The sequence below is a fragment of the Flavobacterium beibuense F44-8 genome (assembly GCF_000769915.1).
GTDB lineage: Bacteria > Bacteroidota > Bacteroidia > Flavobacteriales > Flavobacteriaceae > Flavobacterium > Flavobacterium beibuense.
Genome location: NZ_JRLV01000005.1, coordinates 1 through 115343, shown reverse-complemented (window position 1 = coordinate 115343; position 115343 = coordinate 1). Strand labels below are relative to the sequence as shown.

At 37.6% G+C, this 115343-nt stretch carries 113 protein-coding genes, 1 tRNA gene and 1 riboswitch (1 of these 115 running past the window's edge); of the genes, 64 read left to right on the top strand and 50 right to left on the bottom strand.

Features of this window, described 5'->3' with window-relative positions:
• On the top strand, positions 1-370 hold the end of the coding sequence (locus tag Q763_RS05525; RefSeq protein WP_052123231.1) for a DUF4249 domain-containing protein. The gene continues 422 nt to the left of window position 1, outside the view; only the last 370 of its 792 coding nucleotides appear in the window; its start codon lies beyond the left edge, outside the window; it ends in the stop codon at positions 368-370.
• A 31-nt stretch (positions 371-401) separates the two neighbouring features.
• Positions 402-1064, top strand: coding sequence for a thiamine diphosphokinase (locus Q763_RS05520; RefSeq protein ID WP_035131990.1), 663 nt, complete (start codon positions 402-404; stop codon positions 1062-1064).
• Here the strand turns inward: Q763_RS05520 and Q763_RS05515 are convergent.
• On the bottom strand, positions 1061-2578 hold the full coding sequence (locus tag Q763_RS05515; protein WP_035131989.1) for a hypothetical protein: 1518 nt from the start codon (positions 2576-2578) through the stop codon (positions 1061-1063). The genes Q763_RS05520 and Q763_RS05515 overlap by 4 nt on opposite strands.
• A 159-nt stretch (positions 2579-2737) precedes the next feature.
• Here Q763_RS05515 and uvrB point away from each other — a divergent pair, with 159 nt between their 5' ends.
• The 4 genes from uvrB to Q763_RS05495 all read left to right on the top strand — a co-directional run bounded on the left by uvrB (position 2738) and on the right by Q763_RS05495 (position 8085).
• Complete coding sequence (gene uvrB / locus Q763_RS05510; RefSeq protein WP_035131988.1) at positions 2738-4726, top strand: excinuclease ABC subunit UvrB; 1989 nt, start codon at positions 2738-2740, stop codon at positions 4724-4726.
• 10 nt (positions 4727-4736) lie between these two features.
• On the top strand, positions 4737-5285 hold the full coding sequence (locus Q763_RS05505) for a hypothetical protein (RefSeq protein ID WP_035131987.1): 549 nt from the start codon (positions 4737-4739) through the stop codon (positions 5283-5285).
• 85 nt (positions 5286-5370) lie between these two features.
• Entirely contained in the window at positions 5371-7257 is a 1887-nt protein-coding gene (locus tag Q763_RS05500) for a mechanosensitive ion channel family protein (RefSeq protein WP_035131986.1), read from the top strand.
• 3 nt (positions 7258-7260) lie between these two features.
• A complete protein-coding gene (locus Q763_RS05495) occupies positions 7261-8085 on the top strand; it encodes a mechanosensitive ion channel family protein (RefSeq protein WP_035131985.1) in 825 nt (274 codons plus the stop codon).
• Here the strand turns inward: Q763_RS05495 and Q763_RS05490 are convergent.
• Complete coding sequence (locus tag Q763_RS05490) at positions 8082-8483, bottom strand: excinuclease ABC subunit B (protein WP_035131984.1); 402 nt, start codon at positions 8481-8483, stop codon at positions 8082-8084. The genes Q763_RS05495 and Q763_RS05490 overlap by 4 nt on opposite strands.
• A 95-nt stretch (positions 8484-8578) precedes the next feature.
• Here Q763_RS05490 and Q763_RS05485 point away from each other — a divergent pair, with 95 nt between their 5' ends.
• The 6 genes from Q763_RS05485 to Q763_RS05460 all read left to right on the top strand — a co-directional run bounded on the left by Q763_RS05485 (position 8579) and on the right by Q763_RS05460 (position 14499).
• On the top strand, positions 8579-9334 hold the full coding sequence (locus Q763_RS05485; protein WP_232297502.1) for an alpha/beta hydrolase: 756 nt from the start codon (positions 8579-8581) through the stop codon (positions 9332-9334).
• Positions 9335-9366: 32 nt separating this feature from the next.
• Entirely contained in the window at positions 9367-9834 is a 468-nt protein-coding gene (locus Q763_RS05480; protein WP_035131980.1) for a DUF1456 family protein, read from the top strand.
• 2 nt (positions 9835-9836) lie between these two features.
• On the top strand, positions 9837-10361 hold the full coding sequence (locus Q763_RS05475) for a DUF4269 domain-containing protein (protein WP_035131978.1): 525 nt from the start codon (positions 9837-9839) through the stop codon (positions 10359-10361).
• 162 nt (positions 10362-10523) lie between these two features.
• The gene (locus Q763_RS05470) at positions 10524-12707 is read left to right on the top strand and encodes a bifunctional alpha,alpha-trehalose-phosphate synthase (UDP-forming)/trehalose-phosphatase (protein WP_035132237.1); all 2184 of its coding nucleotides are present in this window, start codon (positions 10524-10526) and stop codon (positions 12705-12707) included.
• A gap of 32 nt (positions 12708-12739) precedes the next feature.
• On the top strand, positions 12740-13579 hold the full coding sequence (locus tag Q763_RS05465) for a hypothetical protein (protein WP_035131976.1): 840 nt from the start codon (positions 12740-12742) through the stop codon (positions 13577-13579).
• A 92-nt stretch (positions 13580-13671) separates the two neighbouring features.
• Entirely contained in the window at positions 13672-14499 is an 828-nt protein-coding gene (locus tag Q763_RS05460; RefSeq protein ID WP_035131974.1) for an alpha/beta hydrolase, read from the top strand.
• A 69-nt stretch (positions 14500-14568) separates the two neighbouring features.
• Here Q763_RS05460 and sucC read toward each other — a convergent pair whose 3' ends face one another.
• Positions 14569-15762: an ADP-forming succinate--CoA ligase subunit beta gene (sucC, locus tag Q763_RS05455; RefSeq protein WP_035131973.1), complete on the bottom strand. Its 1194-nt coding sequence runs from the start codon at positions 15760-15762 to the stop codon at positions 14569-14571.
• 148 nt (positions 15763-15910) lie between these two features.
• On the opposite strand from sucC, the gene Q763_RS05450 reads away from it, so the two are divergent.
• The 6 genes from Q763_RS05450 (at position 15911) to Q763_RS05425 (ending at position 21018) form a co-directional block, all read left to right on the top strand.
• Positions 15911-16330: a hypothetical protein gene (locus Q763_RS05450; protein WP_035131971.1), complete on the top strand. Its 420-nt coding sequence runs from the start codon at positions 15911-15913 to the stop codon at positions 16328-16330.
• A 283-nt stretch (positions 16331-16613) separates the two neighbouring features.
• Entirely contained in the window at positions 16614-17840 is a 1227-nt protein-coding gene (gene lysA / locus Q763_RS05445; RefSeq protein ID WP_035131969.1) for a diaminopimelate decarboxylase, read from the top strand.
• A 95-nt stretch (positions 17841-17935) separates the two neighbouring features.
• Positions 17936-18214 (top strand): hypothetical protein, encoded by a 279-nt coding sequence (locus Q763_RS05440; protein ID WP_035131968.1) that lies wholly within the window; start codon positions 17936-17938, stop codon positions 18212-18214.
• Between the two features lie 183 nt (positions 18215-18397).
• Complete coding sequence (locus Q763_RS05435; protein ID WP_035131967.1) at positions 18398-19813, top strand: alkaline phosphatase; 1416 nt, start codon at positions 18398-18400, stop codon at positions 19811-19813.
• Between the two features lie 363 nt (positions 19814-20176).
• Complete coding sequence (locus tag Q763_RS05430) at positions 20177-20587, top strand: hypothetical protein (RefSeq protein ID WP_157499334.1); 411 nt, start codon at positions 20177-20179, stop codon at positions 20585-20587.
• Positions 20584-21018, top strand: coding sequence for a hypothetical protein (locus Q763_RS05425; RefSeq protein ID WP_035131964.1), 435 nt, complete (start codon positions 20584-20586; stop codon positions 21016-21018). Before Q763_RS05430 ends, Q763_RS05425 begins: the two co-directional genes overlap by 4 nt.
• 20 nt (positions 21019-21038) lie before the next feature.
• On the opposite strand, the gene Q763_RS05420 is transcribed toward Q763_RS05425, so the two are convergent.
• Genes Q763_RS05420 through Q763_RS05405 form a run of 4 tightly spaced genes read right to left on the bottom strand, consistent with a single transcriptional unit; the run spans position 21039 to position 25510 of the window.
• Positions 21039-21977 (bottom strand): NAD(P)H-dependent flavin oxidoreductase, encoded by a 939-nt coding sequence (locus Q763_RS05420; RefSeq protein WP_035131963.1) that lies wholly within the window; start codon positions 21975-21977, stop codon positions 21039-21041.
• A 30-nt stretch (positions 21978-22007) separates the two neighbouring features.
• Entirely contained in the window at positions 22008-22943 is a 936-nt protein-coding gene (locus Q763_RS05415) for a DUF6438 domain-containing protein (RefSeq protein WP_035131962.1), read from the bottom strand.
• 22 nt (positions 22944-22965) lie between these two features.
• Positions 22966-23892 carry a DUF6438 domain-containing protein gene (locus Q763_RS05410; protein ID WP_157499332.1) on the bottom strand — a complete coding sequence of 309 codons (927 nt, stop codon included), beginning with the start codon at positions 23890-23892 and terminating at the stop codon, positions 22966-22968.
• Positions 23893-23902: 10 nt separating this feature from the next.
• Entirely contained in the window at positions 23903-25510 is a 1608-nt protein-coding gene (locus Q763_RS05405) for a S8 family serine peptidase (RefSeq protein WP_035131959.1), read from the bottom strand.
• Between the two features lie 150 nt (positions 25511-25660).
• Between Q763_RS05405 and Q763_RS05400 the strand changes: the two genes are divergently transcribed.
• From Q763_RS05400 to Q763_RS05385, 4 genes are all read left to right on the top strand, one after another.
• Entirely contained in the window at positions 25661-26521 is an 861-nt protein-coding gene (locus Q763_RS05400; RefSeq protein ID WP_035131957.1) for an EamA family transporter, read from the top strand.
• 117 nt (positions 26522-26638) lie between these two features.
• Positions 26639-26748, top strand: a riboswitch (SAM riboswitch).
• Between the two features lie 150 nt (positions 26749-26898).
• Positions 26899-28077: a trans-sulfuration enzyme family protein gene (locus Q763_RS05395; protein WP_035131955.1), complete on the top strand. Its 1179-nt coding sequence runs from the start codon at positions 26899-26901 to the stop codon at positions 28075-28077.
• A gap of 30 nt (positions 28078-28107) precedes the next feature.
• Positions 28108-29346, top strand: a complete 1239-nt coding sequence (locus Q763_RS05390) for a homoserine dehydrogenase (protein ID WP_035131953.1) — start codon at positions 28108-28110, stop codon at positions 29344-29346.
• A 211-nt stretch (positions 29347-29557) separates the two neighbouring features.
• Positions 29558-30148, top strand: a complete 591-nt coding sequence (locus tag Q763_RS05385; RefSeq protein ID WP_035131951.1) for an LURP-one-related/scramblase family protein — start codon at positions 29558-29560, stop codon at positions 30146-30148.
• A 38-nt stretch (positions 30149-30186) separates the two neighbouring features.
• Here the strand turns inward: Q763_RS05385 and Q763_RS05380 are convergent, their stop codons facing one another.
• Positions 30187-30789 (bottom strand): DUF1684 domain-containing protein, encoded by a 603-nt coding sequence (locus Q763_RS05380; protein ID WP_084596013.1) that lies wholly within the window; start codon positions 30787-30789, stop codon positions 30187-30189.
• Between the two features lie 113 nt (positions 30790-30902).
• Here Q763_RS05380 and Q763_RS05375 point away from each other — a divergent pair, with 113 nt between their 5' ends.
• The 6 genes from Q763_RS05375 to Q763_RS05350 all read left to right on the top strand — a co-directional run bounded on the left by Q763_RS05375 (position 30903) and on the right by Q763_RS05350 (position 38365).
• On the top strand, positions 30903-32126 hold the full coding sequence (locus tag Q763_RS05375) for an MDR family MFS transporter (RefSeq protein WP_035131949.1): 1224 nt from the start codon (positions 30903-30905) through the stop codon (positions 32124-32126).
• A gap of 118 nt (positions 32127-32244) precedes the next feature.
• Positions 32245-32604 carry a BlaI/MecI/CopY family transcriptional regulator gene (locus tag Q763_RS05370; protein ID WP_035132235.1) on the top strand — a complete coding sequence of 120 codons (360 nt, stop codon included), beginning with the start codon at positions 32245-32247 and terminating at the stop codon, positions 32602-32604.
• Between the two features lies 1 nt (position 32605).
• Positions 32606-33880: a M56 family metallopeptidase gene (locus Q763_RS05365; protein ID WP_052123230.1), complete on the top strand. Its 1275-nt coding sequence runs from the start codon at positions 32606-32608 to the stop codon at positions 33878-33880.
• A gap of 35 nt (positions 33881-33915) precedes the next feature.
• On the top strand, positions 33916-36063 hold the full coding sequence (locus tag Q763_RS17370; RefSeq protein WP_084596012.1) for a M56 family metallopeptidase: 2148 nt from the start codon (positions 33916-33918) through the stop codon (positions 36061-36063).
• An 88-nt stretch (positions 36064-36151) separates the two neighbouring features.
• On the top strand, positions 36152-38128 hold the full coding sequence (locus Q763_RS17365; RefSeq protein WP_052123228.1) for a M56 family metallopeptidase: 1977 nt from the start codon (positions 36152-36154) through the stop codon (positions 38126-38128).
• A gap of 96 nt (positions 38129-38224) precedes the next feature.
• Positions 38225-38365, top strand: a complete 141-nt coding sequence (locus Q763_RS05350) for a hypothetical protein (protein ID WP_035131948.1) — start codon at positions 38225-38227, stop codon at positions 38363-38365.
• Here Q763_RS05350 and Q763_RS05345 read toward each other — a convergent pair.
• The gene (locus tag Q763_RS05345) at positions 38362-38874 is read right to left on the bottom strand and encodes an adenine phosphoribosyltransferase (protein ID WP_035131947.1); all 513 of its coding nucleotides are present in this window, start codon (positions 38872-38874) and stop codon (positions 38362-38364) included. The genes Q763_RS05350 and Q763_RS05345 overlap by 4 nt on opposite strands.
• 114 nt (positions 38875-38988) lie before the next feature.
• Here Q763_RS05345 and Q763_RS05340 point away from each other — a divergent pair.
• Positions 38989-39062, top strand: a tRNA-Arg gene (locus Q763_RS05340).
• Between the two features lie 496 nt (positions 39063-39558).
• Here the strand turns inward: Q763_RS05340 and Q763_RS05335 are convergent.
• Positions 39559-40437, bottom strand: a complete 879-nt coding sequence (locus Q763_RS05335) for an SDR family oxidoreductase (protein WP_035131946.1) — start codon at positions 40435-40437, stop codon at positions 39559-39561.
• Positions 40438-40545: 108 nt separating this feature from the next.
• Here Q763_RS05335 and Q763_RS05330 point away from each other — a divergent pair, with 108 nt between their 5' ends.
• Positions 40546-40998 carry a winged helix-turn-helix transcriptional regulator gene (locus Q763_RS05330; protein WP_052123227.1) on the top strand — a complete coding sequence of 151 codons (453 nt, stop codon included), beginning with the start codon at positions 40546-40548 and terminating at the stop codon, positions 40996-40998.
• A gap of 117 nt (positions 40999-41115) precedes the next feature.
• A complete protein-coding gene (locus tag Q763_RS05325) occupies positions 41116-41484 on the top strand; it encodes a nuclear transport factor 2 family protein (RefSeq protein WP_035131945.1) in 369 nt (122 codons plus the stop codon).
• A gap of 224 nt (positions 41485-41708) precedes the next feature.
• Here the strand turns inward: Q763_RS05325 and Q763_RS05320 are convergent, their stop codons facing one another.
• Positions 41709-42539 (bottom strand): alpha/beta fold hydrolase, encoded by an 831-nt coding sequence (locus Q763_RS05320; protein WP_232297501.1) that lies wholly within the window; start codon positions 42537-42539, stop codon positions 41709-41711.
• A 137-nt stretch (positions 42540-42676) separates the two neighbouring features.
• Here Q763_RS05320 and Q763_RS05315 point away from each other — a divergent pair, with 137 nt between their 5' ends.
• Positions 42677-43042: a MerR family transcriptional regulator gene (locus Q763_RS05315; protein ID WP_035131943.1), complete on the top strand. Its 366-nt coding sequence runs from the start codon at positions 42677-42679 to the stop codon at positions 43040-43042.
• A 51-nt stretch (positions 43043-43093) separates the two neighbouring features.
• Here Q763_RS05315 and Q763_RS05310 read toward each other — a convergent pair whose 3' ends face one another.
• The 5 genes from Q763_RS05310 to Q763_RS05290 form a co-directional block, all read right to left on the bottom strand.
• Positions 43094-44020: an SDR family oxidoreductase gene (locus Q763_RS05310; protein ID WP_035131942.1), complete on the bottom strand. Its 927-nt coding sequence runs from the start codon at positions 44018-44020 to the stop codon at positions 43094-43096.
• Between the two features lie 369 nt (positions 44021-44389).
• Positions 44390-45490, bottom strand: a complete 1101-nt coding sequence (locus tag Q763_RS05305; RefSeq protein ID WP_157499330.1) for a glycosyltransferase family 9 protein — start codon at positions 45488-45490, stop codon at positions 44390-44392.
• A gap of 124 nt (positions 45491-45614) precedes the next feature.
• Positions 45615-46451: a DUF4249 domain-containing protein gene (locus Q763_RS05300; protein ID WP_035131940.1), complete on the bottom strand. Its 837-nt coding sequence runs from the start codon at positions 46449-46451 to the stop codon at positions 45615-45617.
• Between the two features lie 4 nt (positions 46452-46455).
• Positions 46456-48864 (bottom strand): TonB-dependent receptor, encoded by a 2409-nt coding sequence (locus Q763_RS05295; protein WP_035131938.1) that lies wholly within the window; start codon positions 48862-48864, stop codon positions 46456-46458.
• A gap of 502 nt (positions 48865-49366) precedes the next feature.
• Positions 49367-50395, bottom strand: a complete 1029-nt coding sequence (locus tag Q763_RS05290) for a helix-turn-helix domain-containing protein (RefSeq protein WP_035131936.1) — start codon at positions 50393-50395, stop codon at positions 49367-49369.
• Positions 50396-51068: 673 nt separating this feature from the next.
• Here Q763_RS05290 and Q763_RS17360 point away from each other — a divergent pair.
• Positions 51069-52142 (top strand): HNH endonuclease, encoded by a 1074-nt coding sequence (locus Q763_RS17360; protein ID WP_052123225.1) that lies wholly within the window; start codon positions 51069-51071, stop codon positions 52140-52142.
• 105 nt (positions 52143-52247) lie between these two features.
• Here Q763_RS17360 and Q763_RS05280 read toward each other — a convergent pair whose 3' ends face one another.
• From Q763_RS05280 to Q763_RS05265, 3 genes are all read right to left on the bottom strand, one after another.
• Positions 52248-52535 (bottom strand): hypothetical protein, encoded by a 288-nt coding sequence (locus Q763_RS05280; RefSeq protein ID WP_157499328.1) that lies wholly within the window; start codon positions 52533-52535, stop codon positions 52248-52250.
• Between the two features lie 355 nt (positions 52536-52890).
• On the bottom strand, positions 52891-53907 hold the full coding sequence (locus tag Q763_RS05270) for an LLM class flavin-dependent oxidoreductase (RefSeq protein WP_035131931.1): 1017 nt from the start codon (positions 53905-53907) through the stop codon (positions 52891-52893).
• A gap of 69 nt (positions 53908-53976) precedes the next feature.
• On the bottom strand, positions 53977-54330 hold the full coding sequence (locus Q763_RS05265; RefSeq protein ID WP_035131929.1) for a winged helix-turn-helix transcriptional regulator: 354 nt from the start codon (positions 54328-54330) through the stop codon (positions 53977-53979).
• Between the two features lie 104 nt (positions 54331-54434).
• Between Q763_RS05265 and Q763_RS05260 the strand changes: the two genes are divergently transcribed.
• Positions 54435-55178: an SDR family oxidoreductase gene (locus Q763_RS05260; protein ID WP_035131927.1), complete on the top strand. Its 744-nt coding sequence runs from the start codon at positions 54435-54437 to the stop codon at positions 55176-55178.
• A 60-nt stretch (positions 55179-55238) separates the two neighbouring features.
• Here Q763_RS05260 and Q763_RS05255 read toward each other — a convergent pair whose 3' ends face one another.
• The 6 genes from Q763_RS05255 to Q763_RS05230 form a co-directional block, all read right to left on the bottom strand.
• Complete coding sequence (locus Q763_RS05255) at positions 55239-56753, bottom strand: carboxypeptidase-like regulatory domain-containing protein (RefSeq protein ID WP_035131926.1); 1515 nt, start codon at positions 56751-56753, stop codon at positions 55239-55241.
• Positions 56754-56883: 130 nt separating this feature from the next.
• On the bottom strand, positions 56884-58326 hold the full coding sequence (locus Q763_RS05250; protein ID WP_232297500.1) for a sodium:solute symporter family protein: 1443 nt from the start codon (positions 58324-58326) through the stop codon (positions 56884-56886).
• Positions 58327-58662: 336 nt separating this feature from the next.
• A complete protein-coding gene (locus Q763_RS05245) occupies positions 58663-59571 on the bottom strand; it encodes a DUF481 domain-containing protein (protein ID WP_035132224.1) in 909 nt (302 codons plus the stop codon).
• 343 nt (positions 59572-59914) lie between these two features.
• The gene (locus Q763_RS05240) at positions 59915-60391 is read right to left on the bottom strand and encodes a DoxX family protein (RefSeq protein ID WP_035131924.1); all 477 of its coding nucleotides are present in this window, start codon (positions 60389-60391) and stop codon (positions 59915-59917) included.
• A 65-nt stretch (positions 60392-60456) separates the two neighbouring features.
• Positions 60457-61038, bottom strand: coding sequence for a Crp/Fnr family transcriptional regulator (locus tag Q763_RS05235; protein WP_035131923.1), 582 nt, complete (start codon positions 61036-61038; stop codon positions 60457-60459).
• A 30-nt stretch (positions 61039-61068) separates the two neighbouring features.
• Positions 61069-61509: a hypothetical protein gene (locus tag Q763_RS05230; RefSeq protein WP_035131922.1), complete on the bottom strand. Its 441-nt coding sequence runs from the start codon at positions 61507-61509 to the stop codon at positions 61069-61071.
• 121 nt (positions 61510-61630) lie between these two features.
• Here Q763_RS05230 and Q763_RS05225 point away from each other — a divergent pair, with 121 nt between their 5' ends.
• Complete coding sequence (locus tag Q763_RS05225) at positions 61631-62203, top strand: pentapeptide repeat-containing protein (protein WP_035131921.1); 573 nt, start codon at positions 61631-61633, stop codon at positions 62201-62203.
• A gap of 117 nt (positions 62204-62320) precedes the next feature.
• Here Q763_RS05225 and Q763_RS05220 read toward each other — a convergent pair whose 3' ends face one another.
• Together Q763_RS05220 and glyA are read right to left on the bottom strand one after the other, a co-directional pair.
• A complete protein-coding gene (locus tag Q763_RS05220) occupies positions 62321-62755 on the bottom strand; it encodes a hypothetical protein (protein WP_035131920.1) in 435 nt (144 codons plus the stop codon).
• A gap of 196 nt (positions 62756-62951) precedes the next feature.
• The gene (glyA, locus tag Q763_RS05215; protein WP_035131919.1) at positions 62952-64226 is read right to left on the bottom strand and encodes a serine hydroxymethyltransferase; all 1275 of its coding nucleotides are present in this window, start codon (positions 64224-64226) and stop codon (positions 62952-62954) included.
• A 112-nt stretch (positions 64227-64338) separates the two neighbouring features.
• Between glyA and fahA the strand changes: the two genes are divergently transcribed.
• The 10 genes from fahA (at position 64339) to tnpA (ending at position 75109) form a co-directional block, all read left to right on the top strand.
• The gene (gene fahA / locus Q763_RS05210) at positions 64339-65625 is read left to right on the top strand and encodes a fumarylacetoacetase (RefSeq protein ID WP_035131918.1); all 1287 of its coding nucleotides are present in this window, start codon (positions 64339-64341) and stop codon (positions 65623-65625) included.
• A gap of 536 nt (positions 65626-66161) precedes the next feature.
• A complete protein-coding gene (locus tag Q763_RS05205) occupies positions 66162-66785 on the top strand; it encodes a GNAT family N-acetyltransferase (protein WP_035131916.1) in 624 nt (207 codons plus the stop codon).
• Positions 66785-67978 (top strand): argininosuccinate synthase, encoded by a 1194-nt coding sequence (locus Q763_RS05200; RefSeq protein WP_035131915.1) that lies wholly within the window; start codon positions 66785-66787, stop codon positions 67976-67978. The genes Q763_RS05205 and Q763_RS05200 overlap by 1 nt, the downstream gene beginning before the upstream one ends.
• The gene (argC, locus tag Q763_RS05195; RefSeq protein ID WP_035131914.1) at positions 67971-68948 is read left to right on the top strand and encodes an N-acetyl-gamma-glutamyl-phosphate reductase; all 978 of its coding nucleotides are present in this window, start codon (positions 67971-67973) and stop codon (positions 68946-68948) included. Before Q763_RS05200 ends, argC begins: the two co-directional genes overlap by 8 nt.
• 95 nt (positions 68949-69043) lie before the next feature.
• A complete protein-coding gene (locus Q763_RS05190) occupies positions 69044-70180 on the top strand; it encodes an aspartate aminotransferase family protein (protein ID WP_035131913.1) in 1137 nt (378 codons plus the stop codon).
• A gap of 23 nt (positions 70181-70203) precedes the next feature.
• Entirely contained in the window at positions 70204-71154 is a 951-nt protein-coding gene (locus tag Q763_RS05185) for an N-acetylornithine carbamoyltransferase (RefSeq protein WP_035131912.1), read from the top strand.
• Positions 71144-71929, top strand: coding sequence for an acetylglutamate kinase (gene argB / locus Q763_RS05180; protein ID WP_035131907.1), 786 nt, complete (start codon positions 71144-71146; stop codon positions 71927-71929). Before Q763_RS05185 ends, argB begins: the two co-directional genes overlap by 11 nt.
• A gap of 11 nt (positions 71930-71940) precedes the next feature.
• Positions 71941-73065, top strand: coding sequence for a M20 family metallo-hydrolase (locus Q763_RS05175; protein ID WP_035131906.1), 1125 nt, complete (start codon positions 71941-71943; stop codon positions 73063-73065).
• Positions 73065-74345: an argininosuccinate lyase gene (gene argH, locus Q763_RS05170; protein WP_035131905.1), complete on the top strand. Its 1281-nt coding sequence runs from the start codon at positions 73065-73067 to the stop codon at positions 74343-74345. The genes Q763_RS05175 and argH overlap by 1 nt, the downstream gene beginning before the upstream one ends.
• 302 nt (positions 74346-74647) lie before the next feature.
• On the top strand, positions 74648-75109 hold the full coding sequence (tnpA, locus tag Q763_RS05165; protein ID WP_035131903.1) for an IS200/IS605 family transposase: 462 nt from the start codon (positions 74648-74650) through the stop codon (positions 75107-75109).
• A gap of 27 nt (positions 75110-75136) precedes the next feature.
• On the opposite strand, the gene ytxJ is transcribed toward tnpA, so the two are convergent.
• Entirely contained in the window at positions 75137-75535 is a 399-nt protein-coding gene (ytxJ, locus tag Q763_RS05160; RefSeq protein ID WP_035131901.1) for a bacillithiol system redox-active protein YtxJ, read from the bottom strand.
• Between the two features lie 128 nt (positions 75536-75663).
• On the opposite strand from ytxJ, the gene clpB reads away from it, so the two are divergent.
• A complete protein-coding gene (clpB, locus tag Q763_RS05155) occupies positions 75664-78273 on the top strand; it encodes an ATP-dependent chaperone ClpB (RefSeq protein ID WP_035131900.1) in 2610 nt (869 codons plus the stop codon).
• 52 nt (positions 78274-78325) lie between these two features.
• Here clpB and can read toward each other — a convergent pair whose 3' ends face one another.
• From can to Q763_RS05135, 4 genes are all read right to left on the bottom strand, one after another.
• Entirely contained in the window at positions 78326-78961 is a 636-nt protein-coding gene (can, locus tag Q763_RS05150; RefSeq protein WP_035131899.1) for a carbonate dehydratase, read from the bottom strand.
• Between the two features lie 32 nt (positions 78962-78993).
• Entirely contained in the window at positions 78994-80601 is a 1608-nt protein-coding gene (locus Q763_RS05145) for a SulP family inorganic anion transporter (RefSeq protein ID WP_035131897.1), read from the bottom strand.
• A 100-nt stretch (positions 80602-80701) separates the two neighbouring features.
• Entirely contained in the window at positions 80702-80986 is a 285-nt protein-coding gene (locus Q763_RS05140; RefSeq protein WP_035131895.1) for a hypothetical protein, read from the bottom strand.
• Between the two features lie 58 nt (positions 80987-81044).
• Positions 81045-81548 carry a Dps family protein gene (locus Q763_RS05135; RefSeq protein ID WP_035131893.1) on the bottom strand — a complete coding sequence of 168 codons (504 nt, stop codon included), beginning with the start codon at positions 81546-81548 and terminating at the stop codon, positions 81045-81047.
• Between the two features lie 132 nt (positions 81549-81680).
• On the opposite strand from Q763_RS05135, the gene Q763_RS05130 reads away from it, so the two are divergent.
• Positions 81681-82625, top strand: coding sequence for a LysR substrate-binding domain-containing protein (locus Q763_RS05130; protein ID WP_035131891.1), 945 nt, complete (start codon positions 81681-81683; stop codon positions 82623-82625).
• Positions 82626-82677: 52 nt separating this feature from the next.
• On the opposite strand, the gene Q763_RS05125 is transcribed toward Q763_RS05130, so the two are convergent.
• From Q763_RS05125 to Q763_RS05110, 4 genes are all read right to left on the bottom strand, one after another.
• Positions 82678-82875 (bottom strand): hypothetical protein, encoded by a 198-nt coding sequence (locus Q763_RS05125; protein WP_035131889.1) that lies wholly within the window; start codon positions 82873-82875, stop codon positions 82678-82680.
• 142 nt (positions 82876-83017) lie between these two features.
• Entirely contained in the window at positions 83018-83680 is a 663-nt protein-coding gene (mnmD, locus tag Q763_RS05120; RefSeq protein ID WP_035131888.1) for a tRNA (5-methylaminomethyl-2-thiouridine)(34)-methyltransferase MnmD, read from the bottom strand.
• On the bottom strand, positions 83681-84142 hold the full coding sequence (locus Q763_RS05115; protein WP_035131887.1) for a hypothetical protein: 462 nt from the start codon (positions 84140-84142) through the stop codon (positions 83681-83683).
• Positions 84142-84723 carry a DUF4920 domain-containing protein gene (locus Q763_RS05110; protein WP_084596010.1) on the bottom strand — a complete coding sequence of 194 codons (582 nt, stop codon included), beginning with the start codon at positions 84721-84723 and terminating at the stop codon, positions 84142-84144. The genes Q763_RS05115 and Q763_RS05110 overlap by 1 nt, the downstream gene beginning before the upstream one ends.
• Before the next feature lie 196 nt (positions 84724-84919).
• On the opposite strand from Q763_RS05110, the gene Q763_RS05105 reads away from it, so the two are divergent.
• Entirely contained in the window at positions 84920-85978 is a 1059-nt protein-coding gene (locus Q763_RS05105) for a branched-chain amino acid aminotransferase (RefSeq protein WP_035131886.1), read from the top strand.
• A gap of 67 nt (positions 85979-86045) precedes the next feature.
• On the opposite strand, the gene Q763_RS05100 is transcribed toward Q763_RS05105, so the two are convergent.
• The gene (locus tag Q763_RS05100) at positions 86046-86429 is read right to left on the bottom strand and encodes a pyrophosphohydrolase domain-containing protein (protein WP_035131882.1); all 384 of its coding nucleotides are present in this window, start codon (positions 86427-86429) and stop codon (positions 86046-86048) included.
• Between the two features lie 75 nt (positions 86430-86504).
• Between Q763_RS05100 and Q763_RS05095 the strand changes: the two genes are divergently transcribed.
• The 9 genes from Q763_RS05095 to Q763_RS05055 all read left to right on the top strand — a co-directional run bounded on the left by Q763_RS05095 (position 86505) and on the right by Q763_RS05055 (position 95008).
• The gene (locus Q763_RS05095) at positions 86505-86693 is read left to right on the top strand and encodes a hypothetical protein (RefSeq protein WP_035131881.1); all 189 of its coding nucleotides are present in this window, start codon (positions 86505-86507) and stop codon (positions 86691-86693) included.
• Positions 86694-86800: 107 nt separating this feature from the next.
• Positions 86801-87376, top strand: coding sequence for a hypothetical protein (locus Q763_RS05090; protein ID WP_035131880.1), 576 nt, complete (start codon positions 86801-86803; stop codon positions 87374-87376).
• A gap of 44 nt (positions 87377-87420) precedes the next feature.
• Positions 87421-89172: a sensor histidine kinase gene (locus tag Q763_RS05085; protein ID WP_198133439.1), complete on the top strand. Its 1752-nt coding sequence runs from the start codon at positions 87421-87423 to the stop codon at positions 89170-89172.
• Positions 89169-89783: a response regulator gene (locus Q763_RS05080; protein ID WP_035131878.1), complete on the top strand. Its 615-nt coding sequence runs from the start codon at positions 89169-89171 to the stop codon at positions 89781-89783. Before Q763_RS05085 ends, Q763_RS05080 begins: the two co-directional genes overlap by 4 nt.
• Before the next feature lie 134 nt (positions 89784-89917).
• Complete coding sequence (locus tag Q763_RS05075; protein ID WP_157499324.1) at positions 89918-90241, top strand: hypothetical protein; 324 nt, start codon at positions 89918-89920, stop codon at positions 90239-90241.
• A gap of 174 nt (positions 90242-90415) precedes the next feature.
• Entirely contained in the window at positions 90416-91012 is a 597-nt protein-coding gene (locus tag Q763_RS05070) for a penicillin-binding protein activator LpoB (protein WP_035131875.1), read from the top strand.
• Between the two features lie 31 nt (positions 91013-91043).
• Positions 91044-93260 (top strand): COG3014 family protein, encoded by a 2217-nt coding sequence (locus Q763_RS17355; protein WP_052123224.1) that lies wholly within the window; start codon positions 91044-91046, stop codon positions 93258-93260.
• A 12-nt stretch (positions 93261-93272) separates the two neighbouring features.
• Positions 93273-93650, top strand: coding sequence for a hypothetical protein (locus tag Q763_RS05060; RefSeq protein ID WP_035131874.1), 378 nt, complete (start codon positions 93273-93275; stop codon positions 93648-93650).
• Between the two features lie 128 nt (positions 93651-93778).
• Positions 93779-95008: a GyrI-like domain-containing protein gene (locus Q763_RS05055; protein ID WP_035131873.1), complete on the top strand. Its 1230-nt coding sequence runs from the start codon at positions 93779-93781 to the stop codon at positions 95006-95008.
• A 75-nt stretch (positions 95009-95083) separates the two neighbouring features.
• Here the strand turns inward: Q763_RS05055 and Q763_RS05050 are convergent, their stop codons facing one another.
• The 12 genes from Q763_RS05050 to guaA all read right to left on the bottom strand — a co-directional run bounded on the left by Q763_RS05050 (position 95084) and on the right by guaA (position 108104).
• Entirely contained in the window at positions 95084-95800 is a 717-nt protein-coding gene (locus Q763_RS05050; protein WP_035131872.1) for a tRNA threonylcarbamoyladenosine dehydratase, read from the bottom strand.
• A complete protein-coding gene (locus Q763_RS05045; RefSeq protein ID WP_035131871.1) occupies positions 95793-96437 on the bottom strand; it encodes a TatD family hydrolase in 645 nt (214 codons plus the stop codon). Before Q763_RS05045 ends, Q763_RS05050 begins: the two co-directional genes overlap by 8 nt.
• A 68-nt stretch (positions 96438-96505) precedes the next feature.
• Positions 96506-97198: a hypothetical protein gene (locus Q763_RS05040; protein ID WP_035131870.1), complete on the bottom strand. Its 693-nt coding sequence runs from the start codon at positions 97196-97198 to the stop codon at positions 96506-96508.
• Between the two features lie 81 nt (positions 97199-97279).
• Positions 97280-98467 (bottom strand): tRNA 2-thiouridine(34) synthase MnmA, encoded by a 1188-nt coding sequence (gene mnmA / locus Q763_RS05035; RefSeq protein ID WP_035131869.1) that lies wholly within the window; start codon positions 98465-98467, stop codon positions 97280-97282.
• Positions 98468-98518: 51 nt separating this feature from the next.
• The gene (locus Q763_RS05030; RefSeq protein ID WP_035131866.1) at positions 98519-99217 is read right to left on the bottom strand and encodes a toxin-antitoxin system YwqK family antitoxin; all 699 of its coding nucleotides are present in this window, start codon (positions 99215-99217) and stop codon (positions 98519-98521) included.
• 104 nt (positions 99218-99321) lie between these two features.
• The gene (gene yidC / locus Q763_RS05025; RefSeq protein WP_035131864.1) at positions 99322-101226 is read right to left on the bottom strand and encodes a membrane protein insertase YidC; all 1905 of its coding nucleotides are present in this window, start codon (positions 101224-101226) and stop codon (positions 99322-99324) included.
• A 58-nt stretch (positions 101227-101284) separates the two neighbouring features.
• Positions 101285-102898 (bottom strand): CTP synthase, encoded by a 1614-nt coding sequence (locus Q763_RS05020; protein WP_035131863.1) that lies wholly within the window; start codon positions 102896-102898, stop codon positions 101285-101287.
• A 180-nt stretch (positions 102899-103078) separates the two neighbouring features.
• Entirely contained in the window at positions 103079-103309 is a 231-nt protein-coding gene (locus Q763_RS05015; RefSeq protein WP_035131862.1) for a DUF3820 family protein, read from the bottom strand.
• A gap of 215 nt (positions 103310-103524) precedes the next feature.
• Positions 103525-103923, bottom strand: a complete 399-nt coding sequence (locus Q763_RS05010) for an OsmC family protein (protein WP_035131861.1) — start codon at positions 103921-103923, stop codon at positions 103525-103527.
• A gap of 2 nt (positions 103924-103925) precedes the next feature.
• On the bottom strand, positions 103926-105857 hold the full coding sequence (locus Q763_RS05005) for a PBP1 and LysM peptidoglycan-binding domain-containing protein (RefSeq protein ID WP_035131860.1): 1932 nt from the start codon (positions 105855-105857) through the stop codon (positions 103926-103928).
• 120 nt (positions 105858-105977) lie between these two features.
• Positions 105978-106415 carry a hypothetical protein gene (locus Q763_RS05000; RefSeq protein WP_035131858.1) on the bottom strand — a complete coding sequence of 146 codons (438 nt, stop codon included), beginning with the start codon at positions 106413-106415 and terminating at the stop codon, positions 105978-105980.
• A 159-nt stretch (positions 106416-106574) separates the two neighbouring features.
• Entirely contained in the window at positions 106575-108104 is a 1530-nt protein-coding gene (guaA, locus tag Q763_RS04995; protein WP_035131857.1) for a glutamine-hydrolyzing GMP synthase, read from the bottom strand.
• Between the two features lie 296 nt (positions 108105-108400).
• Here guaA and Q763_RS17905 point away from each other — a divergent pair, with 296 nt between their 5' ends.
• The 6 genes from Q763_RS17905 (at position 108401) to Q763_RS04965 (ending at position 113231) form a co-directional block, all read left to right on the top strand.
• The gene (locus Q763_RS17905) at positions 108401-109165 is read left to right on the top strand and encodes a glycine-rich domain-containing protein (protein WP_035131855.1); all 765 of its coding nucleotides are present in this window, start codon (positions 108401-108403) and stop codon (positions 109163-109165) included.
• Positions 109166-109232: 67 nt separating this feature from the next.
• Positions 109233-109907, top strand: coding sequence for a DUF4919 domain-containing protein (locus Q763_RS04985; RefSeq protein ID WP_035131853.1), 675 nt, complete (start codon positions 109233-109235; stop codon positions 109905-109907).
• An 11-nt stretch (positions 109908-109918) separates the two neighbouring features.
• Positions 109919-110392, top strand: coding sequence for an SRPBCC family protein (locus Q763_RS04980; RefSeq protein WP_035131851.1), 474 nt, complete (start codon positions 109919-109921; stop codon positions 110390-110392).
• Between the two features lie 136 nt (positions 110393-110528).
• Positions 110529-111539, top strand: a complete 1011-nt coding sequence (locus Q763_RS04975) for a DHH family phosphoesterase (RefSeq protein ID WP_035131850.1) — start codon at positions 110529-110531, stop codon at positions 111537-111539.
• Between the two features lie 11 nt (positions 111540-111550).
• Positions 111551-112108: a gliding motility-associated peptidyl-prolyl isomerase GldI gene (gene gldI, locus Q763_RS04970; RefSeq protein ID WP_035131849.1), complete on the top strand. Its 558-nt coding sequence runs from the start codon at positions 111551-111553 to the stop codon at positions 112106-112108.
• A 13-nt stretch (positions 112109-112121) separates the two neighbouring features.
• Positions 112122-113231: a peptidylprolyl isomerase gene (locus tag Q763_RS04965; RefSeq protein ID WP_035131848.1), complete on the top strand. Its 1110-nt coding sequence runs from the start codon at positions 112122-112124 to the stop codon at positions 113229-113231.
• Positions 113232-113300: 69 nt separating this feature from the next.
• On the opposite strand, the gene Q763_RS04960 is transcribed toward Q763_RS04965, so the two are convergent.
• Entirely contained in the window at positions 113301-113732 is a 432-nt protein-coding gene (locus Q763_RS04960; RefSeq protein ID WP_035131847.1) for a hypothetical protein, read from the bottom strand.
• A gap of 182 nt (positions 113733-113914) precedes the next feature.
• Between Q763_RS04960 and Q763_RS04955 the strand changes: the two genes are divergently transcribed.
• Positions 113915-115343 (top strand): beta strand repeat-containing protein (locus Q763_RS04955; protein WP_394331008.1); only part of this gene is annotated, 1429 nt, incomplete at its 3' end.

The window sequence follows — 115343 nt, the reverse complement described above, 5'->3', positions numbered from 1 at the left end:
GGCTTACTTTCAGGATCCTCCTGATGAGGAAAATTACTATCTGCACAGTTTTATAAGGGCTAATAAAGGATCTAACGATGCTATTTTTGACGATGAATTCGTTAATGGGAATTATACTTACACAATTCGTTTGTATGATGATTTACAGCCAAATGAAGAAATGATAATTTACCTGTATGGCATTTCTCCGCGCTATTACAACTATATGAGTAAGTTACTGAGCCTAATTCCACCCGATACTCCAAACCCTTTTCAAACACCTCCTATTAGTGTGAGGGGCAATATTGTAAACCAAACCAACCCCGATAATTATCCTTTGGGTTATTTCAGGCTTAGTGAAGCTTCTTTTATTGAGTATACAGTACAATAAAGTTTGTATTTTTGCTCTCTAAATCAAAATTATGTCATCCCACCACATTGTTAGAGACGATCAGGAACCTGCATTAATTATTGCAAACGGCGCAGCATGCAGCAAAGAGCTTATGGGTCAGTTACTGGAATGGTCTCCGCTTGTAATAGTACTGGATAACGCAATAGAGCGTGTAATGGAACTGGGTATTAAAGTAGATGTTTTACTTGGGGATTTTGACAATGGTTTTGATGCCGAAAAATACAAGGAGTTACAATACCCCCTGGAAATAGTACATACCCCGAGTCAGGATAAAACCGACCTCGAAAAAGCACTGGACTACCTTATAGACAGAAAAATACCCGCTGCCAATGTAATTTGGGCTACAGGTAAACGTGCCGACCATACCATTACAAACATTACTAATATTGTACGCTACCGCAATCTTATCAAGGTGGTTATACTGGACGATCACTCTAAAGTATTCCTGCTGCCTAAAAAATTTGAAAAATGGTATCCCGAAAATACTCCGTTGTCACTAATCCCCATAGGAAAAGTATCGGGAATAAAAACACAAAACCTTAAATATGAACTCAATAATGAAGAGTTAACCCTGGGTTACCGTACCGGCAGCAGTAATGTAACCCTCAAGGATGGTATTGTACTTATAGAACACAAGGAAGGCGACCTCCTTATGATGGAGTGTTTTGATTAAGTATTAATCGTACCTGTTTCAATAGCCTTTTTCATATCTTCTTCAGTAGCTTGTTTTAATTCTAATGAGACCGAAGTTTCTTTAGTTATAGTTACATCCTTACTCGCAAATTTTAATGTCCCGTCTTCCTGGGCACTTACTCCAAGTATAGTTACTTTTATACCTAAAGGCATTTTGATATATGCATTACCAGCAGAACCAAACATAAAACTACCGTTTTCATCAGGAAAACCTGCTAAACAAACTTTATCTTCTTTAATTACCATATAAGCGTAAACATCATTTTTACCTGTATTATTAATAGTTGTCCTTACCAAAACATCTGTTAGATTACCCTTACGATAAAAATAATCACAGTTAATCCAACCTAAACGGGTCACTTCAAAAATATAATCATTAGCAAAATCCATTGCTTTTGATTCATCAGTCAAATTTCTTTCTATCCTTTTATTTATTTCCTCCTGCTCTTTTCTTTTCTCCTCCAGTAGCTTCATTTCCTTTTCATAAGCAGCAATTTTTTTATTATAGTCGGCCAAAGCTACTTCATACTCTTCGCCTTCAAGTACAGGATAAACTTCATATTCTTTTATATCATCCTTATTTTTTTCTGTTCCCTTAAAGGTCAATATATATATGTTATCTTTAGCAGACCGCTTTACTGATACATGTTTCCAGTCTTTTCCATTATCTTCTTTTGAGAAAGCCGACTCATCTACCAGTTTCCACGATACATTACTAAAAGGCATAAACTCCGGTAAAAGTTCAGGGTTATCTATATTTACTGCTATAACTATACCTCCGTCATTTTTATAAGGTTTTAAGGGCTTTGTATAAGGAGCCGGATATGTATCATCCTTATCCCCATCTCCAACATAATCCAATATAGCATCAAACATATTACCCTGAGTAGGTTTTGCTGCTTTAGTAGATTTTGCTGCTTTGTTTGGAGTTGGTTTTGCAACAGGCTTTTTAATAATATCTTTTGGTTCAACCCAGTTAATATTTCCGTCGGCATCTTCATTACCTGTAAAAATCTGCATTTCGGGAACAAAATTATCGGTAGGCACACTTACCCCTATTGATTTTGATTTACCTATAAAAACATCATTATCACCCTGTTTCGCATTAACATACAACATCCCGCCCGAACTCAATATTTCTCCGTTTGATGTCGTTGTAAGTCCTCCCGTCACTATATCAGAGATACTTAAAGCCTCTTTCAGCTGTACAGTAATATTTCCGGTCACTACATTACCCTGAGCATCAGTAAAAGTATTTTTAGGGATAGTAAGCTCGGTTCCCTTCTCTCCTTTAATAGTATTATCTTTCCCTGCATCCAGTGTAAAGGTCTGCATGTTTAGGTTATCGGTCGTAAAAGCTTTTCTGTTTCCCGAATCGGCTATTAAATCAGGTATCTCTGTGGTAACATCCTGTTGTACTTCCTGCTGTTTTTCATCTTTACAGGAAACTAAAAACAATAATAACAAAGCAAGGATTAAAGGTGTGTTTTTCATGGCTGACTGTGTTTGTATATTAAACAGAAAAAACTGTCATTTTAGTATCTCAAAAATAATGTTATACATTTAAAAATCAATATTTTTTACCGTTTTAAAATACACAAGGGCAAACAATCATTTCACTATCTTTGTAAAAAAGGAAGGAAAAACAGAAAAATGAAATTCAAAGTAGTATCTGATTATAAACCTATGGGCGACCAGCCCGCAGCCATAAAACAGCTTAGTGAAGGCATAAATTCAGGAGAACGTTTCCAGACACTTTTAGGAGTTACCGGTTCGGGTAAAACATTTACCGTGGCAAACGTGGTAGAAAATGTACAACGCCCTACACTGGTACTGGCACACAACAAAACACTGGCAGCACAGCTGTACACAGAGTTCAAACAGTTTTTCCCCGATAATGCCGTAGAGTACTTTGTTTCCTACTACGACTACTATCAGCCCGAAGCTTATATTCCCGTAACGGGAACCTATATAGAAAAAGACCTCTCGATTAACGAAGAGCTCGAAAAAATGCGTTTAAGTACCACCTCATCCCTACTTTCGGGCAGGCGTGATGTACTGGTGGTAGCCTCGGTTTCGTGCCTATACGGTATTGGTAACCCGGTGGAGTTCCAAAAAAACGTAATTTCCATAGAGCGTGATCAGGTTATATCGAGAACCAAATTATTACACAGGCTGGTACAGAGCCTTTACTCCCGTACCGAAGCCGAGTTCCTGCCGGGAACCTTCCGTATTAAGGGAGACACCGTAGAGATTTTCCCGAGTTATGCCGATGATCCTTTCAGGGTACACTTTTTTGGCGATGAGATTGAAGAAATTGAAGCCTTTGATGCCAAAACAGCCCTTGTGATTGAAAAGTATGACCGACTGAATATTTACCCTGCCAATATGTTTGTTACATCGCCCGATGTACTGCAGGGAGCTATATGGGAGATTCAGCAGGATCTTGTAAAACAGGTAGATTACTTTAAAGAGATAGGCAAACACCTGGAGGCAAAACGCCTGGAGGAACGTACTAACTTTGACCTGGAAATGATTCGTGAACTGGGATACTGTTCGGGTATTGAGAACTACTCTCGCTACCTGGATCGCAGACTGCCGGGCACAAGGCCTTTCTGCCTGTTGGATTACTTCCCTGATGATTTTTTAATGGTTATAGATGAGAGCCACGTAACCGTATCGCAGGTACATGCCATGTATGGCGGAGACCGCTCCCGTAAGGAAAACCTTGTGGAGTATGGCTTCAGGCTTCCGGCTGCGATGGATAACCGTCCGCTTAAATTTGAGGAGTTTGAGGCACTGCAAAATCAGGTGGTGTATGTAAGTGCTACCCCAGCCGACTACGAGCTTCAAAAAAGTGACGGTATTTATGTAGAGCAGGTTATACGCCCTACAGGATTGCTGGACCCGATTATTGAAGTACGCCCAAGCCTTAACCAGATAGATGACCTTATTGAGGAAATACAGCAACGCGTAGAGGCAGATGAACGTGTTTTGGTCACCACCCTAACCAAGCGTATGGCGGAAGAGTTGGCTAAATACCTTACTAAGGTAGCAATACGATGCCGTTATATCCACTCGGAAGTAGATACACTGGAGCGTGTGGAAATCATGCAGGACCTGCGTAAAGGTCTGTTTGACGTACTTATTGGGGTTAACCTTTTAAGGGAAGGGCTTGACTTACCCGAAGTATCGCTTGTTGCCATACTGGATGCCGATAAGGAAGGCTTTTTGAGAAGTACACGTTCGCTGGTGCAAACCGTGGGGCGTGCTGCCCGTAACGTAAACGGTAAGGCGATAATGTATGCCGATAAGATAACCGACAGTATGCAGCGTACTATTGACGAAACCAACTACCGCCGTGAAAAACAGATGAACTTTAATAAGGCAAACGGTATAGAACCTAAAGCCCTTAATAAGAAAATTGAGAACTCGCTGTCTAAGAGTCCGGTGTCGTCATACCATTATGATAATTCGCCTAAAATGGCTGCCGAACCCGATACCACTTATATGGCTAAGGGCGAAATTGAAAAGATTATACGCGAAAAACGTAAGGCTATGGAAAAAGCCGCTAAAGATCTTGACTTTATGCAGGCTGCCAAACTAAGAGACGAGATTAAAGTATTGCAGGATAAGATATAAAGATGTTTAAATGACATTAAACTCTATTAAATACATTGGTATCATAATCGCCTTACTTGCACTTTATATTATACTCCCTATTGGAGATTATCAATCAGGGATTGTACATGTATTATGTTTTTTTATATTAAGTGTACTATTTTTAATTCTTTCACTTATAGTTATAATTACCAAACTAGTTAAACGCAACAAGAATTTTGATTATACTATGACATTCGTAACAGCAGCTTTCCTGCTAATATGTTATTTTAATTTTAGTTCTGCTCACAATAAATTCTGGACAAAACCTATACTTAATACACAGACCGACAGTCTCTATAGTAGAGATATTTCTTTAACATTATACAAAAATAATAGTTTTGAAATATGCGAAAGGCATCTTGAATTTATCAAAGTATATCAGGGTGATTATACCATAAGTAACGATACTTTACAACTGCTAAGAGACGATTTGCCTAAACTCACAAATAATCTTATTACTAATGAGTACTTAGTAAAAGATACCATTCTCAAACCGTTAAATGCCAAATATCCTGATATCGCTATAACAAAAGAGTAAAACTTTAATTACAAAGACCGTATATTCCAAGTATTAAAATTCAAAAAATTCCCTATATTTATGTGTTGTAACACAGAATATGAGGATGAAGAAACTTTACCGTTTATTTATAACGATAATTGCTTTTACTATAACGCAATGTGCTTTTGCCCAAAAAGACAGTATTGCCCGGGTAAACGACTCGGTTAACGCTGCTAACCTTGAGGCTTTTAATACCAAAATTGCGCTTATTGAGCAACAACGGTTAAAAGACTCGGTTAAAAAAGCCGAACTGGAACAACAGATACAGTCGTTAAAAACTACCGATAACCTTAAAAAGGAAGAACTGCAAAAAGAGCTCGAAGAGCTTGAAAGTCGCGAAACCAAAAGGCTTGCCGCAAAAAAGGAACAGATAGACAAACTGCGCTCCACCATAAAAGGGAATCCGGTTACGGGTTTCTTTAACGATACTCTTTTCCACATTTACAGCAAACAGGGCAGTTTTTCGGCTTCCGAGCGTGCCCAGGCCGTAACCCGCCGCATTGAAGAACTGGGTGGCAGGATTCTTTTCCAGCCCGATTCACTACAGGTGGTTTCTGCCGAAGCGACTTCAGATGTAGTATACCACGACAGGATAATCATTAGCCTATCGGAGAACGATGCTATTTGGAATAACACCACAAAAGAGGAACTTGCCGATAGTTACAAAACTATAATTGCTGATGAGATAACCACCTACAAAAACGAAACCAGCTTTAAGACTCTGATAAAAGAAATAGCACTGGCACTATTGGTTATTGGGGTACTGGTACTGCTTATTTATCTTTCGGGAAAACTGTTTGGCTGGACTGCCGACAAGATTAAACAGCAAAAGGACAAAAGAATACACGGTATAAAAATCAAAACCTACGAACTGTTTGATGCCGACAGGCAGGTAAACCTGCTATTACTGGTTAACAGACTTATAAAGTGGTTGTTTATTTTCCTGCTTATCTATATAGCACTACCGGTACTGTTTGGTATTTTCCCGTGGACACAAAACTTTGCCGAAACGCTTTTCAGCTATATTCTTACTCCGGTTAAAAAAGTAACGTTTGGTGTTTGGGATTACATGCCAAACCTTATTACTATTATTGTACTGATTATTATCTTTAGGTACATACTGCGCTTTGCGCGTTTCCTTAAAAACGAAATTGCACGCGGTAACCTCCATATAGATGGCTTTTACCCCGACTGGGCCAACCCTACTTATCAAATTGTGCGCGTACTTATACTGGCTTTCCTTTTAATAGTGATATTCCCTTACCTGCCGGGTAGTGATTCAGAGGTATTCAAAGGAGTGTCGGTTTTCTTAGGTTTCCTGTTTACCTTTGGTTCTATGGGGTCGTTATCCAATATTATTGCGGGGATTGTACTTACCTATATGCGACTTTTTAAAATTAACGACCGCGTAAAAATTGGCGAAGTTGTGGGCGATGTGATTGAAAAGTCACTACTGGTAACCCGTATACGTACCATTAAAAACGAAATCATATCCATACCTAACTCCACCGTAATGAGTAGCCATACCATTAATTACAGTAGCGACACTATAAGCAAAGGGCTTATACTCCACACTACGGTAACTATTGGGTATGACGTTCCGTGGAAAGACATACAGCAGGCATTGCTTGATGCTGCCGACAGGACCGAACATTTACTAAAAGAGCCTGTACCGTTTGTACTGCAAACCAGCCTGGAGGATTTTTATGTAGCTTATCAAATTAATGCCTATACTAAAGAAGCTAACAAACAGGCTGCCATATACAGCGAACTGCATAAAAACATACAGGACTGCTGCAACGAAAAAGGTATTGAGATACTATCGCCACACTATAGGGCTGCACGCGACGGAAACATGACTACCATCCCGCAAAACTATCTTGACAAGGATTATGAAGCCCCGTCCTTTAATGTAAAAATGAACAAAGACAAACAGAATAAACCGGAATAAACCATGTGGGAACATATTAAAGAACTGCTAAATGAAACGCTGATTACCATAGGTAAAACGCAGCTTAAGGTAAGCTCCATTATTACACTTATTGTTTTTTGGGTATGTGTGGCTTTCGTAATGAAAATCATAAAAAAGAGCATTTACCGAATACATAGTTTTGATGAGGCTAAAAAGTATTCCATTTTTACCCTTATAAAGTATATACTACTTGTAGTTGTTTTAGTACTGTCGCTTGAGATAGTAGGTTTTAACCTTTCGGTACTGTTAGCCGGTTCTGCTGCCCTGTTGGTAGGTTTGGGACTTGGTATACAAAACCTTTTTAGCGATTACATTTCGGGGATTGTAATACTGGTAGACTCAACCGTAAAAATGGGCGATGTAATAGAGGTAAACAATATAGTGGGGACCGTTCAGGAAATACGCCTGCGCACCACTACCGTACTTACCCGCGATGATAAATATATTATTATCCCTAACTCTGACCTTACTAAAAACGAACTTATAAACTGGACGCACAACGACCTGGCTTCCCGTTTTGATGTTACTGTAGGGGTTGATTATTCGTCGGATGTTGATTTGGTTACCCGAATATTACATGATGCTGCTGCCGAAGAACAGGGCATACTTACAAAACCCGAGCCTTTTGTCCGCTTTAATAACTTTGGCGACTCATCACTTGACTTCTCCATTTACTTTTGGGTAGAAGATGTATTTAGGGCCGAGAATGTAAAAAGCCGTTTACGCTACAAAATACTGGATAAATTCAGGCAAAACGGAGTATCTATACCATTCCCGCAAAGGGTTATTCACAAAGCTGCCGATTAATTGTGCTGGGCGCGAAAAAGTGCCAGCATAATATCCGGATCAATAAGCCCGGTTGGCGATTTTTCCATTTCCTGCAGTACGCTTCTCATGGCAAACGGACTAAGCCCCATGTTGATGCCCATTTCGCGTATGGCAATCTGCTCGTTTTCATGCAGTACACCATCGGCATGCATTAAAAGTGCCAGCCTGTAAAACTGAAGTATTCGCTGGTGCTCTGATTTTATGGCTACCTTTTCGGCTTCATGCTCAAAAAGACTTTCAAAAACATCCTTATCAATACTGAGCTGCGAAGCAACTATAGCCAGAAACTGATACTCCCTTTCGTGTATCTCACCGTCAATTCTTGCAAAAGCAATCATTTCAGACAATAAGCTTAATTTTTCTTCGTAAGTGCTCATAGATTGTGGTATTTTTAGCTAATATATCGTTTTTACCGTAAAAGTTTTTAATTATGGTCCGCATTTTTTTCCTATTCACCTTATCTTTATGGTGTATGACTGCCAAACCTCAAACCCCGTCTTTATCACAAAATGTGTCGACTTTTTCCATCAATGCCCCGCAACTGGGTGGCGAGCGTAAAATATGGATATACCTACCTGATATATACGGGAATAGCGATAAAAAGTTTCCGGTACTGTACATGCATGACGGTCAGAATCTGTTTGACAGCTTTACCGCTTTTGCAGGAGAGTGGCGCATTGACGAAACACTGGACAGCCTTAAAGCCGAAACAATTGTTATAGGCATAGAAAACGGAGGCAACAACCGTATTGACGAACTCACTCCCTACCCTAATGAAAAGTATGGTGGAGGCAATGGAGACAAATACCTTGATTTTCTGGTTACTACACTTAAACCTTATATAGACGAACACTACCGCACCCTTAGCGATAAGGAAAACACCATGATAATGGGTAGCTCCCTTGGCGGACTTATATCATTTTATGCTGTGTTAAAGTACCCAAAAGTATTTGGTAAAGCAGCTGTTTTTTCCCCTTCATTTTGGTTTAACGATAAAATATATGATGATGTTCATGCCGTGGAAAACATTGATGCCAAACTGTACTTTATGGCAGGTGACCATGAAAGCAGCGAAATGATTACTGATTTGGAACGTATGGAAGAACTGATTCGTTTTAAGCTAACAGATAAGAAGCTGTATCATAAAAAGATAGTACACAACGGCAGGCATAACGAAAAGCTTTGGGCAGGTCAGTTTGAAGAAGCCTATTTATGGCTTATTAATTGAATATTTAAACTACCTTTGCAAAAAATAACGTAATGAATAATAACGATATATTTAAAAAGCTAAGGGTAGCACTTCAGCTTCGTGACGACCAGATTGTTGAGATTTTAGAACTGGTAGATTTCAGGATTTCAAAACCTGAGCTGGGAGCATTTTTCCGTAATGAGAACCACCCTAATTATATGGATTGTGGCGATCAGGTACTACGCAACTTTTTAAACGGACTTATTATTCACTTACGCGGTACTAAAGATGAGCCAAAAGACCCTAAAAAAGTATTGGCAGCCATAAAAGCCGAAGCAGGTAAAGATACTTCTGCTCCAAAAAAACCGGGTACTTATAAAGGCAAACCTAAGCCAAAACCTAAGCCAAAACCTAAAACACAGGGCGAAGCAACAGGTACTGCAAAAAAACCGATAAAAAAATTCAACAAGCCTAAAAAGAAAGAACCTATAATGGATAAAACCCGTTTTAAAAACGGTAAGAAACCAAATAAGGACTAACCTTGAATCAGTTTGACACCATAACCTACCTTAAAACAGGCAATGCCATACAACAGGAAGTTTATGCTGTACTAACAAAGGCCAAGGTTATGGAAAAGCTTTCGGGCTTTACTCCACTATTAACAGGCACCTACCCTATAGCCATTAATATAGAAAACAGCGATCTTGATATTATTTGTGAATATCAGGACAGGGAATCTTTTATATTAGCCTTAACCAATAATTTTCAGTCGGAAAAAGACTTTAGCATCAATAAAAAACTAATTAACGGGATACATAGTGTTATAGTCCGTTTTTGGATTGACGGGTTTGAAGTAGAGATTTTCGGGCAGGCCATACCTGTAAAACAGCAAAATGCCTATCTCCACATGATAAAGGAATTTGAAATCCTAGAGGCAAAAGGAGAATACTTCAAACAACAAATAATTGACCTTAAACGCAAGGGCATTAAAACCGAACCTGCCTTTGCTATGCTTTTAGACCTAAAAGGTGATCCTTATACCGCATTATTAAAATATTCTGTTTAATAGATTCGTAATTTTTTTCTTTCATTTTATCAATCCCACAAAAGTTTAATAAATATATGTTAACTAACATTCTATTAAACGTCCATACGCTATTCGTTTTGTAAATTTGAGTGAATCGCCTGTATGGCAGGCCTCTACTACCATCAGGCAAAAAGCCGAAAAATGAAAATTATTACCGTATCTTACAGATTACCTGTGTCTATTAAAAGACAAAAAGACAATGTAAAAATTACACAAAGTGCCGGAGGGCTCGCAACAGCAGTACTCTCCTACTCTGAAAAAAGCCAAAAGAACCTTACCTGGGTAGGTGTAGCCGATTTTGACCAACAGCTTTGGGAAGAAAACAAAAACAACTACGACAGCAATTTTGATATTGAGCCCGTTTATTTAGAGCGCAGGCTTAACCGTAATTTTTACAATGTTTTCAGTAATTCCGTTTTATGGTCACTGTTTCATTACTTCCCATCCTTTATAGAATATACCCACGACGGATTTGAAGCCTATAAAGCTGCTAACGAAATTGTAGCCGATAAGGTAAACAGTATTTACGAACCCGGTGACATTGTTTGGATACACGATTACCATTTTATGGGACTGGCAAAAATAATACGTGAAAAGCATCCACAGGCAAAAATTGGATTTTTCCTGCACATCCCTTTCCCAAACTTTGAAATATTCAGGGTACTGCCTAATAAAGTAAGGCGTTACCTTATGGAAGGTGTAATGGGCAGTAACCTTATTGGTTTCCATACCTGGGAAAATGCTATCCACTTTACCGAATGTATTGAGAAAATGCTGGGCTTCCCTCACAAAAACTTCCTATTTAGTCAGGATACCCATCGTACCAAGGTAGGCTCCTTCCCTATCAGTATCGATTTTGATAAGTTCCACAATGCGTATGATAATCCTAATGTGGTAAAACTACGCAACGAGATAAAAGACCTGTATAAGGATAAAAAGATAATCTTCTCGGTAGACAGGCTCGATTATACAAAGGGGATTACAAACAGGCTTAATGCCTATGAAACCTTCCTTAACACCTACCCTGAATGGAGAGAAAAGGTAGTATTCCTGCTTGTTATTGTACCATCGCGTGAGGAGATAACTAAATATGGTGAACGTAAAAAAATGATTGAACTTACCATTGCGCGTATAAACGGTAAACTGGGTAACTATAAATGGACACCTGTGGTGTACCAGTACCAGTCGGTCGACTTTGACAGGCTAATTGCCTTATACACCAGTGCCGATGCCGCACTTATATCACCTGTAAGAGACGGAATGAATCTTGTGGCAAAAGAGTATGTCGCTTCCCGCAAAGACCTTAGAGGAGCTCTTGTATTGAGTGTAATGGCAGGTGCAGCAAAAGAACTACAGGAATCGCTAACTATAAATCCACACGATTTTGAACAGATAGCCCTAAAGCTTAATTACGGACTTACCATGAGTGAGGAAGAACAGGCTCGTAGACTGGAACACATGCAGCGCTATTTAAAAAAGCATGATGTATTTAGATGGGCTTCCGACTTTTTAAATGAAACTGAAGAAATTCATAATAAAGATACCAAAGCAGTAGCCCTTGCAGGAGAAGAAAGAATTGAGCTTTATGAAAAGTATGAAGATGCAGAAAAAAGACTGTTACTACTTGATTTTGACGGTACACTAGTAAACCTTCAGCCTAAACCCGAAATGGCTGTTCCGGATGATAAACTCATAAAACTATTGAATACCCTTGCTGCCGACCCGAAAAACGATGTATGGATTATTAGCGGACGTAACAGGGAATTCCTTGAAAAATGGCTTGGCGAACTACCTATTGGCCTTGTTGCCGAACATGGCGGATATGTAAAAAGAGAGAAATGGGAGTCGGTTATAAATGGTACGCCCGAATGGAAAGGCCGCGTGATAGAAATAATGCAGGATTATGTAGACACTAATTCTGAAAGTTTTGTAGAGATAAAAGAATTTGGGGTGGCATGGCACTACAGAAATGTAGAGCAAAGGCAGGGCTTCCTGGCATCGCGTGAATTGCTTTCGCTATTAAAGAATCAATTGTACAACATGCCTACACAAATTATAGACGGCAATAAGGTAATTGAGGTTAAACACTTCCTTGCCCACAAGGGGACTACTTATAAAAACAGTATTTACAATGAAGATTACGACTTTATACTTGCCTTTGGCGATGATAAGACTGATGAAGATTTGTTTGAAAAACTTACCGGCAGCTACCAGCACTCGGTTAAAGTAGGCTCTGGCAATACATCTGCAAAATATAGGGTACAGTCGGTTAAAGAGGTGCTTGATTTCCTTAATGAGTTAACACAGTGTAATATTGTAAAATAATTTTATACATTTAGGGATAAAAAACCATACCTATGAAAAGTATCTTAAAATACCTATCCCTACCCTGTGTAGCATTAGCCCTTATTTCGTGTTCTGACGATGATTCCGGCAATAATCCGCAAGATGAAAACGCCCGCTTACTTAAATCGGTTATTTATCCGATAGTAAATAACCCCGGTGATGAATTAACCGTAGATTTAAGCGAACATTATTTCTATGATGCTGAGCATAATCTTGCCAAGGCAGATGGTGACACCAAATTTAACGGAGAATATTTTTATAGTAATAATAGATTATCAGAGAGAACAAAATACGGAACAGAATACATATATGAGTATGACGACCAAGGGAGAATAACTAAACTATGGTCTGAGACATTTGGAGATTACACAGAGCTGTTTTATGAAGAAGGCAAAGTAATAACACATATATACCATGTAATCAGTGATAAGCTTGAAAAAAGGGAACTTTTACTGGACCAACAGGGACGTATTATTAAAATGACCGATTTAGATCCTGCCACAAGTGTTTCTCATGTTGATATTGTAGATTATATATATGATACAAACGGAAACATTACAAGTATTATAAGAGTACTTGAAGGCAACAGCGAGCCCGAAACCATTAGTTATACTTATGGAGAAACAAAAAACCCATATTATTACTCCCTTAAAAAGCACTATGAAACCACCTATTATCTTGAAAACAGTAATGGTTTAAGTGTATACAATAATAAGCACGGTTTATGCCCTAATATGATTGTTTCAGAAAATGTATACTATACGATAAATGAAAATGGTTATCCTACGGCTGAGTACACAACCAGCCCTGAGGGTATCACTAATGAAATTTGCACCTACAATTACTTCTAAAAAAATATTAGTTTTACAAAATCCTGAGCATAGCTCGGGATTTTTTTATATTTGAGCTACCCATCTTTTAATAATATCTAAAATCATTTTCAATGAAAAAACAACTTTTACTATTCCTGTTTTTGCTTACTGCTACAGTGAGTAAAGCACAAACGGAGTACGTTACCAAAACCAACATTCAGTATTACGATCAGGCAACAAACAAGTCAGATTCCTATATCGCCGAACGTTGTGTATTGGACATATACTTACCTAAGGATACCAAAAACTTTGCTACAATAGTATGGTTTCACGGCGGAGGAATAACTCAGGGGAGTAAGGAAATACCCGAATATCTTAAAAACAAAGGGTATTGCATTGTAGGGGTTAACTATCGCTTAAGCCCTAATGTAAAAGCGCCTGCTTATATTGAAGACAGCGCTGCTGCCGTAGCATGGGTATACAATAATATTGAAAAATATGGCGGAGATCCATCACTTGTTTTCCTTTCAGGTCACTCTGCCGGAGGTTATTTGGTAAGTATGGTTGGACTGGATCAAAAATACCTTGCCAAATATGATATCGATTCTAACAGGATTGCCGGACTTATTCCGTTTAGCGGGCAGTGCATAACTCACTTTACCGTAAGAAAAGAAAGAGGCATCCCTGAAAAACAACCGTTTGTTGATGAGTATGCTCCGTTGTTCCATGTACGTGCCGATGCACCTCCGTTGCTTTTAATTACGGGCGACAGGGAAATGGAAATGCTGGGACGCTATGAGGAAAACGCTTATATGGCTCGAATGATGAAAATAGCAGGCCACAAAGATACCCGTCTTTATGAACTGGAAGGTTATGGGCATAATATGACAGAACCTGCTTTCCCCCTACTGGTTAAAGAAGTTAACCGAATTATAGAGCTCAAGAAGAAAAAGAAATAAAGGATACCAAATAAAAAATCCCTCGCATTGCGAGGGATTTTTTTATATAAAACCTGTTGGTTTATCTTATTAGCTTAAAGCATTTTTAACCTGATCTGCAGCTTCCTGGAATAGAGTAGCAGAAAGGATTGGCATACCTGAGTTATCGATAAGTTCTTTAGCGATATCTGCGTTAGTACCCTGTAAACGTACAATGATAGGCACGTTGATAGAGTCACCCATGTTTTTGTAAGCGTCAACAACACCCTGAGCAACACGGTCACAACGAACGATACCTCCAAAGATATTGATAAGGATAGCTTTTACGTTTGGATCACGAAGAATGATACGGAAAGCTGTCTCAACACGTTTAGCATCTGCAGTACCACCTACGTCAAGGAAGTTAGCCGGCTCAAAACCTGCATACTTAATAAGGTCCATAGTAGCCATTGCAAGACCTGCACCGTTTACCATACAACCTACAGTACCGTCAAGGTCAACATAGTTAAGTCCCACTTCTTTCGCTTCAACCTCAATTGGGTTTTCCTCACGAACGTCACGCATATCAGCATATTCTTTTTGTCTGTAAAGAGCGTTGTCATCAAGAACAACTTTAGCATCTACAGCAAGAATTTTATTGTCTGAAGTTTTAAGTACAGGGTTGATTTCAAAAAGAGATGAATCACTTTGTACATAAGCTGTATAAAGAGAGTCAACAAATTTTACCATTTCTTTGAACGCATTACCTGAAAGACCTAGGTTAAATGCAATTCTTCTTGCCTGGAATCCCTGTAGTCCTACTGCAGGATCAATTTCTTCAGTAAAGATAAGGTGAGGAGTTTTTTCTGCAACCTCTTCGATATCCATACCACCTTCAGTAGAATACATAATCATGTTACGTCCTTTACCTCTGTTTAGAAGTACAGACATATAGAACTCTGAAGTTTCACTTTCTCCGGGATAGTAAACATCTTCAGCGATAAGTACCTTATGAACTTTTTTACCTGTTGGAGGAGTTTGAGGTGTGATAAGGTCCATACCTATTATCTGTCCTGCAATCTCTTCTACCTGCTGAAGGTTTTTTGCAAGCTTAACACCACCACCTTTACCGCGGCCACCTGCGTGGATCTGTGCTTTTACCACATACCATTCTGTTCCGGTTTCGGCAGTTAATTCTTTAGCGGCAGCAACAGCCTCCACAGCATTGTTAGCTACAATACCGCGCTGTACACGTACGCCGTGGCTTGCCAGTATTTGTTTTCCCTGATATTCGTGTAAATTCATAATTAATGCATTTATCTTATTAAAAGTGGAACAAAAATAGAAAATTCAATCCAATGACCGAAAGTATTTTTAATTTTTTATCCAATCCTTAATACTGGGTCACGCAACCCTTTTTAGGTTTAATCATCTAATAGTAAAACCATTGCCTATGAAAACCATAAAATTACTACTATTACTAGCTATTACAAGCTTAACATTAAGCTGTAATAATGACGATGACAACAGTCCTGTTGACAACAGTTTTTACGACAGCTGGTCGCTTATAAAAGTAAATGGCGGGTTTGCCGGAACCAGCCAGGAATTTGACCCCGGAACCATTGTTTGGCAATTTAATGAAAACGGTACAGTTACCGTTACCAATAATAATACTGATGAAACAGCTAATGATTATTTTGAATCAGGTAATTACAGCTTTCAGTTTATGGTAACCGAATCAACTACATTTGGGTGTGAAACCTCTCTTATCGTTAATGATAATGATTTAGGGTGCTTCAAGATGGAAAACAATACCATTACACTTGATGAGACCTATATAGACGGTTATGTAATAACACTTTCAAGACAGTAAGCCCTCAGCTATTTAATCAGAATCATATTTATTTATATAGTTAACCACAACATCATTTTTTAATTGTTACCCAGTTCCGGGCAAATCCATAAGCTACTATACGTTACTGCCGCTTAAAGGATGAGCCCGGTATTTTTTTACCGTGATTTAAATCGTTATAGTAAATTACAAATGTTATATTTTTAACTTTTTGTTATATTTTGTTAGTATACTCTATTTAATTGACTGGAATTGAATTTGTAAATAATTTTGCTACCGAAACAAGTATATCTAAGAAAAAGAAATGGAAGCAAATAATTTATTACAGTTAGCCGAAGAGTTTGGAGGTCCTCTATATGTGTATGATGCGGCTAAAATCCAAACGCAGTATTATCGTTTAGAAAATGCGTTTTCAAAGGTAAAAAATTTAAGAATCAATTACGCCGTAAAAGCGTTATCAAACATATCTATATTAAAATTGCTTAAACAGATGGGTTCCGGCCTTGATACCGTTTCCATACAGGAAGTGCAACTCGGTATTATGGCCGGCTTTAAGCCCGAAAGCATTATTTACACCCCTAACGGTGTATCTATGGAAGAGATTGAAGAGGTAGCCGCCCTTGGCGTACAAATCAATATAGACAACCTGTCCATACTGGAACAGTTTGGCGCAAAACATCCTAATATACCGGTATGTATCCGTATCAACCCTCACGTAATGGCGGGTGGTAACAGCAACATATCTGTAGGACATATAGACAGTAAATTTGGTATTTCAATACACCAAATGCCTCACCTTTTAAGGATTGTGGAAAATACAGGTATGAACATTAACGGTATACACATGCATACCGGATCTGACATACTTGATATTGAAGTATTCCTTTATGCTGCAGAGATACTGTTTACAGCAGCACTTAACTTTAAAAACCTTGAGTTCCTTGATTTTGGAAGCGGTTTTAAAGTACCATATAAAAAAGATGATATTCAAACCAATGTAGAAGAACTGGGTAAAAAACTGAGCAAGCGTTTCAACGCATTTTGCCAGGAGTATGGTAAAGACCTTACCCTTGCTTTTGAACCGGGTAAATTCCTGGTAAGTGAAGCAGGTTACTTCCTTGCAAAAGTAAACGTGGTAAAACAAACCACCTCTACTGTATTTGCCGGGATTGATACAGGTTTTAACCACCTTATCCGCCCTATGTTCTATGGTTCACACCATCACATTGAAAATATAAGTAACCCTAAGGGAAAAGACCGTTTTTACTCGGTTGTAGGATATATATGTGAAACCGATACGTTTGCAAGCAACAGAAAGATTGCTGAAATAAAAGAGGGCGATGTGCTTTGTTTCAGGAATTCGGGGGCATACTGCTTCTCTATGGCTTCAAACTACAATTCAAGAGTTCGTCCGGCAGAGGTATTATGGTATGAAGGAAAAGGCCACCTTATTAGAAAAAGGGAAACCTTTGAAGATATAATCCGTAACCAGGTTGTTATGGATTTTAAAGATGAACCTATTACGGTTTAGTTAGGTTATATATACTTGTTATTGTTTCAGGGCCGGGGCTGTAAAGCTTCGGTCTTTTGTTTTTTTGATATATTTGAAATACAAACCTTAACCACATGAAACCTCATCTTAAAACAATAATAAAGGGCTTACTATTATCCATACTGGTATTCTTTTCGGTTTCGTTTATTATGATATTACCTCAGCTTAACCCTTTATCTGACACTTACGGTTTTAATATTAAAATAGGATTCCCCTTTGTATACTACTATCAGTTTTGGGCGGGGCATGATTTTCTAAACTGGGAATGGAAAATAATAAACCTTATACTGGATTGCCTAATTACATGGGTAGCCGTTACCGGAATTTATTATTTTATAGAAAAAAGCAATTAAGGCTAACTAGCCCAAAATGTTAAACCCCAAGCTGTTCATTAAAACTTGTGTAACTTTGCCGGGTTGCTACTTAAACTTTACTACAGTTTTCCTTAAAGTTTAAATAACATTGCTCTTTAACCCCTTGTTGGTATAGTTGTGTAAATTTGGCGGATTCCTATTTACGATTAACAAATTAAAAAAATGAACAGGAGAAAATTTTTCAGGAACGGTTCGCTTTTCACCATAGGCACCGCTGTCCTTAATCCTTTTGAAGGTACTGCACAGGTACTTGACATCAATAATTTAGATAAAAACAAAAAGGCTAAAAACATTATATTCATGGTTAGTGACGGTATGAGTACCGGTACGCTAAACATGGCCGATTTATACCTTAACCGTAAAAACGGTAAAGGGTCTAACTGGTTACAGCTTTATAAAGACCAGCGCATTAGCAGGGCACTTATGGATACGGCTTCGGCCAGTTCTATAGTGACCGATTCTGCTGCTGCAAGTTCATCATGGGGTGGCGGTGCAAGGGTAAACAACGGTTCCCTTAACGTAGGCCCTAACGGAGAAAGAAACATGCCTATATGGCAAAAATTCAAAAAAGCTGGTAAAATGGCTGGCTGTGTTACCACAGTGCCTATTACCCACGCCACACCGGCAGGTTTTTGTGTAAACAGCGACAGCCGTAATGCGCAGGCCGAAATTGCTGAAGAGTACCTAAAACTGGGCTTTGATGTAATGATGGGTGGTGGTAACAATTACTTTAGTGCCGATAAAAGAAAAGATAAGAAAGACGTTTATGCTGATTATAAAGCTAAGGGATGGCAGGTTGCCCGTACCCGTGGCGAAATGATGGCAGCAAGCAATGACAAACCAATATTAGGTGTTTTTGCGGATGACGGACTTCCATACACCATAGACCGCAGAAGCAGTAAAGAACTTACCGACAACACTCCTACCCTTGCTGAAATGGCTCAAAAGGCTATTGATCGCATGAAGGGACACAAAAACGGATTTGTACTTCAAATCGAGGCTGGTAAGGTAGACTGGGGTGCACACGCTAATGATATTGGTGCAGTTTTATATGACCAAACTGCTTTTGACGATGCTATTAAAGCTGTAATTGATTTTGCCGAAAAAGATGGTAACACCCTTGTTGTTATCACTACCGATCACGGTAATGCCAATCCTGGTATCATATATGGTAAGGAAGCAAACAGTAACTTTGACAGCATCCAAAACTATACTCAGACTAACGAATGGATACTTAACAGTATTCACAGTGACTCCAGTGTAGACCAGGTTAGGGAAATAATAAAACACGCCAACGGCAGGACTATCTCTCAGGAAGAAGCTAAAACCATATTAGGCTATTATACCGGGCTTGAAAAAGAAGACGGACTATACAACTACAAACACTTACCGTTTAAGGCTTTTGCAGAAATGCAAAAAGAACACAACTCGGTAGGATGGATTAGCATGAACCACTCTGCAGATTATGTAGAGCTGGCAATGTTTGGTCCGGGTAGCCAACTGCTTAAGCCGTTTGTTAAAAACATCGACCTGCATTACCTTATGCTTGAAGCTGCCGAAGTAGAAAACAAATTCTGAAATAACAAGTAGCTGTCTCAAAAGTTCCATTTCGAGCGAAACGCAGTGAAGTCGAGAAATCTCAATAAAAAGCCCTAGAGATTTCTCCACAAGGTTGAAGTGGAAAAGTGGAAAATAAGTTCTGGCAATGCACAAAACTATATAAAAAAAGAGGTTGTCTCAAATGTCATTTTGAGCAAAACGAAGTGGAGTATAAAAATCTTCTGAAAAACAGAGATTCTTCCTTCGTCAGAATGACACTAATCCTACAGGATTAATTTGAGACAACCTCTTTTTTTATATATTGCAGCAGCAAAAACAACCACACCAATGAATAGATATCTTAAGGAAATACTATGGTTAATTATTATATTATTGCCATGTGTGTTTCTCTACTCTTCTGAAGATTCAACAATAGATATAAATGTGGACGATACTTATTTTGTAATGGATCGTTTTTCACTAGTTTTCCTGCTTATTGCGATACCGGGATTTCTTATTTATGGAATAAGAACCTTAATCAATAAATTCAGGGACAAGTTTATAAATATTGTCTTTATATTATTTATTATACTAGTTGCCTTACTATGGATTGAAGCAATTATTATAAATGACAGAATTGGTTCTGACGGAAGTATGACTATTTATCCTCCACTTAGTGCTGAACCTCAAAAAACTAAAGAAGAATACTACCCCATAGCTAATCATACGATTATGATTACCATAGAAATAATACTAATTGCAATAGCATTATTTACAGCTTACAAAACAGGTAAAAACAAAAAAATATCATGAGAAAAATAGTTACAACCACATTAATTTTATTTCTGGTAGCATTTAGCCTGTTTTTTGCATGGGTGGCCATTACCCCTGCTGATTTTGCTATGAGTTTAATTCCGGGATGGAATACAACCATATTACCTCCTCATTTTTTCCTTTCGTTTTTCATAACACCCTGGTTACTATTCACAGCATTAATTTATCTGTGGGCTTTTATAAAAAAATGGCCGCTTAACAGGCTATTGGTCATAATCCATGTACTACTCAGCATTCCGCTAGTAATAGTATTTTTATATAAAACCGATGTAGACCTTAACTTTTCTGCTGAAAATACGGCTTTGATTTTTAAAGCTTTTTTCCTGGCTACAACTGCTTTTGTTATAGCACAGGTATTTTTTATGCTACAGCTTATTACAACCTATAAAAAATTAAAAGCCCGACACTAACTGCCGGGCTTTTTTTATGTTTAAAGACTTACAGCTTCCTGCTTTGCCTCTTTAAAATCGGTTATAATTTCCTCTAAAATTGTTGCTGCGGGTTTTACCTCATGTATGAGTCCGGCAATTTGCCCAATTTCAAGTTCGCCCTCTTCAAGGTCACCTTCAAACATACCTTTCTTGGCACGTGCCCTGCCCAGTAATGTTTTAAGATCATCTACCGTAGGGGCTTTTGTATATAAATCCATCACATCATGGAAAAACTTGTTTTTTATCAGCCTTACCGGAGCAAGCTCCTTAAGGGTAAGGTGTGTATCGCCATCCTGTGCATTCACAATGGCCTGTTTAAAGTTATCATGTGACGATGACTCAACCGAGGCAGCAAAACGACTACCCACCTGTACGCCATCGGCACCAAGAACCATAGCGGCGAGCATACCCCTACCTGTTGCAATACCTCCTGCAGCGATAAGCGGAATTTGTAATTTTTCCTTCACCATAGGAATAAGCGTAAATGTAGTGGTCTCTTCCCTACCGTTGTGTCCGCCTGCTTCAAAACCTTCGGCTACAACAGCATCTACCCCTGCTTCCTGAGCCTTTAGGGCAAACTTTACGCTACTTACTACGTGTACCACTATAATACCACGCTCCTTTAACCATGCTGTCCATGTTTTAGGATTTCCGGCAGATGTAAATACGATTTTCACCCCCTCATCCACAATAATATTCATTATCTCTTCGATATTTGGATATAGCATTGGTACATTAACACCAAAAGGTTTATCTGTTGCCTTTTTACATTTTTGTATGTGTTCGCGCAGTACTTCAGGGTACATAGACCCCGCTCCAAGAAGACCAAGCCCTCCTGCATTACTTACTGCACTTGCCAGTTTATAACCACTGGCCCAAATCATTCCTGCCTGTATTACAGGGTATTCTATATTAAATAATTCAGTGATTCTGTTCATGTAAAATGAATATTTTTTTAAACTTTAAAACTACAAATTTTCAGACAAACGGCTTAAAAAATCGAACTTCTCTCTTACATCCATATTTATCATTACATCTGTACTGTTAGTATCTATATTAAACTTTTTTGCAATATCAGCAGAAACCTCAAGCTCTTTCATATCATGCAGCTGTCCTATTCTTATTAAAGGGAGATAAGCCCACACTAACTCATTAGGCCCCTGAGCTCCACAATCCCTAACAGTCTTTACTATTTTATTGTTTTTTATAAAATAAATACAAACACACTGCATACCATCTGTTACGTTATGCGCATAAGACTCCTCCAAGTTCATGTAATCTGCCCTTTTGAACCTTTCCTGAGTACGGTTAAATCCTTCCTTACTAATTTTTGACTTATTTAGTCCTAAATGTTTTACACTGTACCTGCCGCTAAATAACACATCTCCATTATTTTTTACAAGAAGCGTAACAACAGGACTTATACCAAAACACGGCGATGAATATAAAAAAACAGCATCAAAATCAGGAATAGTATCTGTTTCATATACCTTTTTCACAAAAGTCCCTCCGTACCTATGTGTAGTATCTGGAGCTATTTTAAGTGTATCCGGAGTAAGTTTTTCTACTTTACACAAACTCCATTTTTTGGTTGCGGGATTAAAAAGCCTCAAACTGTCGTTTGATAAAGTATATTTAGACTCAGTACCAAAATAAATATAATATGCATTTGACCCGTATTTGGAATTTTCAGCACTTATAAAATGACACTTCTCACTGTGAAAGCCATATTTATCTTCAAAAATACTGTCAGTAAAAAACTCAAAACCTCTTTTGTTAGCAAACTGGTTTGTAGTATCTATCGAGCTCCAAGTACCCAAAATCATATTTTGGGGTGTAAGTGTTTTTTCTTTTTGACAGGAAATAAAAAGCATTACAATTAATAATAGTAAAGTGTTTTTCATAATGAAAAGTTGATATAATAAGCTAAATATTATCAGACAAACGGATTAAAAAATCAAATCCCATTCTTTCGCCTACATAAAATACTATATCTTTATAATCTTTATCTATATTAAACTCTTTTGCAATATCATCTGGAATCTCAAGCTTTTTCAGGTCAAGCTCCTGTTCTATTAGTTCTAAAGGAAAATAAGCCCAAACTAATTCATTGGGTCCATCAGCCCCATAATCCTCAATAGTCTTTACTACCTTATTATCTTTAATAAAATAAATATCTACCGACGATACATCTGTTACTTTAGCAGAATAAGCATCCTCCAAATTCATATAATCAGCCCTTTTAAACTTTTCCTGAATGCGGTTAAATGCTTCCTTACCGATATTTGACTGATACAGTCCTTTATTTTTTACATTAGCTCCACCAATGTACAAAATATCTCCGTTATTCTTAATAAGTAGCGAAACAACAGGACAGGAGCCATAACACGGTGATGAGTAAAAGTAAATTGCATCAAAATCAGGGATAGTATCTGTTTTATATGTCTTTTTTATAAAAGTTCCACCTCTCTCATCTTTAACATTTGTAGTTATTATAAGTGTATCGGGAGTGAGTTTTTCTACTTTATACGAACTCCATTTTTGAATTGCCGGATTAAAAAGCCTTAAACTGTCTTTTGATAAGGCATATTTAGACTTAGTGCCAAAATAACGAAAATACCTGTTATATGGATCGTTTACACTATCACTATAATAGAATCTGTCGCTAAAAAAACCATATTTATCTTCAAAAATACTATCAGGGAAAAATTCAAAACCTCTTTTGTTAGCAAACTGGTTTGTATTATCTATCGAGCTCCAAGAACCCAAAATCATATTTTGGGGAGGAAGTGTTTTTTCTTCTTGACAGGAAACTGATAAAATTGCATATAAGAATAGTAAGGCGTATCTCATAAGTAATGGTTTATTGCTTTATCAGCCTTCCGGTTTTGGATTTATCGAAAGATGACACCACATAGTTATATACTCCAAACGATAAACCATGTAACGATATTGCCTGATTAGCAACCACTTCCTGTTTTAAAACAACCTGTCCTAAACTGTTATAAACCGTAACCGAAGCTTCATTAACATCATCCGGAAGGGCTATATAAAATACATCTTTTGCAGGGTTAGGGTACACTACAAAATCTTTTTTAGAAAGTTCCTGTACAGACAGTTCGTTTAATGCCAAAGCAAAATTAGGTATCCCGTAACCGTAGTCATAATCAGGATTATTAAACCTGTCTGCCGAACCCTTTATAAGATCCATAATCTCAGTATTGGTTTTCTCAGGCAATGCCTGCCATAAACAGGCTACTAAACCTGCAGTGATAGGACTTGAAAACGATGTTCCGTTACCAAAACTTATCTCACCATCGGTTTTAGAGTAAATAGCAGCCACCCCCATTGCCATAACATCGGGTTTTAACCTTCCGTCAAACGTTGGTCCTATACTACTAAAACTGCCTCTTTGCTCCTCATAATTAACTGCACCCACGGTAAGTACATTAGCCGCATCGGCAGGAACCTCAACATAAGGTTTTTCGGTACTGCCCGTATTCCCTGCTGAAGTTACACAAATCATACCGCGTGTAAAAGCAATATTAGCTCCACGTGTTATAAATGCAGTTTGACCATTAAGGTCTTCATAGGTATAATCGTAATTGGGATTATCAAAATCATAATACCCCAGTGAGGTATTAATTACATCTGCTCCAAGGCTGTCGGCCATTTCGGCTGCTTCTACCCAGTAGGATTCCTCCACAGGATTTTCAGATGAGGTATCTTCTGTTACAAAAAGATAGTAAGAAGCATCGGGTGCAGTACCTACAAGTGCCCCTTCAACATAACCTCCCATGGTAGAAAGTACAAAGGTACCGTGCTGATTACCGGTATAAAAATCATCTGTTGCAGCAACAAAATTATAACCTCCTAAAATACGGTTGTTATTCAACAGGTTTTGAAACGGTTGTGCTGTGTTAACACCTGGAAAACCCGAATCCATTACGGCTATTATCATACCCTCACCAGTAAAGTCCTGCTGGTGCAGTACGTGTCCGTTAAGCATTTGTATTTGGGTAGTACTCATACCATAATCAAAATCGGCCTGAACATCCAGTGTTTTATTCACCTCCTGCTGCCTTGAGGCTATTGCAGGCCTGCCCGGATTGTTAAGTGATTTATCGGCATACTCAATACTGTACACAAACTCCAGTGTTGTTAGTGCAGCTATATCACTTAGCTCTCCTCTTACATGCAGGGCATTAAGCCATTTTGACTTAGCCATTACCGTTATTCCGGTAGCAGTTGTTACTCCGTCTATATATTCCTGATGAATAGGAACATCCAGTTCGTCCAATTCAATACCCTGTGCAGCTCTTCTGTCTAACGCACGCTGGGAAAGCATTTCAAGCGGATTTTCAAAGTAATAGTCGGCATCCGGTTTATCGGTAAAATACACCCAGGCATCTTGCTGAGCGCTACATACTGCAGTAAATACAAGTAAAAGTAATAGTAACTGCTTTTTCATTTTTTTAATTTTTAACCTTACTCTTTACAGAATATACGCCCTGTAAGGATTTATGGTTTATTCTTAATACGATTTCATAGCGGAATCAAATATACAAAAGATGCCTGCAAAAACTGAAAAGATATTATTTTTGCCCAAATTCTTTTAAAGATGTTATACCTCATTTTAAGTATTATATGCAGTGTTACCGTTGGTGTACTGTTTAAAACTGCAAAAAATTACCCTGTTAACATTAGCCAGATTGTGGCCTGGAACTATGTGTTTGCCGTAGGGTTATGCTATCAGTTTTTTAAGCCCGATATGGGTACTGTAGATAGTAATGCCACGTGGCATATTTATATTCCGCTAGCGGTACTGCTTCCCTCTATATTTATTTTTTTGGCGCTATCTATTAAGCACATGGGAATAGTAAAAACCGATGCTGCCCAACGCCTGTCGCTGTTTATACCAATACTGGCAGCCTACTTTATTTTCAAGGAGAGTTTTAATACTTATAAAATTATAGCGCTGCTTATAGGTTTCCCCGCTATAGCCTTAATACTCTCTAAAAAAGATAATAATACCGCATCAAAGTGGTTTTACCCTGCAATAGTTTTACTGGGCTTTGGTATAGTAGATATACTTTTTAAACAAATAGCCCTGCACAATACCATGCCTTACACCACATCGCTTTTTATAGTGTTTTGCGGAGCTTTAGCCGTGGCATGGTTGTATGTGTTTTTTAAACTGATTGTGAGTAAAGAAAAACTAAGCCTTATGAATTTGGCTTTTGGAGCACTGGTTGGTATTTTCAACTTTTGTAATATTCTTTTTTATTTAAAAGCGCATAAGGCATTTTCTGAAAATCCGTCAACAGTTTTTGCCGGAATGAATATGGGTGTAATTGTACTGGGCAGCCTTGTGGGTATTTTATTTTTTAAAGAAAAAATGTCAAAACTTAATTATGTCGGACTCGTTTTAGCACTTTTTGCCATCTTTTTCATAACACTATCTCAATTCCAAGCTCATTAAAATCAAAAAACCCGTTTTTAAAAAACTGATTTACAGTTAAATAAAAAATATTTTAATTTTTGTTTGGAAATTAAAATCATTGTACTTTAAATTTGCAGCAAGTTCTTTAGAAAATAATTCTTATCCAGAAAGATCGAGGGATTTGACCCTATGACGTCTTGGCAACCTGTTCATTAATTTGAATAAGGTGCCACATTCAACCACATGTAAATGTGGAAAGATAAGTTTAGAAATACGTAGATAATATTTCATAATATTATGTGCCTTTCTGACTTATCGGAAAGGCATTTTTTGTTTATGCACTTTCCGATAGACTGGTTTAGAATGTTTTTTTAACAGGATTTAAAAAATTGTCAAATATTCTAAACAGCAAAAAAATGAGAGAGCAAACTTTAATTCTTAACAGCATTCCGGTAGACGAACTAACAGGATCAATCGCTACCCCAATTTACCAAACATCAACATTTGTACAAGACGCACCGGGCGTTCACAAAGGTTACGACTATTCACGCAGTAACAACCCTACACGTAAGGTTCTTGAAGACTGCATCGCAGCACTTGAAAACGGTCATGCGGGTTTTGCCTTTGCAAGCGGACTGGCAGCTATCGACTCGGTAGTGAAGCTTCTTGAGGCAGGAGACGAAATTATTGCCGTAGATGATATTTACGGAGGTGCTTTCCGACTTTTCACTCACGTGTACCAAAAATTCGGAATCAAAATTAACTATGTCGATTCTACAAACGCTCAAAACGTAGCCAATGCAGTTACCGATAAAACAAAACTTATATGGATTGAGTCGCCTACAAACCCTACCCTAAAAGTATCTGATATACGCACTATCGCAAAAACAGCAAAAGAAAACAATATACTGCTTTGCGTAGATAACACTTTTGCATCGCCGGTTTCTCAAAAACCTATCGATCTTGGTGCAGACATCGTTATTCACAGTGCAACTAAATACATTGCAGGTCACAGTGACCTAATTGCAGGTCTTGTGGTAACTTCTACACAGGAACTAAGTGAGAAAATCAAATTCATACAAAACGCATCGGGCGCTATTTTAGGACCATTCGACAGCTGGCTAGTAATCCGTGGTATTGAAACGCTTACTCTAAGAGTAAAACAACATGCCGAAAATGCTCAGAAAATTGCTGAGTTCTTACAGGAAGAAAAACTAATTAAAAATGTTTACTACCCCGGCCTTAAAACACACCACAACCACGAGATTGCTAAAAGTCAGCAAAAATACTTTGGGGGTGTAATCGCTTTTGATCTTGTGATTGATGATAAAGAACTGGCTTCACAAATAGTATCGGGCACTAAACTGTTTAAACTGGCTGAAAGTCTTGGAGGAATTAAGAGCCTTTGCTGCCTGCCATGTGAAATGACTCACAAATCAATCCCGGCAGAAAAGAGATACAGTTCTGGTGTAACCGATAGTCTTATACGCCTTTCTGTAGGTCTTGAAGATGCTGATGATCTTATTGACGACTTAAAACAGGCTATTGCCACTGCTGTTAAAGCTAATGCAGATAAAGCTAGCGTAACAGCTTAATTAAACATCTCACAAAAGAAGAAATACAAAATGTCAAGAAAAAATTTAAATATAGGATTATTCGGTTTTGGATGTGTAGGTTACGGACTATACGAAGTATTGGAAAAAACTCCGGGACTGAAAGCAAACATCAGGAACATTTGTGTTAAGGACAAAAACAAAACTCGTGAAATAGGTGCAGAAAACTTTACTTACGACAAAAACGACATCCTTAACGACGAAGATATCAATGTGGTAGTAGAACTTATAGATGATGCCGATGCTGCTTTTGAAATTGTAGTGGCTGCTCTTAAAAAAGGGAAAGCAGTGGTATCTGCCAACAAAAAGATGATTGCCGAACATTTTACCGAACTCCTGGAACTACAGCGTGAATACAACGTGCCGCTTTTATATGAAGCTGCCTGCTGCGCCAGTATGCCTATAATTAGAAATCTGGAAGAGTACTATGACAACGATCTTTTAGAATCTATCGAGGGGATTGTTAACGGCTCTACCAACTATATACTTACCAAAACTTTTGCAGAAAACCTTTCGTATGATGCTGCCCTTAAACAGGCTCAGGATAACGGTTATGCAGAAAGTAACCCTATTCTTGACACTGGAGGCTTTGATGCCAAGTACAAACTGCTAATATTATTAGCACATTCATTTGGTTACATTGCCAACCCTAACGACATATATAATATAGGTATAGATAACATAGGCAAACTGGAGCTTAAATATGCCCGCGAAAAAGGACTTAAAATTAAGCTGGTTGCCCAGGCATTTAAAACACCACAGGGAACTCTATCGGCTTTTGTTATCCCTAAATTCGTAGGTAGCGATGATCGCCTGTTTACTGTAGACGATGTATTTAACGGAGTGCTAACCAAAACCAGCTTTGCCGATACTCATTTCTTTGTGGGGCGTGGTGCAGGTGCACATCCTACAGCCTCTGCTGTGCTGTCAGACATCTCTGCATTAAGTTACGATTACCGTTACGAATACAAAAAAATATACCAGGAAGAAAACCTATTGCTTAGCAATGAGGTTGCGCTTAAGGTACTGCTTCGCCACAAAAAGGAAGAGGCAGAAAGCTTAAAAGAATATTTTGACACTATTGAGGAGTCATATGCAAATCATGATTCCGGATACATAACAGGGAATATTTCCCTTGAAAATGTAAAAGCCCTGCACAGCGGTAATCCTGCCGAAAGGTCTTTTATCTTATTAAATGTTGAAAAAGAAAAAGAAACTCTTGCTCATGAATCTTTAATCGAAGCTAATTAATTAGTAGTTCTGATTATGTTTAGTTGAAAAGCCGTATCTGTTCCCGATACGGCTTTCTTAATTTAACTCTTCCCTCATCTAAAATAATAAGTTTTTACTTATTTTCGCCTCGTCTGTTTTTACAGCAAACCAATCGTAAGTGGAGTCCGGAAACCACAAAAAAACGGGGCAAAATCCTGAAATGCCTTATGAGTAGGGACAATTTATTTTTATGAACTCAAACTTTTTTGAAACAAACAGTTACTTTATCGACGAAAAAGTAAACTTTTTTAAATTTGAAAACTGCTACCAGATTTATAATGAACAAGGAGCAAACATTGGTAGTGTAAAGCAAAAACTAAGTGCAGGTCAAAAATTTTTAAGACTGTTACTTAAAAAGCCCATGCTTCCGTTTTTACTGGAAATCAGGGATTCTGAAGACAGGCTTCAGGCATCAATATCAAGAGGGTGGACTTTTTGGATGTCTAAAATAACAATAACAAATCCACACGGAAAAGTGGTAGGAACCGTAAAGCAAAAATTTAAATTCTTTAAGCCTACGTTCAATATTTTTGATGCTTCCGATTCTCATATTGCAAAAATAAACGGAGACTGGAAAGCCTGGAACTTCCATATTACCGATCCTGCCGAAAACCAAATTGGTGCTATTAATAAAAAGTGGAATGGTGCTATGAAAGAAATTTTCACCTCAGCAGATAAATACAATGTAACCATTCATCCTGAATTTGCTCAAAACGATAACAAAGTAGCTATACTAGCCGGAGCAATTACAATTGATATGGTACTTAAAGAAAGTAAATAATACCATAAAAAATCCTGAGCAATGCTCAGGATTTTTTATTAATGCTTTTTATACTCCTTTACCCCTGCCTTGATTTCAACCAGTATATCATTTTGTTCCGGCGGTACCGGGCACGAAAAACTATGGTTATAGGCACAGTATGGATTATAGGCAGTATTAAAATCTATAGTAAGTGTATTTCCTGCTGGAATTGTAAGATCTACATACCTGCCTCCTCCATAACTTCCGTTACCCGAAGTCAAATCAGTAAACGGCAGGAAAAGATAATCCTTATACTCTTCCATTTTCATCATATCCATACTTTGGAAAACATCCAGCTTTACCTCTTTCCCTTTTAGTGTAAAATGCAGTTCGCCATACTTCCTGTAACGTGGCTTCCTGCTGGTAGTGGTTTGCATGTAAAAAGGCTTTTCATTTGGTGTTGCAACCAGTTTAGCCTCCACACAAAAATCAGTATCTATAGGATAAAACTCAAGCGATTTAAACGTCTTTATGTCTTCCTTGGTAAGCGGAGATTCATCTGGATCAGCATATTCCTTATTCATTTTTTCCTGAAAAGCCACAGCATTTTCCTTTGAGCACTCCTGTGCTTTTGCCATAAGGCATAGCAGTAATGCTCCGCCAATTATTATATTCCTCATTATCTTATTATTGGTTTTATACAAAAGTAACCAATAACTTAAAATATTTTTATTGGGCAGTTAATATTAAGGACTCATTCCTTTGTATATTTGTGGTAAATCATCCCATTTACATGTTTCTTAAAGCCTTTAAGCGCTATATCAATAACTTCAGGGGCTTCTCCCGGGAGATATGGATACTAACGCTAATTACGTTTATTAACCGCGCCGGTACTATGGTACTGCCTTTCCTTTCCAAATACCTTAAAGAAGACCTGTGTTTTTCATACGGTCAGGTAGGTTGGATAATGGTATGTTTCGGACTGGGTTCAATGGCGGGATCATGGATAGGCGGTAAACTAACCGACAGGATAGGTTTTTACAAAGTAATGGTATACAGCCTGTTTACCACGGGGCTTTTATTTTTCGGGTTACAGTATGTCACTTCCTTTGCCGGATTATGTTTTGCCATGTTTGGTATAATGGTAATTGCCGATACTTTTAGACCAGCCATGTTTGTTTCCCTTAACACCTATGCAAAACCCGAAAATCGTACACGTGCACTGGCGCTGGTAAGACTTGCCATTAACCTTGGCTTTGCGGCAGGACCTGCACTGGGCGGACTCATAATTACAAATATTGGCTACAAAGGATTATTTTGGGCCGATGGGGCTTCGTGTATAATCTCTATATTACTGTTCTATATATTAGTAAAGGAGAAGAAAAAAGTAACAGAAGATAAATCGCTTGTAAAAGAAGATATAACAAAACACGTATCTGTTTTTAACGATGGGACTTTCCTGTTGTTCTTGTTTACCAGTTTTGCTACAGCCCTTATATTTTTCCAGATGTTTACCACCCTGCCCCTTTATCATGGGGAAGTATATAACCTAACCGAATTTGAAACAGGGCTTATTATGTCGTTTAACGGTACAATGGTATTTACCTTAGAGATGCCTTTGGTTGGGTATATTGAACGGAAAAACATATCTAAAATCAAAGTGCTTTTATGGGGTTCGGTATTCTTTGCCCTTGCCTTCTTTACCCTGTTAATTAATGTTTGGATAGGTGTACTATTATTAAGTGTAATATTTATTACACTTGGTGAGATGCTTTGTTTCCCGTTTGCCAATTCGTTTGCTATGAGTCGTGCTCCACGTGGTCATGAAGGGCGTTACATGGCACTCTATACCATGACATTTAGTGTGGCTCATATATTTAGTTCTAAACTGGGAATGCTCAATATTTCTTTCTTTGGTTATAATACTAACTGGGCGGTTATGGGATTTTTAGGTCTGCTCTCTGCTGCTGCAATACTACTCGTACAAAGGCGTTTAAAACAAGAATCACACGCATAACATAAATTTTTAAGGCATCTTTACACAATAAAAAACTACCATTTTAGTTATATAACTATAAAAATAGTTGGTAAACTATAAAAATAGTTTTAGCTTTGGATTATTAATTAAAGATGCCATGCAAAAATTAACAAACAAAGAAGAAGAAGTAATGCAGATTTTATGGAAACTTGAAAAAGCTTTTGTGAAAGATGTACTGCTTGAGGTAAAAGAAAGTAAACCTCATTACAACACTGTTTCTACCATAATAAGAAACCTGGAGGAAAAAGGTTATGTAGATCACATTGCCTATGGTAATACCTACCAGTACTACCCTACCGTATCTAAAGAAGATTACCGCACAGGCTATATGAGTAACGCTATTAAAAACTACTTTAATAACTCATATAAAGGTATGGTATCTTTCTTTGCTAAAGAAGAAAAGATAAGCGCCGAAGAGCTTCGCGAAATACTGAAGATGATAGAGAAAGAAGAGTAGCATGGAACAGTTTTTTGTATATATGGCCAAAGCTTCAGGATTAATCGCCCTGTTTTATGCTGCGTATCATATTTTTTTACGAAAAGAAACTTTCTTTGTTTCCAACCGCTGGTTTTTACTCTCGGGCTTAGGCACGGCATTGGCGCTACCACTGGTATTCTTTAAAAAAATTGTATGGACAACTACTTCTCCTATACAGGAAGTAAGTGTTATAGATGCAAATCAGTTACAACAGCTACAGGAAACCCCGTTTACGTTATCAAACACCATAAGTTTTAGCTGGCCTAACCTGATTTTTGGAGTATACATTGCAGGAGTGCTATTTTTAACCATAAAGCTGTTACTTAATATCATACAGCTAAAACAGATAATTAAAAATCAATCTGTTATAAAAGAAGGTCAATACAAACTTATCGATACACCAAGAGTAAACGCTCCGTTCTCCTTCTTTAATTATATAGTATACAACTCGGCAATTTTGCAACCTAACGAACTGGAAAGTATTATTTGCCATGAAAAAGCCCACAGCAGGCAATACCACTCGGCAGATATGCTTATTGGTCAGTTAACCGCCATATTCTTTTGGTTTAACCCTTTTGCCTGGCTGTATAAAAGTTCGATCTCTCAAAATCTTGAGTTTATTGCCGATGCTGTTGCTACAAAACAAATAAACGATAGCACAGATTATCAAAAAACATTACTAAAGGTTACATTACAGTTACAATACATATCAATCACTAATAATTTTTACCAATCACTAATTAAAAAACGAATCGTTATGATGAACAAAAACAAATCAAGTAAAGCAAATGCTGCAAAGTACTCATTAATAATCCCTGCTCTGGCTGCATTTATGCTACTGTTTCAGGTTAAAACCATTGCACAAAGCAAAGCTGCAAATAACATTAGCAACCTTACAACCACAGTACCGGTAACAGAAGCCGCTAAGGTTTTAATTTATGACATGTATGGTAAACAATGGTATGCTAACCAGGCTGATAGTCAAAATAACATAACTGTTATTATTGACGGACGTAAAGTAAAAAACAACGATACAAACCTTAAAGAGGGTATAGATATCGTAGCTGTAAATGTTTTAAAGGAGAAAAACACCTTAGAGATTACTACAAAAAAGGCGAGCAAAAATGAGGCTTCAGGCAAAAGTTTCACTATTACTATTGACACTATGCCTGAGCTTAAGTTTATGAGCTTTAACAAGTATAACGTAGAGCAACTAAAAAGCCTGGTTACACAGGAACTAAAAGAACTAAAATAAGAAATGCTCTAAAGTAAAACCCAAACAGGAATAACATGGAACAGTTTTTTACATATATGATTAAAGCTTCGGGATTAATCGCCCTGTTTTATGCTGCGTATCATATTTTTTTACGAAAAGAAACTTTCTTTGTTTCCAACCGCTGGTTTTTACTCTCTGGCTTAGGCACGGCATTGGCGCTACCATTGGTGTTCTTTAAAAAAATTGTTTGGATAGACCCCGCGCCACAGCAGGAAATGCAGGTAATAGATGTTAGTCAGCTACTACAATTACAGGATAACACACAACAGGCAACACCTCCACCTGTAAGCTTTAGCTGGCCCAATGTTGTTTTAGGTATATATATTGCGGCTGTATTATTTTTAATGATAAAACTGTTATTCAATTTTATATCGCTAAGGCGAATAATAAAAAACCAAACTATAATAAAAGAAGGCCGATACAAACTTATTGATACACCACGGGTAAACGCTCCGTTTTCCTTCTTTAATTATATAATATACAATTCGGCATTATTGCAGTCTAACGAACTGGAAAGCATTATTTGCCATGAAAAAGTACACAGCAGGCAATACCATTCGGCCGATATGCTTATTGGTCAGTTAACCGCCATATTCTTTTGGTTTAACCCTTTTGCCTGGCTGTATAAAAGTTTGATCTCTCAAAATCTTGAGTTTATTGCCGATGCTGTTGCTACAAAACAAATAAGCGACAGCACGGCTTATCAAAAAACAATGCTGAAAATTACGCTTCAGCCGGAATACATATCAATCACCAATCATTTTTATCAATCATTAATCAAAAAACGAATCGTTATGTTAAACAAAAAAAAATCAGGAAAAGTAAACAGCTGGAAATATGCTATAGTACTCCCGGTACTAATAGCTTTTATGATGCTGTTTCAGATAAGGGTTATTGCTCAGGAAAAAAGTAGCGATAAGGCTGTGGAGGAAGTAAGCTATGAAAAGTTCAAAATGGCTCTTGAAATTACAAAAGATGCTACACATGCAGAACTTGAAAAAATAAAAGAGCTGTTTAAAAAAGAGTTTGGCGCCAATGTTACTTTTAGCAACATAACCCGTAACAGCAATAATGAAATTACAGCGATTAAGGTTACTGTTAACGATGGCAATCAGTCAAAAGTATACCAAACAAACAGTACGCAACCTATAAACCGTTTTGAAATTGCTATAGAAAGTAGCGAAGACACAGGTAATAAAATTGCGTTTAACGCATTACCTGTAAACGACCAATACCAAAACTACGCTAACAGCTACTATGAGGATGAACCCGATATGATGGTGCCACCGGCGCCACCTGCTCCTATGGCACCAAATTCTATGATTGCTCCGCCGGCACCACCTGCTCCACCAGTAGCTCCGGGCATGAGTTACATTTCACCATCTCCACAAAACGGACTACAAATTATAAACAGTGATAATAAAGATGTGTTGGTAATTGTAAACGGTGTAAAACAGCAAAAAGGCAGTACAGTAACCATACCACAGGGACAAATTGTTAGTAATATAAATGTTATTACAGGTAAAGAAGCTAAAAAGAAATACGGTAAAGAAGCTAAAGACGGCGTACTGGTAGTAACCACACAAGCAGGTGGAGGCTATGCTGTAAAAATGCCTAAAGGAATGGTACTGGACATGGACATGATTCAGGATTTCAGTATCGACCCTATAAGTATGATGGATATGGAAGCACTTGCCCAGCTTGATGGCGAAATGGCTAAACGTGTTGAAGAACAAATGAAGCGTGTTGAGGAAATGAGTCAGGCAGACAAAATAAGGATGAAAGAGCAAATTGAAAGAGGTCTTGTCCAGCTAAAAAGAGGCGAGGCTCAAATTGCACGTGACATGGAAAGAATTGAAGAAAGAAGAGCGCAAATTGAAGAAAGAAGGGTTGAAATAATGTCAAGGAAAACTGAACTAAAAGAAAATGCTGAAGAAAGAAGGGAAGAATTAAAAAAGAGACTTGAAGAACGTAAAAAACACTTTGAAGAAAGACGTGGCGACATTGATAAAATGAAAGCCGAACAGCAAAAAGAAATAGCGGAGCAGAGAAAGGAAATGGAAGAAATGAAAAAGGAAATGGAAATAGCCCGCAAAGAAATAGAGGAATCAAGAAAGCTACTTAAGGAAGAGCTTGAGAAAATAAATACTGAAAAAGAATAAATCTTTATTGTTAAAGTTAGTTAAGCAACAGTAATGATGGGGAATACAGCCCTCAACTGTATTCCCTAAAAAAAATAAAAATACTACCATGGAGAACCTTACCATCTATATGTTAAAAGCATCGGGGATAATTGCATTATTCTATTTTGCTTACATCCTGTTTTTAAAAAAAGAAACCTTTTTTACTGCTAACAGGTGGTTTTTACTCTCCGGATTATTTACTGCTGCTTTTTTACCCCTGCTAACTATTACAAAAACAGTAATTGTAGAGCGCACTAACACTACTCCTTTTCAAATACTAATGCCTGAAGCAGAAAATTATACTGAAGTAATAGTTGACCAAGCCTTTACCATTAACTGGTTTTATGTACTTATCGGGATATATGTAACCATAGCAGCTATATTATTAATTCAGTTAGTAATTGATTTATTCAGAATAAAAACAATAATAAAAGGTAATAATGGTAAAAAGGAAAAACAGTATACCATTATAGATACCACGGGTATTACACTACCCTTCTCTTTTTTCAGTTACATTGTTTATAATTCGAAAGCAGTTGAGCCAGAGGAGTTAAACGATATTCTAAAACACGAAAAAGTACACAGTAGCCAGAAACATTCGGCAGATATTATAATAGGCCAGCTTTTTACCATACTGTTTTGGTTTAATCCGTTTATGTGGTTGTATAAAAAAACAATATCACAAAACCTGGAGTTTATTGCCGATGCCGAAGCCTGTAAACAGATAAATGACAGAAAAAATTACCAGAAAACACTACTTAAGTTTACGCTTAATGAAGAGTATATGGGGGTAAGCAATCATTTTTATCAACCATTAATAAAAAAACGTATCATGATGTTAAACACGCCTTCATCAAAAAAAATAAATACATTTAAGTATGCCTTCATACTACCATTTATGTTTGCCTTTGTTTTTCTTTTCCAGATAAAAACAGAAGCTCAAATTAAAGAAACAGAAAATCAAACTGTTCAAACCGAATCGCAAAACAAGATTCATGCATTAGAAATAACTAAAAATACTAGTGATGAAACCCTTAAGGAAGGAATCAAAAAACTGGAAAAAGCAACAGGCTGTACTTTTACTATTACTGCACTTGACAGAAATGAAAATGACGAAATTTCTAATATAGCTTTAACGATTAACGGAGCAGCTAACGTTAAGTCATGGAGTACTTCAAAGAATATAGGGCTAGATCCTTTTTTACTTATTGTTGAGAAAAATGATAAAGGGGGATATTTTGTTGAAATGGAAAAAATACAGTATGGTGCTGACGGTGGCACTGAAATAGACGCTCCTGAACAACACAACAACCCTAAAACCGGTAAAAATGGCGTTATTATAAATACAGCAACCGATACCTTAACCCAAAACGGAGTACGTAAATTTACCTACCTCTCTACTACTGTAGATACTGTTTTTTACGACAGGAGTTCCTCACAAGATATAAACACATCAATATCCCAAAGGGTAAGTGACGACCAAACAGGGAGAATACGTAAATATACTGTTGTAAAACAAACCGGAACTAACCATAATATGGTTAATGCAGATGATGCCCTGATATTTATTGACGGTAAAGAAGCCACCCCTGAAATGGTTAAAAGTCTTGATCATAATAACATTGCAGCAATTAATGTAAGTAAAAAAACCGAAGAAAATGTAGCTAAATATGGTGAAAAGGCCAAAAATGGTATTATTATGGTCACTACCACTAAAAACAGGCCTAAAACAGTTACTATTACTACATCAGGAATGGAGGAGGAACCTAAAAAAGAACAGCAAAACAATGCATTAGTGGTAATCAATAAAAATGCTAGCGATAAAACTCTTGAAGATTATAAAGATGTACTACAAAAAATGGGAATAGCCATAAAATATAAAACAGTAAGAAGAAATAAGGCAGGTGAAATTGTTAAGCTGAAAGTAAGTATTACCGACGACAGGAAAGATACTTCAAAATCAATAACATGTCAGGATTCAAATGGTATTCCCAATGTTGCTATAGGCATAAAAAACGGTGAGGTAAAAGCATTTGTCCAATAAAAAAATTTATAAAAAGAGAAATCTTATATTTTACTTAAAAGACTGTCAATCAAGACAGTCTTTTTTTATATTTGATACAACCAAAACCCGCTCACAATGTTTAAACTACTGGCAAAACTCAATAAATGGCTGTTACCTAATTACAGTAAACAACAGCTTGACCTCAGCAAAGCTACCAAGTTTCAAAAAGCAATAATTGCCTGGAAATATTACGTTACCATACATGCACTGGATTAGTATACCAATGGCGAATAAATATCGTATTTGCTTATTTTATTCCTCCCGTTAAGGAACGACAGCTCCATTAAAAAATTACACTGTACAATTTCGCCTCCCAGTTTTTCTACCAGTTCGCAAACTGCTGCGGCGGTCCCCCCTGTGGCCAGTACGTCGTCATGTATAAGTACCCTGTCCCCTTTCTTAATTCCGTCAATATGCACCTCCAGGGTATCCATACCATATTCCAGCTCATATGATGATGAAATGGTTTCATACGGCAGCTTGTTAGGTTTTCTTACAGGTACAAAACCTACGTTAAGTTCATAAGCCAGTAAAGTAGCAAAAAAGAAACCTCGGCTCTCCACCCCTACTACTTTATCAATGTTTTTATCTTTAAGGCTATTTAATAATAATTGCATGCATTCCTTAACCGCATCGGGGTTTCCTAAAAGCGGAGTTATATCTTTAAAACCAATTCCCGGTTTCGGAAAATCCTGAATGTCACGTATATAGTTTTCTAATGCCATTTTTTTTCAATTTTATATTCATTTGGGTTTGCAAGTTAATCAATAATCCCTATATTTGCACCCGCAAAGAACGATAAGCCAATTGGTTTATTTTGGCACATCGGGAAGCAAAAAGGCCTCGTGGCGCAACTGAATAGCGCATCTGATTACGGCTCAGAAGGTTACAGGTTTGAATCCTGTCGAGGTCACAAGCAAAAATCCCTAATCGATATGATTTAGGGATTTTTTTATTTGTATAATCTTACATATTTAGAATTATACACTAAGATTTATAAGATTTTACAGCGGGTTTGGATGTCCCGAGTAGTTACCCCGACAGGATTAAACCGTTTAAATAATAAAACTAAATCTGTAAATTTTATATTGTGAGTACATAAAAAAACTCTCAAGACTGCTGAAAGCTTTCATTCAAAAATTCTTTTACATAATTCAAAGAAAAATAATAGTCGACTATCTTTTTCAACCGGAGTATTTGCTACGGTTTTGTACTTTTTCTTTATGGCTTTATTTTGCAACTATTGCCTATTTAATTTTGAAAAGTCAACTCAAATGACTAACTATAAAACCTTCTGTCGCTTTTTAAATGCTTATACTTCCTGTCTATGTTTAGCACAGCACCAGCGACATAACGAAGTTGCTGAGAACATATCTTCTGTGCCATTTCGCTTATTAAAATCTATTATTTTACTTATTCTCAACTAAAGATGTTTCCACGAGATCTGTGAAACTTTTTGTCTTTCTACCTAATAAACGCTCCAGGTCACCTGATTGATTTTCGAATTCACCTCCTTCAATTGCCAATACCCAAGCAGTTATAAACTCGGCTACATGACGAGCGACTCCTCGGCTAACTATCCCATCAATATATTCTTCGGCTGTAATGGTGATAAAAGAAACTGGCTTTCCTCCTACTTCAGATAGAATTTTTGCTATGTCGGAAAACGAAATAGAATAGGAACCACCTAATGAATACGTTTTGTTTTCATGCCCTGGTGTAGAAAGTACTTCAGCATGGGCTTCAGCCAATTCATCTCTTGTCGCAGGCGCCATTTTCCCGTTATTTGCAGGAACTTTTATTCCATCTTCGTACGGATTGGGACTATAATAGAACGATAGAAGATCTGCAAAAGGTGGATGGTATACTATAGTATAATCCAGTCCTGAAGATTGAAGTACTTGCTCTGTAAAACGATCTGACTCCGTAACTTCAGGTATGATACGCCCCGAACCTTCTTTGCGCATAATTGACATATATACTACGTGCTTAACGCCCATTTGTCGGGCAGCGGTAATAACATTATAATGTTGGGTAAATCGATCTGTAAAAGCAATTGCACTTGTTAGCATAATTCTATCGACACCTTCAAATGCACGTAGTAAAGAATTGTAATCGAAATAATCACCTTCACGTATTTCTACACCTTTTGCTGCTAAGTCCTTTAGATTTTCTTTTTTTCTGGAAAGGCCGATAATTTGATTTGCGGGAACACCCTTTTTTAACAGATGCTCAACTGTACTTTTTCCAACTACTCCTGTAGCTCCAGTCACTAAAATTTTCATCATGATGTAATATTTTTATTTTTAATACTTAAATTTGCTTTTTATTTGCAAGTGAAAATTAAAATAACAACTTGCAAAAAGCAAGTATAAAATTAAATAATTACTTTTAATATGCAAGTAAAAAACATAAAAACTGATGAGAAAGCTGAAATGCGCTCCGATTGCCCGATAAGTTCATCACTGGATATTTTCGGAGATAAATGGTCGTTATTGATAGTTAGGGATTTAATGTTATACAAAACACGGACTTATGGAGACTTTACAAAATCTGCAGAAAAAATAGCAACGAATATATTAGCAAATAGGTTACAGTTATTAGAGGATAATGGAATAATTACCAAATTACCATATCCCGGCAATAAAGTAAAAGGGCTGTATAGACTTAGTCCGAAAGGTGCTGATTTAATACCGGTTTTGATTGAATTAGCCATTTGGGGAGGAAAATATATCTCTAACTCTGATGAATGTTCGCCGTTTCTCAAAGAAGTAAAAAAGAACAAATCAAAATTTCTTAAAAAAGTTATGCTTAATCTATTGCAGGAAGATGAAAATAATCGTGATTAACAAAATTGTCAATACATCCTGATCGTGAAATTCCGGATAATTTTCTAGCTATATAGCCTATTCCATATTTTCAACATACGGATAGCTACTATTATTATGTAAATACAGAATACTACTATGAAAGAAAACAACAAAATAATTTTACAGAAGGCAAACGAAGCTATTTCTAAAGGAAATTATGAAGAATTTCTTCAGTATTGTACCAATGATACCAAATGGATATTTGTAGGTGACCAGATACTAAACGGAAAAGAAGCGGTCCGAAAATGGATGTCTAATGAATATATACAACCACCACAAAATGAGGTTAAAAATTTGATTGCAGAAAATGATTATCTTACAGCAATTGGTCAAATCGCTGTGATGAACGAAAACAAAGAAAGCATTAAATATTCTTACTGTGATGTATGGAGATTTCGTGATGGAAAAATGGCTGAATTAACAGCTTTTGTTATTGAGTACAAGGATTTGAAAGACCGCAAATAATAAAGGGGAATTATAACAACCAAAAATCAGCCAAAGTGCGGCTTCCTGGGATAAACTTAATCTTTAGGTAAGCAAACACATCTTTTAACGCCAAGCTACTTTCCTAGTTAATATAATCATAGAGTCATTTTGCTTTTCATATAAAAAAACTCCGTAGAGAATTGCCGTATCGAATACTTAGGAATAGTCCCAATTCTTTATGATTAAGATTCCCCGAATACTTATTATGTGAGCTGCCTCTGCAAAAATTCCATTATAATGCCGGCAACGATATCCGGCTGCTCTTCAAGGATAAAATGTCCGCACCCATCAAGCCTGAACAGTTGCAAATCTTCCGCTTGACCCTGCAGTGCTCCCTGCAGCATATCGTACCCTGTACCGCCGACTGCGCAAACCGGCATAGTCAATTTAGTGTAGCTCTTGCTGTCGTTAATATCCTGCCCGAATGCCTGATACCAAGCGTTGGAGGCGCGAATGGCATCAGCAGTATTGTATGCACTTGCATACACTTTCTTGTCAAACTCGGATACGCAATCTTTATCCTGCAGCATTTGGGAAAAAATCCATTCTGTAACAATATCCATCTTTCCTTCCAGCAACTGCTCCGGTAAATTCTTAACCTGGTTAAAAGCCACCCACCAGGGATAAGTATAGTCCAGCCCGGGTATAGGAAGCATGGGCAGGCTGTACATGCTGGGATCAGGATGGGGAGTATCAAGCATTATAAGATTTGAGGTTACCTCCTTAAATTGTGCGGCAAAGCTGTAGGCAACATGAGCACCAATATCATGTCCCGCAATTGCAACTGAGTTATAGCCGAGCTTATCTACAAGCATGTACACGTCAAGAGCCATATTTTTCTTATCATATCCCTCCATCGGTTTATGTGAACTACCCATACCCCGTATATCAATCGCAATTACTTTAAATTTCGTGGCCAGTATAGGCATAACCTTATGGTATGCCCACCAGGTTTGTGGCCATCCCGGAAGTAAAATAATAGGGTTGCCCTCACCTCCTTCCACGTAATGCAGTTCAGTCCCGTTTACCGCCATATAACCGTTTTTAAAACCAGGCAATTGTCTCACTAATTCTTCATCAGAATATTTCATAGAATTCGTATTTGAATGTAAAATTAAATACTAATTTTGTAACTCACAACTATACAGTATACTATACACTTTAACTTTTTATGAAATTAATTCATCAGTTAGCCAAAGAGTCAGGAATTCCAATCGGGACGATACGCTTTTATGAGAAAACAGGCCTAATCAGTGGACAGAAAAAGGACGGAGTCACAACTAATAATTATATTTATTATGGTGATGACGCCTTGGAAAAGCTTCAGTTTATACAAATGGCAAAATCAGTGGGCTTCACCCTTGCCGAAATAAAAGAAGTCATTGATGCATGGTATCGGAAAGAAATGAGCCGTGCTGCTAAAATAAAAGTACTAGACCTTAAGGTTGTCCAGATCAATCAAAAAATCAAGGAATTGCAAGCTATGAAAAAGCAGATCGAGGTTTGCAAAATCAATATCTCCACCCAGCAGGAGTAATATTTGCCTGTTAATGTAGTATTCTAAATTAGAATTAAAAGTTGGTCGCGCCTAAATCCTTTCTTTACCCACACTACTCAAAAAATTAAAAATAAAAGTTTCCTCCAGATATTGTTTAACGGTTAGGGGTTTTCGACCCAATAGTTTTTCCATTTGTATAAACTGAAGCTTTTCCAACTCCCCATCTTTGGCAGCTTCAGCAAAGCAACCAATTATTTTAGCACATTTTTCAGATACTCCCTTATTAATTACAACAGCAAGAAAAGCATCAACACCCGGGCTTAAATAAGTAATGTTTTTACCAGTGATTTGAGAAATATACTCTGCAATTTCTAAAAATGAATAACTCCGTCCGGATACAGTATACGTCTTATTTTCATGCCCCTTTGAGACTAAAACCTTCGCTGCTGCCTCCGCCATTTCGCTTCGTAATGCAAATCCTATTTTCGCGTTACCGGCCGGTAGGTAAATACCATGCTTAAAAATATTCTTGTCTAAAAATTTAGACAATGTATCCATATAGAGCCCATTTCGTAATATGGTATAATTCATACCACTTGCTTTAATGGCATTTTCTGTTGCTAAATGTGAACTTAATATAAAATCAATATGAGAAAAATTAACTTCTTTATGTTCCTGGCTTGTATAAAGAATATACTTAACTCCAGACTTTACAGCCGCTTTCACAACTTGAAGATGTTGCTCACTACGGTTTTCCAGTACATTACCTGAAACAAAAAATAGTTTATCGATACCAGAAAATGCCTTCAGCATTGAACTGTAATTGTCATAATCGCCCAATACAATATTTACATTCAAAGAGTTTAATTTCTCTGTTTTTGTATAATCCCTGGCCATTGCATAAATCAGACTTTCATTCACCCCATTTTTAATCAATGATTCAATAACTGAATACCCATAATGACCCGTAGCCCCTGTTACCAATATTTTATCTTTTCTTGTCAATTGTTGATTCATTTTTAATCAGCTAATATTTATCATAATCTTCGATGTCATTACGACATTGCATAACATTTTTCAGATTTAGGGGAATAGTTGTATTATAGCCTATTTGAAAATCAAAACCCTTAATGCAATGGTGCCAGCTAAGCCTATTGAAGAATCGTTTAATTTTTGATTATTTTTCCTAATCAATATAGACTCAAAGCTAAGCTGGCATTGCATAAAGTACAAACATGTCCTGCAATCTTATGGGCTTTTGGATGAGGTCAGAGGCTCCATCTACCCATAAGTTGCAGCTAACTCAAACATATAAACACAACTAGGACTCTAAAATAAAACCCATTTCTCTGTATTCTCTTTAAAACCTGATGTAACTCCTAATTTTCATAATGAAGTGTTTAGATCTGGATAAAGGTTATTTTTAACAAGTACTATCAACTCATCGATTTCCACCTCATTGGTTTTTACGGCAACACTTCCCTCGTTGTAAGGCTTGTATTTTTCTGTATCAGTATCAGAAAACAGACCAATTGTAGGTGTAAGCGACGAACTAGCCAAATGCATTAATCCACTATCGGTGCCAATAAAAACATCTGTGCTTGCAATTATAGCTGCCATTTCCCTTATGTCTGTGGAATACAAAGCAGGGGCTCTTAAATCAAACTTAGAAACATTTTCTTTTGGAAGTACTTCAATAATGTTTACATCCGGAAATGCTTTCTGTAAATGCTCATATAGATCAAGCCACCATCCTTCTGTAGGGTATTTGGCACAAGTGGCATGCATGTATAAACAAATTGTTGGTAATCCATTTTGCGTTATGTTATATACCATATTACCACCATGTATCAGCTCATCATTCGAAAGTCTCAAGTCTAAGCTATCCGGAGTCGAAACATTTGACTTAACCCCTATATTGGACAAAAAAAACCTCAGGGAATAAATCACTTGCTTTGCGATATGTCTTTCTTTTACCCCTGAATCCATATCACCTACAAACTTGATCTTTGCATTAGAAATGCCCGTACATACTCTTCCATAAAAACATTCCTCTACGGCACTTATAGCCAAATCATATTTCCTGCTTCTAAGCCGTAGCAATGTCCTGATGTACTTTATGGGATTCCTGAAAGGTTTCCGGGGAAGTTCAATAACTTCTTTAACAGTATCATAATTTTTATATAGTTGGATAGCACATGATTGGTTTACCAGCAAATCAATCTCGCTATTTGGGAATGTGGATTCCAACTCCTGAATCAAAGGTAAAAGCAACAGTAAATTTCCTAATCTATGGTTTGGTCTGCAAATTAAGATTGTTTTTATATCATCATTATTACTGATTCCTTTTCCTGACTTATTATTAAAACCGGCAGTAAGGTATCTAGCTACTCCCCTCGTTGCGGTCCTGATAATTTTTCTTGGATTCATTTTAATTTTTTTGTTTTGAGTTTCCTGAGCGTCCATTAGATTTTCATCTATTTTCACGTAAATCCATCTGTATAAAATATCTAAAAAGATTAAGGTTCAAAAATGCCTATTCCCGTTTATGCAATTATCAATACTTCCTAATAAACATTTTTGAACCATGGCACTGTCTTTTATTCTACAGCTAATTAATTGTATACGATGTAGTATCGAATTCACCTAGCCTAAAATATCCCAATACCTCTTCGTTAGAATTATTGATATTAGAACAGTTCCCTTTTAACTGTACAGGGGTAACAGGAAAAGGTCCATTTTCATCACTCCCGGATTGTTGAATCAATATTTTTAAATAGTCATAATACCGCCTTGAAATACCATAGAGGTTAATATTTACATTTACTCCAGCAGTATAGTTTTCATTATCATTTTCAATAAAATTTTCGTTACCATCAGTAAATTCATCACTAATAACGGCCAGAGAAGGCAGTGGTAAATTAGACGGAATAAATTCCCCAAAATAATAATTTTCAATTGCTGCGGGATCATCAAAATATACCTGAAGCTGAATTTCTGTGTCATCGCCAGAACCTTCAATGGTTTGCTCAACACGATTAATAACAGGTGCTGCGATTAAGGTTTCGGTTGCCTTATAGATGTTGCCGTTGTAGAGAATTTCCAAAGTGTATGTTGTGTTTAGTTCCGGAACAAAATCGGTTGCAGTATAATTGCCATTATTCTGGTCGGCAAACACAAATATCGACCCGTCGTTTTCTTTAGTTACTGTTACCGAAGCACCCGTAACAGGGACATCTGGAGTATTATTAAAAAAAGCAGTTGATTGCCTTAAATTAATGGTTTGCGTTTCCCCCATAGTACCTTTTTGCCATCTAATAGACGCATCAACCACCAGTCGGGCACCGCCGTTAGGCAAATCAACATCTATTACATCCGTACATGAGTGAAGTAATCCTATTATTACAAGGAGTGCTCCCAGCCTGCTATATATATTTATATTTTTCATCGTTTTAAAATTTAAAGTTATACGTTACTGAAGGGACAATACCAAATATGGCAGTACGAGTCGCTTCTGTTGTGCCTGTCTCCTGATTTTGACCGAAAGAAATAGAAGCTGCATTTTTTCGATTATAAGCATTGTATATACCAAATACCCATTCTCCCTGCCACTTCCTGTTTTCATTTTTTCGGGGTGTTAAGGTTGCGGAAAGATCAAGTCTGTGGTAGGCCGGCAATCGGTCTGCATTCCTGTCGGAATATGTTGCTACAGATAATCCGTTGAACACAAACTGTCCGTTTGGATAAGTAACAGGTCGTCCTGTTTGGAATACCATATTAGCTCCAAATCTCCATTTCTCGTTGAGTTTGTAACTTCCGGTAAACGAAAAGTCGTGAGTCCTGTCCCAATTAGAGTTATACCATTTCCCGTTATTAATGCCTAAACCTCCTGCCGCCCCACCAGGTGTACGTTGTTGCGACTTTGACAATGTATAGGCCACCCAACCTGTGAAATCACCTTTGTTCTTTCTTAATAAAAGCTCCAATCCATAGGCTCTTGCTTCACCAGTTAAAATTTCGGTTTCAATGGTATTTTGTGCTATAAGTTCTGCTCCATTAATATAATCTACCCTATTGTCAATAGTCTTGTAATAGGCTTCGGCTTCAATCGAAAACATATTTCCCCTGAAATTTCTGAAGTAGCCTACCGCATACTGGTCAGCAATTTGTGGTTCAATAAATTTCCCGCTAGGCGCCCAAACATCTAATGGCGTGGCTGATGTAGTGTTGGAAATTAAATGTAGGTATTGAGCAATTCGGTTATAACTCGCTTTAACAGAAGATTTCTCATTAAGTTGGTACGAAAGTGCTACCCTAGGTTCTAAATTATTGAAGGTTGCTATACTTTTTCCCTTTCCGTATTTGGTATTAGAAATAGATTCAGCACGCTCATAAATACCTAACTCTTCGTTGTAAACCACTGGTGAATTATTGGCATAATTGTTTAAAGTTTGCGGCCCCAGTCGATTAAAATAGCTAAAACGTAAACCATATTGAGCGGTAAGTTTATCAGAAATTTTATGTTCTAAACTTGTATACACTCCGGCTTCAATAGCAAATTTATTATCTAACTTTTCCGGATTAACACCCGAATTTGCATCTAAAGGATTGAGTTTCCCTGGATTAAATTTGTAATAAATACTATTTACGCCAAAATCAAATTTTAATTTATCGTTTGCATAGTAGCCAAAATCATAGCGTACATTATAATTGCTGATATCTGAAGTCCAGTCAATTCCTTCAACAGGAATCTCCAGGTTGTAATTATATCGACTGTATATCAGGGATACATTGGAGAATAACTTGTTATTAAAAATGTGGTTCCATCGCAAGTTACCGGAGAGGTTTCCGTATGAATTAGTAAAAAATCCCGCCAGGTTAAAATTATCATTACCTAAATAACCTGATAGATATAGCTTATTTTTTTCATCAATTTCATAATTTGTTTTCAGATTTAAATCGTAAAATCCGGCTCTGCTGTCTTCATTAGCTAAGGCCAAAAATATATTTACATAAGAAGCTCTTCCGGCCACCAGAAATGAACCTTTGTCTTTAAACATTGGTCCTTCCGCCGCCAAACGACTGGAAACAGCACCTATACCCCCAGTGAGTTCAAAGCCTTTACTGTTTCCGTCTTTTTGACGTATGTCCAGTACCGAAGAAGCCCTTCCTCCAAAACGTGCGGGAATGCCTCCTTTATATAATTTAACATCCTTAATCGCATCAGCATTAAATACTGAGAAGAAACCAAACAAATGGGATGCATTGTAAATAATTGCCTCATCCAAAAGAATTAGGTTTTGGTCTTCTGCACCACCGCGTACATTGAAGCCTGATGCACCTTCCCCGGCATTGGTAACACCAGGTAGCAATTGAATGGACTTTATCAAATCTACCTCGCCCAAAACAACGGGTATCTGTTTTATGTCATTAGCTGAAAGTTTCGTCATACTCATTTGTGGTGTTCGAAGGTTTACTTTCTTTGATTCTTCAGCTACAATAACTACCTCATCTAATTGAGTGAAATCCTCATTGATCTCAATGTCGAGCTTTTGATTAGAACTAAGATTTATAGCTCTTTCGAGAGTTGTAAACCCTAAATAGGAAATGAGTAAGGTATAATTACCTTCAGGCGCTGTGATAGAATAAAAACCATATTCGTTGGTCGTACTTCCAATGGAGGTACCTTTTAAAAGGACGGTTGCCCCCAAGAGTGTTTCACCGTTATTAGCATCCTTAACGACACCGCTAATGGTGTAGTTTGTTTGTGCAAAGAAAAATACCGGATACAACATTGTCACCACAAATAAGGCCAACCCTTTTACTGACCTAAATGGTTTTAATCGCTTTTTTTTTGTCATACTTAAATAGAATTAGATTAAGGTTTTCATTTTACCAAGACAAAATTAGACATGCATATCTCAAGGTTAAAATGAAGTAGGTCTTGAATCCGCCTGAAGTACCTATTTGGCGCTATATTGATTTTAAAACACTATATATCAAATCATTAAACCAAATAAATTAGTGTGTTTTAAAGGTTCTAAATGCGTTTCCCGCACTTAAGGGAACACAAAAATGAAAAATTTAAGGCTTTTTGTTTTTTTAGTTGAGTAAGGGTTTACAAGTTTATGGTTTGGCTTAAAACCATGGTAATGAAAAAAACATTTCACAAAGTGGGTAGTACTTTTGTGGGCCTGCAACTCAAATAGTAATTATAAATACAGAGCCTTAATATTAATAGTTGGCGTCTCTATTTAAGCGAACAATCCGATACTCATCGAAAAAGTTGAGGCTTCTTAAATTTCTAAGAAGTAAATTTGAAATGTAATTCTTCTATGAAGAGTAAAGAGAAAAAGGAAGTGTTTAGTCTAAAGAAGTTAATGTCAAAGTCTTTTTAAACTCACTAGGTGTAACCCCATATATTTTTTTAAAGGTAGTGTTAAAAGAGGATTTGGATTTGAAACCAACTTCGTTGGCAATGCCCATAATAGAATAACTCCTGAACTTGTCATCCTTGAGACAACCTACAAATTCTTCAGCCCTGTATTTGTTCATGCAGTCCTGAAAATTGGTTTTCAGGTATACATTTAGGATTTCAGATAAGTACTGTCTTGGAATACCCATATTTTGAGCCACTTGGTTAACCGTTATATTACTATTAGTAAAAAGCTTTTCTTTATCCATGAGCCTTAAAAACTCCTTTTTATATATTTCAGCTTTTGATTTACTAAGGTTTGAAGTTTTGTAAGCTTTGATATCAGCCTTCGGTAATACAGATTTTGGTGATACAACAAGCTTAAATAAAATCATGTAAAGAAGTATGGCCGACAAACCTATAATACCATAACTTTCCAGAAAGGAGATATTATCATAACTGTTTGTTATAATAAATGAAATTTCGTCTATTAAATGCAATAAAGCATAAGGAACTATAAAAAACAGCATCCATCTTTCCTTTTTGTTTTTAACTATATCATAGATAGTATAACCTAAATAAGATAATAGTGTTACACCTGCCAAAATTTCTCCTATTGTTAACCATATATTTTCAACTAAGCCGTTTACGTCCTCAACTATTTGAAGCGTAACAAAAAACAAGTAGGGAATAAAATAAAGAAAATCCCTAAGTTGAAACTTATCCTGTTTGGAGTTATGATACTTTATAAGTAAAAAAAACAGTGTAATGATTAAAGGAGATTGGAAAAAATACCAATTAGCCTCAGAAAAGAACAGGTTAAAATTATCATCTCCAACAACATTCAGAAGTAAAGCAATAATCGATCCCAGAAGAAGTAGAAAATTTATCCGCTTGTAATTTTCTTGTTTAACAAACAGAACGGTTAAAAGAAACAAGCCCTGAGTAAGGGCGATTATTTGAAGTATTTTTAACATAGATAACAGAACATTTTCTTCAAAGTGGCTAAAATAACCCAAAAAAACTAAAAGCGATTAAAAAAATTAAAAATACCAAAATATAAGATTTCCGGTAAGAGCTAATCGGAAATCAATTTTCTTGAATTTTTATCTATTTTTTAAAATTCATTTCCAGACTTGATAACGCAATTTTTAACAAAAGATTATTCATGGTCTTGACTATTTTGTATTCTGCTTTTGCGGAACTCCTACAAAATAAATTATATATTGAAATCGAAGCTTTGAGCTTTCTTACAGAATGAGATGAACGTAAAGAATGCTAAGCGTAAAAGACTAAAAACAACTACAGTTACTAAAAGTAGTTTGTTTGTGATGTTTTAGATAGTTGGACAAAAACTGGTATCCTGTATCGTGCCTCATGACCCATCTTAAGTCTATCACACCACAAGCCTCGTAAATATTGAAAAATAACCTATAAAAGTGTTCGAAAATTATTCGGGCAAGTCCTCTCACCAGAATACGATTAATCTCCTAAGGTATTTTAAACCCCAACAGGATATCTAAACAGTTAAACTGAAAGCTTATCTTATATAAAGTAAGCTAATTTCTTGAAATCCTGAAACTGTGTAATACTTATTTATTGTTTTTCTAATTCCTATTCAGTAATTTGTGTAAATCAAATAAACCCATTGTGAATCCTGATTTTAATAAGAAAACAATTGATACTTTAGCAAAGCGAGCATCTTTTAGATGCTCAAATCCTGATTGCAGAGTAAATACTATTGGCCCAAATACAGACCCAAATAAATCAACAAAAATAGGTGAAGCTGCTCATATTTATGGCGCAAGAGTTGGTTCAAAAAGATATAATCCAAATATGACTGATTCGCAAAGGGCTGAAATTACAAATTCTATTTGGCTTTGTAGAAATTGTCATAAGCTTATTGATACTGATGAACAGAAATATTCACCAAACATATTATTTAAATGGAGGGAAAAACATGAAGAATATATAGTTCTGTCATTAGGAAATAAAACAGAACAAATATGGTATGAGGAACAATCTGTTCTTATTCATGAATTTGACAATTATCCCCCTTTAATTAAAAGAATTGTTATTGACAAACCTGATGGATGGGAATACAGATTAACAGCTGAATTAATGAGATTTATGAATGACCCCATTTTTAAAAAACTTGAGGACTTAAAAGGAGGACTATATTTAAAACATCCCGAAATCATAAACTCTACTGATACTCTTAACTGGATTAAGGAGAGGTTTTCCGAGCTAACAGTAATGACTAATCCAGCTGTAGAGTTGATGAACCGACTTACTAAAAGTTGGGGTATACCAGGAGAACCTGGCAACACTTCAGAAATTCATCATGTAACAAAACTAATTAAGAATTATCTAGAACACGTATTAGCATTTGAAGAAAGAATTCATTTTGTAATTGTTTCTGAAGAATACCAAAAAATCATTGAATTATTAAAGAACCTGATAGGTTCACAAATCAATAAACTAGCTTCTATTCCTTCTGATTTAGATGAAATCATTTCTCTTAATGATTCATATCAAAGAAATGATATTAACCCTAAAGTTATTGAAAAAGAGATAATATTTGAACTCCCAACTAACTGGGAAAAAGATTTCAAAAGAGAAATAAATAAACTACAATTTAAGCAAACCTTTAATAATAAAAACTCACCTGGATGCTTCATTGTTTTGTTAATATTATTCATTTTCATCATCTATATTTTATAGAGGGACTTTTCTTTTTATAAATACTACATCTGCTTCTTGACTTCATAGAGCCAAATCTAAAAATAAAAAAAGCCCATACGATGTATGGGCTTTTTTTATTTTATATCATTCCGTGTGATATAAAAATTTATCTAATATTATCTCTCCGGAGCTTCCGTCTATCTTTATATACTTAAATGAAATTTCATTAAAGGGATACCTTATAAAATAGTAAGGCTTATCTTTTTCAAGATGACGTAATACTATATATTTTTCTTCATTCAGGTCTATCTGTTTCTCTTTCTTTAATTTAGAAATGAGATCTGTTACACTGAAAGAATAGTCTTCATCATAATTAATTTCCTTAATCATAGTTCCTTTCTCGTCATAAACTTTTCTAATACCAATCGGCATCTCTGAAAAAGATTGTCCTTCCTCTCGTAGCGATAGGTTTGACTTGTGGTAAGAATAATACTTATGAATCTATTCCCTATACTTCGCTTTAACTCCAAAAAATAACTACTTTCCTCTTTAATCTCATAAATTGTATCATTCTCTGTGTACTTCAGGCTATTTTTCTCATTTAACTCACTATACTTAGCCTTATTAAATTTCTTTAGCCCATTCGGTTTTTGAGGAGTTACCTGCTGCCCTGCACATTGAACAGAACACAATATCAGTACTATCATACTAAATAAGCTTAAAGATTTCATTTATTTGTATTTTACTTTTTTGAATATTTACAACAACTAGCCGGGAGCTTTTTATCTTATTTATTATTTCGTTCATCAATTATTTCAGACAATATTTCATAAGATTTAACCCTGTCATTATAGTCATAAAAGTTAGATACAACCATAAGTTCATCTACCCCCATTTCATTAAGGAATTTATCTACCTGTTTTGCAACGGCTTCTTTCCTTCCTACAAATGAGTATTTAAGCATTTCACGAACCGCTGGGTTATACTGAATCATCATCAGCTCATCGGTCATTTCCATTGGTGGCTGTAACGGTTCCCTTTTCCCTGTAAGTATTCCTAAAAACATCCTTATTAGGGATGTAAAGTTTCTTTCGGCTTCATCATCGGTATCGGCTGCAATTACATTAACTCCGGCAATAGTGTAAGGTTTATCGAGGTATTCAGATGGCTGGAACTCTTTCCTGTAAATATGCAGTGCCTCTTCCAGTAGTCCGGTTGCAAAATGACTGGCAAAAGCATAGGGCAGCCCCATTTTTGCGGCAAGATGCGCACTATCTAAACTCGAACCTAGAATATACAACGGTACATTAACCCCTTCGGCTACAACAGCACGCACCTGCTCCCACTCACTCTCTGTTGAGAAATACTGTTGTATCTTCTCTATTTCCTTTGGGAAACTGTTAACCGACTGCATCCTGTCACTCCTAATAGCATGTGCCGTTACCTGATCGGTTCCCGGTGCCCTTCCTAAACCTAAGTCTATACGGTTAGGGTACAATCTGCCTAGTGTACCAAACTGTTCTGCTACAATAAGTGGCGAATGGTTAGGCAGCATAATACCGCCAGAGCCTACACGTATTGTTTTTGTGTTTCCTGCTATATGTCCTATAAGTATTGAAGTGGCAACACTGGCAACATGTACCATATTGTGGTGTTCTGCCAGCCATAACCTTTTGTACCCCATTTCTTCGGCTTTTTGTGCCAAAGCAACACTGTTTTTAAATGTTTCTTCTATAGTAACCCCATCCGATACAATGGCTAGTTCAAGTATCGAATAGGCTATTTTTTTATTAATTGTTTCCATAATTTATTGTGCATCGCTGCAACTACTCTTATTAATATCAATTTACTCAGCTTATTGTTGTAAACTTTGCTAACCAATATTACTTTCTGCTATTATTATCTCCCTGTGCTTTGCGCCCCATGCAGCAAGGTCATGAATAAGACTTTGAAGGGAACATCCATATTCTGTAAGGTTGTATTGTACTGATATTGGCTGAGTATCTAAAACGGTACGCTTAACAAGCTTATTTAGTTCCAACTCCTTTAACTCCTTACTTAGTTGTTTGTTAGATATACCGTTAAGATCATTCAGTATATCTGAAAAGCGCCTTTTGTTGTAATAACACATGGTTGATATAATGGATATTTTCCATTTCCCTCCTAACACGTCCATAGTGTCGTGTATGGCCATGATTTCTTTTTTGTGGCATACGTTCTCTGTCATAAGTTACCTGGTTACTCTAAAGTTACTGTTACTTTTAGTTACAAAGTTACAATAATAAATTAATCCAATTTACCTTTGTACTGTTAATAATTAAAAATCAAAAAATGAGTTTAGTAAACAAAAACGTAGTAATAACCGGCGGAAGTACCGGAATAGGTTTAGCAACTGCAAAAGCATTTATTAAGGCAGGAGCAAACGTAGTAATAACAAGCAGAAGTGCTGACAACTTACAAAAGGCTTCGGACGAAATTAATAACCCTAATTTACAGACTTTAGTATCCGATACCTCAAACCTTGAAGGCATCTCGGTTTTAGAAAAGTTTGTTGCAGAAAGCGGTAAGAAACTGGATGTACTTTTTTTAAATGCTGCAATCGCCAGCTTCGGACCAATTGCAGAAACAACTGAAGCCGATTTTGATGCACAGTTTAACACCAATGTAAAAGGACACTACTTTACATTACAGCAATTAATACCACACTTAGCAAATGGTTCATCTGTTATATTTACCTCATCAATAGTGGCAACAGCAGCCGGTATAGGTACCAGTGTATATTCTGCCACAAAAGGAGCTATTAATAAAATTGCACAAATTGCAGCAAACGAACTGGCTGAAAGAAAAATACGTGTAAACCTTGTTAGTCCGGGTCCAATACAAACCCCGGGGCTTGATAGTGTAGCAAATGCCGAAGCTAAAGAAAACCTGGCAGGATCTACGGCACTGCAACGCTTAGGTAATGCCGACGAAATTGCAAAAACTGTAGTATTCTTATCTTCTGATGATGCCAGTTTTATAAGCGGTACTGAAATTACTGTTGACGGTGGTGCTATTACTTATATGCTAAAGTAATAACCGTCTGTTATCCAATTAAAAATAAAACCCATACAATGTATGGGTTTTTGCTTTCCTTTATTCAACCGATTTAAACTGCTTCATTTCTTCAAGAGGTTCTATAGTTGTATACTCCTTCCATATATCCGGACTATAACCATTTACTGTTTCATATTCAAAATCCATTTCTTTAACAGCGTCAAATTCAGCTTCGGTTATAGCCGATTTTGACACAAAACAAAACTCCTGCCTGTTTAAAATATTCATTTCAACCTTTATCTCAAATTCAATTTTTTCCTTGCCTCCGTTAGTTATCTCTATAAACTTTAAAGCCCTGTTAATGTAAACATACTCCCCCGATTCTTTTGAAGCATATTTTAGGTAATAACCTCCTTCTTCCCTTTCTTTAAATACAAGGGTACCCCTGCTTACATTTTCCAGTTGTTTAATCCCCAAAATAAACCTCAGGTTTATGCCGCTAACTTTTCTTCCTTCAGCAAGTTCATAATCAGCCCTTACAACAGCATAATCCTTTTCGGCTATATACAGGGTTCCGTTGTATTTTGCACGGTGTTTTCCCGGTCTGAATTTTATTATAAATACCCGTCCGTTATCACCGTCTTCTGTCACTCCGGCAAAAGTGTAGTCATAAATCTCATTATTCTTTACAAAATCAAGATTACTGCTGTACAGCAAGTTGTTTCCCGACTTGAAAAGACTAATTTCTGAAGTTACCTCCCTAAGGTTACGTTTCTCTGTTTTAACCTCATCTGTATCAAAGCTATTATGAGAAACAACCGTATCACGGGTACCAAACCATCCGCTTTTTATTCTGTAATACTTTTCAGGGTCAAGATGAGTAAATAAAATTTTTGCTCCGGTTTCAAGCATATCGTTTAGCGATATAGGACTACTGTTATCTTTTAGTTTTACTGCTTTTGTAACCTGATCTCTAGTAAGAAAACCCTGTTTACCCTTTAGCGTTTTTTTTGCCATATAATGGTCAATAAGCACATCGGCAAATTCTTTGGGCGGATTTGCTTTAGCTACTGATATAAATGCCTCGAGTTCTTTATTAGCCTCTTTAATCTCTTCTTTACTGTATTTGGTAGACTGGCTTATTTTAGCTTCGGCCTTTACAGGATTTATAGCTGCCGAACTTCTGTAAAAAAATGTTGTTTTATTATTACTGCCGTAAAACCTGTAATTGTTTTTTAGATTGCTTTTTACTGATGCCATAATACTGTCGGCATTCATACTGGCGTTAGAGATATAAACCGTTTCCAACTCAAATGCTCCGGGTTTTAACCGCACAGTACCATCACTATTTTTTAAATCCCTTACGGTTAAATACTGCGTATAATACCCTAAAAAAGAAACAGTAAGCATAGTAGCATCGTCAGCACTTTTTTCGGGGATGGTAAACGCTCCCTCGGTATTACTCATTATGTTACCGGAATCGTTTATCTGTACATCGGCAAAAGAAAGTGGCGCTCCTGTTTCTGAGTCTATAATCCTGCCCGAAACACTTTGGGCTACAGTAACCTGAAATCCTATTAGAAATAACAGGACAGACAATACATTTTTTATCATTTTGATTAAGTGTGGTTATTAATTGGTTGTCGCTTAAACTAACGCTGAACAAAGAGTTTTTGTTGTAGGCATTTAATAAAAAAGCTCCTGAAAAATCAGGAGCTTTTAATCAATTTAAATTCTATTTATACTATGCTACAACACCTTTTGGTTTGTCGGTATACTGTATCAGTACAAATGATATGAATGAAGCGGCGATACCAAAAAAGTTGGCATCAAGCCCCAATGGCAGTTTTACCTGAGTAATAATAAGAATAAGCGTTGTAAGTCCGCCTACAACCATAGCCACAACAGCCGCCCTTGCCGAAGGCTTTTTGAGTATTAGCGTACCCAAAACAGGCACTAATAATCCTGATACCATAAATGCATACGAGTACAGCATTAGTTCCAGTACGTTTTGCATATTAGTTGCCAGTATAATGGCTAATGCCCCTATTATTAAAGTGATAATTTGTGAGTATTTTATATGTCCGAACTTTCTGGTACCTTTAAAGTATTCTAAAATATCGGTAGTGAAATTACCCGAAGCTGCCATCAAACAACTGTCGGCTGTAGACATAATAGCCGAGAAGTAAGCCGAAAGCATAAGCCCCATTAATCCTACCGGTAGTATTGTTCTTAAAAACAGTGGTAGTCCCAGTTCGGCATCCAGTTGTGTACCGGGCGCATAGCCTATAGCGGCAAACATTCCCTGTTCATAACCTACTCTTGCAAACAAACCTAAGGCTATTCCCATAAACGCCATTATAGGCCATTCAAACAATCCGGCAATAAACCATGCTTTTTTAGCTGTTTTTACATCCCTACAGGCAAAAATACGCTGGTACAATGTCATCCCTACAAACCATATAGGTACTATGGTAATAAGCCAGTTAAAAAACTGAACAAATGAAAGGTTGGACAACGACATAAACTCTGCTGGAACGGTTTTACTAATAGCTTCCCATCCGCCTATATAAGCATACCCTACCGGAATACCAATAAATATGAGTCCGCCCATCAATATTATCCATTGTATGGTATCGGTATAAATTACAGCCTTAATACCTCCTATTGCCGTGTAAACCACAGCAATTACTCCCATTATAAGCACTGCCATATTAATAGATACCGAAGGGAATGTGGCTTCAACTAATTTAGCACCAGCCAGTATTTGCGAACTGGTAAAGCCCACATAACCTATAAGTGAAATAAACCCGGCTATAAGAGCTACTTTACCATTATAATGATGTGCCAGTGACTGAGGAAATGTAAGAAATTTGTTTTCCCTTGCTACCGGATATATTTTAGGAATTAACAATACTGCGCTTAACCATGCTCCCAAAAGTCCTGTAAAAAGCATCCAGCTACCCGATAGTCCCATCATGAAACCAAGACCACCCAAACCTATGGAGAAGCCTCCGCCTACATCAGTCGCTACTACCGAAAGGCCTATATGCCCAGCCGACATGTTTCTGCCCCCTACATAATAATCATCTTTAGATTTATTACGTCCCATAAAATAGAAGCCAACACCCAGCATTACTATCAGGTAAACTATAAATATTATTAAATCAACAATATGTATTTCCATTATTTAAAAAAGTTTTAGCGTATTTATACATGGGATATACACATATCCCATTATTAATTTTAATTATTTATGCTAATAGCCTTTTTTGTAATAAGCCCCAATTACCATACAGATACTAAAATTTGGTAATACAGATAAGGGCTGAAAGGCATGAAGAATGCGATATGCAATTCTAAAAAGCGATTGAATATCAGCAAATATAATAATTTAGGCTCGCCTAAAAAAATTACCCCCTTACACTAATGTCGTTAAGCTCTCTTACAGTTTGTTTTAAAACAGGTTACAAAAAAACAATCCCCTGCTTATAGGCAGGGGATTTTTAAAAAACTAACTTAGTTATAGTTCCCAGCCAAATGTAGCCTGGAGAACATAATCTTCTTTACTGGCACCTTCCGGTGGCCTTCTGTCGTAATTATATGTAAACCCGAATTTAATAAAAAACTCAAGAGGCAAATCGTATTTAAGGTCGAGTTTTATATCGCTCCTAACCCTGTGTTTTTCTGTTAAGCTGGGATAAACCACTGCGTTGGTTAACAGGCTGAAATCTTTAATATCAAACATATTAAGTTCAATACCTCCAAATGCCTCGGCACTGTTCCTGTCAGCATTCAGTATTGGTTCATATCTTTCATTATTCCATGCTCCGCCTATTACCCCACCAAAGTACAGTTTATTGGTATGTACAAAATACTTACCAAAACCAAGCTTAGTAGTTACCCTCATGTCCAGCTGCTGCTCATCATTTTGAAGCAGTTCTCCTGATAGGTTTAGAAAATAGTCGTGTTTTAAAAACACCCTCAGCCCAAGGCTGGCATCGGTACGGCTAATGTCATTACTATTATCCTGCTTTGTTTTAATGGCGTTATAACTTCCCTGCAAGCTCCAGTAGTTTGCAGTATACCCTAAGGTACTCCTCATAGTAAACTGCTTAAAATTGTCACGCTGTGTTAGGTTTACACCCAAAGATAACGAGGCATCAAGCCTGGAGATAAACCCCTGCTTGATAGATTTTACATACACAATATCGTGCACTGATGTATAAATGTATTTCTTTTCGGTTACATCATATAATACTACCCTGCCTCCGTTTATGGAATCGGTTTGCAGCATACTGTTTAACCTGTCTCCGTTCCTAAGGGTTATAAGGAAAGTTTGTTCACTGCTTAGTTTTTTAATATCAAGCCATTTGACATTAAAATCACTGTCACTGTAGTCTGTTTCAATAATCAGGACGCCTTTGTCCATCTCTTTAATCTCTCCGATAAGCCTATCCTTATTCTTAAGGATAATGGTATCGTTTTTCTGGGCGCGAGCATTAAAACAACAGCATAAGCATACTACCCAAAAAAGGGTTGTATGAAAACGTGGGGTTAAATTGCTAAGCCAATTTTTTGTGTGGGTCATCAGCTTAAATTATGTGGGACAAAAATTAATTTATTCTCTACATAATAGCTTTAGCATTTAATTTTCAGAAATAAGTGGGGACCTGATTTCTTATTCTTAAATATAGAAAATAATCCTTCATTTAACACATAAAGGACTACTTTTAACAAAAAATTAGACTGACTTTTTAGGAAAAAACTGATTTTTAAAACAATAGCTTATTATTTTTTTCCTCTCTTACAGAAGATATATAGATCCACACAATTAAAAACACCTGTAACGGAATCCTAAACCACAAATAGCCTACCCCTTTACCTGTATAATTTGCCTGCATAAGGTTCACATTATGCAAAGCCGCATAAATATTAGCCGGAAGTACGAGAACGAAAAACAGTATTATAATAACTCCTGTAGTTTTTCTATAAACAGGGAACAACAAAAGTATACCAAATATAATCTCTGCTATGCCTGTTATGTATACCAAAGCCTCTCTATAGGGTATAACACCGGGCAACATCATTGCCATCCCTTCTGTAAACAAAAAATGCCCTACACCGGTAAAGCATAGCATACAACACATGGCAAGATTACCGTTAAAACGCCATTTAAAATCTTTCTGGGTAAGCTTACTTATCACTATACCTACAATAAAAACCGTAAAAAGTACTATTAACACATCCATATAACTGTCCGTTTTTTGATTAATACAAAATTGGGACTGTTAGAGATGATAAAAAATGATGTATGTTAGTTTCGTGCGTATTGCTTTCTTATCCGGCTTAGGCTTTCGGGTTGTATTCCCAGGTAGGAAGAAAGGTGCTTTACGGAGATTGCTGCTACTAATTCAGGATTTCTTTCCAATAGTCTTACATAGCGCTCTTCGGCAGTAAGGGAAAGTAACTCCATTTCCTTTTTCAGCCTGTGAGCATACTGCATTTCTGCCATTTTCCTTCCCACTGTAGCGCCGTGGTAAGAATTTTGGTAAAACACCTCTAAATCTCTGTAAGGTATAGCTATTACTTTGGCGTCTTCTAAAAACTCAATAGTAACCACACTTGGTGTGCCTGTTATAAGCGAATAAAAAGCCGTAACAAATTCACCCGAAAAATGAAAAGCCACGGTAAACTCCTTCCCTTCTTTTAAAAAGTAGTTTCGGGTTGCCCCGCTTTCTAAAAAGTAAATATAGTGTTCGTACTCGCCTTCCTTTATTAAGGCATCACCCTTTCGAAAAGTTTTGTAGGTCAATATTTGTACAAACATATCCCATTCGGCATCCGGTAAACGATGCAGACTAAAAACGGTTTGCTGTATTTTTTTAAGTGAATCCATATTTCCCGGTTAGGGAAACTAAGATACAATTTATCTTACTTTGTAAGCATTCATTACATTAACCTCATAACTGTTCTTATCTAAAAACAATTGCAGTGTAGAACCATCGGGAGAGAACCACGCCAGGTTAACTCTCGTTTTCCCTTTCATTATCAGTTCATTTAAGTCATTAGAACTCTTATTTGCTGTTCCTTCTGCCCCTACACTTTTGTAAATATCCGGTCTGCCAATCTCAAGGTTGTTCTCAATAAGCATACGCTGTACTAAACCTATTGCCTGGTCAAGTCCCTGTTCGGTTTGTTCAAATTTCATGGTCGCATCAAAGGTATTCCCTATCCTCAACCATTGATTATAATCTGCTTTAGCAGATGAATAATTTCCTTTTACACTAAGCCCACTGGCACCAAAGGTTTGAGCCTGCATAGTTAATGCTCCTAATAAAAAAACGAATGTTACTACAATCTTTTTCATGTTTTTTGTTTTAGTTATTTATTAGTTTCCACTAAGTTAGCCATTCTATAAATCATTTTGTTTTAATAAAATCACAAAATAAGGCACGCTAATGGTTAACTTGCACCTCTAATACAAAAACATGTCTGCAAACTATATACTCGACACACAAATAAATAATACAGTATTCGGCCCTGACGATATTATGTACAAGGATTACGAACGTTGTATTTTTACCAACTGCGATTTCTCACAATGCAATTACCTTGGGGTAGCATTTACCGACTGCGAATTTGTAAACTGTAACTTTACCGAAGCAAAAATCAACTATGTATCGTTTAGGGATGTGATGTTTACCGGCTGTAACTTTACAGGAGTGAATTTTGCCATGGTAGACAGCCTCCTGTTTAAATTTGAGTTTAAAGAATGTATACTGGACTATACCAAATTTTATACGCTAAAAATGAGGGGGACTGTATTTACAGGATGCCAGATTATAGCAGCCGACTTTATGAATGCCGATATTACCGACGTAATATTTGATAATTGTAACCTCCATAAGAGCGTTTTTTTAGATACTATTGCCAATAAAGTAGATTTTTCTACCAGTTACAACTACACTATAGACCCCGAAAAGAATAAACTTAAAAAGGCAATATTTTCAGAGTCAGGACTTAAGGGACTACTTACCAAACACGAAATAATAATTAGATAAAATAAAGCAGTTTTTTGTAGTGTTAATCAAATTTTAGCAATACATTTGCCGCTCATTGCTGGTCATGTTATGGGCCAACAATTTAAAGACCCAGGGGCTTCCACCCACGGGTCTTTTTTATTTATAGGCATTCAAAACATTAACCTCATAATTGCAGGCACCAAGTAAAAGCTGCAGTACCGATCCGTCGTCAAGTACCCAACCCTCATTGATACGGGAATTTCCCGCCTGTACCGAATAGTGTATTTTATCCGGATTCTTACGGTCAAGATCCTTTCCTTCAAAACTGTTAAAAATATCTGGGTTTTCAACAAAGTGCCCGTTTTCGTTGAGCATTTTGTTCACCATCTCTAATGCTTTGGCTATCCCTTCGGGTGTCTGGTTAAAGCGCATTGTAATATTTGCTGTGGTTCCCTGCCGTAACCAAACATCATAAATAAGCATGTTAATATCATAAGTACCGTCTATCTTTAGTTCAGACCTGCCAAAACTCTGGGCACTGGCAGCAGCTATTGTAAAGAGTAGTAATAAAAGTGTGTAATATTTCCTCATAACTTACTGGTTTTGATGAATATTAAGTTTTTCCATTATAAACTTAAGAAGTTTTTATACAGGAAAGTATTGCAAAACATTTTATTTAGGTAAGCCCAATGTAAAATTTGAAATTTATCGATAAAGTGCATTTATATAAAAAACAAAATCCCTCCTGATTAGGAGGGATTTTTATATATACTGTATAGTGTGTTGACTAGTAAACAAAAATAGGTCTTTCACCCATCATACCGTTTACCTCATCAGCAACTTCTTCAATAACTTCTTCATTAGTAAAGTTAGTGATAACCTTATCAATAAGAGCAACAACAGTTTCCATATCCGCTTCAACTAAACCACGTGTAGTGATTGCAGCTGTACCCACACGGATACCTGATGTTACAAACGGAGACTTATCGTCAAACGGAACCATGTTCTTGTTAACAGTGATTTCAGCTTTAACTAAAGCATTCTCTGCTTCTTTACCTGTAATATTTTTGTTTCTAAGGTCAATAAGCATCATGTGGTTATCTGTACCTCCGGAGATAATGTCGTATCCTCTCTTAACAAAAGCTTCGGCCATAGCCTGAGCATTTTTCTGTACCTGTAGTGTATAACGGAAGAACTCATCACTTAAAGCCTCACCAAAAGCAACAGCTTTAGCAGCGATAATATGCTCTAACGGTCCACCTTGGTTACCAGGGAATACAGCAGCATCAAGTAAAGAAGACATCATTCTTACTTCTCCTTTAGGAGTTTTAATACCCCATGGGTTTTCAAAATCTTTACCCATTAATATCATACCACCTCTTGGTCCTCTAAGAGTTTTATGAGTTGTTGTAGTAACAACATGACAGTGAGGTATTGGGTCACTTAACAAACCTTTGGCAATAAGTCCTGCAGGGTGAGAAATATCGGCAAGAAGTAAAGCACCTACGCTATCGGCAATTTCCCTAAAGCGTTTAAAATCCATATCACGAGAGTAGGCAGAAGCACCTGCAATAATCATTTTAGGCTGTTCCTGTGTAGCTATCTCTTGTATTTTGTCGTAGTTAAGTCTTCCGGTTTCTTTCTCTACACCATAAAATACAGGTTGGTATAACCTACCCGAAAAGTTTACAGGAGAACCGTGAGTTAGGTGACCACCGTGCGAAAGGTCAAAACCTAATATTTTATCACCCGGTTTAAGGCAAGCGTGGAATACAGAAGCATTAGCCTGAGATCCCGAGTGTGGCTGTACGTTTGCATACTCAGCACCAAACAAGGTTTTCGCCCTGTCTATGGCAATTTGCTCGATAACATCTACTACCTCACATCCGCCATAATATCTCCTTCCCGGATAACCTTCGGCATATTTATTAGTAAGTACAGAACCCGCTGCTTCCATTACCTGGTCGCTCACAAAGTTTTCTGATGCAATAAGTTCCAGTCCGTTAATCTGCCTGTCTTGTTCTTCAAGGATCAGGTCGAAAATTTGTTCGTCGCGTAGCATTTTATATTTTTTCGTTAATTTGCCGTCAAAAATACAAAAAATCGTTTGTCAAAACGATATAGCAAAGTATATTTGATAATTGAATAACAAAATCATACACAAACAAAGTAATATGACATTAACAGCAAACGACCCTTCCAGAAAATCGTGGCTTAATGTACCCGAAAACAGCGATTTCCCTATACAGAATATTCCTTTTGGCGTTTTTATCACTAAAGACGACGTGATTACCATAGGAACTAGAATAGGAGACTACGCAATAGACTTAGGTGCACTGCAACAGTTAAACTATTTTGAAGGCATTGAGCTTACAGATGATATGTTCATGCAGGATACTCTTAACGACTTCATATCAGACGGTAAAAAAACATGGCGTTTGGTAAGAAACCGTATTGCGGATATTTTCGACATTAACAACCCTAAACTAAGGGACAACGAAAAACAAAAAGAGATCGTAATATTTGACATCAAGGATGTGGAAATGCAGCTTCCGGTACTTATTGGTGATTACACTGATTTTTACTCTAGTCGCGAGCATGCTACAAACGTAGGTAAAATGTTCCGTGACCCGGATAACGCCCTTTTACCAAACTGGCTTCACATTCCGGTAGGTTACCACGGCAGAAGTTCTACCATTGTACCATCGGGCATACCAGTACACCGTCCTAAAGGGCAAACACTTCCTCCGGGAGAAACCCAGCCGGTATTCGGTCCTTCAAAAAGAGTTGACTTTGAGCTTGAAATGGCTTTTATCACTACCGATGCCAACATAATGGGTGAACCAATCCCTGTAAACGAAACAGAAGACCATATATTTGGTATGGTACTGTTTAACGACTGGAGCGCACGTGATATTCAAAAATGGGAATATGTGCCACTAGGCCCGTTCCTTGCTAAAAACTTTGCATCATCTATGTCTCCATGGATTGTAACACTGGATGCGCTGGAGCCATTCCGTACGGCAGGACCGGAGCAAAATGATCCTAAGCCATTAGAGTACCTTCAGCAAACAGGAGAGCACGCGTTTGATATTAAGTTACAGGTAGGGTTAGCTCCTGAAAACGGAGAGGAAACCATTATATGTAACTCTAACTTTAAGTACATGTACTGGAGTATGTCTCAGCAACTGGCTCACCATACTGTAAACGGTTGTCGTGTTAACTCGGGCGACTTAATGGGTAGTGGTACTATTTCCGGACCAACACCAGACAGTTTCGGTTCTATGCTGGAGCTTACATGGGGCGGACAAAATCCGCTTAAATTAAACAACGGAGAAGAACGTAAATTTATTGAAGACGGAGATACCGTAATTATGCGAGGTTACTGTCAAAACGATGAGGTTAGAATCGGTTTTGGTGAGGTAAGCAGCAAATTATTGCCGCCTTTCAGCAAAAAATAATACTTTAAGCCCCTCAAATGAGGGGCTTTTTTATACTACTCCCCTACTTTTTTGACTTAAAAAAATTAATATTTAAAAATTTTAACCTCAAAAAAATTTAAAATATTAAATCAAAATCCAATTTTGCCTTTTTTTAGTTAAAAATACAGACTTACATAAAATTTAACAGGCATCGTTTAATTTAAATTATAAATTTGCAACGATGAATAAAAATAGATTTAATACTAAACTCCCTAAAAATCAAACAGCTATCCGGGTTAACTACCGGGTTGTGCGGTTGGTATAATTATACCTGCCACATACTGGGTGTACTTTATTTAGTATTAATTTTATTTTAACGGAATTGAAAACACTATCTGTTTTTTTAAGGTCTGTAGTAAAAGGCCATTCTTTTATATCTAATCCTAATTCTTTAGAGAATCGACGACGATTCAGACCGTAAGGTCTACAATATCACTATGGTCCGATCCGTCCGGCACCGTTTTACCCTGTTTATTTTATTGATCATATATTAATTTATTTCTATTAGTACTGAAATGAATGTATCTATTGTAATAGCTCACGAAGAGCACTACAAATTTGCAGAAGAAATTTGTGAGACCATCAACGCTTCTGCCGTACAAAGAGGTACGGGTATTGCCCGAAGAACCCCTGAGTATGTTATGAAGAAAATGGAGAACCGCGATGCAGTGGTAGCAACCGTAAACGGAAAGTTTGCAGGCTTTTGCTATATAGAGAGCTGGTCTCACGGCAAGTTTGTGGCAAACTCAGGTCTTATAGTGCATCCTGATTATAGGGCACTGGGGCTTGCAAAAAAAATAAAGGAAAAAGTATTTAAATACTCTCAGGAAAAATATCCGGGAGCAAAAATATTTGGTATCACCACAGGGCTGGCCGTTATGAAAATCAATTCTGATTTAGGCTACAAGCCGGTGCCTTTTAGCGAACTTACAGACGATCCAAGCTTTTGGAACGGATGCCGTGGCTGTTCAAACTTCGATATACTGGAGCGCAAAGAGTACAAAATGTGCCTTTGTACCGGTATGCTGTATGACCCTGCCAAAAAGAAAACAGAAGAAAAATACACGTTTAACAAAAAAGTGCTGCTAAGGCTTAAAAATATAAAGCTGGCACTTTTCCTTAAAAAAGAAAAAGTATAATGAAAAAAGTAGTTTTAGCTTACAGCGGCGGTCTTGACACCTCTTACTGCCTTAAGTACCTAAAAAACGAACTGGGGTATGAAGTGCATACCATACTTATAAACACAGGCGGTTTTACTCCTGAAGAATTAAACGGTATAGAAACAAGGGCATACGAACTGGGGAGTTCCCATCACGTAAACCTAGACATTATTGATAAATATTATGAAAAAGCAATTAAGTACCTTGTATTTGGTAACGTACTTAAAAACAACACCTATCCGCTTTCTGTAAGTGCCGAAAGGGTTTTTCAGGCACTGGAAACGGTTAAATATGCAAAAAGCGTAGGTGCCGAAGCCATTGCTCACGGCAGTACGGGTGCTGGTAACGACCAGATCCGTTTTGATATGGTATTCCAAACCATAGCTCCGGAAATGACTATCATTACCCCTATACGTGACCTTAAACTTACACGTCAGGAAGAAGTGGCTTACCTGCAGGAAAACGGTGTGGAATACAGCTGGGAAAAAGCACAGTACTCCATTAACAAAGGGATATGGGGCACCAGCGTAGGCGGTAAGGAAACCCTAACCTCATCACAACCGTTACCGGAAGAAGCCTACCCTTCTCCATTAACAAAAACGCAACCTGAAAAAGTTGTACTTCACTTTGAAAAAGGCGAACTTACAGGTATCAATAACGAGTTTGATAAGCCTTCGGTTAATATCCAGAAGCTTGAAGCACTGGCATCTGCCTTTGCCATAGGCAGGGATATACATGTGGGCGACACCATTATAGGTATTAAAGGACGTGTGGGCTTTGAAGCGGCTGCTCCGCTTATCATCATTAAAGCACACCACCTTTTAGAGAAACATGTACTGGGCAAATGGCAACTATACTGGAAAGAGCAACTGGGCAACTGGTACGGAATGCTTTTCCATGAAGGGCAATACCTAGACCCGGTGATGAGAAATGTGGAAGTGTTTTTAGAGGACACTCAAAAAACGGTAACAGGTACTGTAAGGGTAAGCCTTAAACCTTATCACTTTACGCTGGACGGAATTGAGTCGGCTCACGATTTGATGAATACCAAGTTTGGGCAGTATGGTGAGGTGAACAATGCCTGGACATCTAACGATGCCAAAGGCTTTATTAAGATATTAGGCAACGCACAAAATATTTATGCACAGGTAAACGGAGAAAGCTATGATTAACATTGGTATTATAGGCGGATCAGGCTACACAGCAGGCGAATTGTTACGACTGCTAGCAAACCATCCGCAGGCAAATATTGATTTTGTTTACAGCACTACAAACGCGGGCAGTCCGGTAGCAAGTGTGCACCAGGACCTGTATGGCGATCTTGAACTTAACTTTACCAATACGGTTAACCCTGATGTTGATGTGGTTTTCCTATGCCTGGGACATGGTAAGTCAATCGCTTTTCTGGAAGCCAATGCGTTTTTAGAAAACACAAGGATAATAGATTTAGGGAACGATTTCCGTTTAGAGAAAGATACTGTTTTTAATGGTAAAAACTTTGTTTACGGGCTTCCTGAACTGAATAAGAACCAGATTAAACAGGCACAGTACATTGCTAATCCGGGGTGTTTTGCCACAGCAATACAGTTGGGCTTATTACCACTGGCAGCAAACGGACTGCTAAACAATGCGGTACACATTAATGCTACTACAGGTAGTACAGGTGCAGGAGTTCAGCCATCGGCTACTTCACACCATCCTTGGCGTATAGGTAATATGTCTCACTATAAGGCTTTTGAGCATCAGCACATGGGCGAAATCATACAAAGTCTTGGGCAGTTGCAAAACGGTTTTAATCAGGAGGTATTATTTATTCCAAACCGTGGTGATTTTACCCGCGGGATATTTGCAACTCTTTATACCAAAGTAAGCAAAAGCTTTGATGAGGTTACAGCTATGTATAAAGACTATTACAGTAATCAACCTTTTGTTAGGGTAACTACCGATAGTATCCACCTGAAACTGGCAGTACAAACCAACAAGTGTTTTATAAGCCTGGAGCAAAAAGGCGATTACCTTTTAATCACATCGGTAATAGACAACCTTGTAAAAGGCGCTTCGGGACAGGCAATACAAAACATGAACCTTATGTTCGGGCTGGACGAAACCACCGGACTACAGCTTAAGGCTACCGGTTTTTAATAATTTCCTGCAAGGTTTTAAAAACCTTGTAGGTATGCTAAATAAAAAACTAAACCTACAAGGACAAATACCTTGCAGGTTAAATAAAAAGTAAAATGAGTAATTTATTCAATGTATACCCTATATATAATATAACTCCGGTAAAGGCACTGGGGGCAAAAGTTTGGAACGATAAAGGACAGGAGTACCTTGATTTTTATGGAGGTCACGGAGTTATCTCTGCCGGACATTCACATCCGGTATACGTAAAGGCTGTTAGTGAACAGGTAGCGAAACTGGGTTTTTATTCCAACTCAATCGAAAATCCGTTACAGGAAGAACTGGGCAAAAAACTGGTTAGCTTTTCGGGTTATCCTGATTATAGCCTTTTCCTGTGTAACTCGGGTGCTGAGGCTAACGAGAATGCCCTTAAACTGGCATCGTTCCATAACGGTAAAAAGAAAGTTGTTGCTTTTAATAAGGCCTTCCACGGACGTACCTCTGCTGCAGTAGCCGCTACAGATAACCCATCGATAGTTGCACCAATCAATGCAGGGCACGAAGTGGTTTTTCTTCCGCTTAACGATGAGGAAGCTTTAAAAGCAGAACTGGCTAAAGGTGATGTTTGCTGTGTTATTATAGAAGGGATTCAGGGTGTAGGCGGACTGGACGAGGGTACTACTCTTTTCTTTAAGGCTATAGAAAAAGCCTGTAACGATAATGATGTAGTACTTATACTGGATGAAATACAGAGTGGCTATGGTCGTTCGGGTAAATTCTTTGCACACCAATACCACAATATAAAGCCGGACATCATCACTATGGCAAAAGGTATGGGTAATGGCTTTCCTATTGGCGGCATCCTTATCTCACCTAAGTTTAAGGCATCATTCGGTTTACTGGGAACTACTTTTGGCGGTAATCATCTTGCCTGTGCAGCCGCAACTGCGGTGCTTGATGTTATAGAGCAGGAAAACCTTATGGACAATGTTAACTCCATGAGTGCCTATTTTAAGGAACAGGCTGCTATTATACCACAGGTTAAAAAGATCAAAGGACGCGGACTCATGCTAGGGCTTGAGTTTGATTTTGAGATAAACGAATTACGGAAAAAACTGATTTATAACGAGTTTATATTCACCGGTAGTGCATCACAAAAAAACCTGCTGCGCATACTACCGCCACTGTCTATAAACAAGGAGGACATAGACCGCTTTTTTATCGGTCTTAAAAATGCATTAAAGGATTTATAAGTTATTTTTCAATTAATTACAAAATGAAACACTTCACTTCGGTAGACGACATTCAGGATATTAACGAACTGATTGCGTTAGCTAAAAACATAAAGCAGGCACCATTTGCCAACAAAAAAAAAGGAGAAAACAAAACCCTGGGACTATTGTTTTTTAACCCGAGCCTACGTACCAGGCTCAGCACACAAAAGGCTGCCCTTAACCTTGGGATGGATGCCATTGTGATGAACCTTAATACCGAAGGCTGGGCACTGGAGTTTGAAGACGGTGTAGTAATGGACGGCAACAAGGCCGAACACATTAAAGAAGCCGCACAGGTTGTTTCGCAATACTGCGACATTATTGCCGTAAGAAGCTTCCCTACTCTTACCGATAAGCAGAAAGATGAGGAAGAGCAGGTAATTTCTGCCTTTAAAAAATATGCATCTGTTCCGGTAATAAGCCTTGAAGGCGCTACCGAACACCCTTTACAGGCTGTAGCCGATGCCTTAACCATAGAGGAATATAAAACCGTAAAAAGGCCTAAAGTCGTACTTACATGGGCACCGCATCCTAAAGCGCTGCCGCATGCCGTACCTAATTCTTTCGTTAAGGTTATGAAAAAGGCCGATGTTGATTTTGTTATCACGCATCCTGAAGGGTATGAGCTTAACCCTGAGTTTACCAAAGGGGTTACCATTACGCACAATCAGGATGAGGCTTTTGCCGGTGCCGACTTTATTTATGCCAAGAACTGGAGCAACTATATGGATTACGGACAAATAACCTGTAAAGATCCGTCGTGGACTGTAACAGCCAACAAGATGAAACTTACCAACAATGCTAAGTTTATGCATTGCCTTCCGGTAAGGAGAAATATGATTGTTACTGATGAGGTACTGGACAGTGAAACATCTATCGTTATAGCTCAAGCCAATAACAGGACGTATGCCGCACAGGCGATACTAACCAAAATATTGGAGCATGGAGAATAAGCCAAAACTTACCGTTGTAAAAATAGGCGGTAATGTAATTGACAGTACACCTACCCTAAAGGCATTCCTTAAGGATTTTGCAGCATTAAGCGGTTACAAAATACTGGTACACGGCGGAGGCAAAATAGCAACCAAAACAGCCGAAGGTTTAGGTATTACTCCCGTTTTTCATGAAGGAAGGAGAATTACCGATAAGCCTATGTTGGATGTGGCGGTTATGACCTATGCAGGACTTATCAATAAAGATATAACAGCACAGCTACAGGCATTACAAAATAACGCATTGGGCTTTACAGGAGCCGACGGTAACATGATCCTTTCTGAAAAAAGGAATAATGCTGCCATAGATTTTGGTTGGGTAGGTGATATTGTTTCGGTAAACCATAAATTGGTAAAAGTGTTATTACAGCAAAATGTAGTCCCTGTATTTTGTGCCATTACACACAATGGTAACGGGCAATTGCTTAACACAAATGCCGACACCATTGCCAGCGCACTAGCCGTAGCCTGCAGTAACGACTTTAACGTAAACCTACTGTATTGCTTTGAGAAAAAAGGGGTGCTTAGCAATGCTGATGATGACGATTCGGTTATAAAAAAACTTACTTTTGATAAATACAGTCAGTTACGAGAAGAAAAAATAATCCATTCGGGAATGTTGCCAAAGCTGGAAAACTGCTATGATGCCCTTAACAAAGGCGTATCAGCAGTATACATAGGCAGTCCCGAAATGATAAAACAGAACGAAATAACCTGCACACAGGTGTCGCTCTAAAAACAAAACCTATGAGTTTAAAAACGATACATACCCTAACCGAAGAAGCAATACTCCTGCTTAAATCACTTATTGCCACTCCGTCTTTTTCATCGGAAGAAGAGAATACGGCAAAACTGATTGAGGCATGGTTTAATAATAACAGTATTTCTTTTAAACGGGAAAACAATAATATATGGGCCTTCAATAAGCATTTTGCTGAAGGTAAGCCCACCCTGCTACTTAACTCACACCATGATACCGTAAAGCCCAATCAGGCTTATACTTTAGATCCATTTGAGGCTATTGAGCAGGACGGTAAACTGTTTGGGCTGGGCAGTAACGATGCCGGCGGATGCCTGGTATCACTAATCGCTACCTTTACCTTTTTTTATGAAGCTGAAAACCTGCCTTATAACATTGTAATGGTTGCCTCAGCAGAGGAAGAAAGTAGCGGCCCTAACGGACTGAACAGTGTACTGAAGCATTTACCCGAACCTGATTGTGCCATAGTGGGCGAACCTACCGAAATGCAGCTTGCCATAGCCGAAAAAGGGTTACTGGTACTGGATGTAACCGTAACCGGGACACCTGGGCATGCTGCACATCCTAACGATGATATGGCCATTTACAACACCTTAAAGGTTATTGAATGGTTTAGGGACTATAGTTTCGAAAAAGTATCTGACGTATTAGGTCCGGTTAAAATGACGGTTACCCAAATCAATGCAGGAAAACAGCACAACGTGGTTCCGGCAGAATGCAACCTTGTTGTGGATGTAAGGGTAAACGACTGTTATACCAACCTTGAAGTACTGGAAACCATAAAATCAGGTATTGAGAATGGTAAGGTAACAGTAAAACCAAGGTCACTGCACCTTAACTCATCATCTATCGCAAAAGAGCATGCTCTTGTACAGGCAGGAATAGCATTGGGCAGAACCACCTATGGTTCCCCTACCCTTTCAGACCAGTCGGTACTAAGCTGCCAGTCGTTAAAACTGGGGCCGGGATTATCACTGCGTTCACACTCGGCAGATGAGTTTATTTATATCAATGAAATTAAAGAAGGAGTTGAACTGTATATAAAGATACTTTCCCAATTCCTTAATTATACTACCAAAACGGCCAGTGAGGCCACATTAAAACAACAGTAATGAAACTTTGGGATAAAGGCATACCAACAGATAAGAAAACCGATATATTCACCGTAGGCAATGACCGCGAACTGGATCTTGTACTGGCAGAATATGATGTTATAGGGTCTATGGCACATGCCAAAATGCTTGGAAAAACAGGACTATTAAACGATAAAGAAGTAAGCGAACTGGTTACCGGACTGGAAGAGATACTGGCAGACATTAAAGCCGGAAACTTTTTGATTGAGGATAGCTTTGAAGATGTACACAGCAAAGTAGAATACCTGCTTACTGAAAAGGTGGGCGATGCCGGAAAAAAAATACACACAGCACGTTCCCGTAACGATCAGGTTCTTACCGATGTTCACTTATACCTAAAAGCGGAGCTCACCACCATAAAACAACAGGTTAAAGATTTTTTCGACCTGCTTATGGCTATGGCAAGTGAAAATCAAAATGTACTGTTACCGGGGTATACACACCTTCAGGTTGCAATGCCGTCATCATTCGGGATGTGGTTTTCTGCCTATGCCGAAAGTCTTATTGACGATGTTGTTATGCTGAATGCAGCTCTAACAGTAACCGACCAGAATCCGTTAGGTTCGGCAGCAGGGTACGGAAGCTCTTTCCCTATAGACAGGACTTTTACCACAAATGAACTGGGTTTTGCTACTTTGAAATACAATTCGGTAGCCGCACAAATGAGCCGTGGTAAAACCGAAAAGACTACTGCTTTTGCATTAGCATCGGTAGCGGGGACATTATCAAAACTGGCTATGGACATTTGTTTGTACCTGAGTCAGAATTTTAATTTCATAAGTCTGCCACAGCACTTAACCACAGGGTCGAGCATTATGCCACATAAAAAGAACCCGGATATTTTTGAGCTTATTCGTGGTAAGTGTAATAAAATACAGGCATTGCCTTATGAGCTTACTCTTATAACCAATAATTTACCAAGTGGTTACCACAGGGAATTCCAGTTGCTTAAAGAAGGGCTTTTCCCTGCTTTACAAACATTGAAATCCTGCCTTGAAATGGCACATTATTCCATTAAGGAGATTAAGGTTAATGATAATATACTGGACGATAAAAAATACGACTATCTGTTTACGGTAGATGCGCTTAACGAACTGGTAGCTCAGGGTATACCTTTTAGAGATGCTTATAAAATTGTAGGCGAACAGGTAGAGAACGGTACGTTTGTCTCTCCTAAAGCTACAAAACATTCTCATGAAGGCAGTATAAACAATTTGTGCTTAAACGAGATTACACAAAAAATGGAAAATATAATTTAATTATTTATTCCCTAACGGAAACAATACGTTATAACATCCTATTCTCTACCGATATAAAATCCCTAACGGGATTTAGAAATTAGCTTGTAATAATTTCTTTTCGGAAAACACTATAATCCTGAATAAAGAAATAATTAAAGATAGAAAACTCTATAACTATTATTCTATAAATCCAGATAATATTTATACATAAATTGCTTATCCCATTAGGGATTTTATATTGGTAGAAATTTACATCATGATATTTATTTCCCCGTAGGGAATAAATAGATTTGTTATGTTTGTAGTAAACATCTTACCTCATGGCAAATACCTATACCCAAATACATTTACAATTTGTTTTTGCAGTTAAACACAGAAATTCTCTAATCTCTCCTATTTGGAAAAAAGAACTATACCTTTATATTTCGGGCATTGTAGAAAATAACGGACACAAACTTTTAGCCATTAACGGCATGCCCGATCATATACACATTTTTATAGGAATGAGACCTACACAGTCAGTTTCTGACTTATTACAAGATATTAAACGTAACTCATCATTATGGATTAACCAAAAAGGATTTATTACGGGAAAGTTTGAATGGCAGGAAGGCTATGGAGCTTTTTCATACAGTAAATCACATGTAGAAAATGTCATTAACTATATACATAAACAGGAAGAGCATCATAAAAAACAATCTTTCAGGGAAGAATACCTTGAATTTCTAAAAAAATTTGACATTGACTATAATGAAAAATACATCTTTCGTGAACCCCAATAATATCTACTCCATAAAATTTTGAGAATATTAACTATACACTATCCTCTGTACCACACCGGCATCAATAGCACTGTGAGAAGTATCATATATTGCCTTTCCTTCTTTAATCAATATAATTTGTGGTGACTGATGCATCACATCAAATCGGTCGGCAATTTCGTTAGATATATCCCTGTGAGCCAACAGGTCTAAAAAATACGGTTTAACCTTATCGGCATCAATGGCATACTCCTGTTCAAACTGCTTTAAAGCCATTCGGCTAACGGCGCAGCGGGTACTGTGTTTAAAAATAATAACAGGAATTTGCTGTGACTCCTCCACTATCTCGTCTAACTGTTTTATTTCTGTTAAATCGTTCCACATTTCTGCCCCAGAACCGCTAACTTTACTGTTAGAATCACCGAATATCTTATCAAAAAAACTCATAATCGTCATGTTTTCAGACACTTTGTCTGTTTAAAAGTTAATTTTTCCGGCAAAAACCGACATTTCGTCAGATTTTACTTATTGGAATATAAATTGAATAAAGCATATCAAATTTAAACAATTCGAATATGAACTTTAATAATTATACAATAAAATCTCAGGAAGCCATACAAAGAGCACAGCAAATTGCTCAGGGTTATGGCCATCAGCAAATTGAAAACGAGCACATTATAAAGGCTATTCTTGAAGTAGACGAAAATGTAACTCCGTTCTTACTTAAAAAACTTAATGTAAATGTACAACTGTTTCAGCAAATACTGGACAGTACCCTACAAAGTTTCCCTAAAGTCTCGGGAGGTGAAATGTCGTTATCCCGCGATGCGGCAACCGCATTGACAGAGGCATCAAACATTGCCCGTAAAATGAATGACGAGTTCGTTTCCATAGAGCACCTGTTACTGGCTATTTTCAATTCTAAAAGTAAAGTAGCCCAAATTTTAAAAGATCAGGGCGTTACCGAAAAAGGGCTTAAAGCGGCTATTGACGATCTTCGCAAAGGAGAAAGGGTAACATCGGCAAGTGCCGAAGAAACCTACAACTCACTAAACAAATATGCCAAAAACCTTAACCAGTTGGCTAACGATGGTAAACTGGATCCGGTAATTGGTCGTGACGAGGAAATACGCCGTGTGCTGCAAATCCTTTCAAGGCGAACCAAAAACAACCCAATGCTTGTGGGTGAGCCGGGTGTGGGTAAAACCGCTATTGCAGAAGGCTTAGCACACCGTATCATTCAGGGTGATGTGCCCGAAAATCTTAAAAACAAAATTGTTTACTCACTGGATATGGGTGCCCTTATTGCAGGTGCAAAATACAAAGGTGAGTTTGAAGAAAGGCTTAAATCGGTGGTGAAGGAAGTAACTTCTGCCGAAGGTGATATCGTACTGTTTATAGACGAGATCCATACTCTTGTAGGAGCAGGTGGTGGTGAAGGTGCTATGGATGCCGCAAACATCCTGAAACCTGCCCTTGCCCGTGGTGAATTAAGAGCCATAGGTGCCACTACGCTTGATGAGTACCAAAAATACTTTGAGAAAGACAAAGCACTGGAACGTCGTTTCCAAAAGGTATTGGTAGACGAACCGGATACCGAAAGTGCCATTTCCATACTTCGTGGTATTAAAGAGAAATATGAAACCCACCATCAGGTACGTATTAAAGACGATGCTATTATAGCTGCGGTGGAGCTCTCGCAACGTTATATTACCAACCGTTTCCTGCCCGATAAGGCTATCGACCTTATGGATGAAGCGGCATCCAAACTGCGTATGGAAATCAATTCCAAACCGGAAGAGCTGGATGTGCTGGATCGTAAAATAATGCAGCTTGAAATTGAGATTGAGGCCATTAAACGTGAAAACGACGAGACAAAACTGAAATCGTTAGGACTGGAACTGGCCAACCTTAAGGAAGAGCGCAACGAGATATATGCCCGCTGGAAAAGCGAAAAAGATATTGTAGACAACATACAGGCTACAAAAACAGAGGTGGAGAACTTTAAACTGGAAGCCGAACGTGCCGAACGTGAAGGTGACTATGGTAAAGTAGCCGAGCTTCGTTATGGTAAAATCAAAGAGGCTCAGGAGAAACTGGACGAAATGGAGAAACAGCTTCAGGAAAGCCAAAAAGGAAACAGCCTTATTAAAGAGGAAGTTACCAATGAGGATATTGCCGAAGTTGTTGCTAAATGGACCGGTATACCGGTAACTAAAATGCTACAGAGTGAGCGCGAAAAACTACTTCATCTGGAAGAAGAACTGCACAAACGTGTTGTGGGTCAGGAAGAGGCTATACAGGCCGTGAGTGATGCCGTAAGGCGTAGCCGTGCAGGTTTACAGGACCAAAAGAAACCTATAGGTTCGTTTCTGTTTCTTGGTACAACCGGTGTGGGTAAAACCGAACTTGCCAAAGCCCTTGCCTCCTACCTGTTTGATGATGAAAATGCAATGACCCGTATTGACATGAGCGAATATCAGGAGCGTCACAGTGTGAGCAGGCTTGTAGGTGCGCCTCCGGGATATGTGGGGTATGATGAGGGCGGACAGCTTACCGAGGCCGTAAGGAGAAAACCATACAGCGTGGTACTACTTGATGAAATTGAGAAAGCCCACCCTGATACCTTTAACATCCTGTTACAGGTGCTTGATGAAGGTCGTTTAACGGACAATAAAGGCCGCTTAGCCGACTTTAGGAATACCATTATCATAATGACCTCAAACATGGGTAGCGGTATTATACAGGAGAAATTTGAAAACCTTAAAGGCAGTATTGAAGCAGCTACTGAGGCGGCTAAAACCGAAGTACTTGGATTGCTAAAACAAACTGTAAGGCCGGAGTTTATTAACCGTATTGACGACATTGTAATGTTCACTCCGCTTACACAGGATAACATCAGGGAGATTGTAAGCCTTCAGCTTAAATCGGTTACCAGACTGTTGTCTAAGCAAAATATTACGCTCGATGCTACTCCGGAAGCTATTGATTACCTTGCCAAACGAGGTTATGACCCTGATTTTGGAGCACGTCCTGTAAAACGTGTAATACAAAAAGAGGTGATGAACGAACTGTCTAAAGAAATTCTTAGCGGTAAGGTTACCACCGATAGTATTATACTACTGGATAGTTTTGACGGTAACCTGGTTTTCAGGAACCAAACGCCTGAAAAGGATAGTGAATAATAATAGATATAAAAATGAAAAGGGACGCTTAACAGCGTCCCTTTTTTTATTGTTACAGGCTAAGGCGGTATACCTTATCCAGATCGTTGTTATCACTTACGTTAACCCCAAGGTCTTTTACAATCCCCGAGCCTACCCCGTATACCCATCCGTGAAGATGAAGCGACTGTCCGTTTTTCCATGCACCCTGTACGATAGATGTTTTGGCAAGATCATACACCTGCTCTTTTACGTTTATCTCTACAAAGGTGTTAAAACGCTCGTCCTCATTCACAATTGAATCAAGGTATGTTTTATGATGACGGTACACATCTTTAATATGTCTAATCCAGTTATCAATTAATCCTATCGAAGCATTACCCATAGCAGCCTTAACACCACCACAACCATAATGTCCGCATACAATAACGTGCTTTACTTTAAGTACGTTAACAGCATAATCCAGTACGCTAAGCATGTTCATATCAGAGTGAACAACCATATTGGCAATGTTACGGTGTACAAACACCTCTCCCGGTTGTGCCCCTACAATCTCATTTGCAGGTACACGGCTGTCACTGCATCCTATCCATAACAACGGTGGCGACTGCCCCTCGGCAAGTCTTGTAAAATATTCAGGGTCATTGTCAATTTTGCTCTCAACCCATTTCTTGTTGTTCTCTAATAACTGTTTATAAAACTCGCTCATATTTATTCTAGTAAATTATATTCTTTGTAAACTTAGTTGTTTTTATTGTTCCTTTTTGCGTGTTCAAAGAAAACATGTTCTGTAGTATCATCCAGTTCATAAGCATCTTTAAAGCCCACAAGCTGTACTTTTATGTTATTCTCTTTAGCGCGTATATTTTTAAATTCTTTGATTAAATCCTGCACATCGTGGGCTATATATTCTGTTTCAGATGCGTTTATAACCACTTTTGAGTTTTGAGGAATATCGTTTAAGGTAGATTTTATTGCCGCCTTGTTAAGAAAAGACACTTCCTGTGCAAGGTCTATGTGTATTATATCGCCTTCTTCATACTGTTCTTTCCTAAAATGATATGCCCTTTTCAGGTTACCTTTCAGGATAAATATTATACTTATTGCCATACCTATTGCCACACCTTTTAAAAGATCTATCGCCACAACGGCAATAAGTGTAGCCACAAATGGTACAAGCTGGTATTTACCTTTTTTCCAAAACAGTTTAAGCTTAGCAGGGTTTGCAAGTTTGTAACCTATAAGTAAGAGTACAGCTGCAAGGGTAGCAAACGGAATTTTGTTTAGCACAAATGGAATGGCAAGTACACATATCAGTAATAAAAATCCGTGAATTACTGCCGACATCTTGGTTTTTGCGCCCGAGCTGGCATTAGCAGAAGAACGTACCACTACCGATGTAATAGGCAGTCCGCCAATGAATCCGCTTACCATATTACCTATACCCTGAGCTTTAAGCTCCCTGTTAGTATCGGTATAACGTTTTTGTACGTCCATCCTGTCGGAAGCCTCAATACAAAGCAATGTCTCTACCGATGCTACTACGGCTATGGTAGCTGCCGATATCCAAACATCAGGATTAGCAATAACAGAAAAATCAGGAGTGATTATAAAACCGGCTATATCACTAAAAGACTCAGGTACCGGTAATGTAACCAGGTGCTCAGTGCCTAAAGCAAAATGACTTCCCGTTCTTGTAAATATCTCGTTAAGTAATATACCGACGATTACCGCCACAAGGGCACCCGGTAACAGTTTCAGTTTTTTTAGCGCAGGGACTCTCTCCCATACAATTAGTATAAGCAGGGATATAATAGTAATAATTACTGCTCCGCCTTCAAAACGCTGAAGGATATCGGGGATATCCGAAAAAGGATTACCACCATCCAGCCTGAAAAGCGATTCGTTACCGTCATAGCTTTTATCATACCCCACAGCGTGTTCCATCTGTTTGATAATGATAATAACCCCAATACCCGCAAGCATCCCTTCAATCACATTAGCAGGGATATAATTGGAGATACTACCCGCTCTTAAAAAGCCTAGTGCCAACTGAATTACTCCCGAAAGGAATACAGCAAGCAAAAATGCCTCAAATGAGCCAAGGGTAGCAATGGCTGTTAACACTATGGCAATAAGTCCCGCAGCAGGACCGGATACACTTATGTGTGAGTTACTAAGAGAACCTATAACAATACCACCTACCACACCAGCAATAACACCCGATAATGGTGGCGCACCTGAAGCCAGAGCTATACCAAGACATAGCGGTAAAGCCACTAAAAAAACAACGAGACCTGAAGGAAAATCAGACTTAAAATTGGCAAAAAGATTATTCTTTTTTGTCATAACCGATAAGATATAATACAATTAATACAGTATTAAACATCTGCAACAAGCAGACATTTCACTCAAAACCAGCTATATAAAAATAGCGGCAGTAATTGAATTATACCGTCTCGGGAGGTGGAGAAAAAATATCTCCAAAGGCATTATCAAGCCTAAGGAGATATTTTGAGTTTATAACTTTAGATTTTTTTTCAACTATAATAAAAGGCATCTCGAACTCCGTTTCGGGTCCGGCTTTTATCTCTTTTATTTCTTTGTGAATTTCTTCTTCGTTAAGACTATACACCATAGAAATATCCGTATCATCTTCCAACAGGCTTATAACCGTAGGGGTTGCCAGGAAAGACAGGAAAAGGAATATTACTATTTTTACAAGAAATTTCACATTGCTAAAGTAGCGAATATATTTTAAACGGTTCTAAATAAGTTTTGAATTCCGTATGTTAAATTTCCTCTTCGCTCCAAGCCTTCATCATCCAGATGGTTTTTTCCTGCTCGGTAATAAAATCACTCATCATAGAGTTAGTACCCTCGTCATTAATTTTATCACTTTCGTCAAGTATTACCCTTTCTATCTTTAATAAATCGCTTAAAGAGCTCATAATAAGCTGAACAGCATCTACATCTTTAGAGACGTTTTTACCTACCTGTAGTCTGTTATTTTTAATATAATCTTCAAAAGTATGTAAAGGTGATCCTCCCAGTGTCAGTACCCTTTCTGCTATCATATCTATTTTTAGCTGGGCATCATTATAAAGTTCTTCAAATTTTACGTGCAGGTCAAAAAAACGTTTACCACGAATATTCCAGTGTATTCCTCTCAGGTTTTGATAATACACCTGGAAGTTAGATAAAAGTATATTCAGCTCTGCTGCAATAACTTCGGTTTCTTTTACCGGTAAACCTAATATGTTCGTGGCTTGTTCTTTCTCTTTTTTCGTTTTCATGTTTTACTTGTTTTATTATTTTAGGTTATCTATACTCTCAAAGTTACAGAAAATAACCTTAAAAAAAATATAAGCGTTATCGATGATTTTTATAATTTTATCATAAAAATCTATACTTAATACTTTTTAGTAATGACCATAACCCAATTGCACTATGTACTGGCTGTAGCCGAATACAAAAACTTTACACTCGCTGCCGAAAAATGCTTTGTAACCCAGCCCACCCTGAGTATGCAAATACAAAAACTGGAGGAAGAACTGGATGTACAAATTTTTGACAGGGGTAAAAAGCCTATTCAGCTTACCGACGTAGGTCAGCAAATTGTAACACAGGCAAGGAGTATTGTTAACGAGTCTAACCGTATTAAAGATATAGTAGACCAACAAAAAGGCTATATAGGCGGAGACTTTAAAATAGGTATTATACCAACCGTTATGCCTACCCTGCTCCCTATGTTTATTACCAACTTTACCAATAAGTACCCTAAGGTTAACCTTATTATTGAAGAACGTACTACCGAGGAGATTATAAAAATGCTGAAAAGCGGTCAGCTTGATGCAGCAATAGCAGCTACCCCGCTTAGCGAGGAAAGTATTAAGGAAGTGGTGTTGTACTACGAACCGTTTGTGGCTTACATACCGGAAAACAACCCTGCTTTTGGCAAAAAAGAGTTTAGTGTAAAAGACCTTGAAGACAACTTAAATAATATACTGCTGTTACAGGACGGACATTGTTTCCGTAACAATGTACTTAATATTTGTAAAGCGGCATCACTGCCACAGCATAATCGTTTCCACCTGGAGAGCGGAAGCTTTGAGACAATGGTTAAACTTGCCGATGAAGGTTTAGGTATGACACTATTGCCTTACCTGCATACATTAGACATGAGTGAAAAGGCAAAATCAAAACTACGTCATTTTACCGAACCGAGACCATCGAGAGAAGTGAGTTTAATATACTCCAAAAAAGAACTTAAACTGCACCTTATAGACGCATTACGCACCACTATAACAGGAGTTGTTAGAGGGGCTATCGCTTTCCACAATGTAGAGATTACCTCTCCGCTTCATAAGTAATTATAAAGCGGTCATAAAAATAAAAAAGGAGCCTTATGGGCTCCTTTAATTTTTATTGTTCTACATATATAAGACAAGCTTTTAATTCAGGCTTTTCAGTCGTAAAATTATTAAGCCAGTCTACAAGCTGTTCCACCTCATAGGGTAATAACAGCTTAATTGCTTTTTCTACTTCCTTACAAAACAACTTTGGGTCAAAACTTACGCTTTCCAAAATCGTTTTTGTGTAAGCAAACATACTTCTGGGCATAATTAAAAAAATAATATTGTGTTAAATGGTTAGTGCTTCTGTTAGAATGCATGTAAAGATAATAATAAAAATAACATATCGATGAAAATCAACTATATCGATTGCGTTAAAATTCTAATTAACTCAAAGTTTTAACATAATATTAATGTTTAAATGCGCGCAGCATTTCCCTTTTTCCGGGAGGGCCGGGAAGTTTTTCTGTGGTAAAACCCGCTTCCTGCATGGCTTTCTTAATACTTGTTCTGCATGCATAGGTTACCAGTACACTATTGGTTTTTAAAGCCTTATACATTTTAGAAAAAATTTCGGCAGTCCACAATTCGGGTTGGGCATGAAACCCAAAAGCATCAAAATAAACAATATCATATAATTCGACATCTTCTATCTCACTAAAAAACTGTTTTCTTTTTAGTAAAGTAAACTTATCATTTATTTCAACCCGTTTTCCCCATTCGGCACCGTGCATAGCCTCAAAAACGTTACTGTGTTGCTGCGCATCAAGCTGCTCTACATAGTTAAGCAGTTTTACCTCCTCTGCCTCTACCGGATAGGCTTCTACCCCAGTGTAATTAATTTGTTGCCCTGTTTTAACCGACTCCAAAAAAGTAATAAAAGCATTAAGCCCTGTACCGAAGCCAATTTCCAAAACAGAAACAGGCCGATCCTGTAGTAAGGTCAGCCCGTTTTGTATAAAAACATGATACGCCTCTTGGATAGCCCCAAATTTAGAGTGGTAACTTTCCTTCATTTCAGGAAGATGTATCGTTACCGATCCGTCCAGCGTTTGTATAATTTCTCTTTTCAATTACCTAATGTATAACTTTTTAATCCTTGGTATGGGTCCGCCACATTTAGATTCATGACAGCTAAGGCATGAAGTCACCCCTTCGTTAAAGCGTTCCTTAACATTAACCGTATCAATATAAATACGCTTTTGTGCCTCAATATACTGTTTGGCATGCTCTTCAAAAAACAAGTCACGATCTGACTCATCAGTCATCAAAGTAGTATGTATCCTTAAAAAATGTTTTGGAAAAGCCCCTATGGTATCCCCTTTTATAATACGTTCCCTTAGCCTCATGTTATCAACATACATCTGTTCCATTAAAGCCGCCATTGGAGACATTTCATACATCTCAAATTTCTTTTCGGCTTTGGCTTCCTTTACAGGAGTTTCAGCCTCCGGAGCAGCTTCTTTGACAGTTTTATCGTTACATGATGCCAGCATTATAAAGGCCGACAGTACAGGTAATAACTTCCTTCCCATTATTTAGTGATTAAAACACCATCGGCCATAAAGCCGTATGTTATTTCAGGTTCAGTAATTTTAGCAATCTCAGCCTCTGATTTACCTCCGTCTTTAGCATAATGCCTTAACTCATTTACTGATATTTCACTAACAAAAGCTTTACCGCTTACAACAGCATCCTGACCAGCAGCGTTTAACGGCACAAAGAATGCATAGTCTTTAAACTTCACAAAAGACTCATTTTCTCCCTCAAGTCCTAACGACATCCAGCAGCCTTTCTTTTGGCAAACATCGTTAATATGGGCGCGGAATTTTACATTAACCGTATCGCCCGGCTTAAGGCTTTTGTACTTGGCAAACATTTCTTTGTTTGTTAATGCCTCATTAGCATCAATCTCATCGCCAAAAGATGCATATAAACCATCGTTTGCTGTGGCATCAACATGTAACGCCTCTTCATCTTCGTTAATAGAATCGGTATTAATGTTTATTGCTCCGTTTTCAGTTTCAACAACTGTATCTTCTGATTCCACATTTGTATTGTTTTTACAGGCTGTAAGTGCCAGCAGTAATGACACTGCAAATAATGATTTTTTCATTTTTTTAGCGAATTATGTTTAGTGTATGCAAATTTATACAGAAAATTATAAAGGCTGCAAAAAGCTAGATATTATTTATTTTTCTAACTTCCAATAATTTACAGCTGTTTCACTGCGTATTTTTTAACAGATTCTGCTTTTTGGACTTTTTTTTAGTAAATTTGCAACAACACTACTATTATAACTAATCTAATAAATGAACGAAAACGACATTACAGTAAACCTTGCCCCGGGTTCTAAAATTGATTCAGTTGATTTTGAGAATCTTACTTTCGGCAACGTGTTTACCGACCACATGCTTATTTGTGATTACAAAAACGGTGTGTGGGAGAAGCCTGTTATCAAACCTTATGAACCTTTTTTAATAGATCCGTCTGCAAAAGTATTCCATTACGGTCAGGCCATTTTTGAAGGTATGAAAGCCTATAAAGATGAGAATGACGATGTATGGTTATTCCGCCCTGATCAAAATTATGAGCGTTTTAATAAGTCGGCCACAAGGCTTGCTATGCCTGAAGTACCTGAAAATGTATTTATGGGCGGACTTAAAAAACTTGTTGAAATAGAGAAAGCTTGGGTAAAAAAAGGTAAAGGTAATTCGCTTTATATCCGTCCGTTTATGATAGCAACAGGACCAGGTGTTTTAGCTGCTCCTGCTCTTTTTTACCGATTCATGATTATACTTTCTCCTGCCAAGTCATACTACTCAGGAGAGGTAAAAGTACTTATAGCCGAACATTTTAGCCGTGCTGCAAACGGTGGTATTGGTGCTGCAAAAGCGGCAGGTAACTATTCGGCACAGTTTTACCCTACTAAGTTAGCTAACGAGCAGGGATACCAGCAGATAATATGGACTGATGATGCTACACATACCAAGCTGGAAGAAGCCGGTACAATGAATGTATTTTTCAGGATAAACGATACACTTTACACCGCTCCAACCAGCGAAAGGATTCTTGACGGAGTTACCAGAAAGAGCCTTATTGACGTTGCTAAAAGAGAAGGTATTAATGTAGAGGTTCGCCCGGTATTAGTTAGTGAACTAGTGGAAGCTACCGAAAACGGCACCCTACAGGAAGTATTTGGTGCAGGTACAGCCGCTGTAGTAAACCCTATTGTAGGCTTTAGCTACAAAGAGAAATACTATGAGTTGCCAAAACAGGAAAACTCTGTAGCATTATTCCTTAAAGAGAAATTAAACAACATACAGTACAAACTTGCCGAAGATACTTTTGGCTGGACTGTAAAAATATAATTACCCATTTTTAGGTACATAAAAAGCCTCAGCAAATGCTGAGGCTTTTTATTTATATGATAAATTACTATTTAAGTATCTCTTCAAAGTTAGGTTTAAAATAGTTAGGCCCCTTCATTACCTTACCGTCTTCGCGGTAAATGGGCTTGCCGTCTTCACCCAGCTTACTCATATTACTACGCTGAATCTCATCAAAAACCTCTTCAATTTTATGTTGCAGTCCGTGTTCAATAATAGTTCCGCATAAAATATAAAGCATATCGCCAAGAGCATCGGCAATTTCGGTAAGATCATTATTTTGTACAGCCTCAAGGTATTCTTCGTTCTCCTCTTTCATCAGGTTAAACCTTAGCATATTTACAGCATCTCCTAAATCGGCTTTAGGCTGTTCGCTAATTCCTAATCCAAAAGCACTGTGAAACTCCTTTACGGCATCTAATTGTTTTTTCATGATAATCGTATTTTAAGTTTTAAAAGTATAGAAAATTAAACAGGCTTATTGTAGCTTTGCAAAAAAGATTTCAACATGTTTAGTACAGGCCAATTGTATTTTGCTGCATTTTTCGTTGTAGTGTTTGTAGCAGCCATGATATACGTTTACAGGAAAGACCTTAAACTCCATAAAAAATATTATAAAGGAAGTTACTGGATACTAATAGCTTTCCTTGCATTTATAGCAATTTTGTTTTGCATTAAATACTTTGTAAAAGAATAATCCTACTAAAATTGTTAAAAAAATAAAGTAAAAATCCCCGCTAATGGGGATTTTTTTTTTACCTTTTGTGTTACAATTTTGTAAACCAACCTTTTAAAACAAAAATTATGAGTGCAACAAATCCCTATGAAACATCAGGAACTTATACCTCTGCATCAAGGAGTTTAAACCTGGATTTACACATTACAAAAGAAGACCCTTTAAATAAGTATGAATTTTATCAGAAGTTTGATATCTCACAAACCATAACTGATGAGAACGGTGACCAAAAGTATTTAAGCGCCGTTTTGATTTTTATGAAAAAGAAAACTGATAACGGAGGAACATTACTAACAAACCTGGCTGACCATAACTTATTGGTTAACAATAGTGATTTAGTTCCTTACAGTTCAGAAACCTTTGATTATGATGCTGAAGATGCTTTAATTCTCCTATTCCACGATAATACCTTTAACTCATCATATCCGGGATATTTTTATGGAAAAGCAAACATGCTTTATAATGATATGAAAAAAAACGGTTTAACTTATAAACGCCATCAGGCTCCTGATTTAACCCCTTTATTTATACCTAAATCAAACATTCCTAACCTGAATGATGAAAATCCTGATGATGACGGTTTTCCGTTCATTAGACCACGAACTGCAGGTTTAACTATAATTAAAAGAAGCTTTACACCTTAACATTGAAAATACGTATACAAAATTTAAAACTTATATTCATGCTCATGGCTCTAGCGGTCATGGGCATGACCTATGCCCAACAGCCGGGATTTAAAGAGGTAGAAAACGATATTAATGAAAATAAGCTGGAGCTGGCTACAAAAAAACTAAAGCTACTGGAAAAAGATACCGCGAGTTTAGAAAACAGAGCATGGTATCATTTACTAAAAGCTAAAATTTATGATTACAAATACATTGACTCCTTAGCATTGCAAAACTACATGTCGGCCCGCGACCTGTACAACAAAGCTGGACTTATAGACAAGGCAATACAAATAAACCTTAATATTGCTTACCTTATAAAGTCGCAAAAAAACAGCGACAAACTAAATCCCGAAAAATACCTTAACGAATACCTGGACTATGCTAGGAAAAGTAACGACTCATTAAAATTAGCCAAGGCATACATAGAAATAGCCTCAACAAAAATATCATATGAAGAGAGTGAAGAAAGTTATGAGTACTTTCAAAAGGCAAAGCAAATAAATAAAAGGCTGGGAAATAAAGAGCTTGAGTCGCAAATAAACAACAATCTGGCTGCCTTATACAACGATTTTTTAAACGAGCACGATTCGGCACTATTCTACCTAAAAAAAGACCTTATTTATCTAAAAAGCAAACCTAATAACAATTATGACATCTGTACAAATTATATAAATCAGGCAGCTTCATATTATTATTTAGGAGACTTTAATACCTCCATACAACTCTTAAAATCAGCCGACAGCATACCAATAAACGAATACCCTATTGGTATTAAAAGCGTGATAAATAAAATTTTATCCCTCAACTATGTCGAAAAAAACGACTACAAAAAAGCTTATGAGACTTATATTGAATATAAAAGTTTTGAAGATAGTATAAGCGCTCAGGAACAGAGCCTTACCATCTCTGAAATGGAAACTAAGTACCAAACACGCGAAACAGAACTAAAAAATGAAGTATTAACTGCCGAAGTAAAGACTGGTAAAATTTTGGTATATATATTTATAGGCCTGCTTATAGCCAGTCTTGTTATAGGTTTCCTTATTATAAAAAATGCCCGCAGGCGCGTGTATATTTCCAAACAGGAAAAACTTATAGAGCAGCAAAAACTGGAAAAGGCCTTAAAGGAGTTTGAACTTAACAGCATTGACCTTATGCTTGAAGGGCAGGAAAAAGAACGCGAGCGTATTGCAAACGATCTTCATGACAATCTTGGTAGTATGCTGGCTACACTAAAAATGAACTTTGAACACCTTCGCCTGCGTAAAAATGAAATACGTGAAGAAGAAAACAAACTATATGACCGCACTGATCAGCTTATAGAAGATGCCTACCAAAAGGTAAGAACCATTGCCCATGCTAAAAATGCCGGTGTATTTGCTAACGAAGGTCTTATACCTGCTATAAGGAAAATGGCGGGAAAAATATCGATTCCCGGAAAGTTAACCATTGAGGTTCTTGCAGTTGGATTCGATAAAAGATTGGAAAATAAAATTGAAATTGCTATCTTTCGGATGGTTCAGGAGCTGAGTACCAACATTATAAAGCATTCTAAAGCAACAGAGGCTTCCATTCAGCTTACTAACCACGACGACAATATCAATATCATAATAGAAGATAATGGTGTGGGGTTTAAAAATACCACAGCACCATCTTCAGACGGAATGGGATTAAATACCATTACTAAAAAAGTTGAACAACTTGGCGGCACCTTTACTATAGATTCCACTCCCGGTAAGGGCACTACCATAATAATAGACTTACCAATATGATACGATTAGCTATTGCAGAAGATCATCAGTCGCTTATAGACGGTATTAAGATTTTTCTTGAATACGAAGACGACATAAAAGTTGTAGGCGAAGCTAACGACGGCGAAAGGCTGTTGGAAATTGTACGTTCCAAAAAACCCGATATTGTACTTACCGATATACGCATGCCAAAAACCGACGGCATTGCAGCCACAAAAGAAATAAAAAAAGAATTCCCAAACTGTAAGGTTATTGCCTTTAGTATGTTTGAGCAGGAAGAGGCCGTTAGCCAGATGACTCAGGCAGGTGTAGACGGTTATATTATGAAAAACTCTTCCCTAAAAGTAGTTTTAGCAGCCATTAGAGCGGTTATGAAAGGGGAAACTTTCTTTGACGATTCCATCAAGGCTGCAACTCCAAAAAAAGATGAAGGCGATGTACCTTTAAGTAAACGCGAAAAAGAAATTGTTAACCTTGTAGGACAGGGAAAAACATCTCAGGAAATTGCCGATCTCCTTTTTATAGGAAAAACAACAGTAGACACACATAGAAAGAACATACTTAAAAAATTGAGCCTGCATGGTAAAAGCGAACTCCTTCGCTATTCCATGGAACGGAAATATGATTTTTAGTTTTGGTAGAATTAACAAATCATTTTGATTTTTTTTGTAGTAAAAATACCCAGCAATGGGTATTTTTTTGCTTTACCCTAAAACGGAACTTTGTAATAAATAATTTAAAGTACTAACCTTAAAATCAATTTATTATGAAGACAATCAAAACTATCAAAACAATTATGATTTTGTGTATGCTACTTACTGTACCAGTGGCATTTGTATCTTGTGAAGAAGAAGAAACTACAGAGGTAAGCGGTAATGATGCCTGCCTGGATCAACTGGAAATACTGGCAGATATTCTGTATGAAAAAACGCTTGTTTTCAGTAACAATGCAACTCCTTCTACCTGTAGTGCTGTTAGGACTGCTGCACTAAACCTTATCAATGCTGCCGAAGACTGTGGTTACGGTTACCTGTATCAGGAACAGGCTCAGTTTTGGATTGATTACGACTGTAGTATTTTCAACGATTAATCAAAAAAATAATCACCTGAAAAACAAACAATTAACTGGATTAATATAAGCTAAATACCCTCTTGGGTATTTAGCTTCCAAAAAAATGGCATCAATGTTGCAAAGAGGTTTTAGTATTATTTTAACAATAACCTTTTTTAACTATTTTTGAATTATTAATCAAACCGAATAATTATGAAAACTTCTTACAAATTTATTTTAGCTTTTGTTTTAGGATTAGCCCTAACCAGTTGTGCTTCTAAAGTTCAGCGTGTAAACGAAGACAGTGTTATAGACCTAAGCGGAAGATGGAACGATACCGATTCCAGACTAACTGCAGAGGAAATCACTGCCGAACTTATGTCGCACTCATGGTATAGCACTTATGCTGCCGAAAACGGAGGTAAAAAACCGGTTATTATTGTTGGTATGATTACTAATAAATCACACGAGCATATTGCTACCGAAACTTTCTCTAAAGACATTGAAAAAGAGATTATCAACTCCGGAAGAATGAAACTTGTTCAGGGTGGCCCAATGAGAGAAGAGATCAGAGCCGAAAGAGCCGATCAGCAAAACTATTCTTCTCAGTCTACCATGAAAAAATTCGGACTTGAAAACGGTGCCGATTTCATGCTTCAGGGAACAATAAACTCTATTGTAGATCAAAAATCTAAAGAAAAAACTGTTTATTACCAAATTGACCTTGAGCTTACTAATATCCAAACTAATGATAAAGTATGGATTGGTGACAAAAAGATCAAAAAATACGTTGGTAAGAAAAACATGTAATTTTTGCTTCAATACCAAATAAACAACCAACATGAAAGCAACCAAAAACATACTTAAAATGCCTGCAAAACTGGCATTACTGCTGTTATTGATTGCCTTTCAATCCTGTAGTACCTATAACACCAAAACCGCAGATATTGAAAGCGATTTATTTAATGGTGATTTTAATAAAGCCATAACAGGCATCGATAAAAACAAGTTCCTTAATAAAAACAGAAACAGGCTTTTATACCTGCTGGAAAAAGGAAAAGTAGAGCATCTTAGCGGAAATTATGAGGCAAGTAACACTCTTTTTGAAGAGGCTTACATTATGATTGAAGACAAGATGACCAAAACCAATGCAGGACAGGCCATAGCTGCGAAATTCACCAATCCTATGGCCGAGCCCTACAAAGGTGAGGATTTTGAAAAGGTAATTATTCACTATTACAAAGCCCTTAACTATTTTCATTTAGGTCAACCTGCCGAAGCTCTTGTGGAGGCAAAAAGGATTAACATTAAGTTATATGAACTGAATGAAAAGTATAAGGAAAACAAAAACAGGTATAGTGAAGATGCCTTCTCTCAAATCCTTCAGGGCATACTTTACGAAAGTACCGGCGATATAAACAATGCCTATATTGCTTACAGGAATGCCGAAGAGATTTATGCTAAAAACGGCGACATGTACTTTGATGTACCTACTCCCCTACAGCTTAAAAAAGACCTGCTAAGGACTTCTAAGCTAATGGGCTTTAGGGACGATTATGAGAAGTACAGCAATAAGTTCAAGCTTACAGATGATATTGCTACTAAAGCAACAGGAGAAGCCATAGTATTTTGGGAAAACGGGTTTGGCCCGGCTAAAGATCAAATTGTGATTACTGCCAGCGGTACCGACGGTTTCTTTTACGGTACCTATTATGACGGAGCCACACAGGAAGAGATATTCATCCCTATACCTGTAGGTTTTGATATAGGTAGTGTAAATGCCATAGCCATCCCTAAATATAGGGAAAGAGGTACTTATTACAGTAATGCTGCCGTAGTGGTAAACAATCAGGATGTTCCTTTTAACTTAGCCGAAGACATTTATCCTATTGCCAAGCAGTGCCTTAAAGACAGGATGCTTCGTGAAACGATAGATCTTGTAGCCCGTTTTGCTACAAAAAAAGCAGCAAGTGCAGGTTTAGGCGCCTTAGGTAAAGAGCTTTTTGGCGATACCGCCGGAGACCTTATTAAACTGGGAGGCGATGTTGCCGGAGCAGCTACCGAAAAAGCCGATACCCGTAACTGGCAAACCCTGCCGGCTACCATTAGCTACATTCGGGTACCGTTGCATGAAGGCGAAAACAAGTTCCTAATCAAAAAACAGGGGCCTCAGGGTATTGATACTGATACTATTTACATTCAGTATAAAAAAGGACTTCAAATAGTTAACTATTTTGATTTTGGACGGACAGAACTTATCCAACCTGTTAATACCCCTGCAGTGGCAGCGACTCCTAAAAAAGAGGTTTCTCCAGCTATGTCATCGGGACTTACGGCACAAAACACGTCTGACTTAAAGGTTAAAAAAGCAATTGCCATACCGGCAGAGAAAAGGGCATTCAATCCGGCACCAAGCTATGTAACGGTAAAGTCGGTTATTGATAATTACATTGCGGCTTCCGGTGGTGAAGACAAGATAAGGAATATGAAAACCCTTATGTCGAGAACAAATACGCTAAGCGAGTACAATGGCACTACCACAAAAATTGAAGTGGTTTCTAAAATAACAGATCAAAACGATATGCTTATTCAAAGCTATACAAATGGCAAACTAACTTATACCCTTGTAGTGAATGATAACGGGGGGTATATGAAAATGCCTGACTTAGAGCCTACCGAACTGGACAAAACTCTGTATGAATCTATTAAAAACGGAAATACACTTCGAGATAATTACTCTGTTCCGTTAAAAGATCCAAATGCAAGGCTGGAAGGTATAGGTTTTGTAGATAAAAAGGAAGCCTATGTTATTAGTTACAAAGATGCTAAAACCAATGCCGACATGCTAAACTATTATGATGTCGAATCGGGTCTTCTTGTAGCAAGCTCGGCAACGATAGAAACAACAAGCAGCACCTCATATTTTACTGATTACAGAAAAGTAAACGGTCTTGCTTTCCCTTTTAAAACCAAAACCGTAACACCTACAGGTCAAACTGAGGTGATAACGGCTGAGATAAAGGTTAACGAAGGAGTAAACGCAACAGATTTCCAATAAAAAACAATGCTCATGAAAAAGTTTATACTACTCGCATTTTTCTTTTTTGCCTTAAACACTGCTTTTGCCCAAACAGATAACGGATGGGGAGAGTGGCAAAAAACAAGCTGTTACTCAAAAATTGAGTTCCGCTTAAAATATGACGGAAAAAACGGAGAGCAGCACCACTGGAAAGTGCAGTTTAAAAACAATTACAACAACCTTATATCATTTAACTATACAGTGACAGATAAGGTACAGCAGTATACATTAACCACTCACAGAAAAACACTTAAAGGTGGAAAACAAAGTGATGAAGCTGATTTGTTTACTGACCTGGAGGATATTTACATTCTTGTAGACAAGGTGAGTATGACTCCTTATCCCGAAAACTTTATAGAATGTGAATAAGGCATTTTAAAATTACAAAAAACTCCGTTAAACGGAGTTTTTTGCTTTTTAGTACTTAAACGTAACAGTTATTTGCTTTCTTACAGGAAATTTATACATTTACGTAAAATAAGAAAGTCACCGCCTATATGAAAATTGTTAAGTACCTCTTCCTTCTCTTGTTGCTGGCATCAATAGCAGGAACTGTATTTATAGCTACCCAAAACGGTAAATATGATGTTACTGAACAACTAACCATAAAAGCCCCAAAAGACCTTGTTTACAACTTTGTAGGAAATTTAAAAAACTGGGAAAACTCAGGAATTCTTACAAAAGATACTACTGCTGTCTATACTTTCTCTGACACAACCACGGGCGAAGGTGCCTACGCCAACTGGACTACAGGCAGTGTAAAAAACCTTGCCACTTCCCCTAATGACTCCATAACACAAACCTCTGTGTTAAACGACAGAGAAATAGAAGTACACTGGACATTTAAAGATACCTTAACCGAAGCTACTACAGTTAGCCTTAGAATGAAAGGACAACTTAGCTTTACGGAAAAGGCTTATGCTATACTTAAAGGCGGAACCGATAAAAAGGTATCCAACCTAATTAATCATAGCCTTAAAAGGGTTAACTACATGCTTGTAAACCGTGTCAACTTTTTTGAGATAAAGGTAGATGGCGTTATGGTAAAGGAAGGAACTTATTATATAGCCGACTCTACCAGTTGTAAAATATCTGAAATGCAACAAAAAATGCCGGGTATGTTTGCTAAGGTTAATAAGTTTGTTACCGAGAATAACATTGCTACAAACGGCAAACCTTTTACATACTATTATATTTTTGACGAAGCTAAAGACAGTACAGTGTTTATGACTTGTATTCCGCTTGAGGATGAAATACTGATGTCTGAAGGAAGCGAATTCAAAGCAGGACAGATAAAGCGTTTTAATGCGCTTAAAACAACTTTAAAAGGCGATTACAGGCATCTTAAAAAAGCTTGGGATGCTGCCTTTAAAAACATAAAGAAAAAAAAACTGGAAGAGAATTTTGAGCTTCCGTACCTTGAGGTATACACTAAAGGCCCTGCCGATACAAAAGATACTGCCGAATGGATTACCGATATTTATATCCCTATTGGCTCAATATTACCTGAGGAAGAAGAACCTACACAGGTTAACGACAGCACAGAAGTGATTACAGAAGCACCTGCAGTTGCAAGACCACGTACTGTGAGAAAGAAAACTCCAACGGTTACGCCTATAAGCACACAACCTGTTAGTGTACAGCCTACCATAGCCTTACCTAAAAAGGACACAACATCTAAAAAGAAACCCGTACAGGATACCACAAACCAGTCGGGATTAAAATAAATACCCTTTTATAAAAAGGGTACTAACCCTATCTTAACTAACATTACAAACAAAAAATCCCCTTACGGGGATTTTTTAATGTTTTAGTATATACTTTACAACGGTCTCGGCTGCATGAAGCCCAAACAGGGCGGGCATCCAGCTATTAGTCCCAAAGAATGATTTCTTAAAGTTTTTACCGTCGGTCATTTTAAGGCTTGTCTGATCCGGTTCTTCGGTAGAGAAAACCGCCTTTACGCCTTTTGTGATACCTTCTTTCTTTAAACGCTTTCTTATATTTTTAGCAAGCGGACAATATTCGGTTTTACTGATGTCGGCCACTTTTACTTTAGAAGCAAGATATTTCCCTCCTGCTCCCATATTGCTAATAATTTTTACCTTCTTCCTTTTTGCTGCAATAATAAGGTTAAGCTTTGGTGTAACACTGTCTATACAATCCAATACATAATCAAACTCTGGCGTTACAAGCTCAAAAGCTCTTTCGGGAGAAAGGAATTCCTCTATCCTTGTAAGGTTAAGCTCGGGGTTAATATCCATAAGCCTGTCACCTACTATTTGTACTTTTGGCTTTCCTACGGTAGAGTGCAATGCCGGCAGCTGACGGTTAATATTTGTAATATCTACAGTATCACCATCAACAATTGTCATGTTACCTACTCCTGCCCTGGCAAGAAACTCGGCTGCAAACGATCCTACTCCACCAAGTCCCACAACCATTACCTTTGCGTTTTTTAATCTATCAAGCCCTTCTTTTTTAAATAAGAGCTCTGCTCTCTCGGTCCATTCAGCCATTCTTAAAAACGGTTTTAAAATTATTGCTTACTATATTCTTTAATTCTTCTATTTCTATATTTTTTGCCGTTGCAGCCTTTTCATATACCAGTTCCAATCCTTCTTCAATAGTATCGGTCTCCATAAAAAACCTGTCATTAGGCACTGTAGCAAATACAGCCGAAAGCTCGGGGTTACGCAACAGATACTTACCAAACGAAATATAAAAACCGTTATCCAGCAATTGCTTTGCTACCTGAGCATTTTTAGAAAACCCGTGTATTATCATGGGCTCCTCCATTTTTAACTGCTTTTTAATAGCTATTGCTTCCTGATAAGTGGCAACGCAGTGCAAAATTACGGGTTTTTGATGTTTTTTTGCTAACAGAAGCTGTTTTTCAAACACTTCCTGTTGTACATTTAAGGGTATTTCAATACGTTTATCCAGTCCGCACTCACCAAGGGCAAGGCAATTATTCATTCCCAACCTTTGGTCAATTATAGCTAAATGCTCCTCCAGTTTATCAATATCTATATACCAGGGATGTATACCGGTAGATAAATAAGGTACATCTATTTCCTCATAAGGGTAGCGGTTTACCACTTCAAATATGTCGCTATTAGCCGTGTAGTTATGAGTATGTAAATTATAAAGCATTAAAATTCAGGTTCGTGTTCAATTATTTCTTTAATGATAGCCTTCGAGCCAAATTTACTAAATCATAGTTACATCCTATATGGACCATTATATAAGTCTGCTTCTTTAATTTTATTATCCTCAGTAAATTGTCTGAAAATATTTTTTTGATCATAACTAAAAGACATAGCACGGGTATGAAAAATAATCACATAGTTTTTAATACGACATGCAAAATGGTTAGTGTTGAAATAAATATTATTACCATTATCCCTAATAATATCTAAAGCCTGCTTTGCCTCTTCATTATCTTTAAACTCCCATTGTTCAATTATACCATCAGCGATAAAATTGCCTTTGACTTTGTTATAATAAAAATAATCAACAATACTTTTAGCTTTTCGCATAAAGGCATACCCCTCATCGTTTATACCATCATTAATTCTGGCGTCATCTAAAACTATCTTATAAAATGGATAATTATTAATATAATGAATTGAGTCGGTATTAAGATATTTATACTGATGTAGCTTTTTTAGCCTTACAGTATCAGATATCCATCCCTGCTGTTCCATCTTACCAACAAAAGTCGCGACCTCGTTAAGAACTAAAACTCCTGAATGATTTTGATTAACTAATGTATCTTTTTGATTATCCTGAACGACATTTGGTAAAGAATCTGTCACTGATTCCTGAACTGTGGTGACAGCAGGTATCTGCTCCGATTTTTTACAGGAAGCAAAAAATGACACTATACTTAAAAATAATAGTATTCTTTTCATATTAACAAATATACATTTTACCCAAACAAAAAACCCAACACTTATCAGCATTGGGTTTATATATAAATATGATATTCTTTATTACGAAATAACGCCCGAACCAATAAGTTCGTCGTCAATATACCAAGCTGCAAACTGCCCTTCGGTAATCGCCGACTGTGGTTCTTCAAAAGCAATGTACATTCCGTTATCAAACATATGCAGGGTTGCTTTTTGTAACGGCTGGCGGTAACGTATTCTAACCATTACTTCCATGGTTTCACCATCTTTTAAAGTAAGGTCTTCACGTACCCAATGTACCTCGTTACCCTGTATGAATAATGCTTTCCTGAACAGTCCCGGATGGGTATGCCCCTGCCCGGTGTAAATAGCATTACTCGCTACATCAGTAGCTATGATAAACAAAGGCTCTTTTGTACCACCCACATTAAGCCCTTTACGCTGCCCTATGGTGTAGTAATGCGCTCCCTGATGCTTTCCTACCACTTTACCCATTTCTGGCTTGTAGTCAATGTTTTTAGCCTCAAAAGCCAGTTGCTCTTTTACACTGTCAAATACCGGTTTATCTAGGTTATAAGTATCCTGAGCGGCATCAATCTCATAAATAAGTCCTTCTTTAGGCTGAAGCTGCTGCTGAAGAAACTCCGGCAGGCGAACCTTACCTATAAAACAAAGCCCCTGAGAGTCTTTTTTCTCTGCAGTGACCAAATCCATCTTAGCTGCGATTTCACGCACCTGAGGCTTGGTTAATTCACCTATAGGGAATAAAGCTTTACCCAATTGTTCCTGCGAAAGCTGACATAAAAAGTAAGACTGGTCCTTATTACCGTCTACACCTGCTAAAAGCTGATATACTTCGTTACCGTCTTTCTCAATGGTACCTTTACGGCAATAGTGTCCTGTTGCCACATAGTCTGCTCCCAGACTTAGGGCAATTTTCATGAACACGTCAAACTTAATCTCACGGTTACATAACACGTCAGGGTTTGGAGTTCTTCCCTGCTCATATTCATTGAACATATAGTCTACTATACGTTCTTTATATTGTTCGCTAAGGTCTACCGTTTGAAAAGGTATACCTAGCTTTTCGGCTACAAGCAAAGCATCATTGCTATCTTCCAGCCACGGACATTCGTTAGAGATGGTAACCGAATCATCATGCCAGTTTTTCATAAACAGCCCTATTACCTCATACCCCTGCTCCTGCAACAGGTATGCCGCAACACTCGAATCCACTCCGCCCGAAAGTCCAACTACTACTCGTTTCATTTTTAATTCCTTTCCTGAAAAAATTTCTGCAAAAGTACTACAAAATATTTATTAGTCCCTTGTTACCTCTTTAGGCATTAACATGAACTCCTTTTTTAACAGTTTCTTATTTTCATAATACTCCCAGTAACCATACTTGTACCCTTTTACAAATTCGCCTTTAGACGATACATTTCCAAACTTATCGTAAAATACTGCCTGCCCGTTAAGCTTCCCGTTTTTGTAGTGGGAGTCCTCCAGTACAGTACCTTTTTCATTATATTTTTTATAGATACCGTTAAGTACCCCATCCTTGTATTCTTTTTCTTCAGCAAGCTCACCTTTGGCAAAAAATACTTTCACCATACCGTTTAACTTACCTTTAGAATAATGTTCCAACAGCATTACAGTTTTTCCGTCAGGATGATATGTTTTCCATTCGCCTTCACGCTGCCTGTTTACTTCTTTACCTTCGCTTACTTTATTTCCTTTTTGATCAACAAACGTAGTAAAGCTAACACCGTTACCCTCGGTAAAATCTCTTGTTGCTATAACCGAACCTTTTTGGGTATCGTCAAAAAACTTAAACACTCCGGTTTCCTTACCATGATTAAAAGTACCTTCATAGCGCGGTCTTCCGGTAGCATCATAAGTGCCTTTCCAAACACCGTGGCGTTTACCGTTACTGTCAAACTTATTGATATTATCCTTGTTTTGAGCGGTAAGCCCCAAGGTTATAAAAAGAGTAATAAGTACTGCGAAGTATCTCATAATAATATTTACGTTTTATATCTAAACTTAAATTGTACTGTTTTTAGTATTGCAAACTGTGAGCCAATTTATTAAAAAAAGCACTCCGAAGAGTGCTTTACAGTTTATCTTTTATTTTGTTGCTGCTTTTTTTGCTGCTCCTGTGCCTGTTCCATCATTTCCTGCATTTTCTTTTGGAAACGTCCCTGCTTTTTAGGCTTGGTTTTGTTTTCCTGAATTTTTGCATGGATTTTCTCATCGTTCACAATGTAGTTCTTAATTACAAACATAATACCTATGGTAATGGTGTTTGATATGAAGTAATACAAACTCAGTCCTGATGCATAGTTGTTAAAGAATATAAGCATCATTACAGGAGAGATGTAAATCATTACCTTCATCATTTTGCTCATATCAGGCATACCTTCCTGTGGGGGTGCCGACATACTTTGATCTCCGGTAGTCATTTTCATATAGAAGAAAATAGCAATAGAGGCAAGTATAGGGAATAAGCTCACGTGGTCACCGTATAAAGGAATACGGAACGGTAAGTGATAAACAGAGTCATAAGACGAAAGGTCATCTGCCCAAAGGAAACTTTTTTGTCTTAAATCAAAGTAAGACGGGAAGAACTGGAATAAGGCATAGAATACAGGTATTTGCATTAATGCCGGTAAACAGCCTGCCATTGGGTTCACACCCGCTTTATTATAAAGCTTCATGGTTTCCTGTTGCTTTTTCATTGGGTCTTTCTTGTACTTCTCGTTTATCTCCTGTATTTCAGGACGAATAACTTTCATCTTAGCCTGAGACAGGTAAGACTTGTACGTTACCGGAGACATTACCAACCTTACAAGGATAGTGAATATAATAATACCTATACCGTATGGAAGGAATAAAGAAAGGAAAGCAAATACCTTGATAAAAATATAACGGTTAATCCAACCGAATATACCCCATCCTAAAGGAATTACCTCGTCAAGGTTTCTGTCATAACTGTTTAATATCTTATAATCTGCAGGACCGTAGTACCAGTCCATGTTATAGCTAAGCTCACCACCATCAAACTCAAGAGGCATTTTTGCAGTAAACTGCTTTGTGTAAAGTGTATCTACCTCTTCATCTTTAACCAGGTTTTCAGATGCAAGATCGGCAGTTTTAAATGCTTTATCTGTTAAAAGGATAGAGGTAAACAGGTGTTGTTTAAACGCTACATAAGTAACATCATCTGCTTTTTCGCTATCGTTGCTACCTACACTTAGATCGTCATCTTTACCGTCTTCATACTCATAAATAACCTGAGTATATCTATTCTCGTAAGAGATACTTTTTTCGTTTCTGTAAGTTTTAAGCTTCCACTCTAAGTCAATAGGGTTAGAAGTATCAAGCACCTGAGATAATCCTTGTGTACGGATAGAAAAATCTACCATATACTGCCCCGGTGTCATTTCATAACGATATTCAAGGAAAGCATTAGCACCTGCCTTTAAACGCATAGTTAAAACCTGATTCTCGCCATTTTTAGTAAGCTCAGGCTCAAAATACATATCCCTTGTATTAAGGATACGGTTATCTTTGGTTTTAAACTGTAGGTTAAAATCGGCATTGTTATCCTTGATGATTTTTACCATCTCACCGGAATCTTTACTGAATTGCTCAAATCCAAGCGGAGTAGCTACAGAAATGTAACCACCTTTGTTAGAAACCTCAAGTAAAAGCTTATCATTTTTAAGCTCGGTTACAGCATCTTTAGCAGAAGGTAATGATGCACTGTAAGCAAATGCTCCAAGAGCATCCCTAAGGCCAGCCTGTTTTACAGAGTCTGTAACTATAGAATCCTGTTCTGTAATTACAGCTGTTTTTTCATCTGCGAGTTTAGCCTGCTTTTCCTGCTCTACTTTTTCCTTTTCGGCTTTCTCTTTATCAAGTTCTTCCTGTGTAGGTACCTGGTTGAATAACATCCAGCCTAAAAGCACAGCAATTAGGGCAAAACCTATGGCCGATTTGTAATCTAATTTTTTTTCTTCCATCTAATTAGTTTGTTACACCGCAAAGTGTATCCTTTTACAAGGAATATAATTATCTAAATTATTCGCTTTTTTTCTTAACCGCAGCTTTTACAAAACTTACAAAAAGCGGATGCGGGTTAGCTACCGTACTCTTATACTCAGGGTGATATTGTACCCCAATAAAGAAAGGATGATCTTTAAGCTCAATCACCTCTACAAGTCCGGTATCTGGATTAACACCCGATGTTACCAGTCCTGCCTCCTGCATTTCATTCAGGTATTTACCGTTAAACTCATAACGGTGACGGTGACGCTCTAAAATATCTGCTTTGTTATATATGCTATAAGCAAGAGTATCCTCTGTTAAGTGACATTTCCATGCACCAAGACGCATAGTACCCCCCATATCGGTAATATTTTTTTGCTCTTCCATAATGTTGATTACAGGATAAGGAGTACTCTCATTCATCTCTGTAGAGTTAGCATCTTTCCAGCCCAGTACATTACGTGCAAATTCTATAACCGCCATTTGCATACCTAAACAAATACCAAAGAAAGGTATTTTGTTCTCTCTGGCAAAACGAACAGTTTCTATTTTACCTTCAATACCTCTTCCTCCAAATCCCGGAGCAACAAGAATACCGTCTAAACCAGAAAGTTTTTTGGCTGCAGTTTGCTCATCAAGATATTCAGAGTGGATACTGATAACGTTTACCTTAGTCTCATTAACAGCACCGGCATGTATAAACGCCTCAAGGATTGATTTGTATGAATCCTGAAGTTCTACATACTTACCTACAAGACCAATGTTAACGGTATGCTTAGGATTTTTAAGTTTGAAAAGGAATTCGTTCCATTGTTTTAAGTCGGGATTGTTTTTCTCAGCAAGGTCAAGCTTTTTAAGGGCTACCCTATCCAATCCTTCCTCCAGCATAAGGTTAGGAACGTCATATATAGTAGAAGCATCTATAGACTGTATAACAGCTTCTTTTTTCACATTACAGAAAAGTGCCAGCTTCTGTCTTAAGTCAGACGAAAGCTCATGCTCTGTACGGCAAACAAGTATATCGGCCTTAATACCGCTCTCCATTAACGTTTTAACAGAGTGCTGTGTAGGCTTGGTTTTAAGCTCTCCGGCAGCAGCAAGGTATGGTACAAGCGTTAAGTGGATAACAATACCGTTGTTTTCACCCAGTTCCCAAACCAACTGTCTAACAGATTCAATGTACGGTAGTGATTCAATATCACCTACAGTACCACCTATCTCGGTAATAACAATATCATAATCACCTGTTTTACCAAGTTGCTGCATGCGCTCCTTGATTTCGTTAGTGATATGAGGTACAACCTGTACAGTTTTACCTAAAAACTCCCCTCTTCTCTCTTTTTCAATAACCGAAAGATATACTCTACCGGTAGTAACATTGTTAGCCTGAGAAGTAGGAACATTTAAAAATCGTTCATAGTGCCCAAGGTCAAGATCGGTTTCAGCTCCGTCATCTGTTACATAACATTCACCGTGCTCATATGGATTAAGCGTTCCCGGATCTACGTTAATGTATGGGTCAAATTTCTGGATAGCTGTCCTGTAGCCTCTTGCCTGCAATAATTTTGCTAAAGAAGCCGCTATGATTCCTTTACCTAAAGAAGAACTTACACCTCCTGTAACAAAAATATACTTCGTTTGATTCATTGTACTGTTGTTGTGCTGTTGTTGTTGTAAAAAACGTGGCAAAAATAAGCAATTTTATCCGATAAAATGTAATCTGTAAATGAGGTTATTTGAAAATTTGAAAATACCAATACCCAAAGTCTGAAAAACAGCTTTATTTTTCAGTAATTCAGGGTGTTTATTTAACAAATTTTCAATTTTTCAGGGCTTTGGATATTGATTCCTGATGTTTCTTATCATCCCCTCAAGTCCGTTAAGTTTTAACTCATAAACCAGTTGCAGCTGCTTACCTAAATGCCCGGCAGGAAACCCTTTATTATGATACCAAACCACATAATGTTCGGGCAAATCAATAAGGTAACGCCCTTCATATTTACCAAAAGGCATTTTGGCATGTGCTAATTTTATTAGCAACTCCCTTTGTTCATCCATAAATAATACTGTAAACAGCAAAGGTAGTAACCAAAAGCCATCCCTAAAACAAAAAAGCACTCTTTATCCAGAGTGCTTTTTATAACCAAGTGTCACGCGAATGAAACACTTTGCATAAACCAAAGGAATCTAAAAAAACTTCCTGTATCAAATGTACCCTGGCTATAAAACAAAAAAAATACCCAATGAAGGGTATTTTTATATTTAAAACCGAATTACCAGTTAAACGTTATATCTCTTTCAATATCGGGATGCAGGCTGTAATGAACCGGGCAATGCATTGCTGCCCTTTCCAGTATTACCCTTGCCTTATCATCGGCATCGCTTTTAAGATTAAAAACAACTTTAATCTTTGAGATTCTTCGCGGGTCGGCAGCCATGGTTTTAGCCACTTCCGCAACAGACCCCTGCATACTAACCCCCATATCCCTGGCCTTTATACCCATAATAGTAAACATACAGGTTGCCAAAGCATTTGCAACAGTATCGGTAGGTGAAAAAGCCTCTCCTTTACCATTATTATCAAGCGGAGCATCGGATATAATTTCACTACCCGATTGTAAATGAACAGATGATGTTCTTAAATCTCCTAAATAAGTTACTTTAGATGTCATAATTACTCTGCGTGTTTAATACTTAAATCCTCATCATAATACAAAATATACACTCCGCTATTATAATTACCTCCGTTAAGAGATCTATAGGCAAATTTGTTTTCTACCTGTTCAGACGATTTTGTCACTACTGTTTCTCCAAAACTTTCCGGCTGGAACAAACGTAAAATAACATCAAAAGTTACATCAAAACCTCTGGTAGCAAACTGATTTGGAGAAACTCCGTTTTTCTCCTTAAACTTCTTAATAAACAAATGTTTCTCAGGAGTATCGGTATCATTAGTTATAGAAGCATACTGCATTTTTAACTGCGTTAATAAATGCAACGGAACCTCCTCATTATCCAACACATCAGTCCTTTCAAAAACAGCCAGTTGTATTTTATACTCCTCTTTTATCTTCATAAGTACCCTTACCGTGTTAGACACTTTACCGGCACTTTCGGTATCAAGCAATATATAGTTAACCCCTGCCGGATCAAGTAACGGCTTAAGCAACTCTTCGGTTACCATCTGGTCGGTAATTTTTGCTCCTGCATAATTGTTTTTAATAAACTGTTTTGAACTCAGTTTTTTCTCATCAACAACCGCTATAAGGTTAGCGTTTTTGCTTTTAATGAAATTAAGCATTGCTACTCTTACCACATCAGGACTAGGAACCGACTGATATAGGTTCTCAATTGGTTTACCAACCTCTTTAGAAAGTGGCGACACCACCGGAATATTTGTTAATGTTTGTGCAGCTCTTTCTACGTTGCTTTGAAAAAACGGACCAATTATCGCATTCACCCCTACAAGGTTTGCTTTAAGCCTGTCTACAGCAGATGAAGTTTTAGACTCCTGTGAATCCAGTATCTTAACCTTAATAGGTAGTCCTAATGTTTTAGCCGAATCGATAGCTATTAAAGCTCCGGCATAAAAATCAAGAGTCATATTAAGGAATCTGTCTGTTCTTACACGCTCTGTTTCCTCCTCACTACTTTGATCTTTTATAAGATTAAAAGGCAGCAATAGTGCTAGTTGCTTTTCTCCCTGCACATCAAGCGAATCAACAAGACTTACAACTCCGGGCGCTTTTTTTCCGGTAATAAAACCTCCTGTTTTAGGTGCAGGAAACTTTAAAACCATACCTTCTCTAAGCCCGCCTTCTTTCAGTTCAGGGTTTAGCTCTTCTATTTTTTCTTTAGTTAATCCTGTTGTTTTGGTAAGATTGTACATTGTTTCCTTTGCAGGAACAGTATACATGGTAAACTGAGGCTCATCTTGCTTTAACTGTGCGCCGGGACCTATTTCTTTAGTCAGTACCGAGGCCTTATCAAGCTTAAGCTTATAACCTAACGGAAGCACATCTTTAACCTCAGGGTTAAGCTCTTCCAAAAGTTGCTGGGTCATGCCATACTGTTTAGCTATAGAGTATTTTGTTTCACCAGCCTCAACGGTATGATACATATAACTTGGCGCATCTTTTTTCTCAAATACTTTCTCTGCTCTTTCGGCCTGTGCCTCAACACCACTCCCTTTTACCGGAATAATTACTTTTTGCCCTATTTTTAACCCATCAACCAGTTCGGGGTTTGCAGCAATAAGTTCCTGCTCGGTAACATTGTACTGTTTTGTAAGCCCATACATAGTTTCTTTAGCCTTTACCTCATGTATAGGGTTAGAAATTCTGGTAGCTTTTTCTGTAACAGGCACAGCAGCAGTTTCCGATTTCACTTTACCTGCAGTAGGTATAAGCAATACCGCACCTTCGCTAATACCATTTTGAGAATCAGGGTTTAGCCTGAAAATATCATATGGGGTAACTTTATATTTTTTTGCAATCTCGGTCACCGTTTCTCCCTTAGCTACCTGATGCTTTTTATACTTGCCCTGCGCAAAAGCCGAACCGGATAACAACACGAGTGAAAAAAATAAAATTACAAAATGCTTCATATTCAAGTTTTGGTTTATACTAATTGTTTAAGTTGGTGCAAATTTAATTTATGTAACGAGTGCTGTACAGTATTTTTATTATAAATTTCAGTTAAAATAACCGCACAATCACTGCTTCTTTTATTCTTCGGTATCGGTAGTAAGATGTTTCTTTTTTCTTTTTGGCGTAGGCACCTGTATTGGTCCTCCACGTTCTTTTTCAAGTTTTTCTTTAAAAGCATCAAGATCCTTTTTCTGTGATTTATGTAACGGAATTTTCAATACACCTCCGCCTGTTTTAGCATCATATCCGCTAATAGCCCATTCATTGTATTTGTAAATCTCTTTAGGGTCTACCATATACTTTCTTGATATCATAATCATTCTTTCCCCCGGTAAAATTTTATGATCAATAAAAAATGCATCTGGGTCTTCCTCCTCATACATATCATCTTCATCTGTCATCTCTAAGGTATCATCATCATTGTCGTAATTTTGGTCGTCACCATAGTTATTCTGTGCCATAGCAGCTGTAAAAGAAAAGGTAGTGAACAACACCAATAATAAAAGTTTTTTCATGGCTTGTAGTTTTTTAGTCAAATTTAGTCGCTCTAAAATTAAACGTTTTTTTGGTCAAATTATTAAATCCATTTAACAATTTACCAAAACCCTGCCACAAATAAAAAAATAAGCCTTTGCGGTTGCAAAGGCTTATTTAAAATATAAATTAAAGAAATATTATTCCCATTCAATAGTGGCTGGTGGCTTAGAGCTAATATCATAAACAACCCTGTTTACACCTTTCACTTTATTTATAATTTCGTTAGAAACCTTCATAAGGAAATCGTATGGTAAGTGAACCCAGTCGGCAGTCATACCATCTGTAGATTCTACAGCTCTAAGGGCAACAACTTTTTCATAAGTTCTTTCATCCCCCATTACACCTACACTGTTTACAGGCAATAGTATTGCTCCTGCCTGCCATACCTGATTGTAAAGTCCGTGATCTTTAAGACCCTGGATAAAGATATGGTCTACTTCCTGAAGTATACGTACTTTCTCGGGAGTGATATCTCCAAGAATCCTGATTGAAAGACCTGGTCCCGGGAACGGGTGTCTTCCTAAAAGCTCTGGATCGATACCTAAAGTAGCTCCTACTCTTCTCACTTCGTCTTTAAACAGCATTCTTAGCGGTTCTACAACCTGAAGTTTCATAAAATCAGGTAATCCACCTACATTGTGGTGTGACTTGATTGTTGCAGAAGGTCCTTTTACAGAAACCGACTCAATAACATCAGGATAAATAGTACCCTGTGCAAGCCATTTCACATCGGTAAGTAAGTGTGCCTCGTCATCAAACACTTCGATAAACACACGACCGATGGTTTTACGCTTAGTTTCAGGATCTTCAACTCCTGCAAGCTCGCTAAGGAATCTTTCAGAAGCATCAACACCTTTAACATTAAGCCCCATATCCTTGTACTGGTGAAGTACACTCTCAAATTCATCTTTACGCAGTAATCCGTTGTTTACGAATATACAGTAAAGGTTTTGGCCAATAGCCTTATTTAAAAGTACCGCAGCCACAGTAGAGTCTACCCCTCCTGAAAGCCCCAGTACTACTTTATCATTTTGGATTTTTGTTTTTAGCTCTTCAACAATATCCTCAACAAAAGTATCCGGTGTAAAGTTTTGAGGTACCTCTGCGATTTTCACAAGGAAATTCTCAAGCATTTGCTTACCGTCTGTAGAGTGATATACCTCTGGGTGATACTGGATAGCATAAGTAGTTTCGCCCTCTATTTTATAGGCAGCATTTTCCACATCTTTAGTACTTGCAATTCTCACACCGTTTGTTGGTAACTGCTTAATGGTATCACTATGGCTCATCCATACCTGGCTACCTGCACTAACACCTTCAAGGAATGGTTCGTCTTCCTTAATATAAGAAAGGTTTGCACGACCGTATTCACGGATGTTACTTGGCGCTACCTCTCCTCCATGGAAATGAGCAAGATACTGCGCACCATAACAAACTGCTAATAATGGCAGTTTACCACGAATTTCAGAAAGGTCTGGATGCGGTGCATCTTCTGCCCTTACTGAGAATGGACTACCAGAAAGTATTACGGCTTTGTAAGACGATAAATCACCCGGTGGGTTGTTGTAAGGGAAAATTTCGCAAAAGATATTTAACTCGCGAACTCTCCTCGCAATAAGCTGTGTGTATTGCGATCCGAAATCTAGAATAAGTACATTGTGTTGCATGCGCAAAAGTAATTCAATATTTTGAAACTGAAAAATGAGTTTTTATGTTTTTTAATTTGATTATTTTTTAGCAGGTTTATCAATAAATATGCACTATTAACAACTAAAATAAGCACTAGTTATCATCAAATAAAAAGTAATTCTACATTATTATTTTATCTAAAACATAACTAATTTAAAAATCAACCATTCAAAAAGAACTGAAAAACGGCAGATTACATTTTCATAACAAAAGAAAAAATCAAATTCTGTATTTTGATATCCTTTTTATATTTTTAGCGAAATTTATTTTTTAAATGACCGCACCCCAAAAAGAGCTATGGGATAAAATCTCAAATTTCAGGTTGGACGACCCTGATGCCTCCTTTACGTTTTCGGCACGACTTGCCAGAGAAAACGGCTGGACAAAAGAATACACCAACAGCGTTATTGAAGAATACCGAAAGTTTATCTTTCTGTGCTGTGTATCAAAATCATCAGTAACCCCTTCAGATCCTGTAGACCAGGTATGGCATCTGCACTTAACTTACACAAAATCATACTGGATAGATTTTTGCAAAAATACCCTGCAAAGAGAAATACACCACAACCCTACCAAAGGAGGAAAAAGTGAAAGGAAAAAGTTCAATAACAACTATACTGAACTACATACTATATATAAGGAGATGTTTGGTAATAATCCGCCACAGGATATATGGCAGGACAACAAAACCCGTTTTACAAAAATTAATTTCCGTAGAGTTAGTATGGATAATTACTGGCTCATAAAAAAACCTCCTCTTCTAACATTAAAGCTTATAAAATTGTGCCTTCTTGGTATAGTAGTAGCTATTAGCATTCAGGCTTCAGGTAACAACTTAGGGATAATAGTTGTTATTCTCTTTTTAATAGCTTTATTCCGCGCAATCAAAAAAGGTGGCGACGGTAACGGCAACAGCAGTAGCGGATGTAGTACATGTAACAACGACAGCTTTGACAGCGGATGCAGTTCCCACGGAGACAGCGGATGCGGATCAGGTTGCAGCGGCTGTAGCGGATGTGGTGGATGCGGCGGAGATTAATTTTCCAATTTTATGTTAAAAATTTGATAATTTTCATTAACTTTAATCAATTCAAAACCAACCCCATATGAAATTAATCTATTCCCTGCTAATAGTATTTATAGCACAATTTTCTTTTGCGCAGGATTTTCAGCTTGAAAAACCTGATTTTGACCTCATTGAAAAAAATGTAAAGGATAAAAACTCTCCCCTGCACTTTGATAAGCTGTATGCCAAATACATTGCGGCCGACAGCACCATGACCATTCAGGAAAGGAGACACCTGTATTTTGGGTATTCTTTTCAGGACGAATATGCTCCTTATGAGCGATCTGATGCACAACAGGAATTAAACGAAATTTTGCAAAAAGGGGAAGTTTCCCCTGAAGATTGTGAAAATATACTTGTACTTTCGGCAAAGATATTAAAGATTTATCCTTTTAGTGTACGCATGAAAGAATACAGAATATATGCCTACAAGGAACTCCAAAGGTTTGACGAAGCCGAAAAAGAGACCATACAGGCAAACATGATTCTGGATGCGATACTAAGCACAGGAGAAGGTACATCTATAGAATCAAGTTTTTACGTAATTAATGTTATGAACGAGTATGAGCTTTTAAACATACTGGGATTTGAATTTGGCGGCAAACAGGAGCTTGTTGAAGGACTCTATGACTATTTAACGCTAAAAGAAAACTCATATAACATTGACGGACTATACTTTGAAGTTTCCAGGTGCCTTAACTCGTTGAAATTCTAGCAATTTGAATTATGAAGTACACAGTTGAAACAGAAATTGATTTGCCCCTAGGTAAAGTTATCGAGCTATTTGATAATCCGGATAATTTAAAATACTGGATGGACGGGCTTGTAAACTTTGAAAGTATTAGCGGTATACCGGGACAACCCGGCGCTAAATCGCGACTGATATTTAGAATGGGAAACCGTAACATTGAAATGACGGAAACCATTACTGCAAAAAGACTTCCTGAAGAATTTACAGGAACCTATGAGGCCAATGGCGTGTACAATATTGTAAAAAACAGATTCATATCAATACCGGGAAACAAAACCCGTTACATTACCGAGAATTATTTTGAATTTAAAGGCTTTATGAAAATTATTGCTTTTATAATGCCGGGATCGTTTAAAAGACAATCCCTTAAATACCTGCAGGATTTTAAACGTTTTGCAGAAGATGACATACGAAACCTTAATGTTATACAGCTAAACGGCACACATTAAACAAAAATCTTTTTAAAAACTCTCTTTTATCCTTTAAATAGTAGTCCTCACAAGGCATTAAGCCGAGTGAGGTTTTTTTTTGAAGTCCTCTGCTTACAACCTTCTAACCATAAAAAAAAAAATGTAAATTCGCATCATGATGACATCCCAAGATATTGCAGAGATTAAGAGTTTATTGGCTTCTCCAAAAAAAATAGCCATAATACCACACCGTAACCCCGATGGAGATGCTATGGGCTCTAATTTAGGCCTTTACTATTTCCTTAAACTTAAAGGACATGATGTTACGGTTATAGCTCCAAACGAATTCCCTGATTTTTTAAACTGGCTTCCGGCTTCAGAGACCGTTAAGGTATTTGAAAAAGATAATGCCGACTGCACAGCCATTCTTAAAAACTGTGACATAATATTTACACTCGACTTTAATGTACTGAGCCGCACCGGAGACATGATGGAAGCTGCATTAAAAGAGCTTACTACTACGTTTATCATGATAGATCACCACCAAAAACCGGGTGATTATGCCAAGTACATGTTTAGCGAACCTAATTATGGCTCTACCTGCGAAATGGTATACCACTTTATTAATGCTTTAGGCGAAGGTTCGCTTATTGATAAAACAATAGCTACCTGCCTGTATACCGGTATAGTGACCGATTCGGGCTCGTTTAGATTCCCGCTAACAACAGGCACTACGCACCGCATTGTAGCAGAGTTTATTGATAAAGGGGTAGACAATAGCGAAATTCACAGTTTACTGTATGATAACCATTCAAATAATCGTTTACAAATTTTGGCAAGGGCTTTGCATAACATGAAAGTGTTACCGGAGTATAAAACATCTTACACTTATTTAAGTCAGGATGAGCTTAACAGCTTAGGCCATACCAAAGGTGATACCGAAGGAATTGTAAACTACGGGCTTAGCATGAAAGACATTAATTTCACAGCTATGTTTACCGAAAACAAAGAAGAAGGCATTATAAAAATATCCTTCCGATCTAAAGACGGATTTGATGTTAACCAGTATGCACGCGAGTATTTTAACGGTGGCGGACATATTAATGCTGCCGGAGGAAAATCAAACGAAGGTCTGGAAGCAACTTTACAAAAATTTATTGCTACATTAGCAAACATTAAAATATAGACAAGATTATAATGACGAAGAAAATTATATGGCCTGTAGCCTTAATGACACTTCTTATAGTCGGTTGTTCACAACAACAGGCAAGAGTACCTGTGTCACACAGCTCGGGTTCCTTTATGCAGCAGTCCATAGAGCGCAATAAGGCGCTCATTGCCAACGAGGAAATGGCTATAGACTCTATTATAAAGAATAATCCTCAGCACAAATACCACGCTGCCGATAAAGGCTACTGGTACCGCTATGATATAGAAAACACTACCGATACCATTACTCCAAAACGTGGTGACATTGCTTATTACTCTTATGATATTAAGGATATAAACGGTAACGTTATTTACACCGAAGAAGAACTGAAACCTCAGGTTTATTATGTAGACAAAGAGGATATAATGGCAGGGCTTCGCTATGGTATCAAATTAATGAATAAAGGGGAAAAAGTTACCTTTCTGTTCCCTTCAAACCTTGGCTACGGCTACCGTGGTGACCTAAATAAAATAGGCACAAACAAGCCGCTTATGTGTACCGTTACCCTTAACGATATAAAAGCCGACGAGACATCAAAAAATTAATCTAAATCAATAAATGAGACCAATGACAAGTTTATTCTTAAGCATTGTTGCTTTAATGTTTTCATGCAAAAACACCGACGCTCCAAGTTATGACGTTACTAAGCTTGAAGACGGGCTATATGCCGAAATAGAAACTAACAAAGGTAATATCCTGTTAGAACTGGAATACGAAAAAACACCTTTAACTGTAGCTAACTTTGTATTGCTTGCCGAAGGCGAAAACGATATGGTTGTAGGCGACAGAAAAGGAAAACCTTTTTATGACGGTTTAAAGTTTCACCGTGTTATAAAAAACTTTATGATCCAAACCGGAGATCCTAACGGAAACGGTTCGGGCGGACCGGGTTACAAATTCCCTGATGAGATTACCGATTTAAAACACACGGGACCGGGTATACTATCTATGGCTAATGCCGGACCAAACACAAACGGAAGTCAGTTTTTCATTACTCACAAAGCTACCCCTCACCTTGACGGCATCCATACTGTTTTTGGACACGTGGTAGAAGGACAGGACGTGGTAAACCAAATTGAAAACAATGATACAATGATTAGCGTTAAAATTATCCGTGTAGGTAAAGGCGCTAAGAAATTTAAAGCTGAAAAAGTTTTCAAAGAATACTACGAAAAGGCTAATAAGGAACTGAAAGAAAAAGCTGAGGCTCTTGAAAAAGCTAAAGCAGATCAAGCTGCCCTTATTAACGAAGTAAAAACTTCGGGTACTAAAACAGCATCAGGACTTAGGTACAAAATATTAGAAAGCGGTTCTGCAGGCAAGCCAATACCGGGAACTGAAGTATATATTCAGTATGCCGGATTCTTCCAAAACGGAACTGTATTTGATACAAGCGACCCTGAAACAGCTAAAAAATTCGGTACATACATCCAGCAAAGAGACATACAGGGTGGTTATATGCCAATTCCTTTTATAGCAGGTAAGAAAACAGGTATGATTCCTGGTTTTATCGAAGCTATAGAACAGTTAAACGTTGGTGATAAACTTATTGCTTACATTCCTGCTCACCTTGCTTATGGTGAAAAAGGTGCAGGTCGTTTAATTCCGCCAAATACTGATCTTGCATTCGAAATTAAAATGCTTGACAAAAAACCGGAAAGAAAATAATCCTAAACAGGATAAACATAAAAAAAGGACATCTTATTCAGATGTCCTTTTTTTATGTAGTACAGCAAATTAAAATTTCCAGTCAAACTCATCCTTACTGTTAAAAACAGCGCCAAGTTCAAGGGTATCTACCTCATCAAACTCTACCTGAAAAATAACCCAGTTATCTTCATTAAAATAATTATCGGTTATATCAAACGGTTCTTTTTCAAACGAGGTTATCTTGTTCTCTTTTAACACAGCAGTAACATCTCCCCACTTCTGCCCTATTATTTTATTAGAAAACAGTTCTAAATCAGGATTTGCCGATATGATATACCCAAGCCTCAAATCTTCGTCACTGTAAAACGTAAGCCTGAACTTCTCTTTATTATATACGTATATAATATTCTCTTCATCGTCTTTATACTCCCTGTCAGGCTCGCCGTAAATAGCCTTTACATCCTGCTGTTTCATTCCAAACAGTAATTTATCTACTCCGGTTCTTAAGTTTACTTTCATCTTCAGTATTGTTTAATTTTCATTAAAGGTAATAATACATTTTGAATGTATGAGATGAAATTTTCATCAACATATTGATTCACAAAATAAATATTTAAGAATTATTTAACTACAACACTAAAAAACCAACAAACAATTTACATCGTAACTAACAGTAATACGAACCAGAAACTTTTTACAACATGATGAAGAATTTTACATTCACGATGTTTTTAACGGTTTGCCTCTTGTTTGGTTTTTCAGCCAATGCTCAGGTTACCGTGACAAACTCAAACGATAGTGGCATGGGGTCATTACGTCAGGCAGTACTAGATGCTTCTGCGGGCAGCACTATTATATTTGCCCTTACAACCAATGGAAATACAATAACGCTTAACAGCGAAATAACCATTGATAAAGAACTTATTATTAACGGTAACGGAGACGATGCTACAATTATTAGCGGAGGCGACAGCAACAGAATATTCAACATATCGGGCGCTACGCAGGTTACCATCAATAACATATCATTTACGGGAGGTGCCGCATCAGATAATGGTGGGGCGCTTTTTGTATCGGGTACCGATGTACTTATAAACAACAGTGCTTTTACCAATAATACAGCCAGCGGAGCAACAGCAGGCATGGGCGGTGGTGCCATTTACGTTATGGGCGACAGCGATGTAACCATTAACACCTCTTCCCTAACCGGAAACGAAGCCGATGGTATGGCCGGTAGCGGTGGTGCTATTTTAGTAGGCACAGGTAGTAACCTTACGGTTAACGACTGTGTTATTACAGGTAACATGGCAGGACGTGCCGGTGGTGGTATAGAAGGAAATTCGGGAGCAGGAACAATGATAACCCTAACAGATGTTACCCTTAATAATAACTCCACTGCATCAAGCCCGGGTAATGGTGGCGGACTACACATAACAGGTGCAGGTGACACTATGATTACAGGCGGTACGGTAAACAACAATACTGCTTCTGCCGAAGGTGGCGGACTTTGGAACGGTAGCGGCACAATGACCATAGAAGGAACAGTGATAAGCGGTAATACTGCCAGCGGAGACGGTGCCGACCAAGGTGGTGGCGGTATTTATAACCTTAGCGGTACACTTAATGTAAATGCCGAAACGGTAATTAGTAATAACACAGCCGATGGTACTTCCGGTAGTGGTGGTGGTATCCTTAATGATGCCGGAGCTACACTGGTAGTGACCGAAGCCGAAATAATAGGTAATGTATCAAACCGTGCAGGTGGTGGTATTGAAGATAATTCGGGTATGATGGGATCGGTAACATTAACCAATGTGATGATTACCAACAATACTACAAATAATTCACCCGGTAATGGTGGCGGACTACACGTTACAGGTATGGGAATGATTACTATTAGCGGTGGTGAAGTTTCAGGAAACATGGCAGGATCAGAAGGTGGCGGACTATGGAACGGAACAGGAACAATGAACATTGACGGAACCGTTATTAGCGGTAACACCGCAAGCGGTAACGATGCCGACCAAGGTGGTGGTGGTATTTACAACCTTAATGGTGGTACTCTTATTATTGCAAACGCTACAATTAGCAATAATACTGCCGATGGTACTTCCGGTAGTGGTGGTGGTA

What these genes read in the sequence shown, in the direction of transcription:
- Q763_RS05520 (WP_035131990.1), top strand. Translation starts at nt 402, where the DNA reads ATGTCATCCCACCACATTGTTAGAGACGATCAGGAACCTGCATTAATT.
- Q763_RS05515 (WP_035131989.1), bottom strand. Translation starts at nt 2,578, where the DNA reads ATGAAAAACACACCTTTAATCCTTGCTTTGTTATTATTGTTTTTAGTT.
- uvrB (WP_035131988.1), top strand. Translation starts at nt 2,738, where the DNA reads ATGAAATTCAAAGTAGTATCTGATTATAAACCTATGGGCGACCAGCCC.
- Q763_RS05505 (WP_035131987.1), top strand. Translation starts at nt 4,737, where the DNA reads ATGACATTAAACTCTATTAAATACATTGGTATCATAATCGCCTTACTT.
- Q763_RS05500 (WP_035131986.1), top strand. Translation starts at nt 5,371, where the DNA reads ATGAAGAAACTTTACCGTTTATTTATAACGATAATTGCTTTTACTATA.
- Q763_RS05495 (WP_035131985.1), top strand. Translation starts at nt 7,261, where the DNA reads ATGTGGGAACATATTAAAGAACTGCTAAATGAAACGCTGATTACCATA.
- Q763_RS05490 (WP_035131984.1), bottom strand. Translation starts at nt 8,483, where the DNA reads ATGAGCACTTACGAAGAAAAATTAAGCTTATTGTCTGAAATGATTGCT.
- Q763_RS05485 (WP_232297502.1), top strand. Translation starts at nt 8,579, where the DNA reads ATGACTGCCAAACCTCAAACCCCGTCTTTATCACAAAATGTGTCGACT.
- Q763_RS05480 (WP_035131980.1), top strand. Translation starts at nt 9,367, where the DNA reads ATGAATAATAACGATATATTTAAAAAGCTAAGGGTAGCACTTCAGCTT.
- Q763_RS05470 (WP_035132237.1), top strand. Translation starts at nt 10,524, where the DNA reads ATGAAAATTATTACCGTATCTTACAGATTACCTGTGTCTATTAAAAGA.
- Q763_RS05465 (WP_035131976.1), top strand. Translation starts at nt 12,740, where the DNA reads ATGAAAAGTATCTTAAAATACCTATCCCTACCCTGTGTAGCATTAGCC.
- Q763_RS05460 (WP_035131974.1), top strand. Translation starts at nt 13,672, where the DNA reads ATGAAAAAACAACTTTTACTATTCCTGTTTTTGCTTACTGCTACAGTG.
- sucC (WP_035131973.1), bottom strand. Translation starts at nt 15,762, where the DNA reads ATGAATTTACACGAATATCAGGGAAAACAAATACTGGCAAGCCACGGC.
- Q763_RS05450 (WP_035131971.1), top strand. Translation starts at nt 15,911, where the DNA reads ATGAAAACCATAAAATTACTACTATTACTAGCTATTACAAGCTTAACA.
- lysA (WP_035131969.1), top strand. Translation starts at nt 16,614, where the DNA reads ATGGAAGCAAATAATTTATTACAGTTAGCCGAAGAGTTTGGAGGTCCT.
- Q763_RS05440 (WP_035131968.1), top strand. Translation starts at nt 17,936, where the DNA reads ATGAAACCTCATCTTAAAACAATAATAAAGGGCTTACTATTATCCATA.
- Q763_RS05435 (WP_035131967.1), top strand. Translation starts at nt 18,398, where the DNA reads ATGAACAGGAGAAAATTTTTCAGGAACGGTTCGCTTTTCACCATAGGC.
- Q763_RS05425 (WP_035131964.1), top strand. Translation starts at nt 20,584, where the DNA reads ATGAGAAAAATAGTTACAACCACATTAATTTTATTTCTGGTAGCATTT.
- Q763_RS05420 (WP_035131963.1), bottom strand. Translation starts at nt 21,977, where the DNA reads ATGAACAGAATCACTGAATTATTTAATATAGAATACCCTGTAATACAG.
- Q763_RS05415 (WP_035131962.1), bottom strand. Translation starts at nt 22,943, where the DNA reads ATGAAAAACACTTTACTATTATTAATTGTAATGCTTTTTATTTCCTGT.
- Q763_RS05410 (WP_157499332.1), bottom strand. Translation starts at nt 23,892, where the DNA reads ATGAGATACGCCTTACTATTCTTATATGCAATTTTATCAGTTTCCTGT.
- Q763_RS05405 (WP_035131959.1), bottom strand. Translation starts at nt 25,510, where the DNA reads ATGAAAAAGCAGTTACTATTACTTTTACTTGTATTTACTGCAGTATGT.
- Q763_RS05400 (WP_035131957.1), top strand. Translation starts at nt 25,661, where the DNA reads ATGTTATACCTCATTTTAAGTATTATATGCAGTGTTACCGTTGGTGTA.
- Q763_RS05395 (WP_035131955.1), top strand. Translation starts at nt 26,899, where the DNA reads ATGAGAGAGCAAACTTTAATTCTTAACAGCATTCCGGTAGACGAACTA.
- Q763_RS05390 (WP_035131953.1), top strand. Translation starts at nt 28,108, where the DNA reads ATGTCAAGAAAAAATTTAAATATAGGATTATTCGGTTTTGGATGTGTA.
- Q763_RS05385 (WP_035131951.1), top strand. Translation starts at nt 29,558, where the DNA reads ATGAACTCAAACTTTTTTGAAACAAACAGTTACTTTATCGACGAAAAA.
- Q763_RS05380 (WP_084596013.1), bottom strand. Translation starts at nt 30,789, where the DNA reads ATGAGGAATATAATAATTGGCGGAGCATTACTGCTATGCCTTATGGCA.
- Q763_RS05375 (WP_035131949.1), top strand. Translation starts at nt 30,903, where the DNA reads ATGTTTCTTAAAGCCTTTAAGCGCTATATCAATAACTTCAGGGGCTTC.
- Q763_RS05370 (WP_035132235.1), top strand. Translation starts at nt 32,245, where the DNA reads ATGCAAAAATTAACAAACAAAGAAGAAGAAGTAATGCAGATTTTATGG.
- Q763_RS05365 (WP_052123230.1), top strand. Translation starts at nt 32,606, where the DNA reads ATGGAACAGTTTTTTGTATATATGGCCAAAGCTTCAGGATTAATCGCC.
- Q763_RS17370 (WP_084596012.1), top strand. Translation starts at nt 33,916, where the DNA reads ATGGAACAGTTTTTTACATATATGATTAAAGCTTCGGGATTAATCGCC.
- Q763_RS17365 (WP_052123228.1), top strand. Translation starts at nt 36,152, where the DNA reads ATGGAGAACCTTACCATCTATATGTTAAAAGCATCGGGGATAATTGCA.
- Q763_RS05350 (WP_035131948.1), top strand. Translation starts at nt 38,225, where the DNA reads ATGTTTAAACTACTGGCAAAACTCAATAAATGGCTGTTACCTAATTAC.
- Q763_RS05345 (WP_035131947.1), bottom strand. Translation starts at nt 38,874, where the DNA reads ATGGCATTAGAAAACTATATACGTGACATTCAGGATTTTCCGAAACCG.
- Q763_RS05335 (WP_035131946.1), bottom strand. Translation starts at nt 40,437, where the DNA reads ATGATGAAAATTTTAGTGACTGGAGCTACAGGAGTAGTTGGAAAAAGT.
- Q763_RS05330 (WP_052123227.1), top strand. Translation starts at nt 40,546, where the DNA reads ATGCAAGTAAAAAACATAAAAACTGATGAGAAAGCTGAAATGCGCTCC.
- Q763_RS05325 (WP_035131945.1), top strand. Translation starts at nt 41,116, where the DNA reads ATGAAAGAAAACAACAAAATAATTTTACAGAAGGCAAACGAAGCTATT.
- Q763_RS05320 (WP_232297501.1), bottom strand. Translation starts at nt 42,539, where the DNA reads ATGGCGGTAAACGGGACTGAACTGCATTACGTGGAAGGAGGTGAGGGC.
- Q763_RS05315 (WP_035131943.1), top strand. Translation starts at nt 42,677, where the DNA reads ATGAAATTAATTCATCAGTTAGCCAAAGAGTCAGGAATTCCAATCGGG.
- Q763_RS05310 (WP_035131942.1), bottom strand. Translation starts at nt 44,020, where the DNA reads ATGAATCAACAATTGACAAGAAAAGATAAAATATTGGTAACAGGGGCT.
- Q763_RS05300 (WP_035131940.1), bottom strand. Translation starts at nt 46,451, where the DNA reads ATGAAAAATATAAATATATATAGCAGGCTGGGAGCACTCCTTGTAATA.
- Q763_RS05295 (WP_035131938.1), bottom strand. Translation starts at nt 48,864, where the DNA reads ATGACAAAAAAAAAGCGATTAAAACCATTTAGGTCAGTAAAAGGGTTG.
- Q763_RS05290 (WP_035131936.1), bottom strand. Translation starts at nt 50,395, where the DNA reads ATGTTAAAAATACTTCAAATAATCGCCCTTACTCAGGGCTTGTTTCTT.
- Q763_RS05280 (WP_157499328.1), bottom strand. Translation starts at nt 52,535, where the DNA reads ATGCCGATTGGTATTAGAAAAGTTTATGACGAGAAAGGAACTATGATT.
- Q763_RS05270 (WP_035131931.1), bottom strand. Translation starts at nt 53,907, where the DNA reads ATGGAAACAATTAATAAAAAAATAGCCTATTCGATACTTGAACTAGCC.
- Q763_RS05265 (WP_035131929.1), bottom strand. Translation starts at nt 54,330, where the DNA reads ATGACAGAGAACGTATGCCACAAAAAAGAAATCATGGCCATACACGAC.
- Q763_RS05260 (WP_035131927.1), top strand. Translation starts at nt 54,435, where the DNA reads ATGAGTTTAGTAAACAAAAACGTAGTAATAACCGGCGGAAGTACCGGA.
- Q763_RS05255 (WP_035131926.1), bottom strand. Translation starts at nt 56,753, where the DNA reads ATGATAAAAAATGTATTGTCTGTCCTGTTATTTCTAATAGGATTTCAG.
- Q763_RS05250 (WP_232297500.1), bottom strand. Translation starts at nt 58,326, where the DNA reads ATGGAAATACATATTGTTGATTTAATAATATTTATAGTTTACCTGATA.
- Q763_RS05245 (WP_035132224.1), bottom strand. Translation starts at nt 59,571, where the DNA reads ATGGACAAAGGCGTCCTGATTATTGAAACAGACTACAGTGACAGTGAT.
- Q763_RS05240 (WP_035131924.1), bottom strand. Translation starts at nt 60,391, where the DNA reads ATGGATGTGTTAATAGTACTTTTTACGGTTTTTATTGTAGGTATAGTG.
- Q763_RS05235 (WP_035131923.1), bottom strand. Translation starts at nt 61,038, where the DNA reads ATGGATTCACTTAAAAAAATACAGCAAACCGTTTTTAGTCTGCATCGT.
- Q763_RS05230 (WP_035131922.1), bottom strand. Translation starts at nt 61,509, where the DNA reads ATGAAAAAGATTGTAGTAACATTCGTTTTTTTATTAGGAGCATTAACT.
- Q763_RS05225 (WP_035131921.1), top strand. Translation starts at nt 61,631, where the DNA reads ATGTCTGCAAACTATATACTCGACACACAAATAAATAATACAGTATTC.
- Q763_RS05220 (WP_035131920.1), bottom strand. Translation starts at nt 62,755, where the DNA reads ATGAGGAAATATTACACACTTTTATTACTACTCTTTACAATAGCTGCT.
- glyA (WP_035131919.1), bottom strand. Translation starts at nt 64,226, where the DNA reads ATGCTACGCGACGAACAAATTTTCGACCTGATCCTTGAAGAACAAGAC.
- fahA (WP_035131918.1), top strand. Translation starts at nt 64,339, where the DNA reads ATGACATTAACAGCAAACGACCCTTCCAGAAAATCGTGGCTTAATGTA.
- Q763_RS05205 (WP_035131916.1), top strand. Translation starts at nt 66,162, where the DNA reads ATGAATGTATCTATTGTAATAGCTCACGAAGAGCACTACAAATTTGCA.
- Q763_RS05200 (WP_035131915.1), top strand. Translation starts at nt 66,785, where the DNA reads ATGAAAAAAGTAGTTTTAGCTTACAGCGGCGGTCTTGACACCTCTTAC.
- argC (WP_035131914.1), top strand. Translation starts at nt 67,971, where the DNA reads ATGATTAACATTGGTATTATAGGCGGATCAGGCTACACAGCAGGCGAA.
- Q763_RS05190 (WP_035131913.1), top strand. Translation starts at nt 69,044, where the DNA reads ATGAGTAATTTATTCAATGTATACCCTATATATAATATAACTCCGGTA.
- Q763_RS05185 (WP_035131912.1), top strand. Translation starts at nt 70,204, where the DNA reads ATGAAACACTTCACTTCGGTAGACGACATTCAGGATATTAACGAACTG.
- argB (WP_035131907.1), top strand. Translation starts at nt 71,144, where the DNA reads ATGGAGAATAAGCCAAAACTTACCGTTGTAAAAATAGGCGGTAATGTA.
- Q763_RS05175 (WP_035131906.1), top strand. Translation starts at nt 71,941, where the DNA reads ATGAGTTTAAAAACGATACATACCCTAACCGAAGAAGCAATACTCCTG.
- argH (WP_035131905.1), top strand. Translation starts at nt 73,065, where the DNA reads ATGAAACTTTGGGATAAAGGCATACCAACAGATAAGAAAACCGATATA.
- tnpA (WP_035131903.1), top strand. Translation starts at nt 74,648, where the DNA reads ATGGCAAATACCTATACCCAAATACATTTACAATTTGTTTTTGCAGTT.
- ytxJ (WP_035131901.1), bottom strand. Translation starts at nt 75,535, where the DNA reads ATGAGTTTTTTTGATAAGATATTCGGTGATTCTAACAGTAAAGTTAGC.
- clpB (WP_035131900.1), top strand. Translation starts at nt 75,664, where the DNA reads ATGAACTTTAATAATTATACAATAAAATCTCAGGAAGCCATACAAAGA.
- can (WP_035131899.1), bottom strand. Translation starts at nt 78,961, where the DNA reads ATGAGCGAGTTTTATAAACAGTTATTAGAGAACAACAAGAAATGGGTT.
- Q763_RS05145 (WP_035131897.1), bottom strand. Translation starts at nt 80,601, where the DNA reads ATGACAAAAAAGAATAATCTTTTTGCCAATTTTAAGTCTGATTTTCCT.
- Q763_RS05135 (WP_035131893.1), bottom strand. Translation starts at nt 81,548, where the DNA reads ATGAAAACGAAAAAAGAGAAAGAACAAGCCACGAACATATTAGGTTTA.
- Q763_RS05130 (WP_035131891.1), top strand. Translation starts at nt 81,681, where the DNA reads ATGACCATAACCCAATTGCACTATGTACTGGCTGTAGCCGAATACAAA.
- Q763_RS05125 (WP_035131889.1), bottom strand. Translation starts at nt 82,875, where the DNA reads ATGCCCAGAAGTATGTTTGCTTACACAAAAACGATTTTGGAAAGCGTA.
- Q763_RS05115 (WP_035131887.1), bottom strand. Translation starts at nt 84,142, where the DNA reads ATGGGAAGGAAGTTATTACCTGTACTGTCGGCCTTTATAATGCTGGCA.
- Q763_RS05110 (WP_084596010.1), bottom strand. Translation starts at nt 84,723, where the DNA reads ATGAAAAAATCATTATTTGCAGTGTCATTACTGCTGGCACTTACAGCC.
- Q763_RS05105 (WP_035131886.1), top strand. Translation starts at nt 84,920, where the DNA reads ATGAACGAAAACGACATTACAGTAAACCTTGCCCCGGGTTCTAAAATT.
- Q763_RS05100 (WP_035131882.1), bottom strand. Translation starts at nt 86,429, where the DNA reads ATGAAAAAACAATTAGATGCCGTAAAGGAGTTTCACAGTGCTTTTGGA.
- Q763_RS05095 (WP_035131881.1), top strand. Translation starts at nt 86,505, where the DNA reads ATGTTTAGTACAGGCCAATTGTATTTTGCTGCATTTTTCGTTGTAGTG.
- Q763_RS05090 (WP_035131880.1), top strand. Translation starts at nt 86,801, where the DNA reads ATGAGTGCAACAAATCCCTATGAAACATCAGGAACTTATACCTCTGCA.
- Q763_RS05085 (WP_198133439.1), top strand. Translation starts at nt 87,421, where the DNA reads ATGGCTCTAGCGGTCATGGGCATGACCTATGCCCAACAGCCGGGATTT.
- Q763_RS05080 (WP_035131878.1), top strand. Translation starts at nt 89,169, where the DNA reads ATGATACGATTAGCTATTGCAGAAGATCATCAGTCGCTTATAGACGGT.
- Q763_RS05075 (WP_157499324.1), top strand. Translation starts at nt 89,918, where the DNA reads ATGAAGACAATCAAAACTATCAAAACAATTATGATTTTGTGTATGCTA.
- Q763_RS05070 (WP_035131875.1), top strand. Translation starts at nt 90,416, where the DNA reads ATGAAAACTTCTTACAAATTTATTTTAGCTTTTGTTTTAGGATTAGCC.
- Q763_RS17355 (WP_052123224.1), top strand. Translation starts at nt 91,044, where the DNA reads ATGAAAGCAACCAAAAACATACTTAAAATGCCTGCAAAACTGGCATTA.
- Q763_RS05060 (WP_035131874.1), top strand. Translation starts at nt 93,273, where the DNA reads ATGAAAAAGTTTATACTACTCGCATTTTTCTTTTTTGCCTTAAACACT.
- Q763_RS05055 (WP_035131873.1), top strand. Translation starts at nt 93,779, where the DNA reads ATGAAAATTGTTAAGTACCTCTTCCTTCTCTTGTTGCTGGCATCAATA.
- Q763_RS05050 (WP_035131872.1), bottom strand. Translation starts at nt 95,800, where the DNA reads ATGGCTGAATGGACCGAGAGAGCAGAGCTCTTATTTAAAAAAGAAGGG.
- Q763_RS05045 (WP_035131871.1), bottom strand. Translation starts at nt 96,437, where the DNA reads ATGCTTTATAATTTACATACTCATAACTACACGGCTAATAGCGACATA.
- Q763_RS05040 (WP_035131870.1), bottom strand. Translation starts at nt 97,198, where the DNA reads ATGAAAAGAATACTATTATTTTTAAGTATAGTGTCATTTTTTGCTTCC.
- mnmA (WP_035131869.1), bottom strand. Translation starts at nt 98,467, where the DNA reads ATGAAACGAGTAGTAGTTGGACTTTCGGGCGGAGTGGATTCGAGTGTT.
- Q763_RS05030 (WP_035131866.1), bottom strand. Translation starts at nt 99,217, where the DNA reads ATGAGATACTTCGCAGTACTTATTACTCTTTTTATAACCTTGGGGCTT.
- yidC (WP_035131864.1), bottom strand. Translation starts at nt 101,226, where the DNA reads ATGGAAGAAAAAAAATTAGATTACAAATCGGCCATAGGTTTTGCCCTA.
- Q763_RS05020 (WP_035131863.1), bottom strand. Translation starts at nt 102,898, where the DNA reads ATGAATCAAACGAAGTATATTTTTGTTACAGGAGGTGTAAGTTCTTCT.
- Q763_RS05015 (WP_035131862.1), bottom strand. Translation starts at nt 103,309, where the DNA reads ATGGATGAACAAAGGGAGTTGCTAATAAAATTAGCACATGCCAAAATG.
- Q763_RS05010 (WP_035131861.1), bottom strand. Translation starts at nt 103,923, where the DNA reads ATGACATCTAAAGTAACTTATTTAGGAGATTTAAGAACATCATCTGTT.
- Q763_RS05005 (WP_035131860.1), bottom strand. Translation starts at nt 105,857, where the DNA reads ATGAAGCATTTTGTAATTTTATTTTTTTCACTCGTGTTGTTATCCGGT.
- Q763_RS05000 (WP_035131858.1), bottom strand. Translation starts at nt 106,415, where the DNA reads ATGAAAAAACTTTTATTATTGGTGTTGTTCACTACCTTTTCTTTTACA.
- guaA (WP_035131857.1), bottom strand. Translation starts at nt 108,104, where the DNA reads ATGCAACACAATGTACTTATTCTAGATTTCGGATCGCAATACACACAG.
- Q763_RS17905 (WP_035131855.1), top strand. Translation starts at nt 108,401, where the DNA reads ATGACCGCACCCCAAAAAGAGCTATGGGATAAAATCTCAAATTTCAGG.
- Q763_RS04985 (WP_035131853.1), top strand. Translation starts at nt 109,233, where the DNA reads ATGAAATTAATCTATTCCCTGCTAATAGTATTTATAGCACAATTTTCT.
- Q763_RS04980 (WP_035131851.1), top strand. Translation starts at nt 109,919, where the DNA reads ATGAAGTACACAGTTGAAACAGAAATTGATTTGCCCCTAGGTAAAGTT.
- Q763_RS04975 (WP_035131850.1), top strand. Translation starts at nt 110,529, where the DNA reads ATGATGACATCCCAAGATATTGCAGAGATTAAGAGTTTATTGGCTTCT.
- gldI (WP_035131849.1), top strand. Translation starts at nt 111,551, where the DNA reads ATGACGAAGAAAATTATATGGCCTGTAGCCTTAATGACACTTCTTATA.
- Q763_RS04965 (WP_035131848.1), top strand. Translation starts at nt 112,122, where the DNA reads ATGAGACCAATGACAAGTTTATTCTTAAGCATTGTTGCTTTAATGTTT.
- Q763_RS04960 (WP_035131847.1), bottom strand. Translation starts at nt 113,732, where the DNA reads ATGAAAGTAAACTTAAGAACCGGAGTAGATAAATTACTGTTTGGAATG.